Raw genomic sequence first — 115,343 nt, 5'->3', positions numbered from 1 at the left:
GGCTGAACTCGCCCAATGATGTGGTCGTGCGCTCGGACGGGACGGTCTGGTTTTCCGATCCGACTTACGGGATTCTGTCCGATCTCGAAGGGTACAGAGCCACCCCCGAGCAGGACGGCAGTTTCGTCTATCGCATCAACCCGCAAAGCCTTGAGATACAACCGGTCACGCGGGACTTTGTGCAACCGAACGGGCTGGCGTTTTCCGCAGATGAATCGCGGCTGATCGTGGCCGAATCCGGCAGCAGCCACGACCCCGCCGTCCCCTCGATTCTGCGGTGTTTCGACGTGGGACCGGACAGGGACCTGCACAACCCGCGAACTCTGGCCGAGATCGACACGGGCCTGCCGGACGGGTTGCGCGTGGATCAGCACGACAACATTTGGTGTTCCGCAGCCGACGGGGTGCATGTCTTTTCTCCAGCCGGAGACCTGCTGGGTAAAATCCGCGTCCCCGATACCGTTTCAAACCTGACTTTCGGAGGGGCGCGGCACAACATGCTATTTATTACAGCAACAGACCGGGTGTTCTCGACATATGTAAACGTCGCTGGTGCCTCAGTCTAAGCATACGACCCCGCGACGAAGAGACGACTCATGCCAAGCCGGCGTGATTTAAAAAAATGGGCTTACTTCTCGTCCACAATGGCGACGCCGCGCCACGCGCCTGATGGTGGGTTCGCGATCAGGTCCTCGGCCTTTGCCTTCATTGCTTTTGCCACGGGATCACCCCCACGCATCTGGTCTGCCTCTGCGAACGCAGCGACGGCCTCGGCAAACTGACCGGCCCGATAATGGGTCAGGCCAGTATCATAGGCCCCAATCCAGTCCGGTGTCGCACCGATGTCATCGGCCATGCCGATCAGCTCAAAAACAACCAGCTCTTCGGATCGCCCGGCGATGACCAGCGTATCCAGTTCTCGCGCAATGATCGCATCCCCCGCTTCGCGCCGCGTCTCGGGGCCGATCAGGATCGAGCTGCCATAGATCTTGTTGACCACTTCCAGCCGACTGGCGACATTCACCACATCCCCGATCGCGGTGTAATTGAGCCGCTGTTCGGACCCGATATTACCGACCAGAGCCTCACCGCTGTTCAATCCGATCCTGACATGCAGGGCGTCGTCGCTTTCATGCTGAAGGTCCGACGTTTCGACCACTTCGACCAGTTCAAGCGCCGCACGGCAGGCACTTTCTGCATGGTTGGGATTTTCGCGCGGTGCGCCCCAGAATGCCATCACCGCATCGCCGATGAACTTGTCGATTGTTCCGTCGTGACGTTCGATGGTCGAGGATGCCGCGCTGAAGAACGGCTCCATCAGTTCCACAATCCTTGGCCCGTGTTTCTCGGCCAGACCGGTAAAGCCCGACACATCGCAGAACAGCACCGAGATGGGTTTAATCTCCCCGCCGGGTTGGGTTTTGATCCCGGCGGCGACCAGCATCCGGACCAGATCTGTCGGCACGTATTTGCGAAACGCCGACAGGCCCGCTGCCATGTTTGCCGTTGCCGCGGACAAGTTGTTCAACTCTTTCAGACGCGAGGGGCGGCGGGACACCTGCTCGACGTCAAACCTCTGAATGCGGCTCAGGTCCTCGGCCACGCGAGACAGCGGGTTAGCAACGACCCGCCGCATCAGCCAGATTGCCAGCCCGGTTGCAGCAACCACAACACCCATCAGAATGTAGACCAGATTGACAAGGTTCTTGTCGATGCCCGACAGGAAGGCGGATTCAGGGATCACCGTGGCGACGCGCCAGCCATAAAACCCAAGTGGGGTCAGCGCCACTGCATAGGGCACGTCGTCAAACACCGCGCGGGTCGTCAACGTGCCGGGGACATTTCCGCCCGGATCGCCCAGCAACCGCTCACCCGAAATTTTGGCAACCTCGTACAATTCGCCCTCACCCATCCGTGCCGGAGTGACCTCATCCGCGTCCGGGTCCGGTACGGCAATCACCTTGCCATCCGCGTTCAGGATAAAGGCCGCGCCGAACTCTCCGGGGCGCAGTGACCCCAGAAAACGTGACAGCCGGTCGGTGTCGATTGCCACCGTCAGTACGCCCTGACGCTGACGCCGCACGTCTATGGGTCCGGCAAAGGCGTAAATGGTTTTGTCACTGGTCGGCAGATCATGCGCCTCGATCCAGTCGGGTGTGTTGCGGCCAATGAAGTTGCTGTACCAGGCGTGTTCGCGCGGATCGTATTCGGTGTCCGTAAACGAGCGTTCCTCAAACTGAATATCGCCGGGAATAAAGATATAACGGTCCCGACGCAGCATGCGGTTTCTGATTTCGTCGCTGATCTCGATCATCTCAAGGCCGCTGTCGCCCAGACGATGGGCCGCAAAGAAATCGCCGTTTGGCCAGCCGAAGGTGATCCACGAGATATTAGGCTGCGCCTGCAACTGGGACAGAAAGACAAATTCCCGCTTGTCGGCCTGCCGTGTCTGAATGACATCCTGAATAAAGATGGTTCGAACCGCCGCCCAGGCCGCCTCGGCAGAGCGAAGGGTCAGCCCGACCTCGATACGAACGGTATTGGCAATCTGGCTGTTGATCTCCGCCGCCAGCATACGGCTGTTTTCCCGCGCCGTCGTCCACCACAGGGAATGCACAAGGAATGTAGACACGCCAATCGACAGCGCGACAAGCATTGAGACTGCGATTCCAACACTGACCCGCATTCAGGCCTCTACAGATCGGAACACGCGCCATACCCGGTGCCGTGTCCCGTTCAAACAACGCGCAGTGCTGCGCCAGAGGATTTCGAAGTGTCTATGCAAGAATTTTGTGGTGCTCAAACCTGTGTACGAGCCCTCAACCTAGCAGATATCCACCTCAGGTCCTCTCACAAATCCGCGACACAGGCAACAGTGCTGACCCCTTACGTCTTTGGCACATATGTCCAGGTTGGCCCGGCGGTTTCCCCTGACCGGCCCGGCAAAGGAATACGCATCAGTTTTTGCGCCAGGGACTTGATGCTGTACATGGATGGAACCAAATCGCGCAACGCGCTCTTGTCCTTGGTGAACGCCACCTGCAATCCGTCCAGCAAACCGCTCCAGGCTTCATTGAACTCGGCCGAGATCGCGGCAATTTCGGGCGCGCGCTTGTAGTTGGCTTCGCAGGGGTCGTCCCGCATCGGGGACACCGCGCTCCAGTCGACGATCAGATCACCGCCCGAGGGCGGCTCATTCACCTTGTCGTCGGGGTGGTAATAGCGGCTGTGCAGGATTTCGTTGAACTTGAAGAAATGCGCGATGTCTTCGCGGCCTTCAGGTCCGGGGATGATATCATTGTCCCCTGCCCGGTGGCCCATTTCAGCGCCTTCGCCTTCCTCCATGATCTCTTTGATCGCAGTCAGGGCCGCCTTACGCCGCTGAGCTGGGGAACCCGTCACTTCGATCACCTCGCCCCCGGCCCCGAAATAGTCGTCGTTCGAGATCTGGCGCTTGGTATCGCCGATAAATATCGCCTCGTTTCCGAACTTGTCGCAGGCTTTCTCAAGCTCTTGCTTAAGGAAGGTATAGAACCCTCCGATCGTGTGGTAGTCGCCCTTTTTGGCCGGGCCAGTATCTTTTGGCGCGGTCTCGATCAGGCGAAAGCTTTTCACCTGCGCGGGGGTGAACCGGCGCAGACGCACTTCGGGCCCGCGCCCGCCCAGCAGCTTGGACGGATAGGTCGGCAGCTGTTTGGGGTCGTTCAGCCTTGGCGTGCCGCCGATGCTGTTGAGGACGTTCGCCACCAGCACCATGTGCAGCATCTCTTCGACCATGACCTGACGGATCACCTCAATCGGTTCAGCGTTCACGATGGTCGGCTCGGACCGGTCATATTGCCCCTGTTCCAAAATGGAATAACAGGCGGTTGCATAGGGTGGAATTGTGGACAGCTCTAACATCAGCGCCTGTTGCAGCAGGCCGCACAGCTTTTCGCGGGTTTTTTCCAGCGTGTCTTTCGAAGTCATTTCGCACCCCCTTTCCCAACGGCCTTCATGATCGCGCGGGACGCCCTGTAAGCCATGGCCGACAGCGTCAGCGTTGGGTTAGACGTGGCAATCGTCGGCATTGAGCCCGCACCGACCAGCCACAGGTTGTCATGATCCCAGGCCCGCATGTCTTTGTTCGTCACCGAATTGTGCCTGTTGGTGCCAATGCGGTGGGTGCCGACAAGATGGCCAGCCCCAAAGAATGTGTAGCCCCGGCCGTCATAGGTGAAATACCCAGCATCTGACGGTTTGTAGGAGGTATGGTTCCTGATCCCCAACCGCTGAAAGATTTGCGCGCAGGTGTCATAGGCCGCCGCCAGCCCGGCGCGCGAGTAATCGTCCAGATCATAGCTGATCACCGGGCGGTACTCGCCCATCGGAGTGCGATAGGCCGGGTCAATGGTGACCCGGTTGGTGGATTTTGGCAGCTGTTCCACAAGCGTGCCGACCCGAACCTGCCGCTGCACATCGTGATACAGCTTGTCGCGCAGCGCCGTGCCATAGAGGTTATCCTGCTCGACCAGCCGCGCCACATCCGAATTCGGCGCGCCGGCGGCAAAGTTCCAGCCCCAATTGCCGATCTCAAGCCGGAAGGCCGCCGTTTTGTCGCGGAAGGAACCGTCGCGGAAATTGGCGTAACTTGACGTCGACCCCGGCCCGCGAAACGGCCCGACGGGTTCGGGGGCCGCGCCCCAGGTCATCATGTAGGGATGATCCATAAGGTTGCGCCCCAGCTCATCACTGGTGCCGCAGATGCCCGAAGCCAACGCAAGCGTGACGTTTTCAACCGCCCCGCCGGCCAGCACATAATGCTTGCCCTTGGCCCGGCGCAGATCGTATTGCGGCACTCCGGGAAACGGATATTTCTTGTAAACTATGCCAGAGACGCGCCCGCTTTCGTGCAGTTCGACCTTTGAGGCGATGGCTTGGGTGATCGTCTCCATCAGGTCCTTGCCCGTGTGCCGGGCGTCCTCCAGCGTTTTCATCGCGTTATATTTCGCCTGAATCGGACAGATCGGAATACAGCTGGAGTTGCCCTCGCATCGCTGGCCCATATAGGCAAACGGCCCGGTTGAACCGCGCGGACGGAACGGATGCTTTTGCGGCTCACCGCCAACCACGATTTTCCTGCCGTTTTTGAACCGGCGCGGAGTCGAGTTGCGACCCTGCGGCGTGCGCGAGACTTTCAGTTCAACAGTGTCGCTGGCGTCCTCGCCAATCTCGATCGGCATGCCATCGGCGCGGGCAAAAAAGCCGTCCACATAAGAGGACGGGATCGAGTGCATCGGGTAATCATATCCCTTTGCAAAATACCCCTTGTTGTCATGCGGCCCCGAGGTCTTGATCCCCAGTGCCTTGGGGGTCTGTTCATCCGCATCGGCGGAGACTCCGATCTCCCACTCAGCGCGTTCATAATCGGCTTGCAGGTCTTCGTATTTAAAGGGCCAGTCGACCCCCAGACCAAACCGGCTCTGCATTTCGAAATCAGCGGGCATCATCCGCAGGCTGGTACCCAGCCAGTGCAACGATGTGCCGCCAAAGGCCATCAGGTAATTGCTACCAAAAGGCAGTGGGCCACGCTGTACAAAATAGCCGTTCGTGTCGGGCTGTGTGCCCCTAACCGCGGTAATATCCAGCACCGAAGGCGACGGCAGCGTTGGCAGGTTGGGATAGGGCGAGTTCGGCGTTTTTTCCAGAGACAGATAGTACAGGTCCAGATAGGACCGATAGGTCTCCCAAGTCTTGCCGTGATCTTGCCCGGCTTCGAGGATCAGAACGGAATAGCCTTTGGAAACAAGCTCTTTCGCAAGAATACCCCCGGCAAATCCGGCCCCTACGATCACAACATCATAGGTGCGGTCGTCATCGGTGATCGCGCTCATTTTCCTGCCCCCCGCTGTTTGGGGGGTTCGAGACCCCATGCCCCGAATCCTTGTTGCTTGGCCCCTTGCGGGTGCGCGCCAATGGCGTCCCAAACCAGCCCCTCTTTGTAGGACCGGGTCGAGATGATTTTGACCACGTCAAACCGCGAGGCCCCATAGCTTTCACGCCATTCCTGCGGCAGCGGCACCCACTGACCGATGTACCAAAGCTGGATCACCGAACGCGAAATCGGGCCAAGACATCGGTCCGACAGATACTCCTCCCGGATAATCCGGTCATCATCCTTCTTGCCCAGTTTTGGCGCATGAGACAGAAACGTCTTCAGGATATCTTTGGGCAAAACCTGCCGGACCTGATGCCAGTATTCCCCGGCACACCCGGTCCCCTGCAATTGGGCGCTGTCATATCCGGTCAGCGCGGCACTGACGGTTATAAAGGCCTGATACTCGGGGGTTTCATCATGCGTTGTCATGGCGGTCCCCATCAATTGCATCCACATAAAACCCGCGCGGCTCGAAACAGGCCGGCGGGCTTTCAAAGACCTGCACGGCCACAGGCGTCATGTCCGTGAACAGTGTGTGCATGTCCCGCGTCATCGGGAAATCATTGTTGCCCAGTTTCAAATGGAACTTTTTGGCAATAGGTTTCGTGTGTTTGGTGTCCAGCATCGCCGTCTGAAACAGCCCCGAGATCGTCCACCGGGTCCAGACGGTTCGGCCAAGGCCGGTGGCGAACTCGGGGATCGGGGTACAGTTCGTTTCAGTCCAGTGTTCACCCTTCAACTTGCCCAGATCAGCGGTCAGGTCATAGACAATGGTCTGCGGGTCATCCGGATTGACCAGCTGTATCCACCATTTCTTGGGTGAAATCGGCGGATGGCCTTTCATCTTCGCGTTCAGCGACGGCACCTTGTAGTTGAATTGACCCAGAAACTTGGGCTCACCAAAGGCCTGCCGTCCGGCCTTGACCGCCATTGCATTGTCAGCAGCGACATGGACGCGCAGATGGCCAATGGTCTTGGTCTGATCGCGCCCGTACAGGTACTCGGTCAGGATCATTTTCGGCACGCCCGGTACCCGGTTCTTAGGGTAGGCCAGGAGGTTGAATTCAACCTCGTTCACAAAGCCCAGCGAGTTGTCGTAATGCGCCGTGTAGCGTTGAAAGTTCAGCAGGATAACGGCCCTGTTCTTGCCATGCTCATCGGGAAACTCGGCCACACACAGACCGGTGCCTTTGACAAAAGCTTTCGCTACCTCGACCGAAGTGTACCAGTACATCCACTGGCATTGCAGCGAGGCGTAGTAGAAGGGGAAGGTATCAAACTGCTTTGGCAGTTTCGGCATGACACCGGTGACATCCGTCTGATGGCATCGGTCGCCTTTGGCTTTGTGCTTGGTCATAATCGCTGTGTCCTCCCCACTGGCTTTGACAATTTTATGTCTTCAATTCTTGTCCGATGATGCCTCCGGCATGGCTGTTGTGACTGTTTTCAAAATGGTATCCGCCGCCGCCAGCGCGTGCGCCTTGGACGCGCGTGTCGCCGTGCTCACGGCCCGGGCGACCTCGGTCAGATCATCCGTCAGGACCTCCTGCGCGGCGATTTCCCGAACCACGTGCAACAGCGGTCCGTAATGCCCAAGTTCAACCGCCAGCAGGGCAGCCTGTTTGAAATGTTCGAGCCCGGCGCGGTCGTCGCCATGTGCTTGCGCCAACCTACCCCGCAGACAGGTCAAGCCTACGATCCAGAAGTTTTCGCAACTGTCCTGCGCGAACTGCTCGGCCTCGGTCAGCAATTCTTCTGCCAGCTCCAGCCGCCCGTGCAAAATGGCCGCATCGGCGTAAAGGCACAGGAAAAAGCTCAGCCCCAGACGACAGCCGGTGTCGCGCCATTCCCGCAGACCCAGCTCGATATCCTCAAGCGACTTCTCACCGTCCGAATTTCGCCGCGCCCAGCCGTTCATCACCCGTGCCCAACCCCGCCAGAACTGGAACGAATACTCCTCGGACAGCGCAATCAAAGTGGCCGAGCTGTCCTGCACCGACCGCTCATCACCACGGAATTGCGAGATCCACCCCAGAAACGCGTGCGCAAAGGATTGGCTGAACGGGTGCGAGGTTTCTTCAGCATGAACCAGTGCGGCCTTGATCGCTTCAATCGCCGTGGCCTCGTCCCCCGACAGCCAAGCCGACAAGGCCCGATAGCCCTGAAGTGCAACCGCCAGATCGACCACGTCATAATCTAACCCAACGAAACGATGCTCGATCGACAGGTTCACGGCGATACCCGCGTCGAGATGCTTCAGCGCCTCAAGCGGATGACCCAGATAAGTATTCAGCGCCCCGTGCGAACGTTCGGCAGAGACCAGAACCAGCGGGCTGTCCAGATCTTCGCACAACGACACCAACCGGTCCGCATTCTGTTTCGAAATCTCATACTCACCACCCAGCATGGTCGAGCGGAACTGGCCATAGACGACTTTGAACAGACGTTCCGTTTCCCCGTATTCGCGACACAGGGCCTGCGCTCGCGAATAGGCCGACAGTACGGATTTGTGCGCATAACCCCGCACGAATGCCAGCGGCACGGCGATCATGATCTGCAAGTCGATCTCGCGCCGGTCCCTCTCTTGCGAGGGTGGCAATTCCTGCAAACATTCCAGCGCGTGTTTCAGATGAGTGATCGCCTCGACATTGGCGGAATGGTCCAGCGCCTGACGCGCCGCGGTCATCAGCTTACCCTCGGCGGCGTTGTAGTTTCCCGCTCGCCAATAATGATGGCCCAGGATCTCCGGCTCGCGCGCGACAGTTTCCTTGTATTTCGCCTCAGAGCCTGACCGAAAAGTAGTTGAAGGATATCATCGGGTTATGATTCTCTGAATTTTGCTGGCAAACGGAGGATCAGATGCCCTGGAATGATATCGCTCGCGCTCAACATACACGCAAAACGGACCGCTATCCAAGTGACATGTCAGACGATGAATGGTCGCTGGTCGAGCCAATGATTCCACCGGCACGGTCTGGCGGTCGTCCTCGAACGACGGATATGCGGGAAGTGATGAATGCGATTTTCTACATCGGATCGACAGGCTGCCAGTGGCGCGCTTTGCCGACAGACTTTCCTCCCATGACGACTGTACAGGGATATTTCTATAATTGGCGGAACGCGGGCTTGCTGGCGGCAATGAGTGATTTGCTGGTTGCTGCCGCTCGTGAATTGGAGGGCCGCGCTGCCGAGCCTACGGCGGGTGTGATTGATAGCCAAAGTGTGAAAACTACAGAAAGTGGAGGCATTTGCGGATATGACGCCGGCAAAAAGACCAAGGGGCGCAAGCGTCATATTGTGACGGACGTCCTTGGGCTTCTGCTGATTATCATCGTTCATGCCGCCAACATCCAGGACCGTGACGGCGCTCCCGATCTGCTCAAAGCGGTCGGCAAAAAATTCCCTTGTTTGCGCCATATTTTCGCCGATGGTGGGTATGCGGGGGATAAGCTCCGACAAGCCATGGGTGATGAGTGGACACTGGAAATAGTCAAGCGACCTAACAAGGCAAAAGGCTTCGTTCTTCTGCCCAAGCGATGGGTCGTTGAGCGCACTTTTGCATGGCTGGGAAGGTGTCGACGGTTGGCCAAAGACTGGGAACGCACAATCGAAAGCTCAACAGCCTGGGCGCTCGTTGCCAATATCCGCCTCCTGACACGCAGACTGGCAAGGCACTGCTATGCAACGTAAAACTTTAGATTCAGGCTCTCAAGCACGTCGGCGATTTGACCGTGCCACCGGGACGCGGTCGACCGCAACATGGATTGATAGGCCGCATCCTGAACCAACGCATGGCGGAACCGATAGGCATCCACTGTACCCGGCTGCCCTGCTGGGACGATCAGCTCGGTCTCAAGCAGTTGCTCTAACGCGTTTGAGATGTCGTCATCATCCCAATCCAACACTTCGGACAGCAGTTTGCGTTCAAAATTTCGGCCAATTGCTGCGGCAACCTGCACGATCTCACGGCTGGCGGACAGCCGGTCAAGGCGGGCCATCAGCGAGTCCTGTAGAGACTCGGGTATCGCCATGGAAAGTTCGGCCTGGCTCTGCCCGCGGCTGACCAGCAGACCGGATTCCATTGCCATCTTGGTCAGTTCCTCAACAAACAAAGGAACCCCGTCGGTTCGTTCCGCCAACTGGCTCAGCACCTCTTCGGAGGGGCGTACGCCAGAAATACTTTCCACCAGTTTGTAAATGTCACGCCGGACCAAACGGTTCAGCTCAAGACTGGTAACGTGGGATTGGTTGCGCCAGGGCGACTGAAATTCGGTCCGCGCGGTCATCAGGATCAGGCAGCGCCGGTTTGACAATTGTTCGACCCAGCCGTTGACGAATTCAAGTGTCGAGGCATCGAACCAATGCACATCATCCAACAACAAGAGCAGCGGATGGCTTTGCTCTAACCCCGCGCACAACTGAAGCAGTGCCTCGATCAGCGCGCCTTTTTCACGCTCGGGCGCCATCGGCTCAACCAGAGACGTGCTGTCCTCCAGCCCCATCAACCGCAGAATGGGCGCAGCACAGGTCTGGGCATCCAAGCCCAGTTCGGTCAGAAAATCGGTTATCTTCGCCCGGCTTTCCTCGGGCGCGGCATTGGGCGACATCCCGGTCAGCGTGGTCAGAGCGTTCTTAACCGGGAAAAAAGCACTGCTTTGATGCAAGGGCGAGCCGAACAAAACGAAATGGGTCGAGGCCTCATTGGCCAGCTCATCCCGAAGACCAAAGGCAATGCGGGACTTTCCAACCCCGGCATCTCCGGTCAGCAGCAGCACCTGCCCCTCCCCATCCAGCGCGCCTTCCCAGCGCGACCGGACCAGCGCAATTTCCGCCGTCCGGCCAATCGTCGGCGTAGTGTCGTGCGAAAAGTCCAGACGTGACGATTCAAAACCGGACACTTTGCGCCGCACCCGGAACAGCTGCATCGGTGTGCTAACCCCGGCCAAGGGCGGGCTGCCGATCGAGACAAAATCCAGACGCTCGCCAATCAGGCGGCGCGTCACCTCGGACACCACCACCTCACCCACATCAGCGGCGGACTGAATCCGTGCTGCTACGTTCGGCGTATCCCCAAACAGCCACACTTTTTCATCCATGGAGGAGCTGGTCGCCGTACCGACCACAACCGGCCCGGTGTGAATTCCGATGCGCACATTGGTCGAAACGGACTGGCGGGCAAAGCCGACCTCCATGTCCCGCGCCGTACTGGCCAAATCCAACGCGCAGAGGGCGGCCGAATAGTGGCTGAGTTCCTGCGCGGTCGGATAACCAAAAATGGCGACCACACCGTCGCCTGCATAGTTCGCCACTTCGCCGCCAAATTTTGCAACGGTCCGCCCGACCAGATCGCGATATCGGGTGATCAGCTCTCGATAGTCTTCGGGGTCGAGGCTTTCCGACAGAGCCGTGGACCCGACCAGATCGCAGAACATAACGGTCAACTGGCGGCGTTCCGCAACATTTTCAGCTGTTTGTTTAGGCTCCGACGGAGGCGGTTTGGCGGGTTTGTCCGGTTCTTTCACCGGACCGGACAATGCCGCACCGCAAGCCGTACAGAACCGCGCATTGGCGACTGCGACCGCGCCGCATTCGCCGCAGGCAAGAGTCAGTGCGGTTCCGCAGCTGTGGCAGAAATTTGATCCAGCCGGGCAGGCCGTTCCGCATTCCCTGCAATTGATTTCCCGACTTACCAAAATGGCCGCCTCTGAAGGTTAAAAATCCGCGACAAAAAGGAAACAAAATACATAAATTGGGACCTTTCGTATCACATTTTGGACAATTCGTCGCCCAGCAATTCCAAAACCGCAATTTAGAGCCTTCAACCCGTTGTTTCGGCTGGATTGTCCGGTGGACGGATTGCACAGGGCATCAGCCCGTTGCTTCTCCTGCCTGTTGCCGCAGGAACCCCTGAATACGGTCGACATTCTGAACCAGCACAAACGGGGCGTCCGAGCCCGGCGTTGGCTGAAACAGGTGCCCTTGCTCTTTCACAAAAGTCGAAAAGACTGGGCCGTTCAAATGATACAGAAACGCCTCTTTGTCCTTGTACATCTCCACGAACACTATGGTTCCGTCCGGCCAGGGCGGGGCCGAACCCGCAGCGCCGGAATGGATCAGATATCCCCAGGTGTCCGGTTCGTGTTCCTCGACATCTTTGGCCAGTTGCTTCAGCGCGGCGATACCTTCTGACTGAAGGTCCGGCTTCAGATACCAGATTGCGATCGTGCAATACATTCGACATCCCCCTTCGAAAGGCGCGCCGGAACGGATTTGGCGGGTCCGGCGCTTGCGCAGCGGCGCGCTCGGATGGTCGTTGGTCAGCGTCAATTTTTCCGAACGGCCATGCAGGGTTTCGCTGCAAACATCTTCGTCGACTGGGCGAACCCTACCAGTCCTGCGAGGCCGGGAAAATGAACCAGATCACATATAGCCCGATTAGCGCAGACATTTGCACCCGCACCATTTGACCCGCCCAGCCACAGGACGTCAAAAAAAACCGCCGGACGCCCTTTGGGTCCGACGGTAGATTGTTTGACGGTTGAACGGACGATGCCGTTCAGGCGGGATCAGGCAAAGGCTTGCAGGCCGGTCTGAGCGCGGCCCAGGATCAGGGCATGCACGTCATGGGTGCCTTCATATGTGTTGACGGTCTCAAGGTTCACCATGTGGCGGATCACGTGGAAATCCTGACTGATCCCGTTGCCACCATGCATGTCACGGGCGTGGCGCGCGATCTCAAGCGCCTTGCCGCAGTTGTTGCGCTTGATCAGGCTGACCATCTCGGGCGCGGCGCGGGCCTCGTCCATCAGGCGGCCAACCCGCAGCGCAGCTTGCAGGCCCAGCGTGATCTCGGTCTGCATATTCGCAAGCTTCAGCTGAAACAATTGGGTCTGCGCCAGCGGGCGGCCGAACTGTTTGCGATCCAGCCCGTATTGCCGCGCCGCGTGCCAGCACGCCTCGGCGGCCCCCATCGAGCCCCAGGCAATGCCGTAACGTGCCCGGTTCAGGCAGCCAAACGGACCTTTCAACCCCGCAACCCCGGGCAGCAGAGCATCGTCGCCTACCTCGACATTGTTCATCACGATCTCACCGGTGATCGAGGCGCGCAGGGACAGTTTGCCTTCGATCTTGGGGGCCGACAGACCCGGTGTCCCTTTGTCCAGCACAAAGCCTTTGATCTTGCCATCATGAGCTTCGGACTTGGCCCAGACCACAAATACATCGGCGATCGGCGAGTTCGAGATCCACATCTTGGACCCGTTCAGCACGTATCCCCCATCGGTCTTCTTTGCCACCGTCTTCATCCCGGCCGGGTCCGAGCCCGCGTCGGGTTCGGTCAGCCCGAAACAGCCGATGAATTCACCGCTGGCCAGTTTCGGCAGGTATTTCTGGCGCTGCTCTTCGGTGCCGTAGGCATAGATCGGATACATCACCAGGCTGGACTGCACCGACATCATCGAGCGATAGCCGCTGTCCACCCGCTCAACCTCGCGCGCGACCAGACCATAGGTCACATAGCTGGAGCCGATACCGCCATATTCCTCGGGGATGGTGGTGCCCAGCAGACCCATCTCACCCATCTCGCGGAAAATCTCGGGGTCGGTTTCCTCATTCGCAAACGCCGCGGTCACGCGCGACAACAACTTGTCCTGCGCATAGGCAAAGGCCGCATCGCGCACCATACGCTCGTCTTCGGCCAACTGATCTTCCAACAGAAACGGATCGTCCCACGTGAACGGACCAAGATGCGGGGCTGACTGAGGTGTCATGCAAGATTCCTTTCAAAAGCGGTTGTCTTTTGGGCGGCGCGGTGACGCATCACTTGCCCCTTTTCGAACCGTCTGCCCGCGTTTTTACTTGCATTGAGACTTGAGAGTAAGGTGGTAATACGTATCTTATCAGTGACTAGAAGTCATGAATCTAAATGCCTAAGTTCCGCTCACTTCCTTCACTTGCTCTGATGCGCAGTTTCGAGGCCGCCGCCCGGCATGAAAGCTATACCATGGCCGCCGAAGAGCTTGGCGTGACCCAAAGCGCGATCAGCCGTCAGGTGCGCGAACTAGAGTCCGTCCTTGGTGTCACTCTGTTCCGCAGGGTCGGGCGCGCGGTGCGCCTGTCCAAGGCCGGACACGCACTGCGCCATGAACTTGCGGGCGATCTCGAGCGGTTGAGCGGCACGATAAATCGGGCAGTCGCCGCGGGTAACGCGACCTCGTTGCTCAGCGTTGCGGTTCTGCCCACCTTTGCGACGCGATGGCTTGTGCCGCGACTGCCGGAATTCAAGGCGCAGCATCCGGGCATCGAACTGGACCTGCATTCCTACACCTCGCCGTTCAGCCTTGAACAAAGGCGCATAGATATGGCCATTCATATCGGACAAGAGGACTGGCCCGGCGCACAATTGCGCAAACTGTTCCCGGAACACCTTGTTGTCACCGCCGCCCCTGCGCTGCTGCAACGCTCGGACGTATCGGTCTTCGATATGCCCTTACTGCATCTGACGTCGCGGCCTGATCTGTGGTCGGACTATCACACGCAGCTGGGGTATGGGGCAAACGCCGCCTTTCCGGGAATGCGGTTTGACCAGTTTTCGATGCTGATCTCAGCCGCCGTGGCGGGTCTGGGCGCGGCAATCCTGCCCTCATACCTGATCGAAGAAGAACTGGCATTGGGGCAGTTGACGGAAATCGACCAGATCGAGGATGCCTCGGACAGCGCCTATTACATTGCAACCCCGACCGGTCAGAGAAACGAAGCGGTTCAGAAATTTGCTGATTGGATCAGCAGGCAAACGCGCCGGCGCCGGTAATCCGCCGCCTAGCCGCGGCCCCGATATGGCGGCACACCCTGATCGGGAATCCAGACGTTTTCGGGCATTGCGCCGGTCTGCCAGAACACGTCGATGGGGATGCCGCCGCGGATACCAATAACCACCGATGCGCAACCAGCGAGGTTCCAGAAACTCTTGCAAACGGCGAGCGATCGAGATGGTGCAATCTTCGTGGAACGCGCCGTGATTGCGGAATGACCCAAGGAACAGTTTCAACGATTTGCTTTCGACAAGCCACTCACCCGGCACATAGTCGATTACCAGATGGGCAAAGTCCGGCTGCCCCGTCATCGGGCAGAGCGAGGTGAACTCGGGCGCGGTGAACCGCACGTTGTAGTCCACATCGGCCTGCGGGTTCTGCACCCGTTCCAGAACGGCGTCTTCGGGATTGGTCGGCAGGACAGTGTCGCCGCCCAGTTGGGTAAGGTTGCTGTAGATATCGCTCATATCCGTCTCCAGTTCGTTTAAACGCCGCGTTTGTTGCCCCAGACCAACACGTGCAGCTGGGGCAGGATGCGCGGGGTAAACCATCCGATGCTAAGGGTTTTGTCGATCAGCCATTCCAGCCGTCCGGTGGCCTGTTCCAGATCGACCGGCAGGTCGGGGTTGGTTTCCAGGTTTCCGGGTTGCAGGTACAAAGGAAGATCCGGATAGCGCCCGGCCACATCCTTTGCCCAACGAAAATCCGCCTCATCAAAGATCACGATCTTCAACACCGTATTGGTGGGCCGAACGGCCAGACAGGCGTCGAAAGCGGTCCAGTTCATCTGCTCGCCGCTGCTGGGCGGTTTGGGGCTGAGAACCAACATGGCCAGATCGGCAAACCAAGGCTTTGCAACTGATCCCTGTGTTTCGCAGGCAAAGGAATACCCCGCGTCTAACCCGCGCCGGATCAACGGGCCAAAATCCTGAATCGCGGGATTACCACCCGACAGCGATACAGTCAGAGCCCGCCCGCCGGAGAGGTGCTGAACCTTGGCCCAGACATCATCAGTGCTCATCGCGGCCCAGTCGTGGCGAAAGGCGCTGTCCACCGCGTGCAGGCTGTCGCACCACGAACAGCGGAAATCACAACCGCCCGAGCGGACGAAAACGGTGGGCTGGCCAATCAACGCGCCCTCGCCCTGAACGGTTGGGCCAAAGATTTCGGCAATGCGCAGGGTCATGGCCGGTACTCGGCCCAGGTCTTGGGCGTCTCGGACACCTTCACCGCTGCCGTTTCCGGCCAGCGCGCCGCGCACCAGTCATAGAAATGACGCGCCATGTTCTCGGCAGTGGTCACGCAATTCAGCACGTCGTTCAGATGGCGATGATCGAACGTGTCGTCGATATAGGCCTTGAGCGGCTTCAGCTCGTGATAATCCCGCACGAACCCGTCGCAGTTGAGGTTGGCCGAGGCCAGCTCGACCACCACAACATAATTATGCCCGTGCATCCGCGCGCATTGGTGGTCGTCGGGCAGATGGGTCAGTTGATGCGAGGCCGAGAAGTGGAATTCCTTGGTGATCCGGTACATCAGGCGCGTTTCCTTTCCACCGCCTGCCGCCAGAAATCAGGGTCGGCATAGAGGGTTGGGTCGGAGACTCCGGCCAGATCAAATGCCTCGCGCCGTTCCACGCAGGTGCCGCAGCGCCCGCAATGCAGATCGCCGCCCTTGTAGCAGGACCACGTCTGATCAAACGGCGTGTTCACCCGTGCGCCCTCGGCCACGATATCGGCCTTGGAGCGGTGAACGAACGGTACATGCAGCGCGACATCAGCATATCCTTCTAACGCTGCGCGCTGCATCGTGTCGAACGCATCGGTGAAGCCCGGGCGACAGTCGGGATAGATGAAGTGATCACCGCCATGCACCGCAGTTGCCACCGTATCATCGCCCTGCGCCGCGGCGATGCCATAGGCGATGGTCAACATGATGGCATTTCGGTTGGGGACCACCGTGACCTTCATTGTCTCTTCTTCGTAATGCCCGTCCGGCACATCCAGATCGTCGGTCAGCGCCGATCCGGTCAGCGTCGCCCCAACCGAGCGCAGGTCGATCACGTGATGCGGCACGCCCAGCCGCACGGCGCAGGCGGCGGCAAAGTCCAGCTCTTTCGTATGGCGCTGGCCATAGTCGAAAGAGACCAGACGCGACAGCGCGCCCTGCTCTGCCAATACATGCGCCAGAGACACGGAATCCAGTCCGCCAGAGCAGACCAAAGTAGTTTTCATGATGTCAGTCCTTGTTTTGATAACCGGGTAGGCTGCGACCGGCGCGCGGACCCTTAGACGCGCCTATTCCAAGACGCAATGCACAAGTTCGTTTTTCACGAGAATTCCCGTTAGGACGGTAGACAGGCCCGTCGATGACAGCGGGTCAGGGCATTTCGGGCTGATCAGGCGAGGTGTTCACCGCATGACAAACGGATCGGGGATCGGATCGTCGCTGGTGCGAAGCCAAACCGACTTGACCCGTGTGTAATCCAGTGCCGCTTGCAACCCGCCCTCGCGCCCGTGGCCAGACAGGCCATGGCCGCCGAACGGGGCGATAGGGCTGACGGCGCGATAGGTATTTACCCAGACGATCCCGGCGCGGATGGCGCGGATCATGCGATGCGCCCGCGTCAGGTTCTGGGTGAACAGACCCGAGGCCAGACCGAACCGGGTGTTGTTGGCGATGGCGATGGCCTCGGCTTCGGTCTCGAACGACACGACAGACAGGACAGGGCCAAAAAATTCATGGGTCAGGCTGTCGGCATCCGGCGCGTCACTGCAATCCAGAATGGTAGGTGGAAAATAGAATCCGGCGCGGTCTATCGGATGGCCGCCCGTCACCACCCTTGCCCCCTGCTCGACCGACCGTCGGATCAGGTCCATTGCCGTGTCCCGCTGGCGCAGCGTACATAGCGGGCCAACCTCGGTCGCCATGTCATCCGGGGCGCCGATCACAACCGCCTCGGCTTTCTGCTTGAGACGCGCAAGGAATTCGTCCTTGATCGAGGCCTGAACAACAAGCCGCGAGCCGGCCACGCAGCTTTGCCCCGTGGCCGCAAAAATCCCCGACACCTGCGCGTTCACGGCGCTGTCGAGATCGGCATCTTCGAACACGATGAACGGAGATTTGCCGCCAAGTTCCAACGAGGTCGACGCCAGATTTTCCGCCGAGTTGCGCACGATATGACGCGCGGTCTCTGGTCCGCCGGTAAAGGCGACATGGGCCACTTTCGGATGGCTGGTCAGAACAGCCCCTGCCCCCGGCCCGCCGGTAATCACGTTCAGCACACCGGGCGGAAAGCCCGCCTGATCAAAGATACGGGCGAATTCCAGCATCGGAGCCGGACCTTCTTCCGAGGCTTTCAGCACGACGGTACAACCCGCCGCCAGTGCCGGGCCAATTTTAACGGCCGAGAGGAACAGCTGCGAGTTCCACGGCACTACGGCGGCCACAACACCGATCGGCTCGCGCCGCAGCCAGACCTCCATATCCGGTTTGTCGATGGGCAGATGTGCTCCCTCGATCTTGTCGGCCAGACCGGCATAGTAGCGATAGTAGTCGGCGACATAGGCAATCTGGGCCGAGGTTTCGCGAATAATCTTGCCCGTATCACGGGTCTCCAGCTCAGCCAGACGCGGGGCGTTTTCTGCAATCAGATCGGCCAGACGGGACAGCAGCTTGCCCCGCGCTGTGGCCGTCATCCCCGCCCAGTCCGGCGAGAAAAACGCGCGTTCTGCGCCCTCAACAGCCTGATTGACGTCGTCCTCGCTGGCCTCGGGCATCTTGGCCCAAACGGCGCCCGTGGCCGGGTCCAGACTGTCAAACTGTGCCGAGCCGTCCGAAAAAGCGCCACCAATATACTGTTGAAACTGCTGCATTTTATCTCAACCTTTTACTGAAACGCCGGCATGACGTCTTTGATAAACCGCTCAAGCGAGGCTTTCTTGCGTTCAAACGGCATGCTCGAGTCGATCCAGAACGAGTATTCATCATAGCCAAGCGCCGCATAACTGCGCAGGCGGTCGATTACGGTGTCTACGGTGCCGATCACCAGATCGCGTTCCATATTTTCGGGCGTATAGAACGGATGGGCGGCAATATCGTCATCACTCAGCGGATCAATCAAACCCTGCGAGATATCGCGCTTGTTCATGAACCAGGCACCGAAATAATTATAGAACCGGTTCAACTCGACCGCGGCCTGTTTCACATCTGCGTCGTCCGAGGCCACATAGGTGTGCATCAACAGCATGATCTTGGGCCGCGCTACGTCCGGGAATTTGGCGCAGGCGTCCTTGAACTTGGTCATCAGGCTGTGAACTTCGTCATCGCCATTCCACAGCGGTGTCACCTGAACGTTGCACCCGTTCGAGATCGCAAATTCATGGCTATTGGGATCGCGGGCCGCGACCCAGATGGGCGGTCCGTCTTTTTGCAGGGGCTGCGGGGCCGAGGTGGTTTTGGGAAAAGAGAAAAACTCACCCTCATGCGCATAGTCGCCCGCCCACAGCTTTTGCACGGCCGGGATCAGCTCTCTCATCCGCTGACCGGCCTCCCAGGCGTCCATGCCGGGCATCAGACGTTCGTATTCAAAGCTATATGCCCCCCGAGCGATGCCCAAATCCAGACGGCCGTCGGTGATCAGATCGGTCATCGCCGCCTCACCGGCCAAACGGATCGGATGCCAGAACGGGGCGACCACTGTGCCGGTACCCAGACGCACGTTCTTGGTGTGACGCGCCACGTCGATCAGGTTCAGAAACGGGTTCGGCGCGATGGTGAAATTCATCCCGTGATGTTCGCCGGTCCAGATCGCGTGCATCCCGCCCTCATCGGCGATTTTGCACAGCTGGATGAACTCATCATACAGTTGCTTCTGGTCCTGATCTGCCGAGATCCGTTCCATATGCGCAAAGAGTGAAAATTTCATATCCGCCTAACTCCCCACGATGAGCGGTTTGACATGGCCATGGACCTCATTGCCGTAATACACGCCGAAATTCCCCATCCGGCTTTCAGCCGCGAACCGTTCCAGCATCGTGCAAATGGCCGGGTCGGCGACATCCATCAGGGTCGACGGCGTGATCTGGGTGAACACCCCGTTCTCTGGCGTACCTTTGTCGGCCTGACACAGGAATGAGATGTGATGCTGCTTGCGTGCCTCGTCCTGAAACACGGAATAGATGAACCCCGGCTCGGCATTGACGCCACTGTCGCGGATCAACTGCTCTAGCGCGACATTCACACCTTTGGACAAGTTGTCGGTGTTCGGGATGGTCAGGTGACCGTGGCCGTCATCCTGCAACAGGATCGTGTCGTCCCGCGCGATCAGGGCCGAGACCACCGTATCCGACCGTTTGCTGAGCGCCTCGGCCTCGGCCGCTGGGGTGACATAGGCACCGCGCGCATAGCCCAATCCGGGCGCGATGTTCTGGTGGAAGGCCTTGACCTCACCGATCAGGATCAGATGGTCGCCCGCTTCGACGGTCTTATGCGTGGCGCAGTCGAACCATGCGGACACGCCCTCAAGAATGGGCGAGCCGTGCGGACCCGCCTGCCAGTCAACCGCAGCAAACCGATCCTCGACCGGGCGGGCAAAGGTATTTGAAACTTCGATCTGCGCTTCGGACAGGATGTTGACGGCAAATTTGGAGGTGTTCGCAAAGGTTTCAAAATTGCTCGACGTGTTGGCCAGGCAAACCAGAACCAAAGGCGGATCGAGCGAGACCGAGGTGAACGAATTCGCGGTAAAGCCCAGTGGTTCACCCGCCGCGTCATGGGCTGTCACAACCGTCACGCCGGTCATGAAGCTGCCAAAGGCGTTGCGCAGCGCGCGCGGATTGCTCAATCCGCTTGGGTCAAATTCAATCATATCCCCTCCCCCTGTTCACAAGGCCAGTTCAACCAGTCCACCAGCGCGGCATTGACTGCTTCGGGCGCAGTCAGGTTTACCATATGCCGGTGGTGTTCGATGATAATAGCGCGCCCATGCAGCGCCGCCTTTGCCATGGCCCACGACATCGCCGGGGTCGAGTTCGGGTCGTCCCCTCCGGTCAGCGCCAGCAGCGGGCATCTGATCTTGTCATAACTGTCGGAAAAAAGCGCGTCGCCATGAGCGAATGCGGTGTAAGCCGTGGCGTACCCTTCAACGTCTACTTCCGACAACCATCCGCCCACATCAGCGCGCGCGGCCCGGTCGCTTGGTGTATCTGAAAACCAGCGGCGCAGCGGCGTTTGCACGTCAAATGACCCGGTGCCAATCAGCGCGGCCCTTTCGATGACGGATTGTCTGGCCGCATCGTCGCGGCGAAACACTCCGTTCAACAAGGCAACCCGCGCGACACGGTCCGGGTGGCGGATGGCGAACCCTCCGGCAATCAATGCCCCCATCGAATGTCCGACCAGATTGGCCCGCCTGATCCCCAAGGCATCCAGAGCCGCCAAGAACCAGTCCAGAAACATCTCAAGGTCTGACCCCGAGGGCAGTTGGTCGCTGCCCCCATGCCCCGGCAAATCCAGTGCGATCACATGAAACGCGCGCGACAATGCATCAATCTGCGGTGCCCAGGCGGCGGATTGCATCCCGACACCGTGGAGCAGAACCACTGGCTCATCAGGTGCGCCCCGAGGCACCCCCGCGTCGCGAAACGCGACCTGACCGAATGGGTCAGACAGCTGCTGGATTGTCGAGGTCATGCCCCAGTTCCTTCAGGTCCTGATACCGGTCGCCAATACGATGATGCGGGCGGCCGCCGATGGATGCACCCAGCGCAATCATGATCTCATCCGGGGCGGGCGCATCGGCGACTTGCAACTGGATGGTCAGGTAGTGGCTGCGACGCCCACCGTCATTCTTGTCCATCAGCGGAATTTGCATCGCCGCGTTTGCCGGACCACGGGTGTTGGTGAAGGCCAGATAAGATTTAGCCCCCACCGCCTCACGATAGAAATTGCCGAAACGCAGCGTGTGGATCAATGCCGAGCCATGCTCAACCTCACCATTCACTCCGACGATCGCCGCTTTGCCATAGCCCTCAACCTTGTCGCCTCCGCCGGCGGCCTCGAGCACCATGTCGGTCAGCAGCTTGCCCAGACCCGGAGCGCACTCATGGATCTCGGGTTTCAGGTCTTCGACAAAGCCCTGCCCCGCCCACGGGTTTCGGATTACAGCGACAGCGGCAATCATCTTCAGTGGCGTCTCGGCGGGCTTGCCCCCTTCGATCAAAGTGTTTTCGACATGCAGCAACGTTTTGCGGATTTCGGCAGGCATGGCAGTTCCCTTGCGATTCTGTTGACAGGAATATGGTATACCATCGTACCATCCGTCAATCATACCTTGTCGTCCCCTGCCCTACTCGATACCTTGCCCCCCATGACAACACCGAAACTGACAAAGATAGATCACCCGCCGGCCACTCTGCGTGACATGGTCCAGGACCGCATGCGGGAAGCGATCATCGAAGGACTTTTTCAACCGGGCCAGCGGCTTGTGGAACGGCCACTCTGTGATCAACTGGGCGTCAGCCGAACCGTCATCCGCGAGACGATCCGGTATCTTGAGGCCGAAGGGCTTGTCGAAATCCTGCCCGGTCGCGGCCCGATCGTTGCAGTCATGAGCTGGGACGACGCACGCCAGATCTACGATATCCGCCGGATGCTGGAAACCGCAGCGGCAGAAAACTGCGCCCGAAACATCACTCCAGAACGGGCCCGCGATCTGCAAAAAGCGTTGGAAACCCTCAGGCGCGCGTTTTCCGACCAAACGCCGGGCGCGTTGTTTCGCGCAACATCGGATTTCTATTCCGAGATTTTTGATGGCGCGGGCCACTATATCGCCTGGGACGTGGTGCAGCGCCTCAACGGCCGGATCAGCCGGTTGCGGATGATGACCCTGTCATCGACCGACCGGGACCGACCCGGCCTAAGCTATATGGAAGATATATGCGAGGCGATCACATCCGGAGACCCTGCCGCCGCCCGCGCCGCCATCGACCGTCATCTCAGCGACACAACAGCCATTGCGCAACGTCTGTTCGCCTTGGAAAATACTTGATGTTGGCGTGCCCATCGTGACCCTCCTTTGGCTAGGCGCATAGCTCAGCGGCCAATGTTGACGCCTACCAAAATTACGTCCCCTGATGAAAAGCGCCGGATCGCGCTCTTCCCTGTGTCCGATTGCTGCAACAAAAGCTTTCGCAAATGAAGCTGAAGGGTTGTTTAGTGCGCTTTATTCAAACCTTTTGCGCACCACCTAAAACTCGGAGAATTCACAAGCTAGATCTAACTCAAGTGTTTCGCCAGCTGTTCAACAATCTCCTGAGCGTTCTGGGCCGAAAATTCCCTGCCTCGGATGCGAATGCGCAACTCTCCTGCAGCGACTTCAGCCAGTATGGACCCGCCACCAGCGGCGACAACCGGCTCCAGGCGCTGCACCTGTTGCGGGCGTCCTCCCTTTGCCTTGGTCGCGGCCGGTGCGTCTTTGAGGGTGTCTTCCAACAATGCCCATTCCGCCTTGGGATCCATCTCCCCTGCCCCGGCCAACGCCTCACGCAGTTTCTTCTGTGCTCCGTCCCGCACCGCAGAGGCCAGTTTAAGACCCGCCTTTTCCGACAGCGCAACCGGGTGCTGCAACAGATCCCCCAGCGCCTCGTGAACAACGGCAAAGCTGCGCACTTTGGACCGCTTGGCCTTGGACGCCGCCGCGAACAACACGTCGACGGCAGCCTCGGTCGAATTAAAGACCCCCTGCCCCGCAGCCAGAACCGCGATGCGCCCCCGCTCATACGGGGTGAGGTTGGCCCGAAGCTCGTTCTCTTCGACCATCGAGACATAGGCGTCCTGACCAGCCCCAGCCTGCCGGACAAAGGCCGGGATCTCGTTAAAGGACGGGTCGGTTTGCGCCAGTCGCCGGAAGGCGTCCAAACGCCGGAAACCCGAGATCAGGCCATATCCGTCACCATCGCGCGTCACCTCGATTGGGGTGCGCAAGCCGTGGACACGCAAAGACTCCAGCAACTCAGCCATCGCTTCTTCGTCTTCGACCATCCGGTCGCGCCGGATATAATCGGCATCAATCTGATCCAGCGGCAGCTTCTCTGCCACCAATCCGGCGTCCTGTGCATCGCGCCACCGCGCTGCATCCCCCTGATCCTGCGCCAAAGCCAGCCTGTCGGTCACGGCGGCCATCCCGTTCAGCGTTGCCGCTTCGGCCGCGACCTGCGCAATCGGAGGCGTCGCGGATTTGGTATCAAACGGATTGGCCGAGGGTTTCGCGGCGAAACCTGCCTCAAGTTGCTCCAGTTCCGACGTGTCCGGAGCGATCAGTCTTCTGCGTTTAGCCATCTGCTTCTCCTCCCATCTGAGCGTCGCGCCACCAGCAGCCAATGAGAACCTGTTTGAACTCGGCGTAAGTACGGTCGAATGTCTCCCGGCCTCGCACATAGGTGTCACGGTTGAAATCTCTGTAGTCGGCCTCATAAATGCCGTTGACCTGTTCACCTGCCTGCCCCACCAGCGCGGTATAATCCTGACGATAGGCATTCATGAAATCGCCGAAATATGCCTGAATCACATTCGCCATATCTGTCTGCTGACTTGCATCGAACCGGGTGATGATCGCCCGCACCACATCCCATTCGAACTTAAGCTCAGGCAACCCCGCCGCCCGTTGCGCGGCGTTTTCGCCATCTTCAATGCTGGCGAAGGTGGTGTACAGCATGTCGAAAAAGCGTCCGGTCGAATCAAACTCCAGAAATGATGCGCCCAGAGGGACCAACAAAATGTCCGCCGCCGCCAGAGCATTGATCGTTAGGTACCCAAGTGCAGGAGGCGTATCGAGGAAAACGATGTCATAATCGTTCAGCACGCCTTCGTCTTCGAGGAAGTTGGTCAAACCGTCCCACAACGGCCAGCTGCGCAGCCCCATGCGCCAGACCGGAATCTGAAATTCGGCCCAATAGAGGTTCAGTTGCGCGCCGATCAGGTCAATATTTGGCCAATGGGTTTTCTGAATCACATCGCGGGGCAGGGTGTTCAGAGCTTCTTGCAACGTTTCATCCAGGGGAATTTCGGGCTGCCCGGCAGCTGTCCGTATCCGGTTTTCTTCCTGTACCGCGCGCGCATAGTCCTTGGCGATCAACGGAAACACGGTCTGCCATTCGTCAGCAACATTGCCACCAAGGATCGAGGTCATCGACCCCTGGCTATCCAGATCAATGACCAGAACTTTATAGCCGTCCAAGGCCGCAGACATAGCCAAATGAGCGGCCGTTGAAGTTTTACCAACACCGCCTTTGAAATTCGCAACAGCTACCACCTTGGCAGGCAGACCTTCTGGCCGATAGGGCAGATATTCTTTTGTGCTGACTCCTTCGGCAGCAAAGTGCTGGCGCAGAGACAGAACTTCATCCAGGGTGAACCATTTCGATCCGGCTTCACCTTCGCCTTGCGGAAGATCAGGATTCGCTTTCAGAACGCGGCGCAAATGTGCCGGCGCGACGGGGATGAGGTATTTAGTGATTTCCCAGATAGAGAATCTTCTCAGACGTTTCTCCCCATCAGGGGCATAACCTCTGCGGGCAAGGTCCTCACGTCCTTTCGCACAGAACGCGGCAGCTTTTGCGAATCGAGAGGTTCCGATAGGGTCAGGCAACTTCTCGGCTGCTGCCTTAGGGTCCAGATTCAAATAGGGCGGCAAAGGAGGTTGGTTGGATTTGTTCACTGTCGATGCCTCAGATAATGTTCGCCTTATCAGCGTATATTGCCAAACATAGCGAACATTTCTTTCGCAGGCTATCCTGAGAATGAAAGTTTTCCACAAAAATGACAGTTGCTGCTGGGTTTCGCCACGAAACCGTTAAAAAGAAAGACACACTGGGCAACAAAGAGTTTATTTTATTTAGATAGTTTAGATTCTTTACGATATTAAAGTGTAATAAAATCAAATACTAAAGCTACCTTCGGCACCCAAGCTCGGGACCAAAGGTATCCATTTACGGTGTTAAAGGTACCTGTCTACGGGTTCATGTGGACCGGTTTCCGGGAGGAACAGGCCCGATTCGCAGGACGTTGAAAACAATGGGTGTTTAGACCCTAATTCTACCCCATATTGATACCCGAGTCGCATTTGATCGAGCGATACACGCCCCTATGGAGTCTACGTCTGGGGATAACTTCACGTGAGACCACTATAGGTACCTGTCTACGGGATTCCGGCCAACCTGTATTTGGGTACCCAAATTAAATTGATCCACAGGTACTTTTCATGCAACAAATATCAAAACGAGCAGCCAGGCAGAATCATGCCGGATACACAATTGGACATGGATCAACTTTCCGGTGCCCTGCGTCGGGAAACGGTCAAAAAAAACGTCGCCGCAATTCACATTAGCGGCAAGCTTACGTTGTTGCAGCGCAAGCTCTCGAATGTATTGCTGCTTAACGCGTACGACGCGCTAACCTCTGCGCCAACCCACACGATCGACGCTCGGACGCTTGCGATGATGGTCGGCTACAACTCCAACGATTTTGACACTTTGCGTGCCAGCTTGCGGGCTCTGGCCGAGACCGTGGCCGAATGGGACATGCTTGACGAGCAGGGGCGCCAGGAATGGGGCGTGTCTTCGTTGCTGAGTTTTGCCAAGCTAAAAAACGGAATTTGCGAATACGCGTATTCCCCGGCTTTGGCGCAGAAACTGTACGACCCTAAAATTTATGCGCTGATCAATGTGCAGATTCAAAGGAACTTCAGTTCTGGGCACGGACTGGCCTTGTACGAGAACTGCTATCGCTTTGTACGAACCGGATCCACCGGGTGGTGGGCTCTGGATGTGTTCCGTAAATTGATGGGCGTGGATGGCAGCGACTATTACGGCAGCTTCAAGCACCTCAATGCCAAGATTATCAAACCCGCGGTTGCGGAGGTTAACAAGAGCTCGGATATACTTATTGAGCCTGAGTTCCGGAAGAAAGGCAGATCAGTCACTGACATCCGCTTTTTGATCAAGGGCAACCCGCAAAAGGCGATGTTTGAAATTGATGACAGCGATGGCGTTCGAAACCTGCCGATCTATAAGACATTACGAAAGCAAGGCGTCTCCGACAGGCTAGCGCGTCAGTGGATTGCCGAACATGGCGAAGATTATGTGCAGCAGAAACTCGACTATGTGAGCGGGCAGGGGGATGTGAAATCTACCGTCGGCTATTTGTCTGCCGCTCTGCGCGATGACTATCAATTGGCCGAGAAAGAGGTCGTGCCGCCGAGCGCTGAGGCAGTAGAAGCTGCTCGGCTTCGACAGGCAGAAAGAGCGCAGGAAGATCAGGCTTACAACGCGCGCGCCGCTGAGCGGGCTGAGCGCTCGCGGAAGCTGTCCATTGTCGAGGAGCTGGTTTCGCGGCGAAACCCAACGCAGAGAGATGCGGACAAACGGTTGTTTCTGTCCGGGCTGGATAATGATCTGGACCGGGAACACTTCCGAGCGCATGGCTGGCGGTCAGGTTTGAATGCCAGTGCTATCTTTGACTTTTGGGAGGAACTGGAGCCAGACGCATTTGTATGACGCTCGGAAAAGGGCGGACGATGATTATGAAACAATGGGGGAGGGCTAAGTCACAGAAAACGGGTGGATTCGCAGCCTCTATGTGATGTGCAAAAAGCACAACTAATGCGCATTAGGCATCTCACTCGCGTGCAAATCAGAATTCAGTCAAAGAAGTAAATGGACGCGAGTGAACAACAGACCCAACCAAAAGGCGAAACGTGAAAAGTTGGGTTTCCGGCGCGCATAATTGCAGAAAGACATCAGGTGTTCAGACAGGATTGCCGGGCTTCATACATTTCTTCGTTTCGGGGAACGTATCTTCGATTGCAGGCGGCGGGGTTTCAGAAGTGAGGTTTGAACCTTGAAAGCGCTGACCAGATTGTCTGGACAGCGCCTACAGTGCTAGCGCTGCGCTTTTGCGGTTCTGAACAAAAGCAGGAAAACGAAAACCGACCCGATTGAGGTGGTCACGATCCCGACTGGTAACTCTTGTGGCGCCAGCAGCAATCGGCTGAGGATGTCAGACCCAGTCAGCAAAGCCGCGCCAACTATGGCGGCGACCGGTAAGAGCTGGCCGTGCAAAGGGCCGACAAGCCCGCGTGCGATATGTGGGACCATTAACCCAACGAAACCGATGACGCCCGCGACCGAGACAAAAACCGCTGTTGCCAGAGCGGCCACAAAAAACATGCTGAACCTCAGGCTTTGCACAGGAACACCAAGGGTTGAGGCCGTGAGGTCCCCGGTCAGCAGGGCATCGAGCCAGCGACTGCGATAGAGTGCATAGGATAGGATCAGCAACAGACCGGCGCAAACCAGTGGGAACGTCTCCCACCGGGCCAGACCCAGGCCGCCCAGCATCCAGAAGATGACCGAATGCGCGGCGCGACTGTCGCCTGCGAAAATCAGATAATTTGTGATGGCAGAAAACAGGAAAGAAACCGCTAGCCCGGCGAGGATCAGCTTTTCCGGCGCGCTGGTGCGCAGCCCGTGGACCAGCGCCAGCACGATGCCTGAGGCTACAAGGCCTCCGCAAAACGCGGCCAGCGGCAGGGTCCAGAAGCCGAGGATATCTCCGGTCACTGTGATGACGAATACGGCCCCGGCGGCTGCCCCGGAAGACAGGCCAAACAGGAACGGGTCAGCCAGATCGTTGCGCGTTGTGGTTTGCAGCACCACGCCGACAATGCCCAATCCGGCCCCGATCACAGCTGCGAATAAAGCGCGGGGCAGGCGCAGGTCGAATACGATGCGATGCAGCGGAGACATATCTCCGTCCGTCAGCCCTGTTCCGAGCAAAATCGCCTGAAATGCGTCGGACGCGGGGATCGAGGTGGTGCCGTAGATCGTGGAAATCAGCAAGAGGGCGGCCAGAACGACCGCCCCCAACAAAAGCAACAGGCCCAGTCGGCCCATATCAATTGATACCCGGATGCATCGCCTGCACCATTTTCGAGATTGCCTCGATGTTTGCCGGTCCGGGGGTCAGTTCTTCGTAGCGCAAACCGATCCAGCGTTCGTTCTTGACCGCATCGGTCTGAGACATCACCGGGTGCTCTTGCAGGAACTTGAAAGTATCGGCTGCTCCGTTCCCGGTTTGATAGTCCAGCAGAACAAGGAATTCGGGGTTTGAGGCTGCGACGGCCTCCCACGAGGTGCGACCCCAGCTGGTGTCCATGTCATGGGTGACGTTTTCACCACCAGCGGCGTTGATCATCGCGTCGGGGATGGCAAATTTGCCTGCGGTGAACGGCGCATCGGCCGGGCCGTCCAGAAGGAAGACACGGGGCTTGGGCAGATCAGCGGTCTGTGCCTCAATAGCGGCCAGTTCGTTTTTCCACCCGGAAACCAGTTCCCCGGCCTTGTCTTCGACATGCATGACCTTGCCCAGACGCAGGACGTCGTCGAACAGCAGATCCATCGACGCCTCGGGGCGTTCTTTGTCCAGATGCACGCAGCTCTCGGTCAGGATCATGGTCTTGATGCCGAATGGCTCAAGCGTATCCGGTGTTACGTCGCCGCCGGGCTTCATGCCATAGTACCAGCCTGCAAAGAACAGGTCGGGTTCGACGGCGACGAGGTTTTCAACCGTTGGGTATTTCGGCGCAAGCTCGGGGATATCGCCACGCAGAGTGTCGAATTCCGGGCTTGTCTTATACCAACCGGTGATGCCAGTCAGGCCGACGATCTTGTCCTGAAGGCCCAATGCAAAGGCCATGTCGGTCATGTTCATGTCGTGCACGACAAGACGTTCGGGTTGGGTTTCAAACACCAGCGGTTCGCCGCAATTGTCAACGGTGACTTCATGCGCGGACGCGCCGCCCGCCATGGCTGTGATCAAAGCCACGGACCAGATTTGTTTCATTAAAGGGTGCTCCTTGGTTTTATGTTGATACGGTTGTTTTTCGGATATCCAGCGCCGGGATCATGCGGCCTTCGTGGTGAAAGCTCAGGAAATCGACGCCAAAGGTGTCGCGGACCCGGTCTGCGGTCAGCACCTCGGCCACAGGGCCGAAATCGGTGAGACGTGTGGATTTCATCAGCGCCACATGGGTTGCGAATTCGGGGATCATGACCAGATCATGCACAATCATGACGACGGTGATGCCGAGTTCAGCCACAAGGGACAGCATCCGGCCTTTGGCGTCCGGGTCCAGATGGTTGGTCGGTTCGTCCAGAAACAGCAACGACGGATTCTGCGCTAAAGCCCGAGCGATATGAGCGCGCTGACGCTCGCCCCCGGATAGCTGAAACATCTTCTTGTTCGCCAATGCCTCAAGCCCGGTCAGGGACAGAATCCGGGTCAGCTCTTTGCTGTGGTTTTCGGCAGAGCGGTCATTGCGGATCGGGATTTGGCCGAGGGCCACATAGTCCCGCAGAACAAGCCGCCCGTCGGGCATTTCCTGCTGGCTGACAACGGCGATTTTGCGGGCGCGTTCGACGGCCGACATCTGTTTCAGGCTGCGTCCACCAACCAGGACATCCCCCAACACAAGCTCAGCCGCGCCGCAGAGCAGATTCAACAACGTTGTTTTACCAGCCCCGTTCGGCCCGGCAATCGCCAGAATGGCGCCCTCATCCAGCGAAAAAGAGGCGCTTTGCAGCAGGATATCGCCATTCAGCGCATAGTATTCGAGGTCGCGCGCGATCAGGAATTGAGGTCTGGTCATGATGCGTCCTCACCCCCTATGCGCGGCATACGTGACAGGGTTTTGGTGAATAATGCCACTGGCCGATCCGAAGCGCTGGTCCAACCATCGGTGCTGTTTGCATATTGGCGGGCAAAGTCGGCAAGGGCCTGCGTGTCCTGTGCGCTCTGAATATCGCCAAACAGATATTGCGCTTTGCCGCGCGCCTGAAACCCGACCGTGGTCGGCCTGTTGCAACCGGCCATACAGGCGATGGTCCGAATGGCGAAACCGTCGGGCAATTGGCCTGTTAACTCATCCCGAAGGGCGTCGGCGTTATCCTCGCCTTTGCAGGTCGAGCAAATCAGCAGGACGTGATCAGGTCGTTTCGGCATTGTCCGCTCCACTTGTTGCCAAGCGCGGACAGAAGGTGCCAGTCATGTAAACACGCGCTGAACGTGCCATCAAAGCCTCCTTCCAGGACGCCCCGCCCCGGGTTGGTTAAAATCTGATGGCAGGTCTCCTGACTTGCGGGTCAATGCTCGGCCATCCTTCCCGGCCCCAAGGGCCAGTGGGTGTTTGGCTTTGCTCACCGCTTACAGTTGCGGGGGCAGTCACGGACTTGGCGCCGATTGGCAATCCTCACCGTATTCCCTTTTCATCCCTTCGGCGTACCTAGGGGAACCATCTGGTGATTGAGTGCATCAGATCATGGGATGCGTCAATACGGAATCTAAGTCTCGTGCTATTACAGATCTTGGAGTTGGTATGTTATGACATAACATAACGCAAGTAGTCTTTTCATATTAAAGAATGTGGAATTTTCGAAGGATTCTGAACTCTCAGCCTTCGCGGCTGTAAGTGCGGTCTCGGAGCATAGCGTTTGAAACCGACAGAAGATGGGTCTCCATTATTTCGGCGGCGGCGTGGCTGTTGCGGGCCGAAATACTGCTGAACAGCTGTTCGTGCTGTTCACCCAGCCGGGTCAGGGTCGAGGCCGAATAGCGCGTCTCGCGCCGCTGCGTCCATTCGGCTTGACGCCGGACAGCGCGGATTGAATCGTAAACTGTCAGAAACAGCGGGTTATGTGCCAGTTCCGCGATTTTGTAGTGAAAGATGTCGTCCGCAACGCCATAGGCCTGCGTATCCGAGGCTTCAAGCGTGGCCTGCGTCAATTGTTCAAGCGTTTTCAGTTCCTTGCTCGTAGCCCGTTGGGCAGCCAGCGCGGCCAGCGCTGGTTCGATCTCTAACCGAACCTCCATAACGTCACGCGGCATGACCTTGGCTGCAACCGCGCGAAAGGGGCTGGCCCCGACAGCAGGCGGGGGCGAGACAAACGTCCCCTGACCATGGCGGCGAAACACCGTGCCGTCTTCTTCCAGCAGATCGAGAATGCGGCGCATGCGCGTCCGCGTGACCTCGAGAACCTCGGCCAGCGCCCGTTCTGGCAACAACTTGCCGTTCTTCAGGAAATCCCCTGTTTCGATCCCGCTTCTGAGGGCGGCCGTCAGTTCTGTATCCGAAGGGGCGTTTTCCAAAACTACCAGGCTCCGATCAAATCGTTAAACATGCGTATCGACGTAAGCATCAGGAAACCCCCAAAAGCAAGCCGCAATGCGCGTTGCGATATGGAATGGGCGATGCGCACGCCGACATGGGCAAAGCTGGTTGTCAGCGGAATGATCAACCCGGCGGCGACCAGATTGACATAGCCGACTGAGAAGGGCGGCAACCCGGTTTGCCCAAAGCCGGTCGCCATGTAGATCAGCGCGCCGGGCAGGCCGATGACGAACCCGATGGCCGCCGCGGTTCCCACCGCCTTGCGGATGTCATAGCCGAGGAAGTTCAGTACCGGCACGCAGACCGTGCCGCCTCCGATCCCCATCATGGCCGAGACCGCGCCCGCAAAAACGCCGGTCATCGCCCAAACTCGTTTTGAGAAACTGCGAACGACCGAGTCGCTGCCAGGTTTGCGGAAAATCATGTCCAGCGCCACCAGTCCTGCGACGGTGGCAAACACGGCGACAAGGATATAGCCACTGACGAGCCCACCCAGCAGCGCCCCGACGATCACCCCCACCAGAATGGCCGGAGCCCAGCGTTTCAACAGCGCCATATCCAGCGCGCCGCGTTTATAGTGACCCCAGCTGGAGGAGAGTGACGTAAACACAATGGTAGCCAGCGACGTCCCTACTGCGACCTGTATCGTCAGGGCCGGGTCGCTGCCGGTCAGAGACAGCGCAAAGTAAAGCGCCGGAACGATGACGATGCCGCCACCCACACCCAGCAATCCGGCAAGGATGCCACCGACGACGCCTGCTGCGCCCGCAATGGCAACCAGAGTCGCAAGGGTGGAGAAGTCGACCCCGCTCATTGGATCAGGCCGGATCGCTGGCGAAGGACCGGCTTTCGCGGCCCTCGGCTTGTCGTTGAGCTTCGGCTCGCGCGATGGCGGCCTCCAAAGCAGTACGGTCGGGATTGCCCGAGAAGTTCTGCTCGCTCGGCATGGCTTGCGCGAAATGCAAATACCGCTCGGACGCAACATCATAAAGCCGCCGCAGCTCGGCCAGCGGGTCGGCATGATCGTCGACACGCATGTCCAGCCAGGCGTGGGATTGGCCCTGATGGATGACGATACCGGCAGCCTGTTTGCCGCGCTTGTCGCCGCCTGCGCGCTCACCCGCCTCCATCGCCGCCATCAAACGTTCGGGGAAGGGCAGGGCGGTTTCGGCGTCGTAGGTCTCAAACGTGGCATCGACCACATCCGGCCCGGTCAGCATGTTGCCCGCGACCGAGTGCGACTGACCAATCCGATGCCCGGCCCAGTCAACGCAATCTGCACCAGTATAAGCGGCGAACCCGCCCGAGGCATCCATCAGATGCGCCTGACGCGCAGCGCGCCCCTCGTCGCGGCGCACAAGATCATCGAGAACATCCTGAGCAGATTCGCCCGCCTCAAGCCGTCGAAGCCCCTCGGTTCCCCAGACAGGGTTCGAAAACGCCTGCGAGGCAACGGCGCTGCGTGCGCCGACACAAGGTACCCGTGCGCCGCAGGCAAAGAACCGGCTGGCCACGATCAAGCCGATGGCTCCGGTCTCGGGGTCTTTTGCAATCAGAGAATAGGTCATGTTAACGCCCCACTGCATAGGCCTGCATCAGTCGCGGCGTTGCCGCCGCGCGCAGGGTTCCGTCTGTTTCGCGCAGCGCTGCGGTCAGACGTCCGACCGTCCATGGTTCGGCCACCGTGACTGTGTGACCGCGCGCGCGCAAATCTTCGATGACTGTTTCACCGAATGTGGCCTCGATCATCATTGCGCCGGGCTGCGCGGCGCGGGGATAGAACGAGCCTTGGAAATGCATCGAATGGAACAGCGGCGCGTCCATGCATTCCTGCAAACCCAGCCCGAAATGAACAAAGCGCAGGAACCAGATCAGCTGCCATTGGTCCTGCTGATCACCGCCCGGTGTGCCGAAGACAAGCTGCGTTCCATCTTTCTCGGCAAGGGTCGGCGTCAGCGTCGTACGCGGCCTGCGCCCCGGTGCCAGTGAGGTCGGCAGATCCGGCTCAAGCCAGAACATCTGCGCCCGGCTGTTGAGCGGAAACCCCAACCCCGGTATGACCGGAGAGCTTTGCAGCCAACCGCCCGACGGCGTTGCGGCCACCATGTTGCCCCAACGGTCGATCACGTCCAGATGCACGGTATCGCCGCGCTTTTCGGTCAGATGAGACATCGTGGGCTCACCGGCGCTGGCCCCGGTATTGGCCTGAAAGTCCCGCGCGGCACGGGCGATATAGGCGTCGGCCAGATGCTCATATCCCGGCACCCGGCCCGGGCGTTGGTCATGCGAGGCATCTTCGCCAATCAGCGCCCGGCGTTCTGCTGCGTATTCGTCGCTCAGCAGGTACTCCATCGGAATGTCTGAGTGGTCGGGATCGCCGTAGTAGGCCTCACGATCCGCATAGGCGAGCTTCATCGCCTCGATTACGGTGTGGACAAACTCGGCCCCGTTCGGGTCCATTGCGCCCAGATCAATGCCTTTGAGGATCGCCAGCGCCTGCAACAGAACTGGCCCCTGACTCCAGGCCTGCGTCTTGTGGACGGTCCAGCCGTGATAGTCGTAGCTGAGCGGTTCTTCGTACTGCGCCCGCCATTCCGCCATATCCTCGCGTGTCAGAACCGCCTTGTTGCGCAGGCCCGAGACGTCCATCACCACCGCACCGGCCAGATAGTTGAAAATGCGATCCGCGACGGAACCTTGCCGCCACGCATGGCGCGCGGCGTCGATCTGTTTGACGCGGTCGTCGTGGGCCTCTTCGGCGTCGGTGACCAGACGTTCATAAGTGGCCGCAAGGGCGGGGTTGGCGAAATTGGAATGCGGCTCAGGGGCTTTGCCATCGGGCATCCATGTCTCGGCGGAACTGGGCCATTCGTCCTCAAAGAACTCCGACAGCCCCGCAATGGTGTTCGCGACGCGCGGCAGCACCGGGTGTCCGTCCCGCGCATAGGCAATGGCGGGGGCCATCACGTCGCGCAAGGGCAGGGACCCGTGATCCCGCAGCATCAGCATCCAGCCGTCAAACGCGCCCGGTATGACTGTGGCCAGCAGGCCCGAGCCGGGGATCAGGTTCAGCCCCAGTCCGGTATAATGCTCAATCGTGGCCGCAGCGGGGGCTGGCCCCTGTGCGCACAGCACTTCGGTCTTGCCGGTTTTGGCCGAATGGAAAATTGCGGGCATGTCACCGGCGGGGCCGTTCAGATGCGGCTCGACCACTTGCAGGGTCATTGCCGTTGCAACCGCCGCGTCAAAGGCGTTGCCGCCTTTTTCCAGAATGCCGAACCCCACGGCCGAGGCAATCCAGTGGGTCGAGGTGACGACGCCAAAGGTGCCTCGTATCTCGGGTCGGGTGGTGAAGTCTGACATATGAGTCTCCGAAATTCAGTGTTCGCGCGGGTCCAGCGCATCGCGCAGCCCGTCGCCCAGAAGGTTGAACCCCAGCACCACCAGGAAGATCGCGATGCCCGGCCACATGGCCATCCACGGGGCTTGATTGAGGAAGTTCTTGGCGGTGTTCAGCATTGACCCCCAACTAGGCGCGGGCGGTTGCTGGCCGAGGCCAAGGAAGGACAGCGATGCCTCGGCGATGATGGCGGTGGCGATGGTCAGCGTCGCCTGCACCAGCACCGGCGGTAGCACGTTGGGAAAGATGTAACGGGTCAGGATTTTCGGCGTCGGCAACCCGATGGCGCGGGCCGAGGTCACATAATCCTCGGCTTTTACCGACAAGACTTGCCCACGGGTGAGGCGGATAAAGATCGGCGTGGCCGAGATGCCGATGGCGATCATTGCGTTTGTCAGCGACGGCCCAAGAAACGCCGCCAGAGCGATGGCGAGGATCAGGAACGGCGCGGCCAGCAGCGCCTCGGTACAGCGCGAGATCACCGCGTCGGTCCAGCCGCCGAAATACCCCGCGACGATGCCAAGCGGTACGCCCATAACCACGGCTATACCCACCGAGACTACCCCGGCCAGCAGCGACGCCTGCGCCCCCCAGATCATCCGCGACAGCACATCGCGGCCAATCTCATCAGTGCCAAACGGATGCGCCCCGGTCGGCGGTTTGCGCACCGCGCCCCAATCCGTCGCAGCAGGGTCCGGGATCGGCAGGATCGGGGCCAGCAAGGCGATCAGTACAAAGAAGGCCACCAGCACGCCCCCTAGCATGGCGCTTTTGTGGGTGCGGAACTTCTTCCAAACCCGGCTTTCCGGGCGGCGCGTCAAGATGGGGTCAGCGACAGTCATCTCAGGCAGTCCTCAGGCGCGGGTTGAGCAGCACATAGGCCACATCGGCCAGCAGGTTCATAACTATGAAGCCTACGGCGGTCACCAAAACGATGCCCTGCACCACGGCGTAATCACGGTTGAACACCGCATCGACCACCAGCTTGCCAAAGCCGGGGATGGTGAAGATTTGCTCGGTCAGTACAGCGCCTGCGATCAGTTCACCGAACAGCAGGGCCGTCAGGGTGACGATGGGTGTCAGTGCATTGCGGAAAGCGTGTTTCAGCACCACCCGCCGTTCATGAAGCCCTTTGGCCCGTGCGGTGCGCACATAGTCGGATTTCAGAACACCCAGCATTGCCGATCGCGTGTGCCGCATCAGTGTCGCGGCCAACGCGGTGCCCAGCACAAAGGCGGGCATTAACATTGTGGTGATGGATTTTACCGGGTCCTCGGACAGCGGAACATAGCCCGAGGCGGGCAATAGATCGAGCCGCACCGACACCAGCAGGATCAGCATGATCCCCAGCCAGAAGTTCGGGATCGACAGCCCCGACAGCGCCACGATGTTGGCGATGTAGTCGGTCACGGTGCCTTTTTTCACCGCAGACAGAATGCCCGCCGGAATGCCGATCACCAGCGCAAACAGAATGGCCATCACCGCCAATTGGATCGTCACCGGCAGCTTCTCGGCAATCAGTTCAGTCACCGGCTGATTGGTGCGCAGCGAGATCCCCAAATCACCCCTAAGCGCATTGCCAACCCATGTCACATACTGCACCGGGATCGGATCGTTCAGCCGGTATTTCTCGCGCAGATATTCCAGGACTTCCGGGTCGCGCTCCTCACCGGCCATGGCCAGCACCGGATCGCCGGGCAGCAGCTTTTGCAGGCTGAATACAAAGACCGAGATCAGCAGGATCGTCGGGATTGCAATCAGAATACGGCGCAGGATGAAGGACAACATGGGTTCAGGGCTTTCGGTCAAGGCAACCCGCCCGGCTGGAGGTCCGGGCGGGCCGTGAGTGGCTTATTTCTCCAGCGTCACACCTTCCAGACGGATCATCCCGTCCGGGTAAGGGGTGAAACCTTTGAGGCCATCATCCAGCGCCCAGATCCATGTCTGGTGATAGAGATATACGATGGGCATATCCTCGGTCAGAATGTCTCGCGCGGCGTCGTAGTCCGCCTTGCGCACATCGAAATCGGTCGAGGCGCGGGCGTTGTTCAGCATTTCATCTACTTTCGGGTCCGAGTAGTGGCTGTCATTGATGCCGCCGCCGGTGGTCATGAACTGGTGGATGTTGCCATCAGGATCGACCCGGCCCGACCAGCCGATCTGGCTGGCTTGATAGTCACCGGCGCTTTGATCGGCCAGCAGGGTGGCGAATTCCTTGGACGTGATCTCGATCTTGATCCCGGCCTCAGCCGCCATCGCCTGCACAACCTGCATCAGTTGCAGCGGGACGGTGGTGTTGGGCACCTGGACCTCAAGGTCGATCCCATCGGGAAAGCCCGCCTCGGCCAGCAGCGCCTTGGCCTTTTCTACGTCGCGTGCGGGCACCGGATGATCGGCATCATACCAGGGCGAGGTCGGCGGGAAGGGCTGGTTGCCGGGCGCAAAGGCGCCTTCGAACACCACCTGGTTGATCGCGTCGCGGTCCAGCGCATAGCTCAGCGCCTGACGCAGACGTTTGTCATTGCCCCAGGGGTTGTCGCCTTTTTCGCCATTGTTGACGTTGATTGTAATGCCTTGATAACCCAGCGAAACTGCGCTTTGGACATTGATGTCGCCGTCACTTTCGGCCTGCCCCAGATCGGTGGCAGCGAGGCGTTCCAGCATGTCGATATCGCCCGATTGCAGATTGGCCAGACGTACGGTGGTGTCCGGAATGGGCAGGAAGGTCACGCTGTCAAAATGGATCTCATCGGCGTTCCAGTAATCCGGAAACCGCTCAAGCGCGATCCGGTCCTGCGCCACGCGCTCTTTGAAACTGAACGGGCCGGAACAGACCGGATTCAGCCCGAAATCCGCACCTGCCGCCTTTGCCGCGGTGGGCGAGACCATCATTCCCGACCGATCCGCGAACTGCGCCAGCAGCGTCGCGTCCGGGGCGGCCATGTTAAAGCGCACGGTGTAGTCGTCGACCACATCAACGCCCGTGACTGATTTCAATTCCGATTTGCGGCGCGATTCCTCAAGGTTTTGCGAGCGGTCGATGTTGTCCGCTACGGCCTGCGCGTTGAACGGGGTGCCGTCATGGAACACCACGCCTTCGCGCAGGGTCATGGTCAGCGCTTTGCCGTCCTCACTCCATTCCCATCCGGTGGCCAACTGTGGGATCAGCTCCAGATCAGGCGTGATATCCACCAACTTGTCGCAGAGCGACGCATAGACGATGCGCCCTACGAAAGTACGCGACTGATCGGGGTCCAGAACATCGGCATCCGATTGTAGGGCGATGCGCAGGTCAGCTGCTTGTGCGGACAGGGCTGTTGCGCTCAGAAGTCCGGCAAGAAGGCCGGTTTTGAAGGCATTCATGATGTTTCCTCTCTGTGTGTGACAGAATTCGGGTCTGTTTGGACGGCGGCGCGATACAGCGCGAACCGCTCTTCTGCTCCGGCGCTGCGGCGTCGGGGCGGGGCCGGTTTTCCGGCCTCTGGTATGATGCTCCAATGGTGGCAGGCGACCTGATGGTCGGCGTCTGCGGTGTCCAGTGCGGGTGCGCTGGCCCTGCAATCCTGCTGCGCATAGGGGCAGCGGGTGTGAAAGCGGCAGCCGGCGGGCGGGGCCGAAGGGCTGGGCGTTTCGCCCGTCAGCGCCATCTGGTTGCGGTCTCTGCCCGGCTCCGGCTCTGGAATCGCCGACAGCAGCGCGTGGGTATAGGGATGTTTGGGTGCGTTGAAGACCTGCTCGGCCGGGCCGGTTTCGACTACTTGTCCCAGATACATCACCGCGACCCTGTCGCTCATATGACGGATCACGGCCAGATCATGGGCGATGATCACCAGCGTCAGGTCCAGATCCTGTTTCAGATCGTTCAGCAGATTGACCACCTGCGCCTGAACCGACACATCCAACGCCGAAACCGGTTCATCCCCAATCAGCAGGCGCGGCCCCGAGGCCAGCGCCCGGGCAATGCCGATCCGTTGCCGCTGCCCGCCCGAAAATTCATGCGGATAGCGGTTGGCGTGATCGGCCAGCAGTCCGACTTGCGCCAGCAGCTCGGCCACCCTGACGCGTCGGTCGTCGGCGTCCAGTTCTGGTGCGTGGACCTCAAGCGCTTCGCCGACTAGCTTGCCCACGGTCATGCGTGGGTTCAGCGACGAGAACGGATCCTGAAACACAAATTGCATGTCGCGCCGCAACGGCGCCATATCGCGGCGGGCAAGGTCCTGAACCTCTTGTCCATCGAACAGAACCTGACCCGAGGTCGGACGGTCCAGCCGCATCAGCAACCGTGCCAAAGTGGACTTGCCGCAGCCGGATTCTCCAACAATGGCAAAGGTTTCTCCGCGAAGGACTTGCAAGGATACACCGTCCACGGCGCGCACCTTGGTTTTGCGTTCGAACAACCCTCCGCCCAACGTGAAGTGGCGGGACAGGTTGCGGGCCTCAAGGATTACGTCGCGCATCTGACCCCCCTGACAGCCTCAAGAGGCGCATAGTGGCAGGCCACCGCATGACCGCCTGCGATGTCCGCCAGCGCCGGGCGCGTAGCGCAGTCGGCGGTGGCGAAAGGACAGCGGGTACGGAACCGGCAGCCTTCGGGCATGTCGGCAATTGACGGCACCGTCCCCGGCACCGTGATCAGGCGATCGCGCGCGCCTGACATACGCGGCACCGAGCTCATCAGCCCGATGGTGTAGGGATGCTGGGGGTCGTCGAACACTGCCTCGACCGGGCCGCTTTCCACGATCTGACCGCCATACATGACGGCCACATTGGTCGCGACTTCGGCGACCACGCCCAGATCATGGGTGATCAACAGCGTTCCCATCCCGGTTTCCGCCTGCAACTCGCGGATCAGGTCCAGAATCTGCGCCTGAATGGTGACATCCAGCGCCGTTGTCGGCTCATCCGCGATCAGCAGCGAGGGGTTGTTGATCAGCGCCATCGCGATCATCACCCGCTGCCGCATTCCGCCGGACAGCTGATGCGGATATTCGCGCAAGCGTTGCTCCGGCGCCGGAATCCCTACGCGGCGCAGCATCTGCAAGGCGCTGTCCGTCGCCTCGGCCCGCGTGCAGGTCTTATGGCGCAACAAGGCTTCGGCAATTTGATCGCCGATCCGGAAAGCGGGGTTGAGAGATGTCATCGGCTCTTGAAAGATCATTGCCATGCGGTTGCCGCGCGTCTCAGCATCCAGCGATTGGCTGCGCAGATCATAGCTGCGGCCTTCGAACTCCAGCGTGCCGTTGGGGATGGTGATAACGTCCCGTGGCAACAGCCCCATCAGCGCCATGGCCGTAACCGATTTTCCGCAACCGGATTCGCCGACGATACACAGCGTTTCGCCGGCCGCGACCTGAAGGCTCAGGTCCTCAACGGCACAGTTCGCATGACCCCGGAAGGACAAGCTGAAGGCGTCCAGTCTGAGGATCGGAGCGTTTTCTTTGGGGTCGGGGTGTCGCACGGTATGCAACCTTTAAAGCAACCAATATCAGAAAGGTTGCATGATTCACTTTTAGTTGTCAACGACGCAGGGTCCCGCTCACGCTGGCGTGATGCGCGATGTTTGTCGGCTGTCCGGTGAATTCGCTGGGTGGCGTATCGAAAGCGCTAGCCCAGATAGGCCCTTAATTGAGGCGGCGGGTTATCCAAAAGCTGCGCGGTCGGTGCAGGTGCGTGGGCCTGATTGTCGGCCACAAGCACAGTGTGGCTGGCAATGCGGCGTGCATCCTGTGGGTCATGGCTGACCATCAGCAATGTCGTCCCGGTTTCGGCCACCAGTTCGGCGACCAGATCCAGCATCTCGGCCTTCAGCGCAGGACCGAGGGCCGCAAAGGGTTCGTCCAGCAACAGCAGCTGACGACGCTGCACAAGAACTCGTGCCAAAGCCACGCGGCTTTGCTGTCCGCCCGACAGCTCAGCCGGTTTCCGGCCCCCTAAATCAGGCAGAGCGACACGGTCCAGAGCGGACTGGACTTGCGCGTGTTCGCTGGGCGAAAGCCGCCCGTTCGCCCTCAGCCCCAGCGCTACATTCTGTTCCGCCGTCAGATGCGGGAACAGGTTGCCGTCCTGAAACAGCATCGCAATCGGGCGTTTCCCGGGGTGCAGATCCGAGATGGTTTTTCCTTGCCAGAAAACCTGACCCCGATCGAGATCGCGGAACCCGGCGACCGCTTCCAGCAGTGTGGATTTACCCGCGCCGGACGGGCCGATAATGGCGGTCGAAGAACCAGCCGCGATACTGATATCGGCGCGCAGGTCGAAATTGCCGTTTCGTATGACGCAGCGATCAAGTTTCAGCATGCCAGCGGCCTCCTCGGTCCAATAGCCAGAACGCGCCCATCGACAAAATCAACAACAGCAGGGCGGCCCCGGCGGCGGCCTGCATCTGATAAGCGCCCATCAGGCGGTATATCTGCAAGGGTAGGGTTGCAATCTGCGGGTCGGCGAACAGGGCGATCACGCCGAGATCCCCCATCGACAAGGCGGCAGACAGCCCGGCGGCAAATCCGATCTGGGGCCGCAGGCGGGGCAGAAGAATGCGGGTGAAGAAAGTCGTCCTGCTCATGTTCAGGGACGCCGCAAGCCGCCCGTGCCGCGAGACTGTATCCCGCGCGGCAGGCACCAGAATGCGCAGCGCAAACGGCAGGGCCATAACGGCATTGACCAGCGCCGTAATCGGCAGAGCCAGCGTGGCCGGATTGGCCATCGGGCGGATCAGAATGAACAGGCCCGTGCCGATTACCAGCGGAGACGCCGCCAGACCCAGAATGCCGCTCAGCTCGACCAATCCAAATCGCCCGGCGGCAACCGCTGTCGCCATCGGCAGCGCAAGCATCAGCAGCAGGGCGGTACTGGCCGCGGCGACCAGTATGGATGTAACGGCGGCGCGATACACCTGTGCGGGCATATCCATGACCCCGGCGACGCCGGACAAAACCACCGACGCCAGTGGCAGCAGCAGAAAGGTTGCAGCGACCATGATCCAGAAGACATCGGTTACGGGCGCGCCACCATCCCAGCGGCGGATTGCCCGGTCCAGCCCGGTTCCGAACCCGTCCTTGCCCGAGAACTTGAGTGCCGCAAGCGCTGCCGCAGCCGTCAGCGCCAGTTGCAATGTGGACAGTAACGCAGCGCGACCGAGGTCAAAATCATAGGTGAAGGCCTGAAAGATCGCCAGTTCCAGAGTCGTGGCGCGCGGACCTCCGCCCAGGGTTAGGGCCACGGCGAAACTAGTGAGGCAGATGGCGAAGATCACGGCCAGAACACCGGGCAGGGTGCGTTTCAGCATGGGCCATTCGATGAGGCGGAACATGGCCCACCCATCACAACCCAGTTGCGCGGCCAGTCGAAACCGTTCGGCGGGGACTTCCTGCCAGGCTTGCAGGATCAGTCGCGTGGCCAGGGGCAGGTTAAAGAACACATGCGCCAGAACGACTCCGTGCAACCCGTAGATGCGCAAGGGCGGCAGGCCGACATAACCCAGAATATCGGAAATCCATCCGGCGCGTCCAAAGACCTGTATCAGGCCAAGGATGGCCACGATAACAGGCAGGATGAAGGGGGCGCCCAACAAGGCAATCAACGCGCTGCGCCCGGCAAAACGTCTGCGGGCCAGAGCGCGGGCAACCGGAACTGCCAAGGCAGCGCTAAACAGTGCAGACAGCACCGCCTGTGTCAGCGTGAACCGCAACGCAGCCCAGTCCGAAGGGCCAAGCCCAGAGCTCGTTTCCGCCCGCAGGCCAACGGCCGCCAGCGTACCCAGTATCAGCGCGGCAACCAGTGCCGCCGCGCCAATGCCTGCGATGGGGCTTACTGGCTGAGCGCGCCCAGCCATTCCGCCAATGCCTGATCCCGCACAGCGGCGGCTTCTTCGGCTCCGAAGAGCAGGGATTTTTCGGGAACCGTCAGCGTGTCAAACCCTTCGGGCAGGCCCGCGGCCGGAGTCACCGCCGGGTACATCCAGTTGGTGGTCGGAATGATCTGCTGGAATGCGTCCGAGACCATGAAGTTCAGGAACTGATCGGCCAATTCGGGCTGGTCGGTTCCGGCCAGTTTCGCTGCGACCTCGACCTGCATGTAATGGCCTTCATCAAAGGCGGCGGCGGCCTTGCTGGCATCTTCTTCGGCGATCAGATGATAGGCTGGCGATGTCGTATAGCTGAGAACCATGTCGGCCTCGCCATCCAGAAACAGACCATAGGCCTCGGACCAGCCTTTGGTCACGGTTACGATATTGTCGGACAGCCCAGCCCAAATCTCAGGCGCTTCATCGCCATAGGCGGCTTTGACCCACAGCAGCAACCCCAGACCCGGAGTCGACGAGCGCGGATCCTGAATGATGATCTTGGTCTCGCTGTCTGCCAGTTCACGGAAGTTACCCGGAGCGGAAGCGTTGGCATTGTGGACAAAGGCAAAGTAGCCCCAATCGTAAGGGGCGAAAACCTCATCGGTCCATTCGATTGGCAGGGTGTATTCGGCGCTGACCGAACTGGGCGCGAACAGGCCGGTTTCCTTGGCGGCGGTGATCAGGTTGGTATCCAGACCAAGCACCACATCGGCGTCAGAATTCTCACCCTCAAGCCGGATGCGCGACAGCAGGGCCGCGCCGTCCTCAACGCCGACAAGGTTCAATTCGCAGTCGCAGACGGCCTCAAACGCCTCTTTCACCTGCGGGCCGGGGCCCCAGTCCGAGACGAAGCTGTCATAGGTATAAACGGTCAGCTGAGGTTTGTCGGCAGCGATGGCCGAAGTTGCACTCAGAATTCCCGCAGCAATCAGTAGATGTTTCATGTCATCCTCCATTGCGGCGAGAGGGCAAGGGTGGATGGATCCGTTACCTTTCCCTCCGCCGGTTCTAGCCGGTTCAGGTTCAACGGGTTTGCCCATGGCATCTCAGCGCGGCAGGCCACGCACCCCGAGGTGAGGACGTGACTAGGGGGGAATGGATCAAAAGACAACCGGAATTGTCGTTCGGGGCTTACTGATCCGACAGCATCCTGCGCTTTTCGGCCATAGCCTCTCGGCGGCTGCGTTCGATCCCCAACCTGAAGGATTGTTCGACAAAGTCGATATGATCGGTCGCGGCCTGTGCCGCGCGCTCTTCATCGCCGTCGATCACCGATTGACCAAGTTCCAGATGCTGGGCCAGCAATTGCCTGCCGGTCCCGTCAATCGTTTTCAGGAAGTCGCGGTTGTAGAACACACCCCGACGGGTGAGTTCGTAGATTGAGGCCATAATATGGATTAGTGTGGCATTCTGACTGGCATCGACAATTGCAGAATGCAGCGCAAAATCGGCCTCTTGCGATGCTTTGGTGTCATTCTCACGCCAGGCGCGTTCGTTTTCGGCCAGTATCTCGGCGATCCGCTCTTTGTCTGCATTGGTGGCGCGCCGCGCGGCCAGACGGGCGGCAAAACTTTCCTGTTCGCGGCGATATTCCAGATAATCAAAAAAGGCGGGTTCGTGCCGTTCGTACAGGGCCAGAAGCGCGGGCATCATCGCCTGTCCGGTCAGGGCGGCAACAAATGTACCCTCGCCGTGCTGGGTCGTGACCAGACCGCGTTCTTCCAAAACCGCCAGCGCCTCGCGCAGTTTGGGGCGCGAAACGCGCAGCATTTCGGCCAGATCCCGCTCAGATGGCAGTTTGCGCCCCTGCTTTAATATCCCCGAGGCGATCAAATCCTCGATTTGCGCCACGACGGCCTCGGCCAGCGATTCGTGTCCGACCGGTTCAAAAATCGCTGTGGGGCTCATAGCACAATCCCTCTGTTTTGGGAGATGTCGGGGCGTAGTGGTAAATAAATATAACCATATTGCTGAAAATTTCAAGCGACACTCACTGCTGGGATGAGTTTGATTAAATATCTGTCAAAAAACAATAAAAGCCCAAAACGCGCTTATGCGCGGCATTTGTTCAGGTCCCAGAAACTGTTCCGGTTATCTGTGGTTAGGAATTTGAGCATTGAGCCAGTGGTAAACAAAGTTGTTGACTGGATTATACTGGTAAAGTTAGTTTACCACCGGAGGGGCGCTGGAAGAGCCTGCGCCGCTGATTGGGATACCCATCCCGAACGACCCTGGAGGAGATTTCATGAAAAAGACCCTGACGAGCCTCGCCGTGGCCGCCAGCCTGATGGCCGCACCTGCGGTTGCCGCTGACAAGCTGCTGTTGAAAACCCCTATTGCATTCTCGACTGAACTGCCGGGCCTTGGTTCGCCGATCCCGCGCGTTGCCGAGCAGCTGGACCTGATGTCGGGCGGCACGCTGAAGATGAAGGTGTATGAGCCGGGTAAACTGGTTCCGCCGTTCGAAATTCTGGACGCCGTATCCACCGGCAAGATCAACTCGGGCTACACCACTGCCGGGTATTGGGCAGGTAAAATCCCCGCCGCGCCGCTGTTCTCGGCTGTGCCGTTCGGTCCCGAGGCGGGCGAATATATGGCATGGCTGTACTACGGCAACGGCATGAGCCTGTATCAGGAGATGTATGATCAGGCGGGCTACAACGTCCACGTCATCCCCTGCGCGGTGATTGCCCCGGAAACCTCGGGCTGGTTCGCCACCGAGATCAATTCGCCCGAAGACCTGAACGGCCTGAAGATGCGCTTCTTCGGTCTGGGCGGCAAAGTCATGCAGAAGCTGGGCGTTGCCACGTCGCTGCTGCCGGGTGGTGAGATTTTCCCTGCGCTGGAAAAAGGTGCCATCGACGCGACCGAATTCTCTATGCCTGCCATCGACGCGCGTCTGGGCTTCCACAAACTGGTCAAGTTCAACTATTTCCCCGGCTGGCATCAGCAGGCGACCGTGTTCGAGCTGATGATCAATAAGGACGTCTGGAACGAAACCAACGATCAGCACAAGGCGATCATCGAAACCGCCTGTAAGGCCTCGATGGCGGACAGCTTTGCCGAAGGTGAAGCGATCCAGCACGCAGCGCTGATCGACAATGTCGAAAACAACGGTGTCACCATCAAGCAGTGGTCGCCCGAGATGCTGGATACCTTCCGCACGACCTGGGAAGAGGTTGCTGCTGAAGAAGCTGCAAACGACGCCTTCTTCGCCAAAGTTCTGGCCGACATGAACGAATTCCGTGACGGCTATGACCTCTGGAAGACCAACGCGTTCCTCCCGCGTCAGTAATCACTCTGACTGACGCGTCCGGGGCGGCGGCATCCGCCGCTCCGGGCCTTCTTTCCTGAATTTCGGACTTTCTAACCTTTCACTGCCCGTGCCTCGGGCTGCTGAGCGAGGAATGACCATGGCTACGCAAAAGAACCTCAACGATCCGGTCGAAGCCTATGAGGGCATCCTGGAACACCCCGAGACAGACCGCCAGAAAATCGCCGTTGCGATTGACACAAGCGTCAAAGCCGTCGGCCATGTGGTCATGTGGGCGAACGTCCTGCTGATGGCGGCGATCTTTTCTCAGGTCTCGCTGCGTTACCTGTTCAGCCAGAACTATCCCAAACTGGACGAAATCCAGTGGCATTTCTACGGCATCGTCACGATGATCGGTATTTCTTATGCTTTGATCACGGACAGCCACGTGCGTGTGGACGTGCTGCATATGCAGCTTTCCCGCCGCGCGCAGCGGATCATCGAGGTGATCGGCATCCTGACCCTGCTAACCCCATTCATCTATCTGATGGTCGATCAGGGGTATGACTATTTCTACGAAAGCTTCCGCGTGAATGAGCGCTCGGACAGCCCCACGGGCCTACCCGCACGCTGGGCCTTCAAGGCGGTCATTCCGATCAGCTTCATCCTTTTGGCGCTGGCCGCGCTTGCGCGGCTGATCCATGACGGACACGCTCTGTTGTACGGACCGGCCTCGGAGCGCGAAGGCGCACCGCTGCGCCGCATCCTGCTGGTGCTGGCCGTGTTCGCAGCCGTTTGCGTGGGCCTGACTTTCCTGGTCGAGACGACTGAGGAAAAACTGGTCATCGCGATGTTCCTGACCTTCATCGCGCTGCTGTTCACTGGCTATCCGGTGGCATGGGTGCTGGCCGGTGTTGGTGTTGCTTACTGCGGTCTGGCTTACCTGTTCGACAACGATCTGATGCTGTGGACAGGGCTTGAAAGCACCTTTACCGGGCTCGACTACCTGACCCTCGGGGCGGTGGTGAACCGGGTCTATGCGACCATGTCCAACGCGGTTCTGGTTGCCCTGCCGATGTTCATCTTCATGGGCCTGATGCTGGACGAATCCGGTGTGGCCGAGCGTCTGATGTCCTCGATGCAGCGCCTGTTCGGCACCGTGCGCGGAGGTCTGGCGATCACCGTGACCCTGATCGGGATCATCCTCGCGGCCTCGACGGGTATCATCGGTGCGTCTGTGGTTCTGCTGGGCGTTCTGTCGCTGCCGTCGATGATGCAGCAGAAATACCAACCGACGCTTGCGGCGGGTGTCGTCTCGGCCTCTGGTACTCTGGGTATTCTGATCCCGCCCTCAATCATGCTGGTGATCATGGCCGACCAAATGGCCCTGTCGGTTGGTGACCTGTTCATGGCCGCCGTCTTCCCCGGTGTCATCATCGGTGGCCTGTACCTGACCTACATCTTCATCCTTGCTTTGGTGAAACGCGATGCAGCCCCGGTGCCCGAAGGCGCAAAGGCCCCCGATTGGGCCGCTGTTAAAGACGTGCTGATCGCCGTGATCCCGACACTGATGCTGATCCTTGCCGTGCTGGGCTCGATCTTCGCGGGTCTGACCACGCCGACCGAAGCCTCGGGCATCGGCGCACTGGGTGCGACACTGCTGGCTTTGGGATACCGCAAACTGACCTTTGCCAAGCTGTGGAATGTGCTGGTTTCGACCTTCAACACCACCGCCTATATCTTCGCGATCTTCCTTGGTGCGACCGTGTTCTCGTATGTCCTGCGCGAACTGGGCGGAGACGAGCTGATCGAGCATGTGGTGCAGTCCACCGGCTTTGGCGCCAACGGCACGATACTGTTCATCCTGTTCATCGTCTTCCTGCTGGGCTTTGTGCTGGACTGGATCGAGATCACGCTGATCGTGCTGCCCCTGATGCGTCCCATCGTGAATGGCCTCGGCATCGACATCCCGGGCTTTGGCGTTCTGGATGAACCGGCGCTGGTGTGGTTCGTGATCCTGGTCGCGGTGACGCTGCAAACCAGCTTCCTGACCCCACCGGTCGGCTTCGCCCTGTTCTACCTGAAAGGCGTTTGCCCGCCCGAGATCAAGCTGACGCACATCTACAAAGGCATCATCCCCTTTGTGCTGCTGCAGCTGACCGGACTGGCGCTGGTCTTCCTGTGGCCGACCCTTGCGACTTGGCTGCCCTCGGTCGCCTACTAAGGAGCACATCCGATGCGTCTGAGCCAATGTCATAACTTCCACGATTTCCGGCGGCTGGCCAAACAGCGGCTGCCGGGGCCGATCTTCAACTACATCGACGGCGGCGCGGATGATGAGGTGACGTATCGGGAAAACACCAACGCGTTTGACCGCTGCGACCTGCTGCCCTCGGTCCTGCGTGGGGTGTCGGATGTGGACATGTCGGTCACCGTGATGGGGCAAAAGCTGGACATGCCGGTTTATTGCTCACCCACCGCCTTGCAGCGCTTGTTCCACCATCAGGGGGAACGCGCGGTTGCGGCGGCGGCCGAGAAATACGGGACGATGTTCGGGGTATCCTCGCTGGGGACCGTGTCGCTGGAAGAGCTGCGGCAAAAGCATCAAAACCCGCAGGTCTATCAGTTCTATTTTCATAAGGATCGCGGCTTGAATTCCGCCATGATGCAGCGCGCCAAAGAGGCGGGCGTCGGGGTCATGATGCTGACCGTCGACAGCATCACCGGCGGCAACCGGGAACGAGACCTGCGCACCGGCTTCTCGATCCCGTTTCGTTTGACCCTGGGCGGCATGATCCAGTTTGCGATCAAGCCGATGTGGGGGATCAACTACGTCACTCACGAGAAGTTCCGACTGCCACAACTGGAAGAACACGTGGATATGGGTGGGGGCGCCAGCTCGATCGGTGGCTATTTTACCGACATGCTCGACCCGTCGATGAACTGGGATGACGTGGCGCAAATGGTGCGGGACTGGGACGGTCAGTTTTGCCTGAAGGGCATCATGACCGTCGAAGATGCCAAACGCGCGGCTGAGATCGGCTGTACCGGCATCATCCTGTCGAACCACGGTGGCCGACAGTTGGACGGTTCGCGCACGCCTTTTGACCAACTGGCCGAGATCGTCGACGCCGTCGGCGACAAGCTCGACGTGATGATGGACAGCGGTATCCAGCGCGGCACGCATGTGCTCAAAGCGCTGTCGATTGGCGCCAAGGCGGTCGGCGTCGGTCGGCATTACCTGTACCCGCTGGCCGCAGCCGGGCAGGCGGGTGTGGAACGTGCCCTCGGCCTGATGCGGGCCGAGATCGAGCGCGACATGAAACTGATGGGCGTCACCAGCGTCGACCAACTGAGCCGCGAGAACATCCGTTTCCGCAACGCCTGAACCCGAAATGGGGACCAATATGACCAATGACGAGCTGATCACACATTTTCGTTCCATTGTCGGATCGCGTCACGTCCTGACCGGCGAGCGCGCGACAGAACGGTTCCGGCGCGGCTTCCGCTCGGGCGAGGGGCAGGCGTTGTGCGTCGTTCAGCCCGGCAGCCTTCTGGAGCAGTGGAAGGTGCTGCAAGCCTGTGTCGAAGCAGACAAAATCGTTATCATGCAGGCCTCAAACACGGGCCTGACCGAGGGGTCCACACCCAAGGGCGGCTATGACCGCGACGTCGTGCTGATCAATGTCAGCCGCATGAACGCTCTGCATCTTTTGCAGGACGGGCGGCAGGTGCTCAGCTTTCCGGGTGCGTCGCTGTTTGAACTTGAAAAGCAGCTGCGCCCCTTGGGGCGCACGCCCCATTCGGTGATCGGCTCCTCCAGCATCGGCGCGTCTATTCTTGGCGGGGTCTGCAACAATTCAGGCGGTTCGCTGTGCGAGCGCGGCCCAAGCTATACTGAATTGGCGCTGTTTGCTCAGATCAATGCGGATGGCGAGTTGAAACTGGTGAACCACCTGGGTCTTGATCTGGGCGAAACTCCGGAAGAGATCCTCACGCGGCTTGAAGCCGGAGATTTTGACAGAAACGCCACAACGCCCGAAGGCCGCAACGCCTCGGACCCGGATTACACAACGATCCTGCGCGATGTGGATGCGGATACGCCGTCGCGCTACAACAACGATGACCGGCTGCTGTACGAAGTTTCTGGCTGCGCAGGCAAGCTGGCGGTGTTTGCGGTGCGACTTGACACCTTTCCGACCTACGACCGCGAACAGGTCTTTTATATCGGGACAAATGACCCTGCTGATCTGACCGAGCTGCGGCGTCACATCCTGAAGGATTTCGAGACCCTGCCTGTCTCAGCCGAATACGTGCATCGCGAATGTTTCGACATCGCCGCGAAATACGGCAAGGACACGCTGGTGATGATCGACAAACTGGGGACAGACAGGCTGCCGATGTTCTTTGCTCTGAAAGGCGCGGTGGACTCACGCCTGAACAAGTTCTCTCTGACCCGGGGCTTTACCGACAAGTTCATGCAGGTCGTCTCAAAGCTCTGGCCCGAGCATTTGCCGAAGTTCCTCTATGACTTTCGCAACAAGTACGAACACCACCTGATCCTGAAGATGCATGACGGTGGCATCGAAGAGGCTGCGGCGTTCCTGCCCGAGTTCTTCGAAGGGCGCGGCGCGGAATTTGTCACATGCACACCGCGTGAAGCCAAGATTGCCGGGCTGCATCGGTTTGCGGCTGCCGGTGCCGCCGTGCGCTATGGCCACGTGCATGCGAATGACGTCGAAGAGATTTTGGCGCTGGATATCGCGCTGCGCCGCAATGACCGCGACTGGTTCGAAACTTTGCCTGCCGAAATCACCGATCAGCTGGTGGGTAAGGTCTACTACGGCCATCTGATGTGTCACGTGATGCATCAGGATTACATCGTGAAAAAGGGGTGTGATCCCAAGGCGATCAAAGAGGCAATGCTAAAGATTCTGGATGAGCGCGGCGCGGAGTACCCGGCCGAGCACAATGTCGGTCACCTATATCAGGCCAAGCCCGCTCTGGCGGCGCATTATATGTCCTGCGATCCGACCAACTCGTTCAATCCGGGAATCGGAAAAATGCCCAAGGCCAAGAATTACAGCGAAGACAGCGCTGCGTAAAAGTTCGTGTTTTAGCAGCGGCTGGTCAGCATCTCGAAGGCGGCGTCGAAGGTCTGGATACTTTCCGCGGCGCGGGCGGTGAGATGCGCCCCTTCCAACAGCGCGAGCGTCGCGCGGGCCTCGGCCGTTGGATTGGTGACACCCGCGATTGTCTTATCTTCCTGACCCAGGTCAAAAATCGCCTGTATCCGGCCAAGCATCATCGCATGGAACGCGTCGATCTTTTCGAGGACCGCATTGGACAGGCTCTCGCGGCTGCTGATCAGCGATACGCAAAGGCACAGGGTTTTGCCGTCATTCAGAGCTTCGCGGTAGAGCGATATCAGGGCCAGCAGACGTGCGGACCCGGTGTCGTATTCAGCTTCGATCTTTTCACATTCGGTCTCAAGCGTTGCGTGATAGCGATCCATCAGGGCCTCGGACAGCGCCGCCTTGGTGGGGAAGTGATAGTGGATCGAGGCTTTGCGAATACCGACCGCATCGGCCAGATCGGCATAGCTGAATCCGTCAAACCCGCGTGCTCGGGCGGCGTGTTCGGCGACATCCAAAAGGGCGGTTTTGGTCTCGGTGCTCATGCGCGGTTATACCTTTTCCTTTGCGATCCGGGGCAGGGCGGTCTCTGCCGCCTCCAGTGCGCCTTCGACGTAACCTCCGAACTCGCTGGCGACTTCGGTGCCGGCAAAGATCAGCTGGCCGTCCCAGATATGTGCCATCGAGTGCGGCAGGCCATAAGCCGGGTGCGAAAACAGCGGCTGCTGATCCGCCTCGGTTGAGGTGTACGGATCAAAGGCCCAGTCTTTGATGAACAGTGACTTCGGCTCAGCGGCCCGCGGTCCAAAGAGGCGGGTAAGCTGGTCCAGTACGGCCTGTCGCAAGAGCTGTTCGTCCTGCCGCGCCTGCGGCGGTACGCCGATAAAGCCGAACAGCGCATAAGGCCCGCCTTGTTGGGGTGACGCGTCGTGAATTTCCACCATTGGTCCGCGACGGCTCATCGCGTCGCCGGATAGTCCGGCGTCACGCCAGAATGGGGTGTCATAGGTGGCGATGGCCTTGGCGTGACCGGCCATCCATGTCGCGATCCCTGTCATTGCGTTGCGGGTTTCCTGCGGCAGGTCTGGGCTAAAGGCTATCCGACTGGCGACACGTGGGGGCAGGGCGAGCACGCTCTGTTTGGCGTGAAAGGTCTGTCCTGACCGGGTGCTCGCGATGATCCCGTCGGCGGTACGTTTCAAGGTTTCGATCGGGGTGCACAGGTACAAACGGCCCTTCGGCAGGCTTGCCGCCAACGCTTCCGTTAACGCACCCAAACCACCTTTCAATCGGTAAGAGCCCTGCATAGACGCGAATCCACGCCCGCGTTCGACGCGGCCCGTCTGATCTTCAAAACTCAGTGCGCCCTCCGAGTATTGCTCGAACCAATCCAATCCAAGTTGGTCGATCAATGCGGCGATGCGCGGTTGTCCCGGCCAGAACCAGGCCGGGCCGAGGTCGAAATACCCGTCGCCCTGTCGCTCCGTCAGAATGCGCCCGCCTGTACGGTCCCGAGCCTCGACCAGCAGGAAGTCGCGCCCCTGTGCGGCCAACTGCGTTGCCAGATAAAGCCCGGACAGGCCCGCGCCGATGATCAGGGTTTCGGTTCGCACCATGGAACCCGCTTAGACCTGAGGGGCCTGCGCAAAGGGCAGGTGTCCGGTCTTCATCCAGATTTTTGCCCCTTCGGAACCGGCGATAGCGGACAGGGGTTCCCCTTCGGGCATGCGCAACCAGCTGTTTTTGGTCAGCGTGTCCTCACCCGTTGTGACCGAGCCGTCGATGACCAGCAGTTCGATGCCGCCCGCGGCATCCGAGGTCAGGCTCGCCCCGGCGTCGAGGTGGCTGTAGGTCACAATTTCTCGGTCATCTTCATGCAGGGTGGCTGTGGCCACACCGCTAACTGGGGCAGCCAGTTCGTCGGCCATGGTTTTGCGGAACTGGGTGCGGTCCTGCATGTCGAACTGCCAGAGCTTCACAAAGATGGTGCAGCCGGGCTCGGAACCCGGAGTGTGCGCCGAGGTAGGAGGGTTGCGCACATAGGTTCCGGCGGGAAAATCGCCGTGTTCATCCTGAAAGACGCCGTCCAGCACGATGAACTCCTCTCCGCCCGTATGGGTATGGGCCGAGAAACTGCTGCCCGGCGCATAGCGCACGATCGTGGTGGCGCGCGCGACTTCTCCGCCGATCCGGTCCAACATCCGCCGGTCTACGCCTTTCATGGGCGAGGCCTGCCACTCAAGCTGATCAGCGTGGACAACGACGCGGGCGGAGAAATCCGAGTTGAGTTCCATGGGAAGAGGTCCTTTCGACGAGGGTCAGGCAAGTGTAATGGAATTTACCTACTAATAGGTAGGCAAGATTTCAACATGCGAAGCCACAAAGATTTCCGCTCTCACCGTGTTGTGAGCATTTGTCGTTTCAACTGCCGCGCAATTGGGTGGCCAAATGGTCGATCAATGCTCGTATCCGCGCGGTCAGATGGCGGTTTTGAGGATAAGCCGCGTAGAGGCCCAGCGAAACCGCCTCCTGCGCCTCAAACAATAGGCGCAGCTGGCCGGTCTCTAGAAATGGCCGGGCGGTATAAAGCGGAATGCGTCCGATCCCCAGACCGTCAGCCGCCATATGGGCCACGGCGCGGGGTGAGTTGGCCCGAAAGTTTCCAGAGACAGCGACCGTGTGAACACCATTCGGTCCATTGAAGGCCCAGTGATCAATGTTGCTGCCCGTCGTTTGCAAAAGACAATTATGGTTCGACAAATCAGCCGGATCTTTTGGAGTCCCGAACTCTGCCAGATACGCGTCCGAGACACAGCATATGATCCGCATATCCGTCAGTTTCCGCGCCACGAGGTTCGAGTCCTTTAGCGCCCCAAATCGAATGGCCAGATCATAACCTTCCTCGACCATCGAGACGTGATGGTCCGAGAGGTGCAGTTCAATTGAGACCTTGGGGTGTTCGGCTTGAAACGGCTTCAGCAGGTGGATCAGCTCGGCAGACCCATAACCGGTCGGCGCGGTGATCCGGATGCGCCCGGCCAGTTCGGATTGGCGTTGTTGTACCAGCCCTTCCAGCTCATCGAACTGTTCCAGCAGCGGCAGGCAACGTTCGTAGTAGGACCGACCAGTATCCGTCAGCGTGACGCTGCGGGTGGTGCGGTTGAACAGCTGGGCGTTCAGGCGGTCCTCAAGCTGGCCGACATATTTGCTGGCCAATTTGGTGCTGATGCCGATCTGCCGTGCCCCTTCGGTGAACGACGAATGCGTTGCCACCGCCACAAAAGCCCGCATGCCCTGAATGGTGTCCATTATCTATGCCATGTTCATAGTAATTCAACAAATGGATATATTATCGCCAATAGCAAATCAATCTAAGTCTGGTGCGCAGAAGATGAACTCCCCTAATCAAAGAGAGGCACCAGATGTCAAATTCCGTTCGCATTCACAGTTTTCCCCTGTCGGGTCACGCCCACCGCGCTGTCCTGTTCGCCAGCCTTGCGGGTATCGAGCATGAGGTGATCGACGTTGATCTTGCAGGCGGCGCGCACAAGTCCGAAGCGTTTCTGGCAATGAACCCCTTTGGTCAGGTTCCGGTGATTGAGGATGGAGACGTGGTCGTCAGCGATAGCAACGCCATTCTGGTCTATCTGGCCCGCAAATTCGCGCCGTCCTACCTGCCCTCCGATCCGGTTCGTGAGGCCGAGGTGCAGAAATTTCTGACCCTCGCCGCCGGAGAGATCGCCTTTGGTCCGGCAGCCGCCCGATTGATCACCGTGTTCAACGCACCGTTCGAAACCGAGTTTACCCACCGGATCGCAGGCGTCGTTCTGGGGAAACTCGACGCGCATTTGGAAGGGCGTGAGTGGCTGGTGGGCGACGCGCCGACCATCGCGGATGTTGCCATCTATAGCTATACCGCTCATGCGCCCGAAGGCGGCGTCTCGCTTGAGCCTTATGCAAACGTGCGCCGTCTGTTGTCTAATATCGAAGGTCTGGACGGTTTCGTCCCGATGCCTCGCACAGAGGCGGGTCTTTACGCCGCCTGATCGACCTTACAACAGGGCCAGCCGCAGCATCGTGGCTGGCCGTTATTTTCCCTGTGGTGTGCCATGAACCGTCCAGTCAAAACCGAGATGTCGCCCTTTCACGCTGGTGAACGCGATATGCAGTCGCGCGCGGGGAAAAGGGAAGAGATTGAGAAAATCGGGCGCGCTTATATCCGGTCTTTTATGCCCGATCAGCATCGTGAGTTTTTCGGTAAGCTGCCCTTTCTCGTTCTAGGCAGCGTTGGACCCGATGGATGGCCCTGGGCGTCGATGATATCGGGTCAGCCTGGGTTTCTGAGCACGCCACACAATACGCGGCTGGATGTTCGTGCGCGTTTGCAGGCGGATGATCCGCTGGGCGCAGCGCTGAAAGTTGGGGCGCCGATTGGTGTTGTTGGGGTCGAGCTGCCAACCCGTCGCCGCAACCGCATGAATGCAATGATTGGAAGCGTTGAGGATGGTGGGTTTTCACTGGATGTTGTGCAGTCTTTCGGAAATTGCCCGCAATATATTCAGACCCATGATGTCCATTTCATCCGCGACCCCGAGACCGCCGTCGAACGCCCGCGCTCTGACCGGTTCTCTGATCTGGATCCGCAGGCGCAAGAAGTAATCGCCAAGGCGCATTCGTTCTTTGTTGCCAGCCACGCCAATTCCGCCGAGCAAAACAGTGTCGATGTTTCGCATCGCGGAGGGCGCGCGGGGTTTGTCCGGGTCGAAGGCAACAGTCTGTTGATCCCCGATTTCGCGGGCAATAACTTTTTCAATACGCTGGGCAATTTCCTTGTGAACCCGCGCGCAGGGTTGCTGTTCCCCGACTACCAGACGGGCGATGTTCTGATGCTGACCGGCTCGGTCGAGGTTCTGGACGAAGCTCCGCCCGAAATCACAGGCTTTCACGGTGCCCTGCGTGCGTGGCGATTCCGGCTGCATCGGGGTCTTCGCATCTACGACGCTTTGCCCTTCCGCGCAGAGTTTCAGGAATACTCGCCCAACAGTCTGGCAACCGATGATTGGCCATCTGTTCAGGCGCGTCAGCAGGCTGAGGCTGCGCGCAATCAATGGCGTTACATGCGCGTCGGCGCGGTGCAGGATGAAAGCGAGACCATTCGGTCCTTTACCTTTCAGCCAGTCGAAGACGCACCGCTGCCGTCATTCGAGGCGGGTCAATTCCTGACACTTCGGGTGCGGCCCGAAGATGATCAACCGCTGACCCGGACCTATACTGTCTCATCCGCGCCCAACGAAGCCGGATACCGGATTTCGGTCAAGCGCGAGGCCGCTGGCGCGGTATCAACCCATCTGCACGACAGGCTTTCGGTCGGTGATCTGGTCGAGGTCAAACCGCCAAAGGGGCAGTTCTTTCTGGACCCGACCCAGACTCGTCCAGCCGTTCTGTTTGCCGGTGGGGTCGGGATCACGCCAATGATCTCGATGGTGCGTCATGTGCTGAGTGAGCAGGGGCGCAGCGGATACACGCGCCCTTTGACTGTGTTCCATGCTGCCCAAACAGTGGGCCAGCGGGCTTTCCATGATGACTTGCGGCAGGCAGAGCATGTGACCGATGGCGCTGTTCAATATGTCTCGGTGATCAGCCAGCCCGAGGAAAATTTGCGCGCCGGACAGGATTATGACGCGGGCGGGCATATTACGGTCGATCTGATCCGCAAGGTTCTGCCACTGGACGACTATGATTTCTACCTCTGTGGCCCGCCACCCTTTATGCAGGCAGTTTATGACATGCTGGGTGAACTCGGCGTGCAGGACAGCCGGATCTTTGCCGAGAGCTTTGGGCCTGCCGCGTTACGTCGGCGTGCCGAGGGTGGCAGCACAAAGGCGCAACCAGAGGCCGAGGCGGCGACGGTCAGTTTCGGGCGCGGCGGCAAACAGGTCGAGTGGTTCAAGGGCGGCCCAACACTGTTGGAAGCTGCCGAGGCGCAGGGCCTGAGCCCGCCTTTCTCGTGCCGGTCCGGGTCGTGCGGCAGTTGCCGGACGCGCAAGATTGCGGGCCAGATCACCTATCGCACCCCACCCGGCGCGGAGCATTCCGAGGATGAGGTTCTGATCTGTTGCGCTGTTCCGGCTGAGGGGTCCGATAAAGTGGTGCTGGACCTCTGATCCTTTGACCTTGCCCGGTGACACCCTTCGCGGCAATGATACCAGCATGCCGCATAAAATGGCGCTTCAGAGAGGGGACGCGGGATGCGAAGGGTTCGATGGGTTCGGTCGGGCGTGATCGCCTTGGCAATAGCACTGATCAGCGCCCAGCCTTTTGCCGCCCGGGCGCAAAACACAGTTACATCCGCCGAGGAAAGCGCCGGGGAATGGCGCGATGTGAAATCCATTCTGGATCGTCGCTGCGTCGTCTGCCACAGCTGCTATGACGCGCCGTGCCAGTTGAAACTGACCTCGCCCGCCGGGGTGCTGCGGGGCGGTAGCAAAGAGGCCGTCTACCACACCGAACGACTGCACGATGCGCCACCCACACGGCTGGGTATCGACGCGCAAACGGTGCCGCAATGGCGTGCGCTGGGGTTTCATTCGGTTCTGGGGGGTCCGGATCGTCCGGCCGACAATACGGACCTGATGCAGCGATATCTGGAACTGGGTCGCCGCCACCCGCTGCCAGACAGCGGACCTGCTCCCGCGACATTGGGTTTGGCGATTGACCGCCCCCTGGTTTGCCCGACACCGGATGAGTTCGATGGGTTCAGCCGCGATCACCCGCTTGCCGGGATGCCCTATGCCGCTGCGCCGCTGGCCGAAGGAGACTACCAGACCCTGATGGCATGGCTGCGCGATGGCGCGCCGCTGCCTGATGCGCAGGCGGACATCCCGGCTGACATTCAGCGCCGGATCGCCGAATGGGAAGGGTTCCTGAACAGTGCCGATCTGCGCAGCCAGTTAATGAGCCGCTACCTGTACGAGCATCTGTTTCTGGCCCGCCTGCACCTAGAGGGCGACACGCCGCGCCGTTTTTTTCAGCTCGTGCGCTCGGCCACACCGCCCGGCGAGGCGATAGACATCATTGCGACCCGCCGTTCTTTTGACGATCCGGGGGCCGCGCCGTTCTATTACCGTTTGCAGCCCATAGAGAAAACGATCGTTCACAAAGAACATCTGGTTTACGGGCTGAGTGCAGACAGGATGGTGCGGTATCAGAACCTGTTTCTAGATACAGACTGGACCCTGTCCGAGTTGCCGCCCTATGGCGACGCTGAGGGTGGTAATCCATTCAGCACTTATATGAATATCCCGGCGCGCAGTCGCTATCAGTTTCTGCTCGATGACGCGCTGTTCTTTGTCCGCAGTTTCATCCGTGGCCCCGTCTGTCACGGCGAGACCGCCGTTGACGTGATCGAGGATCGTTTCTGGGTCAGCTTCCTTGACCCGGACGCGGATCTGTCAGTGACGGACCCAAGCTATCTGCGGGATGGGGCGACATTTCTGGAATTGCCGGTGTCACAGGTCGATACCGGAGTTTTAGGTGACCTGCATGGGTTTTCGCACGAAAATCAGGCCAGATACCTGACGTTTCGCGATGCCCGCTATCGCGACAGCGCGCTTTATGAGACAGGCTTTGACTATGACGCGATCTGGGACGGGGACGGCACCAATCCCAACGCGCTGATCACTGTCTTTCGCCATTTCGACAATGCCTCGGCCATGACCGGCTTTCACGGAGGTATCCCGGAAACCGCCTGGGTCATCGACTTTCCGATCTTTGAGCGCATCTACTATGACCTCGTGGCCGGTTACGACGTGTTCGGTCGGGTCGAGCATCAGCTGGCCACGCGGCTCTATATGGACGAACTGAGAATGGAGAGTGAGGATACATTTCTCGCCTTCATGCCGACGGATGTCCGCAAACCCATGCACGCCTCATGGTATCAGGGAACTTTGGCCGAGGTTCACACTTATTGGCACCGGCGCCGTGTCGATGACAGCTTTCCCACGGGTATCGAATTCGACACCGACACGCCCAAGCAGGAGTTCCTGCTGGCATTGCTGGATCGGGGCGAGGGGCTGTGGCCTACCAAAGACCCAATCAACAGATGCGCCGAAGGCACATGTGCCTCGGACCCGGCAGGAGCCGCCCTGCGTGATCTGGCGAACCAGCGCGGGGACTGGGTGAAGTATATGCCCGACCTGTCCGTTCTGACCGTCGAGGGCGAAAGCGGCAATGTCGAGCTGTTCACGCTTGTCCATGACAAGGCGCATTACAATGTCGCCTTCCTGTTCCGGGAGGAGGCGCGGCGGGATCTAGCGGCCGACACTCTGACCATCATACCGGGGCTGATCGGCAGCTATCCGAATTTCTTCTTCAGCATCCGCGACGCGCAACTGAACAGCTTTGTCGCCGCGATGAAGGACGTGCGCTCACAGCAGGAGTTTCTGGAGGTGGTGTCACAATTCGGTATTCGCCGCACCAGCCCCCGGTTCTGGACCCTGAGCGACCGTATCAACCAGATATTCCTACAGCAGGACCCTGTGCAGGCGGGCCTGTTCGATCTGAACCGATACAAAGACCCAAAACCAGAGGACGATCCGACCTGAGCGTGCCGTTGCACAGGGCTGTGATCCCCTGAGTAACCACGCTGGCTTGCCCGGGTGGGACTTGGCACCTAAGTTCTTAGATATGCGGTCATTTGCCGATATCCGTCCGGCTTACAGCCGGGCCGAGCGTATCAGTGACGGGGTTGTGCATGTCGTGGGCGTGTCCTCTGCCCTGATTGCAGTGCCGGTTCTGATTACTGCGGCTATTCTGTACCAGTCTGAACCTGTTGCAGTTCTGGGGGCGTCGATATATGGCGTCACGCTGATCCTGATGCTGACCTTCTCGGCGCTTTACAACATGATCGACAGCGCGGAATGGTCCGACCTGCTGCGCCGCCTCGATCACTCGGGCATATACGTCAAAATCGCCGGAACCTATACGCCGTTCCTGTTGTTGTCCGGGATGCAGGGGCCGGGGTTGCTGATCGGGTTATGGTCCTCTGCCACGCTTGGCTCTGTGCTCAAGATGATTGACCCGGCGCGCTTCCGTTGGTTCGGCCTTGGGCTTTATCTGATGATGGGCTGGGCCATTGTCTGGGCCGGCCAGCCCTTGCTGGCCGAGCTGCCCCGGATCGTGGTGATATTCATGATCGCGGGCGGGCTGGTCTATACGGCTGGCGTGGTCTTCTACCTGCTGGAGTGGCTACCCTTTCACAACACCATCTGGCACATCTTTGTTCTTGCCGGAAGCGTGCTGTTCTTCATCGCGGTGGCCATCCAGATTTTTCCGGCATTGCACGCTGACCTCTGACATTGGGCAAATCATGTGGCAAAGGCGCGCTATATTGCGCTGCCGGATGACTCTGAGGTTGTAATTTCGTCATTTATCGATACTGGTGAGGCTAGGCATGGAGTTATGGGTAAATTATCGATAAAATGGAAAACACCTCTTCCACATGGACCCGCGAGGCGGCGCAGGCCGTATATGATCTTCCTCTGATGGACCTGCTGTTTCGCGCGCAGACCGTACATCGCGAGAATTTCGACCCCAACAAAATCCAGACATCAAGGCTGCTGTCGATCAAGACCGGCGGCTGCGCCGAGGATTGTTCCTATTGCTCGCAATCGGCGCGCAACGGCTCAAAGCTTTCGGCATCGAAATTGATCGAAGTACAGCGTGTGCTGAACGAAGCCCAAAAGGCCAAGGACGGTGGTGCAACCCGGTTCTGCATGGGGGCCGCGTGGCGTGAACCCAAGGACCGGGACATGGATGCGCTGGTGGCTATGGTCGAAGGTGTCCGCGAAATGGGTATGGAGACCTGCATGACCCTGGGCATGCTGGACGACAATCAGGTCATCCGCCTGCGCGACGCCGGCTTGGACTACTACAACCACAACATCGACACCTCGGAACGGTATTACCCCGAGGTGATCACCACCCGCACCTTTGCCGACCGGATCGACACGATGAACCGGGTACAGGATGCAGGGATCAAGGTGTGTTCGGGCGGTATTCTGGGCATGGGCGAAGAGATCGGCGACCGCGTCGATATGCTGGTGACGCTGTCCAATATGGGGCCGGCGCCGGAATCGGTACCGATCAATATGCTGATGCCACAGGAAGACACGCCGCTGGCCGACGCCAAGCCGATCGACCCGATCGAGTTTGTGCGCGTGATCGCCACCGCTCGTATCATGATGCCGCAATCCTATGTCCGCCTGTCGGCTGGTCGCAGCGACATGACCGAAGAAATGCAGGCTATGTGTTTCTTTGCTGGTGCAAACTCGATCTTTGTAGGGGAGACGCTGCTGACGGCAGAGAACCCCGAGGAAGACACCGACATGGTGCTGTTCGCCAAGCTGGGGCTGGAGGCGGAGACCGTGGCCGGGCAAAGCTGTGCGGAAGCGGCTGAATGAAAGCACTGGATCGCCTGAACGCGATGCTTGAAACCTTGGGCGCCCGGCATCGCCGCCGGGTGCTTGCCCCAAGACGTGGGCTGGACTTTGCCTCGAACGACTATCTGGGTCTGGCCGAGTCTGCAGTGCTGCGCAAGGCCGCGCAGCAAGCGCTGGACCGTGGCGTGCCGCTGGGGTCCGGCGGATCGCGTCTGTTGCGGGGCAATCACCCGGAGCACGAAGCTCTGGAGGCTGAAGCCGCCGCGTTCTTCGGGTCCGAAGCTGCGCTGTTCATGGGCGGAGGGTTTCAGGCCAATCAGGCGATTTTTTCTACACTCCCCGCGGCGGGTGATCTGATCCTGTATGACGATCTGGTTCATGCCAGCGCGCATGAGGGGATGCGGACAAGCCGCGCTGATACGCGTTCATTTGCTCACAACGATGTGGCCGACGCGCGGCGCGCTCTCGCCGACTGGCAGGCCGCTGGCGGTGCGGGGCAGGTCTGGATCGCGGTGGAAAGCGTCTATTCCATGGAGGGCGATATTGCACCCCTGACGGCGCTTTCCGATCTGGCGGTTAAATATGACGCTGTGCTGGTCGTGGACGAAGCTCATGCCACCGGCGTTTTTGGCTCGAATGGCAAAGGTCTGGCCCACGGGCTGAAGGCCGAGGTTCTCACGCTGCACACCTGCGGCAAAGGTCTGGGCGTTTCGGGCGGGCTGATCTGTGGCGCGCAGGTGATGATCGACGCCCTGATCAACCGCGCGCGCCCGTTTATCTTTGCGACCGCACCGTCGCCGTTTAACGCAGCCCTTGTGCGCGCCGTGATTGAACATCTTAACACAGACACGAGCCGGATCGAGGCCGCTGCTGCGCGCATCGCCCATGCACATAATGTCGCGCGACAGGCCGGAGTGCCGGAGGACCTGCTCAACAGCCAGATCATTCCGGTCATTCTGGGGGATGAGGCCCGCACGATGCAGATGGCGGCAACCCTACAAGCGCAGGGCTTTGACATTCGCGGCATTCGCCCGCCCACCGTACCGCGCGGCACATCGCGGCTGCGGGTTTCGATAACGGGCAATGTTTCCGACGCCGATATCTCGGCCCTGTTCGACGCGGTGTCACAGCACCAAAGTGAGGCCGCATGAGCACTGTTATTGTTACCGGAACCGACACCGGGATCGGTAAAACCATCTTTGCCGCAGGTTTAACCGCCGCCCTTGGCGCGCGCTATTGGAAGCCCGTGCAATCCGGTCTGGAAGAGGCGACCGACTCGGAAACCGTGGCCGCGCTGACTGGTGCCGAGATACTGCCTGAGGCGTACCGCCTGAATATGCCCGCCTCACCGCATCTGTCGGCCGAGGATATGGGGGTCGAGATTGACCCGGCCCGATTGGCCCTACCACAGGTGTCCGGCCCGCTGGTCGTCGAAGGGGCAGGTGGGCTGATGGTGCCGCTGAACCGTCAGGTGTTTTTCCTCGATGTGATTGCACAGTGGCAAGCCCCTGTTGTGCTGGTGGCGCGGACTGCACTTGGAACGATCAACCACACGACCTTGTCCCTGATGGCGCTGCGCAAAGCAGGGTGCAATGTAGTCGGAGTGGCTTTTGTCGGTGACGCCCAGCCGGATGTCGAAGAAACCATCGCTCAGATGGGTGACATCCGCCATCTGGGGCGGTTGCCCTTCATCGAAACTCTGTCACGCGAGACGTTGACAGACGCCTTCACTGCAATTGACGTCGATGCCATCCGGGGTGCCCTATGACCCCGCTTGAGTTTGACGCCCGTCACCTGTGGCATCCCTATACCAACGTGCTGCAACCCGGACCGATGCACCTGATCACCGGGGCCGAGGGCGTCTGGCTGACTTCCGAGGACGGGACGCGGATGATCGACGCGATGTCGTCCTGGTGGTGCGCTGCGCATGGGCATCGACATCCGGCCATCGTCGCAGCAATGCAGGCGCAGCTGGATCAGATGCCGCATGTGATGTTCGGTGGTCTGACTCATTCGCCCGCCATTGAGCTCGGCCGAAAACTGATCGACCTTCTGCCCGACGGGCTGGACCGCATTTTCTACAGCGACAGCGGCTCGGTCGCGATCGAGGTCGCGCTGAAAATGGCGGTGCAGTACCAGATGGCGCAGGGCCGAAAGGGACGCACAGAATTCGCCACCATTCGCGGCGGCTATCACGGCGACACCTGGAAAGCGATGAGTGTTTGCGACCCGGTCACCGGGATGCACGGGCTGTTCGCAGGTGCCTTGTCGGTTCAGCATTTTCTGCCACGCCCGCAGATCGCTTTTGGTCAGGAATGGTCCGAGGATGGCGACCTGAACGGGTTGAACGCGCTGAAAGAGCTGCTGGAAACCAAGGCCGACCAGATCGCGGGGCTGGTCCTTGAGCCCGTCGTGCAGGGCGCAGGGGGGATGTATTTCTACCACCCCAAGTGGCTGCAACGGGCCTATGACCTGTGCAAGGCGCACGACGTTCTGGTCATCTTCGACGAAATCGCTACCGGCTTTGGCCGCACCGGAGAGCTGTTTGCCTTGCATCATGCCGGTGTCGTGCCGGACATCCTGTGTCTGGGCAAAGGTCTGACCGGCGGGCATATCACGCTGGCCGCCACCATCACGACCGAGACCGTCGCGCGGCGGATCGGCGAGAGCGAAGCCGGTGTGATGATGCACGGCCCGACCTATATGGCCAACCCGCTGGCCTGCGCTGCTGCCTGCGCCAGTCTGGAGCAACTGTCGGTCCGCGATTGGCGCGCTGAAGTGTCCGGCATTGCCTTGCAGATGGAGCAGGAGCTTGCTCCGGCGCGCGGGTTGCCTGGTGTTGCCGACGTGCGCGTCCTGGGGGCCATTGGCGTGATCGAAATGGACGATTGGGTCGACCCGTCCGTGGCGCATGGTTTGGCGTTGGAAACCGGCGTCTGGTTGCGGCCCTTCGCGCGCAACATCTATTGCATGCCGCCTTACATCATCACCCCTGATGAGCTGAGCCAAGTAACCTCGGCCATGGTCTCTCTGGTCAGGGGGAAGTCATGAAACAGCGCTGGCTGTCGCGCTCGGGCACGGATGAGGTGCTCTTGGTTTTCGGCGGCTGGGCGCTTGGCTCTGCTCCGTTCGAGGGGCTGTCAGGCAACGCGGATGTCCTGTTCGTTGAGGACTACACCCTGTTGGATGACCCGCTGAGCGCGCTTGCTGATTACGACGGAGTCACGCTGATTGCGTTTTCCTTCGGCGTGGCCTCGGCAGCGCATTGGCTGGCGCAGGAGGGGGTACAGCCGGATCGCCTGATTGCCGTCAGCGGTACGCTGTCTCCGGCGGATGCTGAATACGGCATTGCTCCGAATATGATCCGCGCCACGGCAGATCAGTTGACCACCGCTAGTTTCGCCAAATTCTGCCGGCGTGCGGGATTGGGCGGTGCCGCGCCTGAGATCAACATTGACGCCGCAAGGGCCGAACTGCACGCCGTTATTGAACGTGGTCCTGCGCCAGCTCATCCTTTCGACCGGGTTTGGATCCCGCAGCGTGACCGGGTTATTCCCACGCACGCGCAAGAGGCCGCTTGGGGCGCGCAGGCGAATGTGGTCCGCGCCGTTCCGGGCGCGCATGTCCCCTTTGCCGCCGGGCAAAGCTGGCAGGAGTGGATCGCATGAACGCCCCACTGACCAGCCGTGTTCAACGCAGTTTCAGCCGCAGTTTTCGGTCCTACCACGATTCAGCCGGCCAACAGGCGCAAATCGCCGAGCGACTGGCGTGTGACCTGCACAAGACCGGAGCGCCAGACCATTTCCGCTCAGCGCTTGAGTTCGGCTGCGGCACTGGCCACCTGACGCAGCAGCTATGTGCGCGGTTCGCGTTCGATGCACTGACTATCAACGATCTCTCACCCGAAGCCGGTGAGACGGCGGTCGCGTTCGGTGCAGATTTTCTGTGCGGTGACGCCGAGACGGTTCCGTGGCCCGCGCAGCCCAACCTGATCGCGTCGGCGTCGATGATCCAATGGCTGCCCGACCCGGCTGCGTTCTTACGCCGGTCCGCCCATGCGCTGGCGCCCGGCGGTTGGCTGGCGGTTTCGGGATTTGGACCCCGACAGTATCACGAACTGGTGCAGGTCGGATCAGCCGCGGCGGCGCCGGGCTTGTGCGGGCCCGACGCTATGGCGGCGGCGGTGTCGGATGTTCTGGATGTCGTGTCGGTTGGCGAGACCGAACAGCAGATGCACTTTCCCAGCCCCAGACAGGTGCTGGAACACCTGCGCAGAACCGGCGTGAATGGTAGGGCGCAGAGGACTTGGACGAAATCCACCCTGAGCACGTTTACGCGTGAGTACGTCCGGCAGTTCGGCAGCGACGCGGGGGTTTCGCTGACCTATCACCCGACATGGATCATCGCCCGCAAACCGGGCTGACGCCGGTCAGGGCAAGCGGGTCAGGTGGCGCTGCATCACCGAATGGGCCTTGGCCGCGTCGCGATCCTTGATGGCGGCCAGAATCGCCGCGTGATCCGGATCAGCGCGCCGTCGCCATTTTGAAGTGTGCAGATTGTTGAAATGCCAAGTGTAGAGCAGTTGCAAGTTCCGGATCTCGGCAATCATCCGAGGCATGTTGCAGGCGGCAATAACGGCCATGTGAAACCGTTGGTTTGCATCCTCCCAATCCTCGGCGGTATCGGCCCCGTCGCATTCGGCGTGAACCCGTTCGATCTCGGCAATCTGACCAGCGCTGAGGTTCGGCACGGAATGCAAAAGCGCCACCGGTTCTAACGCGCGGCGCATAACGCGCAGTTCCTGGATGGCGTTGTGATCCATCGGAGCCACGCACATTCCGCGGCGGGGCAGGCCGATCACCAGCCCCTGCGAGGCGAGATGCAGCAGTGCCTCGCGCACAGTCACCTGACTGACCCCGAAATCGCGCGCGATCAGATCCTGCCGCAGCTTCTCACCCGGTTTGAACGCGCCCCGGACAATCTGCGCCGACAATCTGTGCGCAATGTCTTCCGACTTTTTGATTTGCTTTTGGGGCACCGGTCCTCCGTCGATCAGGCGCGTGACCTGACGCTTATCGCCAAGCCAAGGCAAGAGCAACAGAGGCGTGTCCACGGGCCGCCTGTGGATGCCGAAAAACCGGCGGCTAAGCTTCATGTAGAAAAATTTGTTGACAGAAAATGCACACGTGTTCAATCTTATTGCCACGAAGGGAGGACGGCCGTTTGATGGTCAACTGCGTGTGGATCGCGCGATTCACGCTTAAAAGCTTCTGGCTGAAAAAAAGTTGGCGCAAATCGGCTTTTGTCACACTGGTTACATGAATCGAGGATAACAGGCGTATTGCACACGTGTTCAAATACACATGCCGATTAGAAGGGGATCATCCATGACCACATCACTGCTGAAACGCACCACAGCCGCGCTGCTTTTGGGCGCGATGGCGGCTCCGGCTTTGGCCGAAGACGTCACCATCACCGTTTGGGCCGGTGGCTCGAACGACGCGGATGCGTACCGAATCCACGCCATCGAAATCGCCGCCGACATGCTGGAGCGTGAAGCCGAGATCGAAGGCCGCGAGCTGAACATCACCGTCGAAGGCAAGCGCGATTTCGGCGGCTGGGAAGAGTTCAAGCAAGGCGTGACTCTGGCCGCCGAAGCGGGCACCGCGCCGAATATCGTCGTCACCAGCCATCTGGACATCGCGCCCTGGAGCCAGGCGGGTTACATCGTTCCGGCCGAGGACTATCTGGATTTCGACGCTTGGCCGCTGAACGACCTGTATCCGAACCTGCTGGAAATCGCCGCCTATAACGACATTCAATGGGGCCTGCCGCAGGACGCGGAAAGCCGTCCGTTCTTCTTCTGGAAGGATACGATGCGCGGCATCGGGTATTCGGATGATGATATCGCCGCACTGCCCGACAAGGTCGCCTCGGGCGAATACACCCTGCAAAACGTGCTGGAGGACGCCAAAAAAGCGGTGGACGCAGGTCTGGTGGAAGAAGGCTATGGCTTCTATCCCCGCCCGTCGAACGGCCCGGACTGGGGTCAGTTCTATCAGTCTTTCGGTGGCGTATTGCAGGATCCGGATACCGGCAAACTGCTGCTGGACAAGGCCGCGATGGAAGGGTTCTACCAGTTCTTCGCTGACGCGGTTGATGCAGGCATCACTCGCAAGAACCACCTCGGCACCGATTGGGGCCAGTGGTACACAGAAGTTGCCAACGGCAAGGCCGCAACATGGCATGGCGGCACCTGGCACTATGCGCGTTACACCGGCAAGGAAGGCAACGAAGATTTCTTCGGCACCATCGAATTCTCTTTGATCCCTGCCGGGGATGAGGGTGGCCGCCCGAACACCATCACCCATCCGCTGGTTTACCTGATCACCGATCAGGAAAATGACGATCACGAGGAAATCGCAGCACAGCTGGTCAAGATCGCCTCGGAACCGCGCCTGAACTCACTGCACGCGATCAAGTCGGCGCATCTGGGTATCGGCAAGCAGCAGTCGAACATCGAACTCTATGCCAATGACCGCTGGGCCACCGAAGCAACCGAGCGTCTGCTGATCAGTGCCAATGCCCAGCCCAACAATCTGGACTATGGGGCGTACTCTGAGGCGATGTTCAAAGGGCTCGAAGCGGCGTGGACCGGTGTGAAAACCCCGGCTGAGGCTGTGGCTGAACTTGAGGCTGAACTGCGCGCCAAACTGGGCGACAACCTGATCGTTCAGTAACTTTTCCTCCCGGCTGGGGCAATCAAGTCTGCCCCGGCCACCTTTCCTCGGAGACAACCATGCCCCGCTTCAACGCGCTCGGGTTCGGATTTCTTGCGCCTGCGATGATCGTGGTGACGCTGTTCTTTCTGGCCCCCGTCATCCTGACGGTGTTCTTCGCCTTCACCAACATGTCCACATCCACGGGCATCACGGGGGGCGAGTACCTGTTGACCAAATCCGACCTGCGGGATGTGCAGGCCAGCGGTGTTTCGGATGAGACCTTCGACAAACTTGAGAACGCTGGTTACGTGGTGGATGAGGCCGGTCTGGCCCGTCTGGCCGAGGCGCGCGATCAGGCAACGGCGGATGAGTTGGCCGAACTGCACGCCGGGGCATCGTTTTCATCGCGTCGCGATATGGAGCGGGCGCTGAAGGACCTGCGCGACAATCGCATCCGGTCGACGCGCGACCGGAAGACCTTGGCCGAGCTTTTCACCTCCAGCGTCATGGATGAACGGTTCCAGACCGAGGATGAATTCCGAGCTGCTTTGACAGCAGCGGGTATCCCCAAAGCGGATCAGGCCAAGCTGGTCAAGGTCGCCTATACCGGCTGGGTCTGGACGACCGAGAACATGAAGCTGCTGTTCTCGCTGGACAGTTCCTGGCGCTATGCGATGAACACGCTGTTCTATGTGGTGTTTACTTTGACCTTCAACGTCGGTTTCGGCCTGTTTCTGGCGATCTCGACTTTTTACCTGCCCTCAGGCATTGCCAACACCTTCCGCACCATCTGGTTCCTGCCACGCATTCTGCCGCCGGTTCTCTATGTGCTGATGTGGTACTGGCTGACCTGGGATACGGGGATCATTTCCTCGTTCATGGGCTGGTTCGGCGTTGCCCCGCGTAACTGGATGCTGGATACGGCAACAAACGCCTGGATCGTGGTCATCCTGATAAACGGATTTGTCGGCGCGTCGCTGGGGATGATCTTGTTCTCCTCGGCGATCCGCACCATCCCGGCTTCGATGCTTTACGCATCCGAAGTGGACGGCGCGAACCGCTGGCAGCAAATCCGTTATATCATCCTGCCGCAACTGCGCTGGCCGATCCTTTTTACGTCGTCCTACCAGACGCTCTCGCTGCTGACCTCGTTTGAATACATCTTACTGGCCACCGATGGTGGGCCGGGTGGCGCGACCGAGGTCTGGGCTTTGGCCGCCTATCACACCGCGCTGAACAACTATGGTGGCAACCTGCAATACGGTCTGGGCGCGGCTTATGCACTGGTGTTGGTGGTGATCGGCATTGTGACCAGCGCGCTGTATCTGCGGTTCTTCAACTTCAAAGACCTCGTGGCGAAACCACGGATCGAGCAATAGGGGCCCCACGATGACATCGAATTTCCGCGCCCTTCCGATCATTGCGCTGCTGACGATCCTGTCGCTGCCGCTGGTGATCATGTACGCCTTCACCATCGTGGACTCGGTAACCGATGCCGAACCGGGTAGCCTGATCCCGTCTGAATTCACGCTGCATCACTGGCGTTTCCTGTGGGATGACACCACCGGACGCGGCTCGGTCTGGGTGGCGACGATCAATACGTTCATCTTTGCCGGATCGACGGCGGCGATTGTCTGCGCCACATCGCTGACCTCGGCTTATGCTCTGTCGCGGCTGAACTTCCCGGCGCGGCGGTTCTTTCTGGCGGGCGTCATCATCCTGCATGCTTTTCCGACCATCACGCTAATCATCGCGATCTTCCTGATCCTGCAATTCCTCGGCCTGTTCGACACGCTGATCGGCGTCATCATGGTCAAGGCCGCGCTGGAACTGCCCTTTGGCATCTGGGTCATGAAGGGCTTTTACGACACAGTGCCATGGGAGATTGAGATGGCCGGTGTTCAAGATGGGGCCAGCCGCTTCATGGTCTGGCGCAAGCTGGTGTTGCCGCAGGTGCAGCCGGGCCTCTCGGCGCTGCTGATCTTTTCCTTCCTGTCGGGGTGGAGTGAATTCATCCTGCCGCTGGTGCTGGCCCCGGGCAGTGATGCGCAGGTTCTGTCGACCTATCTGGCCTATTTCCTGCTGGATGACAGCCTCGAGGTCGACTTCAACCTCTTCAAATCGGTGGGCCTGTTCTATGCGCTGCCGGTGATCCTGATCTATTTGATCTTCCAGAAGAAACTCATGAATATCTATGGCGGGGGCTCGAAAGGCTGATGCAACTTAGGCTCACTAACTTCACCAAAACCTTCGACGGCCTGACTGTCATAGACAAGCTGAACCTAACGGTCGAAAGCGGTGAGATGATGGCGCTGCTTGGTCCGTCAGGCTGCGGCAAGTCGACCACGCTGTTCACCATCTGCGGCATTCACCGGATGAACGGCGGGACGCTGCATTTTGGGGACCGGGATGTGTCCGATCTGCCGTCGCAAAAGCGCAATGTAGGCGTGGTGTTCCAGAACTATGCGCTTTATCCGCACATGAGCATCCGCGAGAACATCGCCTTCCCGCTGCGAGTTCAGAAGCTCGACAACGCGACCATCACCCGTAAGGTCGGCGAGATCGCGGAACTGGTCCACATCCCCGAACTGCTCGACCGCCGCCCGGCGCAACTTTCAGGTGGTCAGCAACAACGTGTGGCACTGGCCCGCGCGCTGGTGCGGCAGCCGGATGTGCTGTTGCTGGACGAACCGCTGGCGAACCTTGATGCAAAACTGCGGCTTGAGATGCGCTCGGAGATCCGCCGCATCCAGCTGGAAACCGGCATCACTGCCATCCTCGTGACCCATGATCAGGTCGAGGCGATGTCGATGTGCGATCGCATTGCATTGATGAAGGATGGCAAGATCGTTCAGCTCAGCGAACCGGACCAAATGTATAACGATCCCGTGGATACATTTGTGGCCGGGTTCCTCGGCAACCCGCCGATCTCGTTCCTTGATGCAACCGTTGCGGATGGTCAGTTCCGTGTTGGTGACAGCGGAATTGCGATTTCGGAAGACTTGCGTCCCAAGGTCAACGGGCAGGTGAAACTGGGCATCCGTCCCGAGTACTTCGGGCCGCAATTCGGCTCTGGACTGCAAGGCAAGATCAGCTTTGTCGAAACGCAGGGGCGCGAGGACTTGTATAACGTGACCCTGCCCAACGGGGCCGTCTTGCGCTCGATCCAGCCCGCAGGCCGACGCCTGAAACTGGGTGAGAGCGTGAACTGGGGCATTGCATCCGATCATGCGCTTGCCTTCACACCAGAAGGCGCGCGCATCTGATGTTGGACTGGCTGATCCCCTCGCGGCCCCTGTCGATTGCCCATCGCGGGGCCAGCGCCTATGCGCCCGAGAATACTCTGGCCGCTTTCGCGCTGGCCGCCGATCTTGGCGCTGATATGTGGGAGGTCGACCTGCACCAGACCGCCGACAATCAGATCATCGCGTTCCACGATTTTACGGTGGCCGATGGGCGGGCAGTCAGCACGCTGAGCTATTCCGAACTCCGGTTGGTGGTGGCTGACGATGAAGCGCCGCTGCTGTCCGAGATCATTGCCTTGGCGCAGGCGCGCGATTGCGGGATCTACGCGGATATCAAGGCCCCCGACGCCTCGGTTACCGTATCGCGAATGCTGCAAATGGCGGGGGTCGAGCGTGCCATTCTGGGAGCCTTTGACCCCGTTGCGGTTCGGGCCTTGCGGGATGTCAACAGCCCCTATCCGCTGGCGGCTCTGATCCCGGTCGGGGTTGACCCGTTCGCCGCCTCCGAAGGGGCGGATATCATCCACTTGTGTTGGGAAAATCTGGACCGCCCGCAAGACCTGCTGGATGAGATGTTCTTTGCCCGTTGCACCGAAACCGGCCAGCACGTCGTCCTGTGGCACGAAGAAGACCCGGCCCGCATGGCCGAATTGCGGGACAAACCGGTGCTGGGCATTTGTTCGGACCGGCCGGAATTGGTGAACCCGGTGCGGTTCCTGGGTGACTTGCAGGTGGTATGTCATCGCGGGGCCAACAAGATTGCGCCGGAAAACACCTTGTCCGCCGCCCATGCGTGCTTTGCGGCCGGGTTCAGCCATGTCGAGATTGACGTGCATGTCACCGCCGACGATCAGCTGGTCGTGCTGCATGACCCGACGCTGGATCGTACAACCAATGGCACGGGGCCGGTCTGCGATCATACGTTTGCCCAGGTGCAGGCGCTGAACGCGGGTCAATGGTTCGCGCCGTTTTATACAAATGAACCGATCCCGACTCTGGATGAGATGCTGGAACTGGCCAAAAGCTACAGGGGTCGTCTGTATATCGAGTTGAAATCGGCCCCCGCCAATCTGGTCTGGGACCGGGTGGTGGCGCATCGCATGCAGGACCGGGTGTTCTTCTGGTCCTTTGTGACCCAATCGCTGCACGACATGCGGGCCATCTCGGACAAGGCGCATCTGATGATGCGTCGTCAGGATTTCGACACGCTGGAAGAGGTGCTTGCAAGCCTCAGCCCGTCGCTTGTTGAATATACCGTCAGTGATGACTGGTCGGATTTCCCGGAACTGCGCCGCCGCGGTATCCCGGCAATGATCGCCTATAACGGCGATGATCGAGAGGTTCTGTCGCGGATCATCGGGGCCGGTGCCGATATGGTCAATCTGGACCAGCCGTTCCTGTTTGCGGAACTCTGTCGCGAGAAAGGAGTGGCCGAATGAGCGAAGACTCCAGAAAACCCGTCACGTCCTTTGATGTGGCGCGCCGCGCCGGGGTGTCACGGTCGATGGTGTCCCGGGCTTTTACCGAAGGCGGCAATATCTCGGCCAAATCGCGGGAAAAGGTGCTGAAGGCGGCTGAAGAGCTGGGCTATCGCGTCAATTTCCTGGCGCGCGGCTTGCAGACCCGTCAATCCAATCTGGTGGGAATCGTCGCCTCATCTCTGGACACACCGTTCCGTTCGAAACAGGTTCGGATCGCCGCGCAGGAAATCATCAGCCACGGGTATCGGCCTATTCTTCTGACAGTCGAACCGGATGACGATATCGAGCAATGGCTGTCGGTTATGCTGAACTACAACGTGGCCGGAGTGATCGTCACATCGGCCACGCCGTCACCCAAGATCATTCAGGAATGTCATCGCCTGCATATGCCGCTGGTGCTGATCAACCGCGGTCAGAACCAGGACATCGCTGACACGGTTCAGATCGACGTCCAGCAGGCGGGCGAATTGGCCTTCACCATGCTCACCCGCGCACCGGTTAAGCGGTTGGCCGTGGTGCATCCGCGGACGCCTTCGTATTCCGTGACCGGGCGCGCGCAGGCCTTCGTCGAAAAGTGTCAGGCCGAAGGAGTGGAGATCGAAGAATTTCTCTCAGCCAGCCAAAGCTACGCCGCAGGGTATGACATCGCGGGCAGCGTCGGTCTGGGATTGGACCGTTTCGACGGAGTGTTCTGTTCAACCGATCTTTTGGCGCTTGGCGTGATGGACCGTTTGCGCGCCGACTGGAACGCGCGGTTCCCAGAGGACGTCCAGATTGTCGGCTGTGACGATATCGAACAGGCCAGTTGGGGTTCCTATCAGCTAACGACCATGCGTCAGGATGCAGAACAGCAAGTCATGGCCGCTGTCCGGCAGATGCTGGAGCGTATCGAAAACCCCGAGATGGACATTCAGCATTTCAATCAGATCCTGACGCCGATTTTCAGAAAAACAACTCAGAGCAGCTATGACCAAAGCATTTGAAACCAAACTGGATTTCGCAAAATACCTGACCGCTGAGGCCGGTAAACTGGCGCAAAGCCTATATCAGGACAGGGATCATGAGTTTGTTTCGGTCAAGGGTTTGCAGGATTTCGTCACGCTTGCGGACCGGCAGGTGGAAAAGGCGATCCGCACGCTGATCTCAAGGCACTATCCCGGTGACGCTGTTCTGGGTGAGGAAGAAGGCCGGACCGGCAACAGCGACGCAGTATGGGTGATTGATCCCATCGACGGCACCGCGAATTACATGCGCGGTTTGCCTGATTGGGCAGTCTCGGTCGGTTATTGCGAAAATGATGAAATTGAGCTGGGCGTAATCTATGCGCCTGACCGGGATGAGCTGTGCTGGGCCAGCAGGGGTCAGGGCGCGTTCTGTAATGACCAGCCGCTGCACGTTTCAGAATGCAGCCGTCCCGATCAGGCGTTGATTTTGCTGGGCCGCTCATCGCGAAATCCGTTGGCGGATTATCTGACGGTCATCGAACGCACCATTGGCGCGCAGATGGAGTACCGTCGCAACGGCTCGGCCGCGGTCAGCCTGATGACCGTCGCGCAGGGCCGGGCCGAGGGGTATTATGAGGCGCATCTCAACTCGTGGGATGCGATCGCCGGAGTTCTGATCATTCAAGAGGCCGGGGGGCAGGTGCAGACCAGTTCCATTTCAGAAATGCTGGAACACGGCAGCCGTGTACTTGCGATCACGCCCGCGCTTGAGGCGACGATCACCGCACAGGTCTTTTCCGCAGCCTAGGGCGCGCTGACCACCTATTTACCTTTCCAGACCGGATCGCGTTTCTCGGCAAAGGCGCGCGCACCTTCCAACTGATCTTCGCTGGAATAAAGAACATCCACGCTGCGTAGCTGCCGTTTTGTTATGCGATTCATGGTGTCCTGAAACTTGGCATCCTCGGCCTCGCGAACGATTTCCTTGATGGCGGCGTAAACCAGCGGCGGGCCAGAGGCCAGCAGTCGAGCCAGTTCCCAGGCGCGGTCCATCAGCTGATCGGGCGGGGTGATCTCGTTCACCAGCCCCCACCCTTTTGCCTCTTCGGCGTCGAACCAGCGGCCCGTCAGCAGCAACTCCATCGCGATATGATATGGGATGCGCTTGGGCAGCTTGACGCTTGCGGCATCCGCAACAGTGCCTGATCGGATTTCGGGCAGGGCGAAGGTGGCGTGTTCCGCGGCAAGGATCATGTCTGCCGACAGCGCCAGTTCCAATCCACCGCCGCAGGCGATGCCGTTCACGGCGGCGATGACCGGCTTGTTCAGATCGCGCAGCTCTTGCAGGCCGCCGAACCCGCCGACGCCGTAATCGCCGTCAACTGCGTCGCCGTCTGCGGCGGCTTTCAGGTCCCAGCCGGGGCAGAAGAATTTTTCGCCCGCGCCGGTCAGGATTGCCACGCGCAGGTCCGGGTCATCACGGAATTCGGCAAAAACATTGCCCATGACTCGGCTGGTGGCCAGATCAATTGCATTAGCCTTGGGTCGGTCCAGCGTCACCTCAAGGATCGCGCCGTCGCGTCTGGTTTTGATCGGGTCCATATCTCAGGCCTTTCTTATCAATGCGTCTACTGCAACCGCCGTGTCGGGAGTGCAGAGAAGCGGGTTAATCTCGACCTCGCCCAGCGTGTCGGCATGTTGCATGACGTAGGCCTGAACGGCCTGAACCGCCGCGACAATCGCATCCATATCAGCCGCGGGCTGACCGCGATAGCCAGTCAGCAGGGGCGCGATCTTCAATGCGCCAAGGGCCATGCGTATATCGTCGGGGGAGCTGGGTATCAGCAGCGATACCGTATCGCGCAGTACCTCTGTCAACACACCCCCTGCACCGAGGGTCAGGACAAAGCCATGCGCCAGGTCGCGGATGACGCCGACCAGTACCTCGGCCACCGCGCCAGAGACCATCTCTTCGATCAGAACCTGTTCGGTGCCAATCTCCGCGGCCGCTGTGGCCAAATCCTCGGCCCGAACGTTCAGGCGAACCGCGCCGTGTTCGGATTTATGCGCCAACCCAACGCCCTTGACGGCGAACGGAGCGGTCATGTCTTGCGCGGCCAGAGCCGCATCTGTCCCGTGAACTGTCCGGCTTTGCGGCACGCGCAGGCCAAAGGCAGCCAGGGCCTGTTTCGCTTCGCCCTCGGTCAGAGTGTGTGTCATGTCCGCGCTGCCGGGTAGGCACACTGGATCACTGGCCGGAGGCGCAACGTCCGCCGCTGCGCGGATCGCAGACAGGGCCTCTCTGAGCCCCATCAGAGGCACAACGCCGCCCGCCATCAATTCCTGCGCGGTGTCTTCGGGTAGCAGCTCGGGCAGGGTCGCGGCAACGGCAAATCGCGCGCCGGTCTCGTCGCGTACTTTCAGTGCCGCGCGGGTGGCGCAGGTCCAGTCGGTTGGGTCTGTGGTGGGGTAGTCGACGATGGACAGGGTCAGGTCGCTGTCACCGCCGGTCATCCCGGACCAAGCCTGCGCCATCGCGTCTTCGTCGCGCCAGATATAAGTGTGGTAGTCCAATGGGTTATTCAATGCCACCATCGAACCCAATGCATCCCGAAGCCTGGTTTTCTGGTCATCGATCAAAGGCGGAAAGGTCAAACCGGTCCCGATGGCCATATCGGCGATCAAACTGGCCTCGCCCCCGGAACAACTGATTGAGGACACGCGTCCGCCCGGCAGCGGGCCGTAGCAATGAAGTAGTTTTAGCGTTTCCAGAAAGTCGGGCAGGGCGGACAGGCGCGGGATGCCCAGTCTGTCCAGCAGCGCCTGCGCCCCGGCGTCGCTGCCCGCCAAAGACGCGGTATGAGAGACAGTCGCCGCCTGCGCCTGTTCGGACGCGCCAACTTTGAGGGCGACAAGCGGCACGCCCTTGCCGTATGCCTTGGCAGCCAGTGCTTCCCACTGCCGGATATCCTTGAAACCTTCGATATGCAGACCCACCGCCGTAACACGCGGATCGTCGATCAGGGCGGATGCTATCTCGGCCTGACTGGTCTGTGCCATGTTCCCGCACGCGACCATATATGCAATCGGCAGGGCGCGTTTCTGCATGGTCAGGTTGATCGAAATGTTCGAACTTTGCGTGAGGATCGCCACGCCCTTGTCGACAGGGGTCGCGCCGTGTTGATCCGGCCACAACAGCGCGCCGTCCAGCGCATTGATAAAGCCATAGCAGTTGGGTCCCAGAATGGGCATCTCGCCTGCGGCGGTTATCAGTTGGCCTTGCAAGCCGCTGCCGCTGCCATCCTCGGCAACAGCTTCGGAGAAGCCCGAGGCGAAACACACCGCACCTCCGGCCCCATTGGCTGCGAGCGTCCGGACCGCCTCAATCGTGGCGTGGCGGTTGATACCGATGAACACGGCATCTGGTGCCTCGGGCAGGTCTTCGAGGTGTGGAAACGCCGCGTATCCTGCGATGTTGGTTGCTTTGGGATGGACCGGCCAGATGTGGCCTGCATATCCCATGCGCTTTGATTGCAGGATGACTTGCTGACACCATGCCCCGCCGCCAATCACGGCAACGGATTTCGGGCGCAGCAGGCGGGTGAGGTCTTTGCCCATTGTCACGCGCCCAACGGACGCAGCAAGTCGCGGCTGATGATGTGACGCTGAATTTCGCTGGTGCCGTCCCAGATGCGCTCGACCCGTGCATCGCGCCAGAAACGTTCGATCGGGAAATCATCCATCAACCCCATGCCGCCGAATATCTGTAGCGTGGTATCGGTGACGCGCGCCAACATCTCGGACGCATAAAGCTTGGCCGACGCAATCTCACGGTTCGACGGCAGGCTCTGATCCAGGCGCCATGCGGCGGACAGGGTCAGCCAGTCGGCGGCGTCGATCTCGGTGATCATGTCGGCGATCTGAAAGCCGACGCCCTGAAACTTGCCAATGGGCTGGCCGAACTGTTTGCGCTCGGCCGCATAATTCAGCGCATAGTCAAAGCAGCGCCGCGCCCGCCCGACCGAGAAGGCGGCAACCGTCAGGCGCGTGGCGTAAAGCCATTCGTTCATCACAGCAAAGCCGCCGTCGACCTCGCCCAGAACCTGTGCGTCGGGCAGGCGGCAATTGTCGAAATAGAGGATGTAGTTCTTGTAGCCCTTGTGGCTGACCGAATTGTACCCTTCGCGTACCTCAAAACCCGGCGTGCCTCGGTCCACGAGGAAAGTGGTGATCCGCTTTTTCGGCCCTTTCGGGGTTTCATCCACGCCGGTCGCGATAAAGACGATGAAGAAATCCGCGTGCTCTGCGCCCGAGATGAAGTGTTTTGAGCCGTTCACGACCCAGTCGCCGCCATCCCGCACAGCCTGACATTTCATGCCGCGCACATCCGATCCGGCATCAGGCTCGGTCATCGCCAGCGCATCCATCTTTTCACCGCGCACTGCGGGCAGCAGATAACGTTCGCGCTGCTCATCATTACAGGCCATCAGGATATTCTGAGGGCGGCCAAAGAAATGTGTCAGGGCCATGGATCCGCGACCCAGCTCGCGCTCGACCAGAGTGAAATCGAGATGGGACAGCCCTGCGCCGCCGACCTCTTCGGGGAAGTTGCAGGCATAAAAGCCAAGGTCGATGCATTTCTGTTTGATCTCTTCGCCAAGCTCGACCGGCACAGTACCGCTGCGTTCAACTTCAGCTTCGTGCGGGTAGATTTCGTTCTCCACAAAGCTGCGGACGGTCGAGACGATCATTTCCTGTTCTTCGGACAGACCAAATTGCATGGCTTGCATTCCCTGAATGGTGGTTGACGCATGAAACGCCATTGGTCAGGCTCAAGTCATGCGAAGTTAGTCAGAAATCATGCAGTGCTGGAATAATTTTGCCGCGCCGATATAACATCCTTCTGTTTGACGGGTTCTCAAACCACTGCTTGGCCAACATGGTCGAGCCTTTGCGCGCGGCCAATACACTGGCGCGACAAACCTTGTATGAGTGGCGCTTCAGTTCTTTGGACGGAAACCCGGTGCAAAGCTCCAGCGGTCTTGTAGTCACGCCGGATGACGCGACGCAGGCACTGCACGGTGATGTCTTGGTGGTCATGCCGTCATACGGATATCTGGAATTGGATACGAGGGTGACCATTCGAACCCTGTTGGCGGCAGCGCAGAGGCATTCGCAACTTGCCGGATTGGACACCGGCAGTTGGCTTTTGGCACGGGCCGGGTTGCTGGACGATCACCGCGCGACGATCCACTGGGATGAACTGTCACGGTTTGAGGAAGCCTTTCCCAATGTCGACGCGGTGCAGGAACGCTTTGTCATCGACCGCAACCGACTGACCTGTTCGGGTGCAATGGCGGCTTTCGATCTGGCCTCGGCCCTTATTCGTCGGGACCACGGTCCGCTTCTGTCGATGGAAGTCGCTCATCTGCTGATGAGCCGGGGCGCGGCGGATCAGTATGCTTTGCCGTTGAAGTCCGAGGACACATTGGTCAATCGCGCGTTGGCCGTCATGCAAAGCAATCTTGAGACCCCGCTGCCGATCAAAGAGGTTGCGCGCAAGATTGGGTGTTCGCAAAAACGGCTGGAGATGCGGGTGCAGGCCGAGCTGCGTACGACGCCGCAAGCCCTGTATCGCCGCCTGCGCCTGAACTTGGCACGGCGGTTGGCGGAAGAGACCGAACAATCCATCGCGGAAATTGCCAGCCGATGCGGATATGAAAACGCCAGCGCGATGACGCGGGCGTTCAAGGCGGAATTCGGGCAATCTCCATCGGCGTTTCGAAAGGCGCAATGACCTGCGCGCTTGTCTGAAACTCAGAAAAGCGATTGAGCTTGCGGACGTTTGATCCTCACAGAGTTACTAACGAGGACTTGTTTCGCCTTTCCGTTCAGTATCGACCATGATGATCTGGACAAGCGTGCTTTGCGGCTTTTAATCTGCGCCGAACGATGGTGATCACGTGACGAACAAACTTGTTTCCGCTGTACGGTTTGGGATGGCCGCAGCACTTTTGGGGATATCCGCGCCCGCCTTTTCACAGCCGGATATTCTGATCTTGGGCGACAGTCAGATTTCCTTTGGGGCCGGCAAGGAATACATGAAGTTCTTCGCCGATTTGCCCGAGAAATGCGAGATCACCCCGCAGCGGCAAAAGGCGTTGGACAAGCTCGGCCAACGCGACACGGCGGCGATTGGTGTGCGGTCGACCTCGTTGCAATCCTGGACGGTTAAGAAGGGCGCGGCCAAGGGTGCGATTTGTGATGTGGACAAGAAGTATGGCGTCAACGCCGGGGCTTATGGGATAGAAGGCAACCCCGACCGGGTCTTTGTTCAGATCGGTAAGGGGCCAGCTTATCAGTTTTGCAAACCCAAGCAGACTGCGTTCGAGGCGATGTTTGAAGATGACTATTACAAGCCGGAATTGCTGGTTCTGACCTTTTTGGGCAACTCGGCGGACCGCTGGGCCGGGTCAACCGATGCGGCGGATCAGGACGCGCAGCGTACCGTAGCGCAATTGCCAAAGGGTATGCCTTGCGTGTTCATCTCAAGCGCTCCGGTCTATCTGGAAAAAACCAATGATCTGCGCATGACCGCCCAGACCGAAATCGCCCGCGCCTTTGAAAGGGCCGGGACGCAATGTCAGGTGGTCGAGGGGTTCAACACCAAAACCCGCGCGGCGATCGAAGGTAAGCCGAAATACTTCCGCCGTAACGACGCGGGCCAGGTCAAGGACCCGCACCACCCAAGCCCGGCCGCGATCCGGCAGTTTCTGGAAATCAATACCGCCGCGTTGTGCGATGCGGTGTTTTCCGCCCTGAAATAGAAAACCGCATGAGGGGATGATGCAGGTTTTGAAAAACACGTTACGTGCGCTGTGCGCGATTATGCTGACCGGGCTATCGGTCAGCGCCGAAGAATTCGACTCGCCCGAGATTCTGATCATCGGTGACAGCCAGATTTCGTTTGGATCCGGCCCGGCCTTTCTTGAGTTCTTCAGCGACATCAAAAGTCACTGCAAGCCCAACGCAAAACAGAAGAAAGACCTAAAACGATTGGGCGAAATGCGGGTTGGCGTGATCGGCGTGCGATCCAGCTCCATCGACTCGTGGACGGCACGCTCGGGTCACGCCAAGGATACGATCTGCGAGGTTGACCCCAAATGGAAGGTAAACGCCGGAACCTATGGGTTCGTCAACAAAACCGGCAACAAATACGTTCAGATCGGCCAAGGGCCTGAATACCAATTCTGCGCGCCGCAGAAATCCCCGTTAGAAGAGATGCTGCGCGAGGGGTACTATGATCCCAAGCTGATCCTGATGTCTTTCCTGGGCAATTCCGCCAAACGCTGGGCGAACGACCCGACTGCGGCGGTACGGGATGTGGAACGTCTGATGACTCAGCTGCCGCCTGATATGCCCTGCATCTTCATGACCACGGCCCCAGCATACAAAAAGAAGATCGTGGACCTGCGTTTGCGCGCGCAAGAGAACCTGATGAATGCGTTCAAAACGACCGGTTTGCGCTGTTCCTTTGTGCCGGGTGCGACCCCGGAAACCGTGGCGGCCAATCAAGGGAACAAAGCCTATTTCCGGCTGAACAAGGATGGCATGGTCAAAGACCCCTACCATCCCAATCAGAAAGCCGCGCGGAATTTCTTTGCCCTTGAGATGAAGCAAATCTGCACGGCCATATTCGACCAGATTGCGCCGACAAAAGAACAAAGCTGAGCTTACGCCGTGACGGTTAGACTGTGGCTCCTTTGATGCGGATTAACGAACCGAGGGTACCCGCGCAAACCCCGATGATCACGGCGATCAGCAGTTCAATCGTGTGAACATTGGCAAAGTTCCAATGGGCGAAGATCACTGTTTCCAGCACTCCGACCACGCCGCCCATTGCCGCGCCCAGCCAGATGCGACGCGTCATCATTCCCAGCGCAAGGCCCAGAATACCTGGTAGGCTGATGATGTTGGCTCCGATTGTCCCCAGAAGTTCCAGCATAGCCTCAGCCCCTTTTATTCTGCGCTTTTGGTCAGGAATGACCGGATTTCGTCGCTGCCATCTGCCACCTGCTGATGCAGTGTCCCCGAAGGCTCACCAGCCAGTTCATCGGTGATCTTCTGATAGGTCTCAAGGTAATCCGGTGGCAGGCTGTGCGCGATGCCCTGATGGCAGTCGATGCAGGTCATGCCTTCGTCAATCGCGCGCTGGTGTTCAGACGCGGCGCGGTTTTCCTGAAGGGTAAAGTCCATATAGTCAAAGTTGTGACAGTTGCGGCATTCGCGGCTGTCCGAGGCCTTCATCTTTTTCCAGACGGCCGAGGCCATGCTCAGACGATGCGCCTCGTATTTCTCAGGGGTGCTGATGGTGCCGGCCAGCTCGTGATAGACGTCCTTCACCGCCATGATCTTGGCCTTGATCTTGTGGTTCCATTCATGCGGCACGTGACAGTCGGAACAGATAGCACGCACGCCGGAATGGTTGTTGTAGTGGATGGTCTCGCGATACTCGCCCAGATTGACCTCCATCGTGTGGCACGAGGTACAGAATTCCTCGGTATTGGTCAGCTCCAGCGTCCAGTGGAACCCGCCCCAGAACAGAATACCGGTCAGAAACCCGGCCAGAACCAGAAAGCCAGAGCTGAACAGGACCGTCGGGGTCCAGATCGCGTTCCAGATGCGGCCAATCCAACCGCGTTTTTCGGGGGAGTCTGCCATCTCGGTGCTCCTTTTCAGACAAGCGTTGGATTAGTTGCTGTGCGAGGGTTCAAACACGTTGTCGACCAACGCCGGAACATCTGCCTGAGGCACGTGACACTGGTTGCAGAAATACCGAGTGCCTGCGATGTGATCCAGCTCGCGGCCTTCGCGGTCCAGATAATGAGTCATCGACAGCGTCGGTGCATTGCGATCACCAGCCTTGGTCCAGTCGTGGCAGGACAGACACTGATTGGTCCGTGTGTCGATCTGGTACTGCTCGATCGAATGGGGGATCAGCGGCGGTTGCTGGCGATAGTTGCGGACGATCCGGCCCTCTACATTCTTGTGGACCTCATGCAGGGGAATGGCTTCATCCACATCGGCCCCGCGCAGGGTGTCCACCTGTGCGGACTGGGCAAGGGCAAAGCCGCTAAGGAGCAAAACGGGGATCAGCGCAACTCCGCCTGTCACGATTGAGTTTTTCATCTTGGCACTCCCTTAAATGGGTCTGGCTACGTGCGCCGTTTCCAGTGGAAAACGCCGCCGTGGAAATAGGAGGGAACCGGTCATGGGCATGAGAATTACCTCTACGCTTCGGTTCCGTTACGCGCGCTCGACCTTGCAGGCGCACTTCTTGTAGTCGGTCTCTTTCGACAGCGGGCAGGTTGCGTCCAGCGTCAGCTTGTTAGTCAGCTGGTGCTCGTCAAACCACGGCATGAAAACCAGGCCGCGCGGAACCTTGTTGCGACCGCGGGTCTCAACCCGGCTGGTGACTTCGCCACGACGGGTGGACAGAACGATCTCTTGCCCGCGGCGCAGACCGCGATCCTCGGCGTCCTGCGGGTGCATGTAGACCACGGCGTGCGGGAAGGAGCGGTGCAATTCCGGCACGCGGCGGGTCATCGAGCCCGAGTGCCAGTGTTCCAGCACACGGCCAGTGGACAGCCACAGATCGTATTCTTCATCCGGTTCCTCAGCGGCAGGTTCATAGGGCGCGAAGATGATCTTGGCCTTGCCATCCTTGTGGCCATAGAACTCGACGCCCGCCCCTTCGGAGACGTAAGGATCATAGCCTTCGCGGAAGCGATAGAGCGTTTCCTTGCCGTCTACGACCGGCCAGCGCATGCCGCGCGCCTCGTGATACATTTCGAACGGGGCAAGGTCGTGGGCGTGGCCGCGTCCAAAGTCGGCATATTCCTCGAACAGACCTTTCTGGACGTAGAAGCCAAAATGTTCGGCATCGTCATTGTCGAACCCTTCGGCGGTCTCGGACAGCGGGAATTTGTCGACCTGACCGTTTGCATAAAGCACGTCGAACATGGTCTTGCCGCGATGTTCCGGCATTTTCTCAAGCAATTCTTCGCCCCAGACCTCTCCGACAGTGAAGCGTTTCGAGAATTCCATCAGCTGCCACAGGTCCGACTTCGCCTCGCCCGGTGCCTTCACCTGTTGCCGCCAGAATTGGGTGCGGCGTTCGGCGTTGCCATAAGCGCCTTCTTTCTCGACCCACATCGCGGTGGGTAGGATCAGGTCGGCGGACACGGCGGTGACTGTGGGATAGGGGTCCGACACGGTGATAAAGTTTTCCGGGTTGCGATAACCGGGATAGCCTTCCTCGTTGATATTTGGCGCGGCCTGCATGTTGTTGTTGCATTGCACCCAATAGGCATTCAGTTCACCGTCCTTAAGCTTACGGTGTTGCAGAACGGCATGGAAACCGGGCTTGGGCGGAATGGTGCCCGGCGGGATTTTCCAGGCGGTTTCACAGATTTCGCGATGCTCGTCGTTGGCCACTACCATGTCGGCAGGCAGACGGTGGGCAAAGGTCCCGACCTCGCGCGCCGTGCCACAGGCCGACGGCTGACCGGTCAGCGAAAACGGAGAGTTGCCCGGTTCGGAAATCTTACCGACCAGCAGGTGCACGTTGTACATCAGCGAGTTCACCCAGGACCCACGGGTGTGCTGGTTGAAGCCCATTGTCCAAAGGCTCATCACCTTGCGGTTCGGGTCGGCGTATTGCTGGGCGAGCTTCTCAAGTTTCTCAGCAGGAACACCTGAGAGTTCAGCTGTGTATTCCAACGTGTAGGGTGTGACCGCTTCGGCGTACTCTTCAAAGCTGATCGGCTCCAACTTGCCCGAATTCGGGTTCGCAGCCTCTTGCTGCAACGCGTTGTTGTCGCGCAGGCCATAACCGATATCGGTTGCGGTTTTGGTGATGTTGACATGGTTCTTGACGAACTCTTCGTTTACCGCGCCGTTCTGGATGATGTAGTTGGCGATGTAATTCAGGATCGCCAGATCGGTTTGCGGCGCGAACACGATGTCATTGTCGGCCAGCTCGAATGAGCGGTGTTCGAAAGTCGACAACACATGCACCTCGCATCCCGGCTTGGTCAGGCGGGTGTCGGTCAGGCGCGACCAAAGGATCGGGTGCATCTCGGCCATGTTCGAGCCCCAGAGGACGAAGGTGTCCGCCGCCTCGAGGTCGTCATAGCAACCCATCGGCTCATCAATGCCAAAGGTACGCATAAAGCCCACAACGGCCGAGGCCATGCAATGCCGCGCGTTAGGGTCGATGTTGTTCGACCGGAATCCGGCCTTCATCAACTTGGATGCAGCATAGCCTTCCCAAACCGTCCACTGACCCGAGCCGAACATGCCGACGCTGGTCGGGCCTTTCTTGGCCAGAGCCTCTTTCCACTTCTCTGCCATGACGTCGAAGGCTTCGTCCCAGCTGACCGGCTCGAACTCACCATTTTTGTCATAGACGCCATCGGTCTTGCGCAACAGCGGGGTTGTCAGTCGATCCTTGCCGTACATGATCTTGGACAGGAAATAGCCCTTGATGCAGTTCAGGCCGCGGTTCACTGGCGCGTCCGGGTCACCCTGTGTGGCGACGACGCGACCGTTCTTGGTACCGACCAGCACTGAACAGCCGGTCCCGCAGAACCGGCACGCGGCCTTATCCCAGCGGATATTAGGGATACCGATCTGAGCATTTGCCTGACCGGTGGCCAGCGGAATACCTGCGGCGGACGCTGTGGCAGCGGCCGCTGAGGCCTTGAGGAAAGTCCGGCGAGATTCTGAAGTCGTCATAGCGTGAGCCTCCGGCTGGTGGTTTGGCTTTGGGCATCGGGATGCGGAGTATCCTCCGCAGGATCCTCGAAATGGTGATAAGTCAGCGTCAGCGAGATCACTCCGGGGATCTGGTGCAGGTCCATGATGATCTCGGACGCAAGGCGGGATTGGGTGTCTTCGACAACAATGACAAAGCGGCCATCTTCGGCCTGCGCGTGAATTTCGACGCCGGGTGTATTGCGCATCGTCCGCGCCGCGGCCTCGGCCTGATCCGGGGCAATATGAACAAGGCAACCGCAGATATTCATTGTCTCGCTTCCGTATGAGATGTGGACTGACGATCAAGCGCGATCGCATCGACCGGGCAGGGAGCGACGCAGGCACCACACCCGTTGCAGGCGTTGGCATCCAATAAAGGCTCGGCCCGGCCGCCCAGTTGCAACCTGAAGCGGATGGCGCCTTGTTCGCAATTGTCCTGACAGACCCGGCAGCTAACGCCATTCATTGACAGGCATGAGGCGCTTTTGATCGCCGCGCGCCATGGCCAATCCGTCAGGCGTTCGATTTGCAGGGCATCTGTCGGGCAGGCCGCGGCACAATCGCCGCAAAATGAGCAGGGGTTTTCGCTGGGCTGAAACACCGGGAAACCGTCGTGACCGGTGACAATCACCGTTTCCTGGCAAGCGTCTATGCAGTCGCCACATTTGGTACAGTGTTCCAGAAAATCCGACGCACTCGACCCCGGAGGGCGGACAATGCTTCTGTCCTCCCGAAATGCTTTGGCGCTTAGAAACGCCCGTCGGCTTGTCATCTGGCTCATATGGCTGGACTGTGCGCGCTTGATTCCCTTACTAGGTTATCCCAATAGCAATTTTGAATGTGATGAATTTTGATTTAGATCATTATTTGAGCACTTTGTTTGCTTTTTTGGCAATTCGCCCGGCAGTTGAAGCCGCCGCAGGCCTTGCCCGCGCCGAACGATTGATGTTGTAACCATCGCAAGCGGAAAAAGGGAAAAGTCATGGCCGACCATGTTCTGGCGCTGAATGCCGGATCGTCTTCGTTGAAATTCGGGCTGTATGAGCTGGTCGAAAACAACCGTCCCAGCATGCGCTGGCATGGCCAGATCGAACGCTTGGGGGATGCACCACGCCTTGTTGCGGAATCTGCCGGGGGTCGGGCGATCAACCAGCCGCTGACTGATACACGTAGTCATGACGAGGCGATTCAAGCCTTTCTGGATATGGCCCGCAAAAACTTGCCGGATATTCGCATCCGAGCCATCGGCCACCGGGTCGTTCATGGGGGCACCGTCTATTCGGAACCCGTGCAGATCGACGATAAGGTTGTGGATACTCTGACCGGGTTCATTCCTTTTGCTCCGCTGCATCAACCGTTCAGCCTTGCCGGAATTCGCGCCGCCAGCGCGGCTTTTCCAGACACTGTACAGGTGGCCTGTTTCGATACCGCATTCCACCGTGCCCATCCGTGGGTCAACGATACTTTCGCGCTGCCGCAGAGCTACTACGACAAGGGCGTGCGCCGGTATGGCTTTCATGGCCTCAGCTACGACTACATCACGCAAAAGCTGAAAGAGATCGCGCCAAGCCTTTATGACGGCCGCGTGGTCATCGCGCATCTCGGAAATGGCGCGTCTATGTGTGCCGTTTCAGGCGGGCGGGCCGTGGCCTCGACCATGGGGTTTTCCGCGCTGGACGGCCTGCCAATGGGCACCCGCAGCGGCCAACTGGATCCGGGTGTCGTGCTGTACATGATGCAGCAGGAAGGGATGAGCGCGGAAGAAATTGCCGACATGCTTTATTGCAAATCCGGCCTGCTTGGACTGTCAGGGATCTCGTCGGATATGCGTACCCTGTTGGCCGCCGAAACGCCCGAAGCCCGCAGGGCGATTGACTATTATGTGTTCCGCATTCGGCGTGAGCTCGGAGCGCTCTCGGCCTCGCTGGAAGGGTTGGATGCCGTGGTCTTTACCGGCGGGATCGGTGAGAACGCGGCGCTGATCCGTCAACGGGTTTGCGAAGGGATGCGCTGGATCGGGATTGAGATGGACCCAAACAGAAACGCGGATAATGGCACGGTTCTGTCGACTGATTTTAGCCGCGTCCGTATTCTGGCAATCCCCACACACGAAGAGATGGTGATCGCTCGCGCGGCGGCGAGATTGGTGCAATAGCCGTTATTCTTCGGGCTTAACTTTGCGTCGTTTGGCGTATTTCAGCACCAATCCCAGAATGGCGCTGATGATGTCCGGGCTCAGCGCGGCCAGTGGGTCGCGCCGAATGCCGGTTACGGTGTTACGCGCGTCGGATAGGGTATCTTTGATCTCGGTTTCAATATCCTGAAGCGCCATATCCCGCAGCTCGACCGCTGCCGTCGTGTCGGCCTGCGCGTTCTGGGTATTGGCCAGCAGAGCCAGTATCACCGCCAGCAACAGGTTGGCCCCGGCCATGATCAGCGCCGCCAGCGGTTTGGACAAGGACGCAGACAGCCAGAAAAACCCGGCCACGTTCAGCATGATAACTGCCAGCCCGACGGCCAAGCCCGCTGCGGCGTAAAAGCCTGTGCGCCGCGCGGCAACGGCGACATGGCGTTGTGCAATCAGTCGCTCGGCGCGCAGAATGATCGAGATATTGCGGGAAATGCGGCTCATCGTCAGGCTCCTACCGCGACCGGCCCAGCAGATAGCCAAGCGTGAAAATGCCAAGCGCAAACAGGATTGGCCGTTTATGGGGAAGGTCCTCCAGCTCGGTCAGTGCTTCGTCTATCTGACCGGACCACGCGTCGAAATTCTCGGCGATCCTGTCGGCAACTGTGTCGTGGGGCTCTGAGCTTTGCGGTTGTTCACTGGCCGCGGATTGCTCGGCCAGTTGGCGGCGCAGATGGGCGACCTGTGCTTCAAGCTCGGCTTTCGTGACCATGGGGCCGGTCCTCTTACAAGTGGCGAATTGGGGTTGAGACATTTCTCTCAACCCCGGCTTCGAGGACCATGTTAATGCGCTTTTCCGGTTTTGGAAAAGGAACTTATCGCGTCAGGCGTAGTAATCCGCAACCAGAAGGAAGTCAGGCGCTGCATCTTCCTCGATCGTGGCGAAACGCGGGATCGGGTCTTCGAACACGTTGTCGGTGCGGTCGTCATTCACCGTTGAAACTTCGCCGATCAGGCAATCGCCCTTTTCCGCCCAGAATGCGTGCCAGATGCCGGGCATCAGGGTGACGCTTTCCCCCGGCTTCAGGCGCAGCAGTTCACCGGGCGTGATCGTGACAGGGCAGCCGTCGCTTGGCACGACAACAGGGGTATCGCGGTCGATGCCGCCTTCGGTGTCCGAGGCGAAAATCTCCATCACCAAATCACCGCCGCCGCGGTTGATGATATCCTCGGCCTTGACGATATGGCGGTGCATTGGAGACAGCTGTTTTTCGCGCGAGACCAGCAGCTTTTCGGCATAAAGCATCCCGCGACCATTGTTTAGATCACGTACATCACCGTTGCGCAGAGTGAACAGGAACAAACCCAGTTCGTCGAACCGCCCCTGCCCATAGTCGGTGATATCCCAACCCAACCCGCGTTCGCGAATACCGGCGGCCTGCTCGCTGCGCATCTGGTCCGGGGTCCAGTTGGCAAAGGGCGGCAGGACGGCACCGAAGGATCGGATAAAGGCCTCGGCCTCGGTTTTGATTGCGTTGATGTCGGAACGTTTCATGGTTTTCTCTATGGGTCAAAGCTCGTGCGCCCAGGGCGGGTTGGCCCCGGCACGTGATACGGTGATGGCGGCAACTTCGGCCCCTTTGGCAAGGGCTGCATGCAGGGCGCTGGCGCTTAGGGTGCGCAAGGCGGGTTTGGTCAGATGGCCGCTGCGATCCAGCTCTGCCAGCACTCCGGCGTTGAACGTGTCGCCCGCGCCAACGGTGTCGACCACCTCGACCCTTTGAACCGGGACCGAGACTTCTGACCCGTCCGCCAGATAGCCCGAGGCCCCATCACCACCTCTGGTTACGATGACCACGGCTGGTCCGGCTTGCAGTAGCAGGGGAACTTTGTCAGCGATGGGTTCCGGTCCGGGGATGATCCAGTCCAGATCCTCGTCCGAGACCTTGACGATATCGGCCTGTGCGATCATCCGGTTCAGGCGGGTGCGATAGCGGGCTTGGTCCTTGATGAAATCCGGGCGGATGTTCGGGTCGATCATCACGGCACGCTCTGCCCCATGTGCGTCCAACAGCGCGGCATAGGCATCGGCGCAGGGTTCGCAGGCCAGGCTGATGCCGCCAAAATACAGCGCCGACACCGCGAGCAGTTGCCCCGGCATATCCTCGGGCGTCAGCATCCGACCGGCTGAGTTTTCGTCCATGAAACTGTAGGTGGCGTGCCCGTCTGTAAGCTGCACGAAGGCCAGCGTTGTGGGGCGGTCTGAATGGATTACGTGGCTGGCATCCACGTGGCTGGCCTGCAACGCGTCGGACAATTGTTGGCCGAACATGTCCGAGGATAGACCCGTCAGCAGCCCGACCGGAGTCCCGAGCCGCCCGAGCGCAATCGCGGTGTTAAAGATGGCCCCGCCGGAATGCGGGACAAAGCCGTCGCCCCCTGAAACGGTCGGGGTGGCGATCATGTCGATCAGGGCTTCACCGCAGCACAGGATCATGCCGGGGTCCTTTCTGTAGCAAGGGATCAGGCGGCCAGTTTACCGCGCGAGCGCACTTTTACAGAAATTGTTAGCGCCAACAATGCCAAATTCATCCTGTTCGGACACATACAGGTTCATAGACCGCCGCAATTCGCTGAATCGCCCGCCCGCGTTAAACGCATCGCGGAAGGCATCCTTGAACAGCCAGCGGTTCTTCTCGGCCACGCCGCCCACAAGGAACACGCCGCCCATAGGCATGAGGACAACGGCCAGATCGCCCATCACCGCACCCAGATGAGTGGTGAACATATGCGCAGCCTTTTCGGCGATTGGATCGGACTGCGCGCGGGCGTCTTCTAGGATATCCTTTGCGCTGCGTACGGGCGTGTCTGCTTGACCCGCAGCCAATCCGGCGGCGCGGTAAAGGATCGGAAGGCCGGTGCCGCTGAGGAACATCTCGGCCTCAAGCACCAGCGTGTCGTCAAAGAAGCAATCCGGGGCCACATGGCGCGCGGCGCGGAAAATTTCAACTTCGTCCACATGGCGCGGAGACAGACCGATATGGCCACCTTCGCCGGATGCTGTGTGATAGCGGCCTTCCGAATAGAGCAGAGAACCGACGCCAAGACCCGTCCCCGGGCCAACCACAAGCCGCGTGCCAGTGGGCGGGGTGGCGGCACCTTGCAGGACCTCTACGTCATCTCCTGTGATCTCAGCCACCGACCACGCGGCGGCGGTGAAGTCATTGATCACAAAGGTGTGCTGCGCACCTGTGGCTTTGCCGATATCAGCCTCGGACAGATCAAGCTGCGCGTTTGTCAGCCGGATCGTCCCGTCCTTAACCGGCCCGGCTCCGGCGGCCACCACGGCGCGTGGGTCGGTGCCGATCTCATCGCGCAGGGTGTGAAAGGCATCCAGCAATTCGGGCAGTGAACCGGTGGGATATTTGCGCAGATCGGTCAGCTTTCCGTCCGAGATCACGCCCAGTCTTGTATTGGTCCCGCCGATATCGGCCACCAGATTCCAGTGTTCGTGCATCGCGCCAGCGGGTTGCGCCAGTGGTAGCGAGACCTGACCATCCGACAGAGCGGATTTTACCGCCTGGAACGACGCTTTAGGGGTGCGCTCCAGCGTGTCGAAATCCACATCGACCAGTCCAAAGCGTTTCTCATACCCAAACGCCCATTCGTAATTGTCCAGCAGCGACCAGATGAAATAGCCGCTGACCGGAACGCCCCGTTCCATCGCATCCTGTACCGCCGCCAAGTGCTGGTTGAGATAGTCGATCCGGTCCCCATCCTGCTGCCGTTCCGCGCTGGCCATACCGTTTTCGGTGACGAAAATCGGCAGGTCGCCGGTGTAGTCTTGCTGCGTGCGGGTCAGGAAGCGGGTCAGGGCGGCGGGTTCGATCTCCCACCCCATCTGAGTCTTTGGCAGCGGGCCGGGAACCTCTCGCAAGCTGGGCCAAGCGGTATCCGCGGGCGCGATCAGTTTGCGGGTGTAGTAGTTCAGGCCGCACCAGTCGACCGGTGCCCCAATCGTGTTGAAATCGTCCTGCCAGCCGGTGGGCAGGTGAGGCTCCAGCCCCTCCAGCACGTTCTCGGGATAGGCTTTGTTGAACACGCCACCAAGGAAGAACCGATTGTAGATACCATCATAGAGGTCAGCCGCTTGGCGCGCTTCGGGGGTGTCGTCCGCAGGCTCGGCCCATTCCAGATTGAACACCGCGCCCAGATTGGACATGCCCAGACCGCGCATCGCCTCAATCGCGCGACCGTGGGCCAGCAGAACATGGTGCATAGCGCGCGCCGCCGCGCGGATGTCGCGCAGGCCGGGGGCGTGGTGGCCTTCAAAATGACTCAGCCAACTGACGCACCACGGTTCGTTGATCGGCGCGACCGAGTACATCCGGTCGCCGATCCGGCCCATGATGACCTCAGAAAAATCGGCGAACCAGCCAGCGATGTCCCGGTTACGCCAGCCGCCCAGATCAGCCAGCGCCGAGGGCAATTCCCAGTGATACAGCGTCGCGCAGGGGCGGATGCCGCGTTCCAAAAGCGCATCGGCCAGACGGTCGTAATAGTCCAGCCCGGCCTGATTCACCGCACCGCGGCCTTCGGGCAGAACCCGCGCCCAGCTGGTCGAAAACCGATAGCAATCGAACCCGGCCTCGCGCACCAGATCGAAGTCCTGTTCGAACCGGTTCAGGTGATCACAGGCCAGATCGCCATTCTCATTTCTGACCACGTTTCCGGGGGTTTGGGCGAATGTATCCCAATGCGTCTGACCCGCGCCGCCCTGTGCATGTCCTTCGATCTGATAGGCAGAGGTTGCAACACCAAAGAGGAAATCTTTGGGAAAATCAGAGCGCGTATATTTCATAGTCAGAACCTGTTGGGGCCGGGGCCGGTTGAGCCGCCAACTACCAGTTCGGCCTCCAGCAATCTAGTTTTTACCGGGTCTTCCGGCGATTTGATGCGCTCGATCAGCATTTCCGCGGCCAATTCTCCCGCCTGACGGACTGAGGACCGGGTGGCGGTGAAGATCGGCACATCTTGTCCGTTTTTCAGGTAAGACAGGTCGTCATCATGGGCGATAACGGACACGTCCTTGCCCATCTTCAAACCCGCCTCATTCAAAGCCCGACGGACACCGATGGCTGAGATCATCGACGAGACCAAAATGGCCGTCGGCGGATCGTCCAGCTGCAACATGTCGCGCGCTTCATGATGGCCATAGACCTCGGTCATCTCGGCGCTGCGCATCAGATTGGGGTCTGGGGTCAGGCCGGCCTCGTGCAATGCCTCAAGATACCCGGCGCGCCGTCGCTGGGCAAAGTCCATATCCTCTAGCCCGTTGATCAGCGCGATACGCCTATGTCCCAAGTCGAGCAAAAACCGCGTGGCGCGCAGGAACGAGCTTTTGTTGTTCACGTCGATCCAGTCATAAGGCCCCTCGGCCCCGGTCGAACGGCCATGAACGATGAATGGCACATCCATTCGGGTCAGCACTTCGATCCGGGGTTCGTTGACCTTTGGGCCCTGCAAGACCACACCGTCTACCGCGCCGCGTTGAAACAGGCTGCGATAGGCCTTTTCGATCGAGATGTCCTCGGCGTTGGTGAACATCATGTCGTACCCATGCGCGCCATATGTCCGCGCAGCACCGGCGACAAAATCGCCAAAGATCGGGTTTACCATCTCATGCTGTGACGAGCTGGGAATGACATGCCCGATGACCATCGAGCGCCCTGTCGCCAGCCCCTTGGCGCGACTGTTCGGGCGATACCCGTGCTTGGCGGCGGCGGCCTGAACCCGGGTGCGCGTATCCTCGTTCACCTCGGGATACCCGTTCAGCGCACGGCTGACCGTCGTCTGCGAAAGCCCGAGGATTTCTGAGAGTTGCTTCAGGTTCATATGTATTCAAAGCGCCTTCAAAGATTTTGACATGTTCTGTTTTGTGAAGATTTTTCCCGTGCGTCAACAGAATTTCCCAAACTTGCAGGGAATATTAATAATGTGGGCATCTGTAATCCAATTCTTGACAGAATCTAAATGTTGACGGATAAAACCATCCATCCAAAGCGCTTTGAAAATTGAACTTCAAAGTCGCAAGATACTGTTGGGAGGATTATTCATGAAACACTCGCTATATGCAGGTGCGGCTGCGTTCGCTCTGCTGGCCGGGTCGGTTCAGGCCGAGGGCGATCTGCTGCATTCCGTTGGTGAGGGCAGCTTTGACTGGGACGGGTTTCAGGCGTTCTCGGAAGCGCATGACCTGAGCGGTGAAAGCCTGACCATTTTCGGACCGTGGCTGGCGGGTGAGGGTAAATCCTTTGAAAATCTGGTGGCCTATTTTGACGAGGCCACCGGCGCGAATTCCAGCTATGTCGGATCGGATTCACTGGAACAGCAAATCCTGATCGACGCCGCAGCCGGGTCGGCCCCGAACCTGACTGTGTTCCCGCAGCCGGGCCTGGCCGCGAATATGGCGAAGAACGGGTATCTGACGCCTTTGGCCGATGGGTCGGCGGACTGGATCAAGGACAATTTCGCCGCCGGTCAGTCCTGGGTTGATCTGGGGACGTTTGAAAATGCCGAAGGGGCCAAGGAGTTCTACGGCTTCTTCTTCAATGTGAACGTCAAGTCTCTGGTCTGGTACATCCCCGAGAATTTCGAGGATTTCGGCTATGAAGTCCCGACCACCATGGAAGATTTCAAGGCGCTGATGGACCAGATGGTCGAGGACGGCGAAACGCCTCTGTGCGTGGGTCTGGCATCCGGTGGGGCCACCGGCTGGCCAGCGACCGACTGGGTCGAAGACCTGATGCTGCGCACACAGCCGCCAGAGGTCTACGACCAGTGGGTATCGAACGAGATGAAGTTCGATGATCCGCGTGTCATCGCTGCGATCGAGGAATATGGCAGCTTTACCCGCAATGATGATTACGTCGTTGGCGACGCGGATGACACCGCCGCGATTGACTTCCGCGACAGCCCAAAGGGTCTGTTCGACAGCCCGCCGGCCTGCATGATGCACCGTCAGGCCTCGTTCATCCCGGCCTATTTCCCTGAAGGGACCGAGCTGGGTGTGGATGCCGATTTCTTCTACTTCCCGGCTTACTCCGAGAAGGATCTGGGAACCCCGGTTTTGGGTGCAGGCACTTTGTTCACCGTCACCAATCCCAACCCGGCGGCTGAGGCATTCATGGAGTTCCTGAAAACCCCATTCGCGCATGAGATCATGATGTCGCAGGACGGCTTTCTGACCCCGCATCTGGGGGCCAATGCCGAGAACTACGCCAATGACACGCAGCGCGGTCAGGGCGAGATTCTGACCAACGCCACCACCTTCCGCTTTGACGGGTCCGACCTGATGCCGGGCGCGGTGGGCGCAGGCACCTTCTGGACCGGCATGGTCGACTATTCGTCGGGTGCCAAAGATGCCGCGACCGTGGCTGGTGAGATCCAGTCCTCGTGGGATGCTGCGAAGTAACTAAGGCACGGGGCGGCCACTGCGCCGCCCCTGTTGCTCAGCGAAAGAGGGCGTCATGACACCGGCACTTCAGGGCCTGCTGACCATCGTCATCGGTGTGTCGGGTTGTGTGGGCTACTTCTACCTTTCCAACCAGTTTCTGGACAAAGTCCTGTTCCCGCCGCGTGGGCCGAACGCAGGGCGCAATATCAATCGGGCGAATATCATCCGCCCTTGGCTGTTCCTGTTCCCCGCGCTGGCTGCGTTGGGGCTGTACCTGGCCTATCCGGTTATTGAGACCTTGCGCCTGTCACTCACGGAGCGCATGCCCGGCGGCGGGTATAAATGGGTTGGGCTGGACAATTACACTCAAATGGCGGCCGAGCCGAAATTCTGGGAAGCCATGCGCAACAACATGTTCTGGCTGATCGTGGTGCCCGCGATGTCCACCGGGTTCGGCCTGCTCGTGGCGCAGCTGACTGACCGCATCCGCTGGGGCAATTTCGCCAAATCGCTGATCTTTATGCCGATGGCGATCTCCTTCGTCGGCGCCTCGGTGATCTGGAAGCTGGTCTATGATGCGCGCCCGGCGGAACAGGATCAGATCGGCATTCTGAACGCGCTCTATATCTTTTTCGGCGGGGCCGAGCCGCAGACTTGGCTGACCGTGCCGTTCTGGAATTCGTTCTTTCTGATGATCGTGCTGGTCTGGATTCAAACCGGCTTTGCCATGGTGATCCTGTCCGCAGCCCTGCGCGGCATCCCCGAGGAAACCATCGAGGCCGCCATTCTGGACGGCGCAAATCCGTTCCAGATTTTCTTTAAGATCAAGGTCCCGCAGATCAAGACGACCATTCTGGTGGTCTGGACCACGATCACCATCACCGTGCTCAAGGTGTTCGACATCGTCTTTGCCATGACCAATGGCCAGTGGGAGACGCAGGTTCTGGCCAACTACATGTACGACAAACTGTTCCGCGCCAATGACTGGGGGGTGGGGTCGGCCTCGGCCATGGTGATCATGCTGCTGGTGACGCCGATCCTGATCTGGAACGTGCGCAATGCGCGCAAGGAAATGGAGTAGGCCATGAGCGATATTGCAGGAACCAAACCGGCGCTCAGATGGGTTGTGCACCTGTCGGTCATCTTCCTTGTAGCGCTTTGGGTGATCCCGACGCTGGGCTTGCTGATTTCATCCTTCCGCACGGCGGATCAGATCTCATCCAGCGGGTGGTGGCGGTCGATATTCCCTTCGGAACAGACCCTGACCCTGCGTGCCGCCGCGCCGGACACGCAGGTGCTTGAGAACGGGGTTTACGTGATCGAAGGACAGCTTTTTGGCGCAGACGAACAGGCGAAGATTTCGAGCTGGGGTATTAGCGCACGTGATGTGGACGCCTTTACCCCCGGTGATACGGCTGAGCTGCGACGGGGCGGCACGGTCACCGTGGACGCGGACGGCAATTACCGGATGGAGAATTCGGAGGAATTCACCGGCAATCGCGGTCCGCGCATCTTTGTCACCGCCGAATTGCCACCCGAATTCACGTTTGAGAACTACCAGAAAGTGCTGCTGGACCAAAGCAGTACGGACAGCATGGCTAAGGCGTTTTTTAACACGCTGACGGTGACGATCCCGGCGACGATCATTCCGATCCTCGTTGCGGCCTTCGCGGCCTATGCGCTGGCTTGGATGGAGTTTCCGGGCCGCGCCTTACTAATCGCCGCGGTGGTGGGCCTGCTGGTTGTGCCGCTGCAACTGGCGCTGATCCCGTTGCTGAAGTTTCACCTGAATATTGGCATTGGCAAAGGCTATCTAGGGGTCTGGCTGGCCCATACCGGGTTCGGGATGCCTCTGGCGATCTATCTGCTGCGCAATTACATGGCCGGGCTGCCGCGTGACCTGATCGAGAACGCCCGAGTCGACGGCGCGACCGAGTTCCAGATTTTCACCAAGCTGATCCTGCCGCTCAGCTTTCCAGCACTAGCGTCCTTTGCGATCTTCCAGTTCCTGTGGACATGGAACGATCTGCTCGTGGCCAAGGTGTTCCTGATCGACGCCACCGGCCAGACCACCGTGATGACCAACCGCATCGTCGAGTTGTTGGGGACACGCGGTGGCAACTGGGAAATTCTCGCCACTGCGGCCTTTGTGTCGATCTTCGTGCCGCTCGTGGTTTTCTTCGCAATGCAAAAATACCTGGTCCGGGGCCTGTTGGCCGGATCTGTCAAATAGAGGCGTTTGATGAACGTGCAGAACACCGTAGAACTTACAAAAGCAACCAAAGCAGCCGCCGACTGGTGGCGGGGCGGGGTGATCTATCAGATCTATCCGCGCAGCTTTCAGGACAGCAATGGCGACGGGATCGGAGATCTGAAGGGCATCACGCAACGGCTAGGCTATATCGCCTCGCTGGGGGTGGATGCGATCTGGATTTCGCCGTTCTTCAAGTCTCCGATGAAGGATTTCGGCTATGACGTCAGCGATTATTGCGATGTCGATCCGATGTTCGGCACGATGGAGGATTTCAAGGCGATGCTGGATCAGGCCCATGCGCTGGGTCTGAGGGTTATGATCGACCTCGTTCTGTCGCATACCTCGGATCAGCATCCGTGGTTCAGCGAAAGCCGTGCAAGCCGGGAAAATGCGAAATCCGACTGGTATGTTTGGTCCGATGCCAAGCCGGACGGTACGCCGCCGAATAACTGGCTGTCGATCTTTGGTGGCTCGGCCTGGCAATGGGATTCGCGGCGCCAGCAATATTACCTGCACAACTTCCTGACGTCTCAGCCAGACCTGAACTTCCATTGCCCAGACGTGCAGGACGCGCTGCTGGATGTGGCGCGGTTCTGGCTGGATTTGGGGGTCGATGGGTTCCGTCTGGACACGATCAACTTCTATTTTCACGACAAGCAGCTGCGCGACAACCCGGCGCTGCCGCTGGATCAGCGCAATGCCTCCATCGCGCCCCAGGTGAACCCGTATAACCATCAGGATCACCTGTTCTCGAAAAGCCAGCCCGAGAATATCGCCTTCCTCGAACGGCTGCGCGCCCTGACCGACGAATACGAAGGCCGCGCCTGTCTGGGCGAGGTCGGCGATGCGCAGCGTGGACTTGAAATCATGGGCGAATACACCACCGGTGATAAGCGCATGCACATGTGTTATGCGTTCGAGTTCCTCGAAAAGCGGGCGCTGACGGCATCTTACACCAAGCACGTCTTCGACCAACTTGAGGCCAAGGCGGGCGATGCGTGGCCGTGCTGGGCGTTTTCCAACCATGACGTCCCACGCCACGCGTCGCGCTGGGGTCTGAGCGATGCGGCCACCCGTCAGCACGCGGTGCTGATGATGTGCCTGCGCGGCTCGGCCTGCCTGTATCAGGGCGAGGAATTGGGCCTGCCCGAAGCAGACGTGGCCTATGAGGACTTGCAGGACCCTTACGGCATCGAATTCTGGCCCGAGTTCAAAGGCCGCGATGGTTGCCGCACGCCGATGGTCTGGGCGGCGCAGGATGAGCAATCGGGCTTTAGCACCGGACGTCCGTGGTTGCCGGTCAGCGCCGCACAATCCGAACGTGCTGTGGATCGGTTGGAGCAGGACGAAGCCTCGATGCTGCATCACTATCGCCGCGCTATCGCCTTGCGCCGCGCACATCCTGCTCTGATGTCTGGGGCGCAAACGGATATGGCGCAATCGGGGCCGATCCTGTCCTTCCTGCGCGAAGACGCGGCTGAACAAGTGTTCTGCGCCTTCAATCTTGGGTCAGAGGCGGCCGAAATCACCATTCCGGACGGTAACTGGCAGGTTATCGGGGAGGAGTTGGGCAGCGTCGACGGGGCGGGGAAAATGACCCTCGGCGCTGCTCAATTCTGTTTGTTGGCGCAGGACAAGGGGTAGGTCATGTCGGAACTCAACCTCACTGACGTAGCCAAAACCTATGGCAACGTAGATGTTCTCAAGAACATCAATTTGGACATTGAACGAGGCGAGCTGATCGTCTTTGTCGGGCCGTCGGGCTGCGGTAAGTCCACCTTGCTGCGCATGATTGCGGGGCTTGAGAAAATCTCGGGCGGTACGCTTGAGATCGAAGGGCAGGTCATGAATGACGTGCCACCGGCGCAGCGGGGGATCGCAATGGTGTTTCAGAGCTATGCGCTCTATCCCCATATGACCGTGCGTGAGAACATGGCCTTTGCGCTGAAGATCGCCAAACTGCCTGCTGCCGAGGTTGATGCTGCGGTCGATCGCGCCGCCAAAATTCTGCAATTGGAACCGTATCTGGACCGTTTGCCCAAGGCCCTGTCTGGTGGGCAACGTCAGCGGGTTGCCATTGGCCGCGCCATCGTGCGCGACCCAAAGGTTTATCTGTTTGACGAGCCGCTCTCAAACCTCGACGCGGCGTTGCGCGTAGCCACACGGATCGAGATTGCGCGCCTGAAAGAGGCGATGCCCGACAGCACGATGATCTACGTCACCCATGATCAGGTCGAGGCAATGACGCTGGCCAGCCGGATCGTGGTTCTGGCCAACAAGGGCATCGCGCAAGTCGGTACGCCGCTTGAGCTGTACGAGACACCTGACAACGAGTTTGTCGCGCAGTTCATCGGCTCGCCCGCGATGAACCTGTTGCCCGGGATCATCACGCAAACCGGCGCGCAGACGGTGGTAAAGCTGGATGGCGGCGGCACAGCCGTGTCCGGCATTGCAACAGATGCGGCGGATGAGGGCAAACAAGTGAATATTGGCGTTCGTCCCGAGGATTTCCAACCCGCCGACAGCGACCCGATTCTGGAAGGGGTTGTGGATTTCACCGAAGCCTTGGGTGAGGTCACATTGCTTTACTTCGCGGCGGCGCAGGGTGCCGACTCCGTTGTTGCCAAACTGCCTGGCGTACACCGAAATATGCGCGGACAGACGGTTGCTGTGACGGCCGACCCCGCCAAGGTACACCTGTTTCACCAAGGGATTTCTATGCGAAAATAGCCCGTCCGGGACGGGCGCTTGACAAGTCGGGGGCCACTGTTTCACCATATTGAAACGTTTCAATAGGTGACGGCGCCCGGAAATGAGGATATCGGCACAGCTATATACCGTGCGGCAGGTGGGAGATTTGACAGCCCAGCTTGATCTGGCTCGAGCCTGCGGCTTCAGCGATATTGAGACGATTGGATTCCATGATCTGCCCCCGCAGGAAATGGCGCGGCAGATCGCGGACTCTGGCCTGACAGTGCGGTCTGCGCATTTCGACTGGGAAGAGTTTGAGGCCCGGTTCGATGAAATCCCGCGCCTGTTGCGTCGGCTCAGCTGCGAAGTCACCGTGATGCCGTGGCTATCCCCTGATAAGCGCCCCGATACGATCAATGGATGGCGCGCGATTGCGGAACAGTTGGCCGAATGGGCCGATCAACTGGCGGCGCAGGGCATCCGACTGGCCTTCCACAACCACGATTTTGATCTGGTGGATCTGGGTAGAATGACCGCGCTGGACGTTATCCTGTCGCACCAAGATTTGCACTGGCAGCCGGATATCGGCTGGCTGGCGGTTTCCGTGCCGGACCCGGCGGCGTTGCTGCGGCGCTATGCGGATCGGATCGTCTCGGTCCATGCCAAGGACGCGGACCCAAGCCAACAGGGCGACGCGCGCTGGCGCAATCTGGGCCAGGGTGTGGTGGACTGGCCCAGCGTGTTGGGGGTTCTGAGCGAAAGCCCTTGTTCGGACCTGTTCGTGGAGCATGACGAAACGTTTGACCATGCCGAAACCCTACGGGTTGGACGGGCGTTCCTGACGCAACACCTGTCGGTCGAGGTCCCATGATGGCGCGCGCAACGATCAAATCGGTTGCCCGCGAAACCGGCTATTCGGTCGGCACCGTCTCAAACGCGCTGCGCGGGGCCGCATCCGTGCGGGAAGAAACCCGGCAAGAGATTCAGGCCGCCGCAGCCAGACTTGGTTATCGCGTCAACATGGACGGGCTGAAGCTGCGCACTAACAAATCTTATCGCATTGCTGTTTTGGTCAGCGTCTCGACCGAGGCGTCTGAGGAATGGGAGGGGGTAGAATTCACCCGCATTCTGGCCGGGATATCCGCCGCCCTGCATGACTCGCGCTATGAGATGAGCGTGTTCAACGTGGCTGATCTGTCCGATGCTATGACGACACTGGCCCGGATCGTACAAGACGGGTTGGCCGACGGAGCGATCTTTTCTGGCACGTTGCACGATGACCCGCGCATCGCGTTCTTACAGCAACATGGGTTTCCATTTGTGACCATGGGGATGAGCAACAGCAAAACGCCCCATGCTTACGTAGATATCGACAGTCAGGCGGCGGCTTTCGACGCGACAGCGCGGCTGGTGCAGTTGGGGCATCGGCGCATCGCGCTCGTGAACCCTCCGGCCCAGTTGATTTACGCAACTCAGCGTGAACAGGGGTATACGCAGGCGTTGACCGAGGCTGGGCTGAAGCCAGACCCGGCTTTGATCTTCAATGGCCCCACCACTGCGCGCACCGGTCAGAATTGCCTGGAGGCGCTGATGAAATTGCGCGGTCGCCCCACAGCCGTCATCTGCGCAAACGAGGCGATGACGCTGGGTGTTCTGTCTGCCGCCCACAAATCGGGTGTTCAGATCGGCAGGGAATTGGTGGTGATCTCGACCGACGATCTGCAACTCAGCCGCTATTTCGTGCCGCCGCCCAGCACCTATTACGTGCCGATTGAGGACACCAGCCGTCTGCTGGGCGAATACATGTTGAAAGCTTTGGACGGGGCCGACCCGTCCGAGACCCAGAAAAAGATCAGGGCCACACTTATCGAGCGGCAACCTGACACCCCTGCGCCGCAAACGGCGCCCACAACCTGAACCAACAGAGGAGTAACCGGAGATGTTCAAGAACTTATTTGCCGCAGCGGCCCTTGCCGCATTGGCCGCGCCGGCCGCGTTTGCTGCCGATCTGGACGGGCGCGTTCTGAAAATCGGAACTGACGCCACGTATCCGCCGATGGAAACCGTCGATGAGGCCACGGGTGAGATCGTGGGCTTCGACGTGGACGTGATGAATGCGATCTGCGATCAGGTCAATTGCGTCCCGAATTTCGTCAACACCGCATGGGATGGTATCTTTGCCGCGCTTCAGCAGGGTGAGTTCGATCTGGTGATTTCGGGCGTTTCCATCACGCCGGAACGGGAAGAAACGATGGATTTTTCGGAACCCTACATCGTGGTCAGTCAGGCCATCCTGTTGCAGGTCGACAATGCCAGCATGACGCTGGAAGATTTCAAGGCAGGCGGTCAGAAACTGGCGGCGCAGACCGGCACCACCAATGCACAACTGGCCGAAGAACTGGTCGGGCGCGAGAATGTCAGCCTGTATGATAATTTCTCGGCCGCCATTCTGGCGCTTCAGAACGCAGATGTGCAGGGCGTTATTATCGACGGCACCTCGGCTGCTGCTTACGAACAGGAATTTGCCGGAGAGCTGACGGTTGGCATCACCGGCCTGCAATCCGACCCGCTGGGCATCGTGTTTCAGGAAGGCGACGCCACGGTTGACGCAATCAACGAAGGGCTGGCGGCGATCAAGGCCGACGGCACGTTGGACAAGCTTGTCGCCAAATATTGGGGCACTGAATAACCCAGTCCGGTCCGGTGCCTGACGGTGCCGGGCCATCCGAACGTTGTGAGGTCCCATGACGCGTCTCAGCTCGATCCGCCCGAGCAATCTTGTTTTGCTCGCTGCGGCCCCATTCATCATCTACCTGTTTGCGACATCTTCGAAATACCTGCGCTCGCTGATTGCGATTTTGGGGATCGGGAATAATGCAGGTCCGATATTTGTCGGATTTCTGCTGGTTCTGGTGGCGGCCATTCTGGGCTATCTCTGCGCCCGCAACGCGCGGTTTCCGACAGCGCCCGCGTGGGTGCGTCTCTCGGCGCTGGCCGCGTTGCCGGCGGCTTTGGGGCTGGCGGTTCTGGGTTTTGTTGCACCTCAGGTGCTTATGCCCTTCGCCGAGTCGGTCTTCTTTCACGCGCTCAGCGAGAACACCTCAACCCTGATCGACCGGTCTTCGCAAACATGGGTGCTGTTCCCGGAGGTGGTCGGGCAGGTGCAAACCGGCCTTCAGGTGCTGCTGCTTGTCTATGCGCTGGTCATTGCGGGCATCCTGCTGTCAGCGCGGCTGCCGATCCGGGCGCGCGGATATGCCCAACTTGGGTTCGAGATCCTGACCGGAGCAGCCCTGTTCTATCTTATGTTCATGGCGCATTGGCAGTTCGCCACCGGTGTGGCAATCACCTTCCGCGCGGCGATCTTCGCCTATATCTTCGCCGCTATTCTGGGTCTGATCTGGGTCGGGCTGCAATCGTTTAAACCCAAAGCGCGGACGACGGTTGTTTACGGCTGTATCAGCCTTGCTTTGCTGGCTGTATCAGCATTCTTTTTCATGCAGCCGCAGGTAAAATATGAGCTCATCGGAACGCTAGACGCGCGCATCGCCATTGTGCGCGGGACGCCGCAGGCACAGGCGGATGTGATCCGGTTTGGCGAGTTCCAAGACGGGGAAGACCAGCAATACCGCATCCGCAGCGCCCCCGACGCAGCCAGCGCAGTTGAGCAGATTGAAACGGTGGATAGCGTGTCGGGTGCATTTGTTCCGGTTGGCACCAATACCAAGGGCTATCCGGTGATCTGGCAGACGCAGTTTCTGCCCGACAAATATCGCAACCCGGCTTTGGCCTTTGCCGTGTTCGGCTTTTTGCTGTTGACCCTCACAGTGGGCGGCGCGCAACACAAACTGCACCCGCTGGCTGTAGGGGCAGAGTTCTTTGTGGATACGATCCGCGGCATTCCGATGCTGGTGATCATCCTCTATATCGGCCTTCCTTTGGCGGGTGCGGTAAAGGATGCCACCGGCGGCGGCATCGACATGACCAATATGACGCGCGGGATCATTGCTATTTCCGTCGGATACTCTGCCTATATGGCCGAAATTTTCCGGTCCGGGATCGAAGCCATTCCGAGGGGCCAGATTGAGGCCGGAGGCTCACTGGGTCTGTCGCGTTGGCAAACTGCCCGGCTGATCATCCTTCCGCAGGCACTGCGGATCGTGACGCCGCCCTTGGGCAACGAGTTCATCGCAATGATCAAGGACACCTCACTGCTGTCGATCCTGTCGGTTCGCGACATGACCCAGCGGATGCGCGAATTTCAGGCGGCCAGCTTCCTGCCTTTCGCGCCATTCAACACGGCTGCGATCCTTTATGTCGTGATCACGCTGGGCTGCGCCAGCTTCCTGAAATGGATCGAACGCCGCACGGCACGGGAAGACCGATGAGCAAACTGGAGCTGGGGGTCTGCTACTACCCCGAACAATGGGACCGGTCGCTCTGGCGTGAAGACGCGCGGCGCATGGTTGAGATGGGGCTGGATTGGGTGCGCATCGCCGAATTCACCTGGGGGCTGATTGAGCCGGAGCGCGGGGTTTTTCACTGGGACTGGCTGGATGAAATAATCGACATTTTGGGCGAGGCCGGTTTGCGGGTGATGATGTCCACACCCTCGGCCGCGCCGCCGAAATGGTTGATTGATGAACACCCCGAGATCCTGCCGGTCGGCCCGGACGGTCGCGTGCGGGGCTTTGGGTCCCGCAGACACTACTGTTTTTCCAGTGAGATCTATCTGGCCGAGGCCCATCGGATCGCCACCGAATATGCGCGCCGATACGGCCAGAACCCATATGTTCACGCCTGGCAGATCGACAATGAATATAACGACCACGATACTGTGCTCAGCTATTCTGACGCCGCACGGGACGGGTTCCGGCGCTGGCTGGCGGAACGGTATGAGTCGATTGAAACCCTGAACAAAACCTGGGGTGCGGTGTTCTGGGGCTCGCTCTATTCCAGCTTTGACCAGATCGAATTGCCCAACGGTCTGGTGGCAAGCCCGAACCCGACCCATGCGCTGGATTTTGCGCGCTATTCCTCGGATCGGGTGCGTCTGTTCAACCGCGCGCAGGTGGATGTGCTGCGTGAATTCTCGCCGGGTCGGGACATCACCCACAACTTCATGGCGGGGAGTTTCGAGTTCGATCACCACGCCGTGGCCGCCGATCTGGATATTGTCGGGTTCGACAGTTACCCGCTGGGCAACCTGTTGGGCTCGACCCTGTCTGAGCCGGAAAAGCACCGCTACCTGCGGACCGGCGCGCCGGACTATCAGGGCTTTCACTGTGATCTCTACCGATCTCAGGGCCGTGGCCGCATGTGGGTGCTGGAACAGCAACCGGGTCCTGTGGACTGGGCCGAGAAAAACCCCTCACCGGCGGACGGGATGGTGCGTCTTTGGACCTGGGCTGCCTATGCCCACGGCGCTCAGGCGGTGATGTTCTTCCGCTGGCGGCAAGCCAAATTCGCGCAAGAGCAGTACCACACAGCGTTGCTGCGGTCAGACGGAAGCGTAGATCAGGCCGGGCTCGAGCTGGCGCAGGTCGCATCCGAACGCGCGGCTCTGCCTCAGGCGACGCGGACGCGGGCGAAAGTGGCCATGTTGTTGGACTACGAATCCCTCTGGGCCGCGGATATCCTGCCGCATGACGACGCGTTTCCAAACGCGCAGATCGTCCGCGAATGGTATGCCGGGCTGCGTGCGCTGGGTGTCGATCTGGATTTCGTCGGGCCGGAAGATGATCTGGACGGTTACGTTTTGATCGCTCTGCCGCAAAGCATGATCGTCTCGCCCGAATTGGCCGCGCGACTGAGGGACAGTCCGGCCAAATTGCTGATCGGCGCGCGCGCGGGCAGTAAGACCAGCGACCTGCACACTCCGCCAAACCTGGCACCCGGAGAGCTGGCGGATCTTGCAGGTGTCAAAGTTCTGCGGGTCGAATCCCTGCCCGAACTGGCGCAGGAAACGGTGCGGATGCCGGACGGGTCCGAGTATGGTTTCACCGGATGGCGCGAGGTTATCGAGACCACTGGCGACATAATCGGCCGCTTTTCCAGCATGTATCGGGATGCCAGCCCCGCAATCGCCAGAACCGACAAAGCGACATATCTTGCAATGCTGCCACGTGCGGGTTTGTTACACGCCGTTCTGGTTGAAACGCTATCATGGGCGGGGCTGCCGACCGTTGAAAGTGATGCCGATTTGCGGGTTACACGTCGCGGGGATTTGGCGTTTGCGTTCAACTTTGGAGCGGCCGAAAAACCTCTGCCAACCGATAAGCCATTGAAGTATCTTATTGGTGGGCCGATTGTGCCGCCCTATGGTGTGTGTGTCTGGTTTGATTCGTAACGTGCGTGGCACCAAAATCTGCGCCGATTCAAACTGGACCTATGAAAACTGAAAACTGTCACTTTTGGGCTAGTCGTCGGAACGCAAAAGTCTGGCGTCAAAAAACAAAAAAAACGAGCACAGTTCAACAACGGGAGAAAAGAACATGGCTGAACGGAAAAACCTGTCCAGGCGCACGGTGCTGAAAGGCGCGGGGGCGGCTGCACTGGCCGCGCCGCTTTATAGTAAAAGCGCGCTGGCATCCTCGGGTGAGATCAACATTCTGATGTGGTCGGACTATCTGCCGCCTGCATTCCTGCAAGAGTTCGAGACCCTGACCGGAATCAAAGTGAACTATACCGGCATCGGTTCGAACGAAGAAATCATCAACAAGATGAAGGCGACCAAAGGTCAGGGCTTTGACATCGTCTCGCCCACCAACAACCGCTCGCTTCAGTGGGAGCCGCTGGAACTGCTGCAACCGTTCGACATGAACAAGGTTCCGATCGATCTGGTGAACCCGGCGATGGCAGCGATTGGCACTGATGCGTGGAACTTTGGCGACAGCGGCGTGCATTGGCTGCCGCATATCTGGGGTACCGAAGGTATCGCTTATCGCACCGACCTGTGGCTGCCCGAGGGCGACGCACCGTCTTACGGCGATGTCTGGTCCGAGGAAAACGCAGGCAAGACTATGGGCCGCGCGCATTCGATGATGCTGGGTGCCGGTCTGTACATGGAACGTGCCGGTGAGATGGAGCCGGGCTCGGTCTGGGCCGCATATGGCGATGAAGAGACCATGCGTAAGGTCTGGGGTCAGATCACCGATTGGTGCATCGAGCGTAAGAACCGGATCAAGCTGATCTGGAACGATGCGGATACTCAGAAAAACGGCCTGCTGAACGAAGGTGTGGTCGTTGGCCAGACATGGGACGGCCCGCCGCTGGCCCTGAAATCGGCGGGTGAGCCGGTGCACTATCAGGCCCCGGTCGAAGGTGCGATGGCATGGGTTGACGGTATGGCAATGCCCACGGGTGCGGCTAATACCGAACAGGTCTACGCCTTCATCGACTTTGCCTATCAGGCCAAACCAGCCGGCGTTGCGATTGACAGCCACGGCTACAACTCGCCTGTTCTGGGTGCCGACCAGTATTCCGGCGACACCTACAAAAAGAACTTTGCCGAGGCCTATCCGGGCGACTCGCTGGCCAACCTCAACCCGTGGCCTGCCGAAGCACCGTGGTATGCGGAAACCCGGACCGAGTTCGTCAACAAATTCAAAAGCGCCTGATCGCTTTGAAGCACAGCCCTCCGCCTATGCGCGGGGGGCCATCCACCCGTACGCCGTCTTGGCGTGACGGTCCCTATTATGGTGCGGGCAACATCCGCACCTGTCGGAGATACCTAAAATGAGTGCAGGGGTCGGTGTAGATCTTGAGAACCTGTGGATCCGTTTCGGCGACTTTGTCGCCGTGCGGGACGCGAATGTGAACATCAACGGGGGCGATTTCTTTTCGTTCCTGGGCCCCTCGGGCTGTGGCAAGACGACGATCCTGCGGGCAGTGTCCGGGTTTCTGGACCCAAGCGAGGGCCGGGTTCTGATCGGCGGCAACGATATGCGCGGGATCGGGCCGAACAAACGCCCCACGGCGCTGATCTTTCAGAACCTCGCGCTGTTTCCGTTGATGAAGGTGTGGGAGAACATCACCTTCTCGATGGAAATCAAAGGCGCCAGCGCCGCCGAACGCCGCAAACGCGCGGATGAGCTGCTGGACATGATCGCGCTGCCGGGACAGGGCGACAAGTTGCCCAGCGAACTTTCGGGCGGTCAGCGTCAGCGGGTCGCCATTGCGCGTGCGCTGTGTGCCGAGCCGGATGTGTTGTTGCTGGACGAGCCTCTGTCGGCGCTGGACCTGAAATTGCGCCAGCACATGCGGACCGAATTGCGTGAAATTCAACAGCGCGTTGGCATTACCTTTATCTACATCACCCACGATCAGGGTGAGGCGCTGACCATGTCGGACAACATCGCCGTCATGCGCGCCGGGGTGATTGACCAAATCGCCGATGGCAAGACCATTTACAACGATCCGAACACGGCCTTTGCGGCGTCATTCGTGGGTGAAAACAACGTGTTCCGTGGCAAGATCAAGCAGGTCATGGGCAACGAGGCTTTGATCGCGACCAATCGCTCGGGCGATCTTGTGGCGCGGATATCGACGGCCAATCAGGGCAAGATGAAAGAGGGCGACGACGCCATGATGTTCGTCCGCCCCGAAGCTTTTGCCATCGCCGCGGACGGCGCGACCGGCGATCATTTTGTCACCGCCCGCGTGAACCACGAAGAGTTCGAGGGCAATGTCTTCAACATCTTCACCGAAGGTGACGGCGGGAAAGAGATCAAGGTTTCCTTGCCGAACCTGGGCCAATCCTTCGAAGACCACACCGGCCAGACCATCACGCTGGAATACGAGACCCGCAACGCGGTTCTGGTTCCTGCGGGTGAGTTGGCGGCAGAGTAAGGGGTTAAGCAGATGCCCCAATTTCTGAAGGACTTCTTCAACCGCAACGGCACCGGAATGGGGCTGGCGATCCTGGGTCTGGTCCTGTTCTGGACCATCGGCCTGATCATCCTGCCCCAGCTGTCGATGCTGGACTTCTCATTCCGTCCGAACCTGCCGCCGCCTGAGATCGGCGGACCTAAGGACGTCTACACGCTGGAGAACTACAAATACCTGATCTACGGCCCCGAGGGCGGCAGTCAGGCGTATAACGCGGTCGATCTGCGCGTCTTTTTCCGGACGTTGCTGGCAGCGGTCTGCGTGACGATCTTCAACCTGATCCTGTGCTATCCGATTGCCTATTATCTGGGTCAGTCCAAGGGCAATCACATCCGCATTTTCGCGATCATGCTGATCATCCCCTACTGGATCAACGAGATCCTGCGCGCTTTTGCCCTGCGGATTATCTTTGGCGAGACCGGCGTTCTGAACACTCTGTTCGTGGGTCTGGGCATCTGGGACACGCCGTTCGATTTCATCCGCAATGACATCGCGCTCTATGCCGGTCTGGGCTATGCCTACATCCTGCTGATGATCTTCCCGATGTATAACGTGATCGAAAGTCTGGACAAAAACCAGATCGAGGCCGCGCGGGATCTGGGTGCGCCGTGGTGGCGGATTCACTGGCGGGTGGTTATTCCCTATGCCAAGCCGGGCATCAGCTCGGGCTGTACGATGGTGTTCATGCTAAGTGCCGGAGCGCTGGCTGCCCCGCAAATTCTGGGCGGACCTTCGTCGCTATGGTTTACGCAGCTGATCTATCAGCAGTTCAACGACAACAATGACTGGCCGCAGGGGGCCGCCTACGCCATCGTGCTGCTGGTGACCTGTATCCTGTTCGTGCTGGCCATGATGCGCCTGTTCAAAGTGAACATGGGGGATATCGGGAAATGAATAATTCCTTCCTCCGCATAAGCATCTGGGTCTATCTGGTCATCTTCTTCCTGTACCTGCTGGGTCCACTGGTGATCATGTCGGTGACCGCCTTCAACTCTTCGGCCTTCCCCAGGATGACCCCGTGGGAATGCCTGACCTTCCAGTGGTTCGGAGAGTTGTTTCAGGATCAGCGCATTCTGAACGGCATCAAGAATTCGCTGATCATCGGGGCCGGGACGGTTGTTCTGTCGGTGGCGATGGGTCTGGCGGGCGCGTTGATGCTGACGCAGATCTGGCCCAAGCTGCGCGCGACTTACTACACGATCATCATCGCGCCGATCCTGATCCCGGGCGTGGTTCTGGGTATCTCGACGCTGGTGTTCTGGGACCGGATCAACCGGATGCTGGGGCTGGGTGCCGACAGCTTCCTGTCGAACGGGATTTTCCTGACGGTGATCGGCCAGTCGACCTTTATCGCCAGCTACTGCATGCTGGTTCTGGTCGCGCGGCTTCAGCGCTACGACGTGGCGCTGACCGAGGCGGCGTTGGACCTTGGTGCAACCCATGCACAGGCGTTCCGCAAAATCCTGCTGCCTTTCATGCGCCCGGCGATTGCGTCGGCGGCGGTGCTGGCGTTCCTCGCCTCGTTCGAGAACTACAACACCACCACCTTTACTTTCGGCGAGTACCCGACGCTGACAATCGAGCTGGCCCAAAAGGTCCGTTATGGCATCACGCCTTCGATTTCGGCTTTGGCCTTCATCATTGTGGCGCTGACCGTGTTTTTCGCCCTGCTGAACGAAGCCAAGCTGAAGCGGCAGGAGCTGGTCGCAGCGGCACGTAAGAAGGCGACGGTCGAAGAACTGGCAGGCAAGATCAAACTGCCCAGCTTCTTTGCGGGCAACATGGCAGCGGTTTTGCTGGTTGTCTTTGCCGTGGCCACGATCACCGTGGTCGGCACTGCAACTGCCTACAACCCGGCGCAATGTATCGCTGACGTGCGCGAGCAAAAGCAACTGGAGGCCGAACAGCGCATTCAGGAGCTGCGCAAGCAGCGCGAGGAACGCCGCAAGCAACGCGAAGCCGAAGAGGCCGAGCAAGGCGACGCGCAATCCGCGCCGAAACCGTCAAACAACAGCGGCTTTGGCAACGTCTTCGCGCCGAACACGCTGGGTGGTGACGGGGAAGAGGAAAGCTCGGACACCGAAACACCACCGGCCAGCAACGGTGGGTTCGGAGGGGCCTTCGATCCCAACAGCCTGCAAAACGATCAATAAGGCAAACTTAGGCGCGCCCAGAGAGGTTACCCCTCTTCGGGCGCGTTTCTATCCAGAATGGCGACGTCGCATGCGCCGATCTCGTGTCCGTTCCAAACAATCGGCTTGGCGTTGTAGTTGATTAGAAACACGTGCTGATCTGTTTCTCGCCGGCGCAGCCCGGCTGGCATCGGATGCACGTTCAGATCGACCCGCTGTGCGGCCATGGCGACAACGCGATCCCAGAGAGCGTCATCCGGGAAACCCGACAGATACCACAGACGATCCTGCCCCTTCAGCGCGGCCGTTCCGTCTGCGTAGGTCAGCAGGTCCGAAGCCGTGCCGGAGAGCCGGTCAATCCAGTGCAGCGCCGCTCCGCCTCCGACCACGTCACGTTGGACGTTCGGAGGAAGGGTTTCGACCAGATCGACCTCGCAGTCCAACCCGGACAGACCCGGACGTCCCGTTTCGGGAATCTGGAAGTCATGCGTAATCGCGCCACTGCGGGGGCCGAGTATGGCCAACTCGCTGCCCTCGGTCAGGCGTTGTTCCATCCCGTTATCCAGCGTCGAAAGTCCCGGAGCGAGGATCAGCTGATAGCCAGCCTCCGCCGCATCGGTTGGTGAAATGAAATCCACCGACAAGCCGGCCCGCCGCAACGCGCGATAGGCCGAGAAAACCAGCCGGAAGTAGTCGAATCCTGCGCCTTGCGGCTGTGTTGCCCAGGCCCAGTCCGAGGCATAGTCGAACAGAATGGCGACATCAGCCTGTGTCTGCGTGACGGTGCCCAAACTGGCCAGTTCATCCGCGGTCTGCCGCGCCTCGGCCAGCGCAGGGGCTGGCCGGTCATTAGGTGTCAGTAACCCGGCGTGCATCTGTTCCTGCGCAAACGGAGCTTGCCGCCAGCGGAAATAGCTGACCACTTCGGCCCCATGTGCCACCGCCTCAAGCGACCACAGACGCACCATTCCGGGCAGGGGGGCCGGGTTGTAGGGCGCCCAGTTCACCGGGCCGGGCTGTTGTTCCATCACCCACCAACGACCCCGGCCCACGGCGCGGTAAAGATCGTGGTGAAAGGCCTGCATGTCCGGGTCGCCCTGTTGCAGAAACGCGGATTTGTGAGCCTCATCAGCTTCAAGCCGGTCAGACAAGAATCCGATCGGATAGCTGTCCCATGTGGCGATATCCAAATCCTCTCCGACCTTGAAATGGTCGAAATCCAGAACGCGGCCCATGTAATTGTGCAGCAACGGCGCATCGGTCAGGGGCCGTAGCGCATCGACCTGTGCCGTGTTGAAGGCCACCACCTGATCCGAGCTGAACCGGCGAAATGCCAGAACATGCGCGGGGTTCGGCTCGGTTACGGTCAGGTTGGGCAGGTCGATCTGATCAAAGCTATCGTACTCCATCGACCAGAACACATTGCCCCACGCAGCGTTCAGCGCGTCGACCGTACCGTACTGATCGGCCAGCCAGTGCCGGAAAGCCTCCAACGCCGGTTGGCTGTAGCTGACCGTGGTATCGTGACATCCGTATTCATTGTCGATCTGCCACGCCGCTACATGCGGATTGCGGCCGTAGCGTTCGCCCATGATCCGGGCGATGCGAACGCATTCCTCGATATACCCCTGATGACTAAAGCAATAATGCCTGCGCGAACCAAACTTTCGCGGCTGCCCCTGCATGTCCACGGCCAACATATCCGGGTGCTTCTCAAGCATCCAACGCGGCGGCGTCGCTGTGGGCGTGCCAAGCACGACCTTCAACCCCGCAGCCCCCAGTACCTCAATCGCGCGATCCAACCAATCAAAGCGCAGATCGCCGGGGGCGGGCTCCATCCGGCTCCAGGCAAATTCTCCGATCCGCACCCATGTCAGACCGGTTTCCGCCATGCGGGCGGCGTCTTTGGCCCACATCTCTTCGGGCCAGTGTTCTGGGTAGTAGCAAACGCCAAGTTCGGGGGTCATAGATGGACTCTGTGTTCGGCCTGCCCCTTGCCTGCCGCGGGCGCGGCGAAGGTCATGCCATTGCTAGGCTGTGCGGACAGTGTTTCCGCGCTCAGCCCTTGGCGGGCCGAGGTGCAGAAAAGTGTGGTCAGATCATCGCCACCGAATGCAGGGCAGGACGTATGTGCGGCTGCAAACGGTATCGCCGTCAGGAATTCTCCTGCCGGGGAATAAGTCGCCACACGGTTTGCGCCCCATTGCGCAATCCAGACGTTGCCTTCGGCATCGACCACGGCGCCATCGGGGTTCAGATCATCTGCGCGCAGGTCCAGAAACACCGCGCTTGGCCCTTCGGGCCATCCTGTTTCGGGATCCAACGGCCAGCGCATAACTTGACCCGAATTCCGGATAAGGTCATGTCACGTTGGGAATGCTTCGAATGACGTCTGGGACGACAACTTTCCCCATTTTGACCTTCGGCTGCGCCAGAACGTAGGCCACAACGCAGGAGAGCACGTGAACGAAGGCATTGGTTGGTGATCGGTGCCGCGTGTGTTCCAATCCCATGCCAGACTTGAGCTTGTCGAACAGGGTTTCGATGATGAACCTTTTGCGCAGCAGGATCTTGTCCAAGAGCGGCAGCAGGTAGTTTTTCATGTTGCGGCGAATGCCGGTGATCAGATGCAGGCCGCGCTGCCACAAACGCCGAAAAAGCGCTTTTGATATGTAGCCTTTGTCGGCGAACATCTTGCCGTCCAGTTCGGCAACCATAGCCTCAAACGGCTTGCGATCATCGGTGTTTCCGGCTGTGATCTTCACAGCCATAACTTGGCCCTTGCTATTGATGACCATGTGCAGCTTGAAGCCGAAGAACCAGCCCATGGTGCTACGCCCGCGTTTGGCCAGTCCTTTGAACACCTTGTTGCGGCTGATCCGGGCGTTATGGCAAACCGCCAGCTTGGTGCTGTCGGCAAAATAGAGTCCGGTCTCTTCTCCACGGAAACAATGCAGCAGCACGCAAAATGGCACGAGCAGGCGTGGCATCAGTGTGACGAACCGGCCATAGCTTGGCAAATCGCCAAAGCAGTCCCGGTATTCGATCTCCACCCCATAAAGCCAGAAATGCTTGAAATCCTTGTAAGCTGAGCCGTGAAACAGAACCATGATGAACAACATCTCGCTGAGCGAGAGTTTCCCGGACCGCAGCCGCTGGCGGCCTGTGTCGATCAGGCGATGCTTTTCCCAATCTTCGAAGGTTTTTGCAAAATCATCGATACAGCAAAACAAAGCAGTGATAGAGGTGTTCACGAGGGGCATTCCTATCCGTTGGTTTCGGTTACGGATAATGAATCAGGCCACGCCAGATTTGGGAATCCCCTCACCCTCGCTTAAGCAGAATCGGGGTTGACTGTATAAGACGTGACAGGCCTGGCCCGGAGGACAAATGGCATCTGGATGAGGTCGTAATTCCAATCAATGGCCAGAAATATTGGCTGTGGCGCGCGGTCGATGCAAACGGGGATACGCTGGACATTCTGGTCCAGAAACACCGCAATGCGAAGGCAGCGCGGCGGTTTCTGCAACGTTTGATTGAGGTGTTTGGTGATCCCCGTG

Annotated in this window: 103 protein-coding genes, 4 pseudogenes and 2 riboswitches (1 of these 109 running past the window's edge); of the genes and pseudogenes, 45 read left to right on the top strand and 62 right to left on the bottom strand. The window is 59.4% G+C overall.

Features of this window, described 5'->3' with window-relative positions:
* A protein-coding gene (locus tag ACOQOY_RS01005; protein WP_420583626.1) for an SMP-30/gluconolactonase/LRE family protein crosses the window boundary here: on the top strand, window positions 1-566 show its 3' portion. 337 nt of this gene lie to the left of the window's left edge; only the last 566 of its 903 coding nucleotides appear in the window; its start codon lies off the left edge, out of view; its stop codon occupies window positions 564-566.
* 62 nt (window positions 567-628) lie between these two features.
* On the opposite strand, the gene ACOQOY_RS01000 is transcribed toward ACOQOY_RS01005, so the two are convergent.
* The 6 genes from ACOQOY_RS01000 to ACOQOY_RS00975 form a co-directional block, all read right to left on the bottom strand.
* On the bottom strand, window positions 629-2,686 hold the full coding sequence (locus ACOQOY_RS01000) for an adenylate/guanylate cyclase domain-containing protein (RefSeq protein ID WP_420583625.1): 2,058 nt from the start codon (window positions 2,684-2,686) through the stop codon (window positions 629-631).
* A 200-nt stretch (window positions 2,687-2,886) separates the two neighbouring features.
* Entirely contained in the window at window positions 2,887-3,969 is a 1,083-nt protein-coding gene (locus ACOQOY_RS00995; protein ID WP_420583624.1) for a ferritin-like domain-containing protein, read from the bottom strand.
* A complete protein-coding gene (locus ACOQOY_RS00990) occupies window positions 3,966-5,873 on the bottom strand; it encodes a GMC family oxidoreductase (protein ID WP_420583623.1) in 1,908 nt (635 codons plus the stop codon). Before ACOQOY_RS00990 ends, ACOQOY_RS00995 begins: the two co-directional genes overlap by 4 nt.
* Window positions 5,870-6,346, bottom strand: coding sequence for a hypothetical protein (locus ACOQOY_RS00985; RefSeq protein WP_420583622.1), 477 nt, complete (start codon window positions 6,344-6,346; stop codon window positions 5,870-5,872). Before ACOQOY_RS00985 ends, ACOQOY_RS00990 begins: the two co-directional genes overlap by 4 nt.
* Entirely contained in the window at window positions 6,333-7,274 is a 942-nt protein-coding gene (locus ACOQOY_RS00980; RefSeq protein WP_420583621.1) for a hypothetical protein, read from the bottom strand. Before ACOQOY_RS00980 ends, ACOQOY_RS00985 begins: the two co-directional genes overlap by 14 nt.
* Before the next feature lie 42 nt (window positions 7,275-7,316).
* Window positions 7,317-8,603: a hypothetical protein gene (locus ACOQOY_RS00975; RefSeq protein ID WP_420583620.1), complete on the bottom strand. Its 1,287-nt coding sequence runs from the start codon at window positions 8,601-8,603 to the stop codon at window positions 7,317-7,319.
* Window positions 8,604-8,776: 173 nt separating this feature from the next.
* Between ACOQOY_RS00975 and ACOQOY_RS00970 the strand changes: the two genes are divergently transcribed.
* Entirely contained in the window at window positions 8,777-9,607 is an 831-nt protein-coding gene (locus tag ACOQOY_RS00970; RefSeq protein WP_420583494.1) for an IS5 family transposase, read from the top strand.
* Here the strand turns inward: ACOQOY_RS00970 and ACOQOY_RS00965 are convergent.
* From ACOQOY_RS00965 to ACOQOY_RS00950, 4 genes and pseudogenes are all read right to left on the bottom strand, one after another.
* Window positions 9,595-11,358 carry an adenylate/guanylate cyclase domain-containing protein gene (locus ACOQOY_RS00965; protein WP_420584018.1) on the bottom strand — a complete coding sequence of 588 codons (1,764 nt, stop codon included), beginning with the start codon at window positions 11,356-11,358 and terminating at the stop codon, window positions 9,595-9,597. The two genes, ACOQOY_RS00970 and ACOQOY_RS00965, sit on opposite strands and share 13 nt — an antisense overlap.
* A gap of 111 nt (window positions 11,359-11,469) precedes the next feature.
* Window positions 11,470-11,610 (bottom strand): annotated as a pseudogene (locus ACOQOY_RS00960) (double zinc ribbon domain-containing protein); the annotation flags it as partial.
* A gap of 175 nt (window positions 11,611-11,785) precedes the next feature.
* On the bottom strand, window positions 11,786-12,151 hold the full coding sequence (locus tag ACOQOY_RS00955; RefSeq protein WP_420583619.1) for a putative quinol monooxygenase: 366 nt from the start codon (window positions 12,149-12,151) through the stop codon (window positions 11,786-11,788).
* Window positions 12,152-12,483: 332 nt separating this feature from the next.
* Window positions 12,484-13,686 carry an acyl-CoA dehydrogenase gene (locus tag ACOQOY_RS00950; protein ID WP_420583618.1) on the bottom strand — a complete coding sequence of 401 codons (1,203 nt, stop codon included), beginning with the start codon at window positions 13,684-13,686 and terminating at the stop codon, window positions 12,484-12,486.
* A gap of 155 nt (window positions 13,687-13,841) precedes the next feature.
* On the opposite strand from ACOQOY_RS00950, the gene ACOQOY_RS00945 reads away from it, so the two are divergent.
* Entirely contained in the window at window positions 13,842-14,726 is an 885-nt protein-coding gene (locus tag ACOQOY_RS00945; protein ID WP_420583617.1) for a LysR family transcriptional regulator, read from the top strand.
* Between the two features lie 8 nt (window positions 14,727-14,734).
* On the opposite strand, the pseudogene queF reads toward ACOQOY_RS00945, so the two are convergent.
* From queF to ACOQOY_RS00900, 9 genes and pseudogenes are all read right to left on the bottom strand, one after another.
* Window positions 14,735-15,194 (bottom strand): annotated as a pseudogene (gene queF, locus ACOQOY_RS00940) (preQ(1) synthase).
* Window positions 15,195-15,211: 17 nt separating this feature from the next.
* Window positions 15,212-15,913 (bottom strand): 7-carboxy-7-deazaguanine synthase QueE, encoded by a 702-nt coding sequence (gene queE, locus ACOQOY_RS00935; RefSeq protein WP_420583616.1) that lies wholly within the window; start codon window positions 15,911-15,913, stop codon window positions 15,212-15,214.
* Window positions 15,910-16,263, bottom strand: a complete 354-nt coding sequence (gene queD, locus ACOQOY_RS00930; RefSeq protein ID WP_420583615.1) for a 6-carboxytetrahydropterin synthase QueD — start codon at window positions 16,261-16,263, stop codon at window positions 15,910-15,912. The genes queE and queD overlap by 4 nt, the downstream gene beginning before the upstream one ends.
* A complete protein-coding gene (gene queC / locus ACOQOY_RS00925) occupies window positions 16,263-16,961 on the bottom strand; it encodes a 7-cyano-7-deazaguanine synthase QueC (protein ID WP_420583614.1) in 699 nt (232 codons plus the stop codon). The genes queD and queC overlap by 1 nt, the downstream gene beginning before the upstream one ends.
* Window positions 16,962-17,138: 177 nt before the next feature.
* Window positions 17,139-18,602, bottom strand: a complete 1,464-nt coding sequence (locus tag ACOQOY_RS00920) for an aldehyde dehydrogenase (RefSeq protein WP_420583613.1) — start codon at window positions 18,600-18,602, stop codon at window positions 17,139-17,141.
* A gap of 14 nt (window positions 18,603-18,616) precedes the next feature.
* Entirely contained in the window at window positions 18,617-19,654 is a 1,038-nt protein-coding gene (locus tag ACOQOY_RS00915) for an LLM class flavin-dependent oxidoreductase (protein WP_420583612.1), read from the bottom strand.
* A gap of 6 nt (window positions 19,655-19,660) precedes the next feature.
* Window positions 19,661-20,596, bottom strand: a complete 936-nt coding sequence (locus ACOQOY_RS00910) for a flavin reductase family protein (RefSeq protein ID WP_420583611.1) — start codon at window positions 20,594-20,596, stop codon at window positions 19,661-19,663.
* Window positions 20,593-21,420 (bottom strand): alpha/beta fold hydrolase, encoded by an 828-nt coding sequence (locus ACOQOY_RS00905; protein WP_420583610.1) that lies wholly within the window; start codon window positions 21,418-21,420, stop codon window positions 20,593-20,595. Before ACOQOY_RS00905 ends, ACOQOY_RS00910 begins: the two co-directional genes overlap by 4 nt.
* Window positions 21,392-21,994: an amino acid synthesis family protein gene (locus tag ACOQOY_RS00900; RefSeq protein ID WP_420583609.1), complete on the bottom strand. Its 603-nt coding sequence runs from the start codon at window positions 21,992-21,994 to the stop codon at window positions 21,392-21,394. Before ACOQOY_RS00900 ends, ACOQOY_RS00905 begins: the two co-directional genes overlap by 29 nt.
* Window positions 21,995-22,096: 102 nt before the next feature.
* Between ACOQOY_RS00900 and ACOQOY_RS00895 the strand changes: the two genes are divergently transcribed.
* On the top strand, window positions 22,097-22,777 hold the full coding sequence (locus tag ACOQOY_RS00895) for a GntR family transcriptional regulator (protein ID WP_420583608.1): 681 nt from the start codon (window positions 22,097-22,099) through the stop codon (window positions 22,775-22,777).
* Window positions 22,778-23,004: 227 nt separating this feature from the next.
* Here ACOQOY_RS00895 and ACOQOY_RS00890 read toward each other — a convergent pair whose 3' ends face one another.
* Window positions 23,005-24,066, bottom strand: a complete 1,062-nt coding sequence (locus tag ACOQOY_RS00890) for a ParB/RepB/Spo0J family partition protein (protein ID WP_420583607.1) — start codon at window positions 24,064-24,066, stop codon at window positions 23,005-23,007.
* Window positions 24,059-25,444 (bottom strand): AAA family ATPase, encoded by a 1,386-nt coding sequence (locus tag ACOQOY_RS00885; RefSeq protein ID WP_420583606.1) that lies wholly within the window; start codon window positions 25,442-25,444, stop codon window positions 24,059-24,061. Before ACOQOY_RS00885 ends, ACOQOY_RS00890 begins: the two co-directional genes overlap by 8 nt.
* Before the next feature lie 580 nt (window positions 25,445-26,024).
* Between ACOQOY_RS00885 and ACOQOY_RS00880 the strand changes: the two genes are divergently transcribed.
* Window positions 26,025-27,281, top strand: coding sequence for a replication initiation protein (locus ACOQOY_RS00880; protein ID WP_420584017.1), 1,257 nt, complete (start codon window positions 26,025-26,027; stop codon window positions 27,279-27,281).
* 384 nt (window positions 27,282-27,665) lie between these two features.
* On the opposite strand, the gene ACOQOY_RS00875 is transcribed toward ACOQOY_RS00880, so the two are convergent.
* The 17 genes from ACOQOY_RS00875 to ACOQOY_RS00795 all read right to left on the bottom strand — a co-directional run bounded on the left by ACOQOY_RS00875 (window position 27,666) and on the right by ACOQOY_RS00795 (window position 45,102).
* Window positions 27,666-28,679, bottom strand: coding sequence for a FecCD family ABC transporter permease (locus tag ACOQOY_RS00875; RefSeq protein ID WP_420583605.1), 1,014 nt, complete (start codon window positions 28,677-28,679; stop codon window positions 27,666-27,668).
* 1 nt (window position 28,680) lies between these two features.
* Window positions 28,681-29,628 (bottom strand): ABC transporter substrate-binding protein, encoded by a 948-nt coding sequence (locus ACOQOY_RS00870; RefSeq protein ID WP_420583604.1) that lies wholly within the window; start codon window positions 29,626-29,628, stop codon window positions 28,681-28,683.
* A 19-nt stretch (window positions 29,629-29,647) separates the two neighbouring features.
* The gene (locus ACOQOY_RS00865; protein ID WP_420583603.1) at window positions 29,648-30,433 is read right to left on the bottom strand and encodes an ABC transporter ATP-binding protein; all 786 of its coding nucleotides are present in this window, start codon (window positions 30,431-30,433) and stop codon (window positions 29,648-29,650) included.
* Window positions 30,430-30,786 (bottom strand): DUF1636 family protein, encoded by a 357-nt coding sequence (locus ACOQOY_RS00860; RefSeq protein ID WP_420583602.1) that lies wholly within the window; start codon window positions 30,784-30,786, stop codon window positions 30,430-30,432. Before ACOQOY_RS00860 ends, ACOQOY_RS00865 begins: the two co-directional genes overlap by 4 nt.
* Before the next feature lie 100 nt (window positions 30,787-30,886).
* Window positions 30,887-31,095: riboswitch (cobalamin riboswitch) on the bottom strand.
* A gap of 138 nt (window positions 31,096-31,233) precedes the next feature.
* Window positions 31,234-31,929 (bottom strand): FadR/GntR family transcriptional regulator, encoded by a 696-nt coding sequence (locus tag ACOQOY_RS00855; protein ID WP_420583601.1) that lies wholly within the window; start codon window positions 31,927-31,929, stop codon window positions 31,234-31,236.
* A gap of 2 nt (window positions 31,930-31,931) precedes the next feature.
* Window positions 31,932-32,765, bottom strand: coding sequence for a sulfite exporter TauE/SafE family protein (locus ACOQOY_RS00850; protein ID WP_420583600.1), 834 nt, complete (start codon window positions 32,763-32,765; stop codon window positions 31,932-31,934).
* A gap of 4 nt (window positions 32,766-32,769) precedes the next feature.
* The gene (locus tag ACOQOY_RS00845; protein WP_420583599.1) at window positions 32,770-33,519 is read right to left on the bottom strand and encodes a DUF1028 domain-containing protein; all 750 of its coding nucleotides are present in this window, start codon (window positions 33,517-33,519) and stop codon (window positions 32,770-32,772) included.
* A 1-nt stretch (window position 33,520) separates the two neighbouring features.
* A complete protein-coding gene (locus ACOQOY_RS00840) occupies window positions 33,521-35,314 on the bottom strand; it encodes a gamma-glutamyltransferase family protein (protein WP_420583598.1) in 1,794 nt (597 codons plus the stop codon).
* Window positions 35,315-35,329: 15 nt separating this feature from the next.
* On the bottom strand, window positions 35,330-36,193 hold the full coding sequence (locus ACOQOY_RS00835) for an ABC transporter permease (RefSeq protein ID WP_420583597.1): 864 nt from the start codon (window positions 36,191-36,193) through the stop codon (window positions 35,330-35,332).
* Window position 36,194: 1 nt separating this feature from the next.
* Window positions 36,195-37,160 (bottom strand): ABC transporter permease, encoded by a 966-nt coding sequence (locus ACOQOY_RS00830; RefSeq protein WP_420583596.1) that lies wholly within the window; start codon window positions 37,158-37,160, stop codon window positions 36,195-36,197.
* Between the two features lie 42 nt (window positions 37,161-37,202).
* Window positions 37,203-38,714: an ABC transporter substrate-binding protein gene (locus ACOQOY_RS00825; protein WP_420583595.1), complete on the bottom strand. Its 1,512-nt coding sequence runs from the start codon at window positions 38,712-38,714 to the stop codon at window positions 37,203-37,205.
* Complete coding sequence (locus ACOQOY_RS00820; RefSeq protein WP_420583594.1) at window positions 38,711-39,808, bottom strand: ABC transporter ATP-binding protein; 1,098 nt, start codon at window positions 39,806-39,808, stop codon at window positions 38,711-38,713. The genes ACOQOY_RS00825 and ACOQOY_RS00820 overlap by 4 nt, the downstream gene beginning before the upstream one ends.
* Window positions 39,796-40,809, bottom strand: a complete 1,014-nt coding sequence (locus ACOQOY_RS00815) for an ABC transporter ATP-binding protein (protein ID WP_420583593.1) — start codon at window positions 40,807-40,809, stop codon at window positions 39,796-39,798. Before ACOQOY_RS00815 ends, ACOQOY_RS00820 begins: the two co-directional genes overlap by 13 nt.
* Before the next feature lie 146 nt (window positions 40,810-40,955).
* Window positions 40,956-41,648 carry an ATP-binding cassette domain-containing protein gene (locus tag ACOQOY_RS00810; protein WP_420583592.1) on the bottom strand — a complete coding sequence of 231 codons (693 nt, stop codon included), beginning with the start codon at window positions 41,646-41,648 and terminating at the stop codon, window positions 40,956-40,958.
* Window positions 41,635-43,182, bottom strand: a complete 1,548-nt coding sequence (locus ACOQOY_RS00805) for a thiamine/thiamine pyrophosphate ABC transporter permease ThiP (RefSeq protein ID WP_420583591.1) — start codon at window positions 43,180-43,182, stop codon at window positions 41,635-41,637. Before ACOQOY_RS00805 ends, ACOQOY_RS00810 begins: the two co-directional genes overlap by 14 nt.
* Window positions 43,158-44,138 (bottom strand): thiamine ABC transporter substrate binding subunit, encoded by a 981-nt coding sequence (gene thiB, locus ACOQOY_RS00800; RefSeq protein ID WP_420583590.1) that lies wholly within the window; start codon window positions 44,136-44,138, stop codon window positions 43,158-43,160. The genes ACOQOY_RS00805 and thiB overlap by 25 nt, the downstream gene beginning before the upstream one ends.
* A gap of 32 nt (window positions 44,139-44,170) precedes the next feature.
* A riboswitch (TPP riboswitch) is annotated at window positions 44,171-44,275 on the bottom strand.
* A 50-nt stretch (window positions 44,276-44,325) separates the two neighbouring features.
* Window positions 44,326-45,102, bottom strand: coding sequence for a FadR/GntR family transcriptional regulator (locus tag ACOQOY_RS00795; RefSeq protein ID WP_420583589.1), 777 nt, complete (start codon window positions 45,100-45,102; stop codon window positions 44,326-44,328).
* 337 nt (window positions 45,103-45,439) lie between these two features.
* On the opposite strand from ACOQOY_RS00795, the gene ACOQOY_RS00790 reads away from it, so the two are divergent.
* From ACOQOY_RS00790 to dld, 4 genes are all read left to right on the top strand, one after another.
* A complete protein-coding gene (locus ACOQOY_RS00790; RefSeq protein WP_420583588.1) occupies window positions 45,440-46,489 on the top strand; it encodes a TRAP transporter substrate-binding protein in 1,050 nt (349 codons plus the stop codon).
* A gap of 118 nt (window positions 46,490-46,607) precedes the next feature.
* Window positions 46,608-48,671 carry a TRAP transporter large permease subunit gene (locus ACOQOY_RS00785; protein ID WP_420583587.1) on the top strand — a complete coding sequence of 688 codons (2,064 nt, stop codon included), beginning with the start codon at window positions 46,608-46,610 and terminating at the stop codon, window positions 48,669-48,671.
* A gap of 12 nt (window positions 48,672-48,683) precedes the next feature.
* Window positions 48,684-49,835, top strand: coding sequence for an alpha-hydroxy acid oxidase (locus tag ACOQOY_RS00780; protein WP_420583586.1), 1,152 nt, complete (start codon window positions 48,684-48,686; stop codon window positions 49,833-49,835).
* A 19-nt stretch (window positions 49,836-49,854) separates the two neighbouring features.
* Entirely contained in the window at window positions 49,855-51,552 is a 1,698-nt protein-coding gene (gene dld, locus ACOQOY_RS00775; RefSeq protein WP_420583585.1) for a D-lactate dehydrogenase, read from the top strand.
* A gap of 11 nt (window positions 51,553-51,563) precedes the next feature.
* Here dld and ACOQOY_RS00770 read toward each other — a convergent pair whose 3' ends face one another.
* The 4 genes from ACOQOY_RS00770 to ACOQOY_RS00755 form a co-directional block, all read right to left on the bottom strand.
* Window positions 51,564-52,127 carry a TetR/AcrR family transcriptional regulator gene (locus ACOQOY_RS00770; RefSeq protein WP_420583584.1) on the bottom strand — a complete coding sequence of 188 codons (564 nt, stop codon included), beginning with the start codon at window positions 52,125-52,127 and terminating at the stop codon, window positions 51,564-51,566.
* 6 nt (window positions 52,128-52,133) lie between these two features.
* A complete protein-coding gene (locus ACOQOY_RS00765) occupies window positions 52,134-53,195 on the bottom strand; it encodes a flavin monoamine oxidase family protein (RefSeq protein ID WP_420584016.1) in 1,062 nt (353 codons plus the stop codon).
* Between the two features lie 12 nt (window positions 53,196-53,207).
* Window positions 53,208-53,876 carry a cupin domain-containing protein gene (locus ACOQOY_RS00760; protein ID WP_420583583.1) on the bottom strand — a complete coding sequence of 223 codons (669 nt, stop codon included), beginning with the start codon at window positions 53,874-53,876 and terminating at the stop codon, window positions 53,208-53,210.
* Between the two features lie 127 nt (window positions 53,877-54,003).
* Window positions 54,004-54,891, bottom strand: a complete 888-nt coding sequence (locus ACOQOY_RS00755) for a LysR substrate-binding domain-containing protein (protein ID WP_420583582.1) — start codon at window positions 54,889-54,891, stop codon at window positions 54,004-54,006.
* A gap of 113 nt (window positions 54,892-55,004) precedes the next feature.
* Here ACOQOY_RS00755 and ACOQOY_RS00750 point away from each other — a divergent pair, with 113 nt between their 5' ends.
* The 10 genes from ACOQOY_RS00750 (at window position 55,005) to ACOQOY_RS00705 (ending at window position 66,444) form a co-directional block, all read left to right on the top strand.
* Window positions 55,005-55,628, top strand: a complete 624-nt coding sequence (locus tag ACOQOY_RS00750) for a glutathione S-transferase family protein (protein WP_420583581.1) — start codon at window positions 55,005-55,007, stop codon at window positions 55,626-55,628.
* Window positions 55,629-55,691: 63 nt separating this feature from the next.
* Window positions 55,692-57,746, top strand: a complete 2,055-nt coding sequence (locus ACOQOY_RS00745) for a pyridoxamine 5'-phosphate oxidase family protein (protein ID WP_420583580.1) — start codon at window positions 55,692-55,694, stop codon at window positions 57,744-57,746.
* An 84-nt stretch (window positions 57,747-57,830) separates the two neighbouring features.
* Complete coding sequence (locus tag ACOQOY_RS00740; protein ID WP_420583579.1) at window positions 57,831-60,185, top strand: fatty acid cis/trans isomerase; 2,355 nt, start codon at window positions 57,831-57,833, stop codon at window positions 60,183-60,185.
* Window positions 60,186-60,267: 82 nt separating this feature from the next.
* Window positions 60,268-60,936 (top strand): PAQR family membrane homeostasis protein TrhA, encoded by a 669-nt coding sequence (gene trhA, locus ACOQOY_RS00735; protein WP_420583578.1) that lies wholly within the window; start codon window positions 60,268-60,270, stop codon window positions 60,934-60,936.
* Window positions 60,937-61,061: 125 nt separating this feature from the next.
* Window positions 61,062-62,042: a biotin synthase BioB gene (gene bioB, locus ACOQOY_RS00730; protein ID WP_420583577.1), complete on the top strand. Its 981-nt coding sequence runs from the start codon at window positions 61,062-61,064 to the stop codon at window positions 62,040-62,042.
* A complete protein-coding gene (locus ACOQOY_RS00725; protein WP_420583576.1) occupies window positions 62,039-63,172 on the top strand; it encodes an 8-amino-7-oxononanoate synthase in 1,134 nt (377 codons plus the stop codon). The genes bioB and ACOQOY_RS00725 overlap by 4 nt, the downstream gene beginning before the upstream one ends.
* Window positions 63,169-63,789: a dethiobiotin synthase gene (bioD, locus tag ACOQOY_RS00720; RefSeq protein WP_420583575.1), complete on the top strand. Its 621-nt coding sequence runs from the start codon at window positions 63,169-63,171 to the stop codon at window positions 63,787-63,789. The genes ACOQOY_RS00725 and bioD overlap by 4 nt, the downstream gene beginning before the upstream one ends.
* The gene (gene bioA / locus ACOQOY_RS00715; RefSeq protein ID WP_420583574.1) at window positions 63,786-65,072 is read left to right on the top strand and encodes an adenosylmethionine--8-amino-7-oxononanoate transaminase; all 1,287 of its coding nucleotides are present in this window, start codon (window positions 63,786-63,788) and stop codon (window positions 65,070-65,072) included. Before bioD ends, bioA begins: the two co-directional genes overlap by 4 nt.
* Complete coding sequence (locus ACOQOY_RS00710) at window positions 65,069-65,689, top strand: pimeloyl-ACP methyl esterase BioG family protein (RefSeq protein ID WP_420583573.1); 621 nt, start codon at window positions 65,069-65,071, stop codon at window positions 65,687-65,689. Before bioA ends, ACOQOY_RS00710 begins: the two co-directional genes overlap by 4 nt.
* Window positions 65,686-66,444, top strand: coding sequence for a methyltransferase domain-containing protein (locus tag ACOQOY_RS00705; protein WP_420583572.1), 759 nt, complete (start codon window positions 65,686-65,688; stop codon window positions 66,442-66,444). Before ACOQOY_RS00710 ends, ACOQOY_RS00705 begins: the two co-directional genes overlap by 4 nt.
* Window positions 66,445-66,450: 6 nt before the next feature.
* Here the strand turns inward: ACOQOY_RS00705 and ACOQOY_RS00700 are convergent, their stop codons facing one another.
* A complete protein-coding gene (locus ACOQOY_RS00700) occupies window positions 66,451-67,134 on the bottom strand; it encodes a GntR family transcriptional regulator (protein ID WP_420583571.1) in 684 nt (227 codons plus the stop codon).
* 274 nt (window positions 67,135-67,408) lie between these two features.
* Between ACOQOY_RS00700 and ACOQOY_RS00695 the strand changes: the two genes are divergently transcribed.
* Genes ACOQOY_RS00695 through ACOQOY_RS00665 form a run of 7 tightly spaced genes read left to right on the top strand, consistent with a single transcriptional unit; the run spans window position 67,409 to window position 75,221 of the window.
* Entirely contained in the window at window positions 67,409-68,761 is a 1,353-nt protein-coding gene (locus ACOQOY_RS00695) for an ABC transporter substrate-binding protein (protein ID WP_420583570.1), read from the top strand.
* Between the two features lie 59 nt (window positions 68,762-68,820).
* Entirely contained in the window at window positions 68,821-70,122 is a 1,302-nt protein-coding gene (locus ACOQOY_RS00690; protein ID WP_420583569.1) for a carbohydrate ABC transporter permease, read from the top strand.
* A 10-nt stretch (window positions 70,123-70,132) separates the two neighbouring features.
* Window positions 70,133-70,960: a carbohydrate ABC transporter permease gene (locus ACOQOY_RS00685; protein WP_420583568.1), complete on the top strand. Its 828-nt coding sequence runs from the start codon at window positions 70,133-70,135 to the stop codon at window positions 70,958-70,960.
* Window positions 70,960-72,009 (top strand): ABC transporter ATP-binding protein, encoded by a 1,050-nt coding sequence (locus tag ACOQOY_RS00680; protein WP_420583567.1) that lies wholly within the window; start codon window positions 70,960-70,962, stop codon window positions 72,007-72,009. Before ACOQOY_RS00685 ends, ACOQOY_RS00680 begins: the two co-directional genes overlap by 1 nt.
* Window positions 72,009-73,427: a glycerophosphodiester phosphodiesterase family protein gene (locus tag ACOQOY_RS00675; RefSeq protein WP_420583566.1), complete on the top strand. Its 1,419-nt coding sequence runs from the start codon at window positions 72,009-72,011 to the stop codon at window positions 73,425-73,427. Before ACOQOY_RS00680 ends, ACOQOY_RS00675 begins: the two co-directional genes overlap by 1 nt.
* Window positions 73,424-74,452 carry a LacI family DNA-binding transcriptional regulator gene (locus ACOQOY_RS00670; RefSeq protein WP_420583565.1) on the top strand — a complete coding sequence of 343 codons (1,029 nt, stop codon included), beginning with the start codon at window positions 73,424-73,426 and terminating at the stop codon, window positions 74,450-74,452. The genes ACOQOY_RS00675 and ACOQOY_RS00670 overlap by 4 nt, the downstream gene beginning before the upstream one ends.
* Window positions 74,436-75,221 carry an inositol monophosphatase family protein gene (locus ACOQOY_RS00665; protein WP_420583564.1) on the top strand — a complete coding sequence of 262 codons (786 nt, stop codon included), beginning with the start codon at window positions 74,436-74,438 and terminating at the stop codon, window positions 75,219-75,221. Before ACOQOY_RS00670 ends, ACOQOY_RS00665 begins: the two co-directional genes overlap by 17 nt.
* A 14-nt stretch (window positions 75,222-75,235) precedes the next feature.
* On the opposite strand, the gene ACOQOY_RS00660 is transcribed toward ACOQOY_RS00665, so the two are convergent.
* From ACOQOY_RS00660 to ACOQOY_RS00650, 3 genes are read right to left on the bottom strand one after another with little or no spacing between them, the layout of a single operon-like run.
* Window positions 75,236-76,015: a carnitinyl-CoA dehydratase gene (locus ACOQOY_RS00660; RefSeq protein ID WP_420583563.1), complete on the bottom strand. Its 780-nt coding sequence runs from the start codon at window positions 76,013-76,015 to the stop codon at window positions 75,236-75,238.
* A 3-nt stretch (window positions 76,016-76,018) separates the two neighbouring features.
* Window positions 76,019-78,031, bottom strand: a complete 2,013-nt coding sequence (locus ACOQOY_RS00655; RefSeq protein WP_420583562.1) for an acetate--CoA ligase family protein — start codon at window positions 78,029-78,031, stop codon at window positions 76,019-76,021.
* 2 nt (window positions 78,032-78,033) lie between these two features.
* On the bottom strand, window positions 78,034-79,194 hold the full coding sequence (locus ACOQOY_RS00650; RefSeq protein ID WP_420584015.1) for an acyl-CoA dehydrogenase family protein: 1,161 nt from the start codon (window positions 79,192-79,194) through the stop codon (window positions 78,034-78,036).
* Window positions 79,195-79,292: 98 nt separating this feature from the next.
* Between ACOQOY_RS00650 and ACOQOY_RS00645 the strand changes: the two genes are divergently transcribed.
* The 3 genes from ACOQOY_RS00645 (at window position 79,293) to ACOQOY_RS00635 (ending at window position 82,144) form a co-directional block, all read left to right on the top strand.
* A complete protein-coding gene (locus ACOQOY_RS00645) occupies window positions 79,293-80,210 on the top strand; it encodes a GlxA family transcriptional regulator (protein WP_420583561.1) in 918 nt (305 codons plus the stop codon).
* 166 nt (window positions 80,211-80,376) lie between these two features.
* A complete protein-coding gene (locus ACOQOY_RS00640) occupies window positions 80,377-81,240 on the top strand; it encodes an SGNH/GDSL hydrolase family protein (RefSeq protein ID WP_420583560.1) in 864 nt (287 codons plus the stop codon).
* 19 nt (window positions 81,241-81,259) lie between these two features.
* On the top strand, window positions 81,260-82,144 hold the full coding sequence (locus ACOQOY_RS00635; RefSeq protein WP_420583559.1) for an SGNH/GDSL hydrolase family protein: 885 nt from the start codon (window positions 81,260-81,262) through the stop codon (window positions 82,142-82,144).
* 16 nt (window positions 82,145-82,160) lie between these two features.
* Here the strand turns inward: ACOQOY_RS00635 and ACOQOY_RS00630 are convergent, their stop codons facing one another.
* From ACOQOY_RS00630 to napF, 6 genes are all read right to left on the bottom strand, one after another.
* Window positions 82,161-82,418, bottom strand: coding sequence for a hypothetical protein (locus ACOQOY_RS00630; protein ID WP_420583558.1), 258 nt, complete (start codon window positions 82,416-82,418; stop codon window positions 82,161-82,163).
* A gap of 14 nt (window positions 82,419-82,432) precedes the next feature.
* Window positions 82,433-83,134: a NapC/NirT family cytochrome c gene (locus ACOQOY_RS00625; protein WP_420583557.1), complete on the bottom strand. Its 702-nt coding sequence runs from the start codon at window positions 83,132-83,134 to the stop codon at window positions 82,433-82,435.
* A 30-nt stretch (window positions 83,135-83,164) separates the two neighbouring features.
* Complete coding sequence (locus ACOQOY_RS00620) at window positions 83,165-83,602, bottom strand: nitrate reductase cytochrome c-type subunit (RefSeq protein ID WP_420583556.1); 438 nt, start codon at window positions 83,600-83,602, stop codon at window positions 83,165-83,167.
* Window positions 83,603-83,719: 117 nt separating this feature from the next.
* Window positions 83,720-86,212: a nitrate reductase catalytic subunit NapA gene (gene napA, locus ACOQOY_RS00615; RefSeq protein WP_420583555.1), complete on the bottom strand. Its 2,493-nt coding sequence runs from the start codon at window positions 86,210-86,212 to the stop codon at window positions 83,720-83,722.
* On the bottom strand, window positions 86,209-86,502 hold the full coding sequence (locus tag ACOQOY_RS00610) for a chaperone NapD (protein WP_420583554.1): 294 nt from the start codon (window positions 86,500-86,502) through the stop codon (window positions 86,209-86,211). The genes napA and ACOQOY_RS00610 overlap by 4 nt, the downstream gene beginning before the upstream one ends.
* Window positions 86,499-87,014 (bottom strand): ferredoxin-type protein NapF, encoded by a 516-nt coding sequence (gene napF / locus ACOQOY_RS00605; protein WP_420583553.1) that lies wholly within the window; start codon window positions 87,012-87,014, stop codon window positions 86,499-86,501. The genes ACOQOY_RS00610 and napF overlap by 4 nt, the downstream gene beginning before the upstream one ends.
* Window positions 87,015-87,215: 201 nt before the next feature.
* Here napF and ACOQOY_RS00600 point away from each other — a divergent pair, with 201 nt between their 5' ends.
* Window positions 87,216-88,388, top strand: a complete 1,173-nt coding sequence (locus tag ACOQOY_RS00600; protein WP_420583552.1) for an acetate/propionate family kinase — start codon at window positions 87,216-87,218, stop codon at window positions 88,386-88,388.
* Window positions 88,389-88,391: 3 nt separating this feature from the next.
* On the opposite strand, the gene ACOQOY_RS00595 is transcribed toward ACOQOY_RS00600, so the two are convergent.
* The 7 genes and pseudogenes from ACOQOY_RS00595 to ACOQOY_RS00565 all read right to left on the bottom strand — a co-directional run bounded on the left by ACOQOY_RS00595 (window position 88,392) and on the right by ACOQOY_RS00565 (window position 94,256).
* A complete protein-coding gene (locus ACOQOY_RS00595) occupies window positions 88,392-88,865 on the bottom strand; it encodes a hypothetical protein (protein ID WP_420583551.1) in 474 nt (157 codons plus the stop codon).
* Between the two features lie 10 nt (window positions 88,866-88,875).
* A complete protein-coding gene (locus tag ACOQOY_RS00590; protein ID WP_420583550.1) occupies window positions 88,876-89,133 on the bottom strand; it encodes a hypothetical protein in 258 nt (85 codons plus the stop codon).
* A 111-nt stretch (window positions 89,134-89,244) separates the two neighbouring features.
* Complete coding sequence (locus tag ACOQOY_RS00585) at window positions 89,245-89,916, bottom strand: D-lyxose/D-mannose family sugar isomerase (protein WP_420583549.1); 672 nt, start codon at window positions 89,914-89,916, stop codon at window positions 89,245-89,247.
* Between the two features lie 15 nt (window positions 89,917-89,931).
* A complete protein-coding gene (locus tag ACOQOY_RS00580; RefSeq protein WP_420583548.1) occupies window positions 89,932-90,858 on the bottom strand; it encodes a carbohydrate kinase family protein in 927 nt (308 codons plus the stop codon).
* A 39-nt stretch (window positions 90,859-90,897) separates the two neighbouring features.
* Window positions 90,898-91,878, bottom strand: coding sequence for an ROK family protein (locus tag ACOQOY_RS00575; protein WP_420584014.1), 981 nt, complete (start codon window positions 91,876-91,878; stop codon window positions 90,898-90,900).
* A 42-nt stretch (window positions 91,879-91,920) separates the two neighbouring features.
* Window positions 91,921-93,222: pseudogene (locus ACOQOY_RS00570) on the bottom strand (GH1 family beta-glucosidase); the annotation flags it as partial.
* Between the two features lie 2 nt (window positions 93,223-93,224).
* Window positions 93,225-94,256: a LacI family DNA-binding transcriptional regulator gene (locus tag ACOQOY_RS00565; RefSeq protein WP_420583547.1), complete on the bottom strand. Its 1,032-nt coding sequence runs from the start codon at window positions 94,254-94,256 to the stop codon at window positions 93,225-93,227.
* A 220-nt stretch (window positions 94,257-94,476) separates the two neighbouring features.
* On the opposite strand from ACOQOY_RS00565, the gene ACOQOY_RS00560 reads away from it, so the two are divergent.
* From ACOQOY_RS00560 to ACOQOY_RS00495, 14 genes are all read left to right on the top strand, one after another.
* Complete coding sequence (locus ACOQOY_RS00560; RefSeq protein ID WP_420583546.1) at window positions 94,477-95,835, top strand: ABC transporter substrate-binding protein; 1,359 nt, start codon at window positions 94,477-94,479, stop codon at window positions 95,833-95,835.
* 55 nt (window positions 95,836-95,890) lie between these two features.
* Window positions 95,891-96,898, top strand: a complete 1,008-nt coding sequence (locus tag ACOQOY_RS00555; RefSeq protein ID WP_420583545.1) for a carbohydrate ABC transporter permease — start codon at window positions 95,891-95,893, stop codon at window positions 96,896-96,898.
* 3 nt (window positions 96,899-96,901) lie between these two features.
* Window positions 96,902-98,050 carry a carbohydrate ABC transporter permease gene (locus ACOQOY_RS00550; RefSeq protein ID WP_420583544.1) on the top strand — a complete coding sequence of 383 codons (1,149 nt, stop codon included), beginning with the start codon at window positions 96,902-96,904 and terminating at the stop codon, window positions 98,048-98,050.
* Window positions 98,051-98,059: 9 nt separating this feature from the next.
* A complete protein-coding gene (locus ACOQOY_RS00545; protein WP_420583543.1) occupies window positions 98,060-99,715 on the top strand; it encodes an alpha-glucosidase in 1,656 nt (551 codons plus the stop codon).
* 3 nt (window positions 99,716-99,718) lie between these two features.
* A complete protein-coding gene (locus ACOQOY_RS00540) occupies window positions 99,719-100,801 on the top strand; it encodes an ABC transporter ATP-binding protein (protein WP_420583542.1) in 1,083 nt (360 codons plus the stop codon).
* A 127-nt stretch (window positions 100,802-100,928) separates the two neighbouring features.
* Window positions 100,929-101,633: a sugar phosphate isomerase/epimerase family protein gene (locus ACOQOY_RS00535; RefSeq protein ID WP_420583541.1), complete on the top strand. Its 705-nt coding sequence runs from the start codon at window positions 100,929-100,931 to the stop codon at window positions 101,631-101,633.
* Entirely contained in the window at window positions 101,630-102,679 is a 1,050-nt protein-coding gene (locus ACOQOY_RS00530) for a LacI family DNA-binding transcriptional regulator (protein ID WP_420583540.1), read from the top strand. Before ACOQOY_RS00535 ends, ACOQOY_RS00530 begins: the two co-directional genes overlap by 4 nt.
* A 22-nt stretch (window positions 102,680-102,701) precedes the next feature.
* Complete coding sequence (locus ACOQOY_RS00525) at window positions 102,702-103,451, top strand: basic amino acid ABC transporter substrate-binding protein (RefSeq protein WP_420583539.1); 750 nt, start codon at window positions 102,702-102,704, stop codon at window positions 103,449-103,451.
* Between the two features lie 55 nt (window positions 103,452-103,506).
* The gene (locus ACOQOY_RS00520) at window positions 103,507-105,150 is read left to right on the top strand and encodes an amino acid ABC transporter permease (protein WP_420583538.1); all 1,644 of its coding nucleotides are present in this window, start codon (window positions 103,507-103,509) and stop codon (window positions 105,148-105,150) included.
* Window positions 105,147-107,111, top strand: coding sequence for a beta-galactosidase (locus ACOQOY_RS00515; protein WP_420583537.1), 1,965 nt, complete (start codon window positions 105,147-105,149; stop codon window positions 107,109-107,111). The genes ACOQOY_RS00520 and ACOQOY_RS00515 overlap by 4 nt, the downstream gene beginning before the upstream one ends.
* A 145-nt stretch (window positions 107,112-107,256) precedes the next feature.
* Window positions 107,257-108,381: an extracellular solute-binding protein gene (locus tag ACOQOY_RS00510; protein ID WP_420583536.1), complete on the top strand. Its 1,125-nt coding sequence runs from the start codon at window positions 107,257-107,259 to the stop codon at window positions 108,379-108,381.
* Between the two features lie 118 nt (window positions 108,382-108,499).
* The gene (locus tag ACOQOY_RS00505) at window positions 108,500-109,612 is read left to right on the top strand and encodes an ABC transporter ATP-binding protein (protein WP_420583535.1); all 1,113 of its coding nucleotides are present in this window, start codon (window positions 108,500-108,502) and stop codon (window positions 109,610-109,612) included.
* 12 nt (window positions 109,613-109,624) lie between these two features.
* On the top strand, window positions 109,625-110,545 hold the full coding sequence (locus tag ACOQOY_RS00500; RefSeq protein WP_420583534.1) for an ABC transporter permease: 921 nt from the start codon (window positions 109,625-109,627) through the stop codon (window positions 110,543-110,545).
* Window positions 110,542-111,804, top strand: coding sequence for an ABC transporter permease subunit (locus ACOQOY_RS00495; RefSeq protein ID WP_420583533.1), 1,263 nt, complete (start codon window positions 110,542-110,544; stop codon window positions 111,802-111,804). Before ACOQOY_RS00500 ends, ACOQOY_RS00495 begins: the two co-directional genes overlap by 4 nt.
* A 26-nt stretch (window positions 111,805-111,830) precedes the next feature.
* Here the strand turns inward: ACOQOY_RS00495 and ACOQOY_RS00490 are convergent, their stop codons facing one another.
* From ACOQOY_RS00490 to ACOQOY_RS00480, 3 genes are read right to left on the bottom strand one after another with little or no spacing between them, the layout of a single operon-like run.
* Window positions 111,831-113,750: a beta-galactosidase gene (locus ACOQOY_RS00490; protein WP_420583532.1), complete on the bottom strand. Its 1,920-nt coding sequence runs from the start codon at window positions 113,748-113,750 to the stop codon at window positions 111,831-111,833.
* A complete protein-coding gene (locus ACOQOY_RS00485) occupies window positions 113,747-114,118 on the bottom strand; it encodes an SMP-30/gluconolactonase/LRE family protein (RefSeq protein WP_420583531.1) in 372 nt (123 codons plus the stop codon). The genes ACOQOY_RS00490 and ACOQOY_RS00485 overlap by 4 nt, the downstream gene beginning before the upstream one ends.
* A gap of 25 nt (window positions 114,119-114,143) precedes the next feature.
* Entirely contained in the window at window positions 114,144-115,025 is an 882-nt protein-coding gene (locus ACOQOY_RS00480; protein ID WP_420583515.1) for an IS982 family transposase, read from the bottom strand.
* A gap of 113 nt (window positions 115,026-115,138) precedes the next feature.
* Between ACOQOY_RS00480 and ACOQOY_RS00475 the strand changes: the two are divergent.
* Window positions 115,139-115,343: pseudogene (locus ACOQOY_RS00475) on the top strand (DDE-type integrase/transposase/recombinase); the annotation flags it as partial.

It is taken from the genome of Ruegeria sp., from assembly GCF_965221235.1.
In the GTDB taxonomy this organism is placed as follows: Bacteria; Pseudomonadota; Alphaproteobacteria; order Rhodobacterales; family Rhodobacteraceae; genus Ruegeria.
Note: the sequence above shows the minus strand (reverse complement) of the source record. Positions and strands in the feature narration are given on the sequence as shown.

Bases quoted from the DNA above. Each gene is read 5' to 3' on its own strand.
- ACOQOY_RS01000 (WP_420583625.1), bottom strand. From the start codon at position 2,686: ATGCGGGTCAGTGTTGGAATCGCAGTCTCAATGCTTGTCGCGCTGTCG.
- ACOQOY_RS00995 (WP_420583624.1), bottom strand. From the start codon at position 3,969: ATGACTTCGAAAGACACGCTGGAAAAAACCCGCGAAAAGCTGTGCGGC.
- ACOQOY_RS00990 (WP_420583623.1), bottom strand. From the start codon at position 5,873: ATGAGCGCGATCACCGATGACGACCGCACCTATGATGTTGTGATCGTA.
- ACOQOY_RS00985 (WP_420583622.1), bottom strand. From the start codon at position 6,346: ATGACAACGCATGATGAAACCCCCGAGTATCAGGCCTTTATAACCGTC.
- ACOQOY_RS00980 (WP_420583621.1), bottom strand. From the start codon at position 7,274: ATGACCAAGCACAAAGCCAAAGGCGACCGATGCCATCAGACGGATGTC.
- ACOQOY_RS00975 (WP_420583620.1), bottom strand. From the start codon at position 8,603: ATGACCGCGGCGCGTCAGGCGCTGGACCATTCCGCCAATGTCGAGGCG.
- ACOQOY_RS00970 (WP_420583494.1), top strand. From the start codon at position 8,777: ATGCCCTGGAATGATATCGCTCGCGCTCAACATACACGCAAAACGGAC.
- ACOQOY_RS00955 (WP_420583619.1), bottom strand. From the start codon at position 12,151: ATGTATTGCACGATCGCAATCTGGTATCTGAAGCCGGACCTTCAGTCA.
- ACOQOY_RS00950 (WP_420583618.1), bottom strand. From the start codon at position 13,686: ATGACACCTCAGTCAGCCCCGCATCTTGGTCCGTTCACGTGGGACGAT.
- ACOQOY_RS00945 (WP_420583617.1), top strand. From the start codon at position 13,842: ATGCCTAAGTTCCGCTCACTTCCTTCACTTGCTCTGATGCGCAGTTTC.
- queE (WP_420583616.1), bottom strand. From the start codon at position 15,913: ATGACCCTGCGCATTGCCGAAATCTTTGGCCCAACCGTTCAGGGCGAG.
- queD (WP_420583615.1), bottom strand. From the start codon at position 16,263: ATGTACCGGATCACCAAGGAATTCCACTTCTCGGCCTCGCATCAACTG.
- queC (WP_420583614.1), bottom strand. From the start codon at position 16,961: ATGAAAACTACTTTGGTCTGCTCTGGCGGACTGGATTCCGTGTCTCTG.
- ACOQOY_RS00920 (WP_420583613.1), bottom strand. From the start codon at position 18,602: ATGCAGCAGTTTCAACAGTATATTGGTGGCGCTTTTTCGGACGGCTCG.
- ACOQOY_RS00915 (WP_420583612.1), bottom strand. From the start codon at position 19,654: ATGAAATTTTCACTCTTTGCGCATATGGAACGGATCTCGGCAGATCAG.
- ACOQOY_RS00910 (WP_420583611.1), bottom strand. From the start codon at position 20,596: ATGATTGAATTTGACCCAAGCGGATTGAGCAATCCGCGCGCGCTGCGC.
- ACOQOY_RS00905 (WP_420583610.1), bottom strand. From the start codon at position 21,420: ATGACCTCGACAATCCAGCAGCTGTCTGACCCATTCGGTCAGGTCGCG.
- ACOQOY_RS00900 (WP_420583609.1), bottom strand. From the start codon at position 21,994: ATGCCTGCCGAAATCCGCAAAACGTTGCTGCATGTCGAAAACACTTTG.
- ACOQOY_RS00895 (WP_420583608.1), top strand. From the start codon at position 22,097: ATGACAACACCGAAACTGACAAAGATAGATCACCCGCCGGCCACTCTG.
- ACOQOY_RS00890 (WP_420583607.1), bottom strand. From the start codon at position 24,066: ATGGCTAAACGCAGAAGACTGATCGCTCCGGACACGTCGGAACTGGAG.
- ACOQOY_RS00880 (WP_420584017.1), top strand. From the start codon at position 26,025: ATGCCGGATACACAATTGGACATGGATCAACTTTCCGGTGCCCTGCGT.
- ACOQOY_RS00875 (WP_420583605.1), bottom strand. From the start codon at position 28,679: ATGGGCCGACTGGGCCTGTTGCTTTTGTTGGGGGCGGTCGTTCTGGCC.
- ACOQOY_RS00870 (WP_420583604.1), bottom strand. From the start codon at position 29,628: ATGAAACAAATCTGGTCCGTGGCTTTGATCACAGCCATGGCGGGCGGC.
- ACOQOY_RS00865 (WP_420583603.1), bottom strand. From the start codon at position 30,433: ATGACCAGACCTCAATTCCTGATCGCGCGCGACCTCGAATACTATGCG.
- ACOQOY_RS00860 (WP_420583602.1), bottom strand. From the start codon at position 30,786: ATGCCGAAACGACCTGATCACGTCCTGCTGATTTGCTCGACCTGCAAA.
- ACOQOY_RS00850 (WP_420583600.1), bottom strand. From the start codon at position 32,765: ATGAGCGGGGTCGACTTCTCCACCCTTGCGACTCTGGTTGCCATTGCG.
- ACOQOY_RS00845 (WP_420583599.1), bottom strand. From the start codon at position 33,519: ATGACCTATTCTCTGATTGCAAAAGACCCCGAGACCGGAGCCATCGGC.
- ACOQOY_RS00840 (WP_420583598.1), bottom strand. From the start codon at position 35,314: ATGTCAGACTTCACCACCCGACCCGAGATACGAGGCACCTTTGGCGTC.
- ACOQOY_RS00835 (WP_420583597.1), bottom strand. From the start codon at position 36,193: ATGACTGTCGCTGACCCCATCTTGACGCGCCGCCCGGAAAGCCGGGTT.
- ACOQOY_RS00825 (WP_420583595.1), bottom strand. From the start codon at position 38,714: ATGAATGCCTTCAAAACCGGCCTTCTTGCCGGACTTCTGAGCGCAACA.
- ACOQOY_RS00820 (WP_420583594.1), bottom strand. From the start codon at position 39,808: ATGCGCGACGTAATCCTTGAGGCCCGCAACCTGTCCCGCCACTTCACG.
- ACOQOY_RS00810 (WP_420583592.1), bottom strand. From the start codon at position 41,648: ATGCTGAAACTTGATCGCTGCGTCATACGAAACGGCAATTTCGACCTG.
- ACOQOY_RS00805 (WP_420583591.1), bottom strand. From the start codon at position 43,182: ATGGCTGGGCGCGCTCAGCCAGTAAGCCCCATCGCAGGCATTGGCGCG.
- thiB (WP_420583590.1), bottom strand. From the start codon at position 44,138: ATGAAACATCTACTGATTGCTGCGGGAATTCTGAGTGCAACTTCGGCC.
- ACOQOY_RS00795 (WP_420583589.1), bottom strand. From the start codon at position 45,102: ATGAGCCCCACAGCGATTTTTGAACCGGTCGGACACGAATCGCTGGCC.
- ACOQOY_RS00790 (WP_420583588.1), top strand. From the start codon at position 45,440: ATGAAAAAGACCCTGACGAGCCTCGCCGTGGCCGCCAGCCTGATGGCC.
- ACOQOY_RS00785 (WP_420583587.1), top strand. From the start codon at position 46,608: ATGGCTACGCAAAAGAACCTCAACGATCCGGTCGAAGCCTATGAGGGC.
- ACOQOY_RS00780 (WP_420583586.1), top strand. From the start codon at position 48,684: ATGCGTCTGAGCCAATGTCATAACTTCCACGATTTCCGGCGGCTGGCC.
- dld (WP_420583585.1), top strand. From the start codon at position 49,855: ATGACCAATGACGAGCTGATCACACATTTTCGTTCCATTGTCGGATCG.
- ACOQOY_RS00770 (WP_420583584.1), bottom strand. From the start codon at position 52,127: ATGAGCACCGAGACCAAAACCGCCCTTTTGGATGTCGCCGAACACGCC.
- ACOQOY_RS00760 (WP_420583583.1), bottom strand. From the start codon at position 53,876: ATGGAACTCAACTCGGATTTCTCCGCCCGCGTCGTTGTCCACGCTGAT.
- ACOQOY_RS00755 (WP_420583582.1), bottom strand. From the start codon at position 54,891: ATGGACACCATTCAGGGCATGCGGGCTTTTGTGGCGGTGGCAACGCAT.
- ACOQOY_RS00750 (WP_420583581.1), top strand. From the start codon at position 55,005: ATGTCAAATTCCGTTCGCATTCACAGTTTTCCCCTGTCGGGTCACGCC.
- ACOQOY_RS00745 (WP_420583580.1), top strand. From the start codon at position 55,692: ATGAACCGTCCAGTCAAAACCGAGATGTCGCCCTTTCACGCTGGTGAA.
- ACOQOY_RS00740 (WP_420583579.1), top strand. From the start codon at position 57,831: ATGCGAAGGGTTCGATGGGTTCGGTCGGGCGTGATCGCCTTGGCAATA.
- trhA (WP_420583578.1), top strand. From the start codon at position 60,268: ATGCGGTCATTTGCCGATATCCGTCCGGCTTACAGCCGGGCCGAGCGT.
- bioB (WP_420583577.1), top strand. From the start codon at position 61,062: ATGGAAAACACCTCTTCCACATGGACCCGCGAGGCGGCGCAGGCCGTA.
- ACOQOY_RS00725 (WP_420583576.1), top strand. From the start codon at position 62,039: ATGAAAGCACTGGATCGCCTGAACGCGATGCTTGAAACCTTGGGCGCC.
- bioD (WP_420583575.1), top strand. From the start codon at position 63,169: ATGAGCACTGTTATTGTTACCGGAACCGACACCGGGATCGGTAAAACC.
- bioA (WP_420583574.1), top strand. From the start codon at position 63,786: ATGACCCCGCTTGAGTTTGACGCCCGTCACCTGTGGCATCCCTATACC.
- ACOQOY_RS00710 (WP_420583573.1), top strand. From the start codon at position 65,069: ATGAAACAGCGCTGGCTGTCGCGCTCGGGCACGGATGAGGTGCTCTTG.
- ACOQOY_RS00705 (WP_420583572.1), top strand. From the start codon at position 65,686: ATGAACGCCCCACTGACCAGCCGTGTTCAACGCAGTTTCAGCCGCAGT.
- ACOQOY_RS00695 (WP_420583570.1), top strand. From the start codon at position 67,409: ATGACCACATCACTGCTGAAACGCACCACAGCCGCGCTGCTTTTGGGC.
- ACOQOY_RS00690 (WP_420583569.1), top strand. From the start codon at position 68,821: ATGCCCCGCTTCAACGCGCTCGGGTTCGGATTTCTTGCGCCTGCGATG.
- ACOQOY_RS00685 (WP_420583568.1), top strand. From the start codon at position 70,133: ATGACATCGAATTTCCGCGCCCTTCCGATCATTGCGCTGCTGACGATC.
- ACOQOY_RS00680 (WP_420583567.1), top strand. From the start codon at position 70,960: ATGCAACTTAGGCTCACTAACTTCACCAAAACCTTCGACGGCCTGACT.
- ACOQOY_RS00675 (WP_420583566.1), top strand. From the start codon at position 72,009: ATGTTGGACTGGCTGATCCCCTCGCGGCCCCTGTCGATTGCCCATCGC.
- ACOQOY_RS00670 (WP_420583565.1), top strand. From the start codon at position 73,424: ATGAGCGAAGACTCCAGAAAACCCGTCACGTCCTTTGATGTGGCGCGC.
- ACOQOY_RS00665 (WP_420583564.1), top strand. From the start codon at position 74,436: ATGACCAAAGCATTTGAAACCAAACTGGATTTCGCAAAATACCTGACC.
- ACOQOY_RS00660 (WP_420583563.1), bottom strand. From the start codon at position 76,015: ATGGACCCGATCAAAACCAGACGCGACGGCGCGATCCTTGAGGTGACG.
- ACOQOY_RS00655 (WP_420583562.1), bottom strand. From the start codon at position 78,031: ATGGGCAAAGACCTCACCCGCCTGCTGCGCCCGAAATCCGTTGCCGTG.
- ACOQOY_RS00650 (WP_420584015.1), bottom strand. From the start codon at position 79,194: ATGCAATTTGGTCTGTCCGAAGAACAGGAAATGATCGTCTCGACCGTC.
- ACOQOY_RS00635 (WP_420583559.1), top strand. From the start codon at position 81,260: ATGCAGGTTTTGAAAAACACGTTACGTGCGCTGTGCGCGATTATGCTG.
- ACOQOY_RS00630 (WP_420583558.1), bottom strand. From the start codon at position 82,418: ATGCTGGAACTTCTGGGGACAATCGGAGCCAACATCATCAGCCTACCA.
- ACOQOY_RS00625 (WP_420583557.1), bottom strand. From the start codon at position 83,134: ATGGCAGACTCCCCCGAAAAACGCGGTTGGATTGGCCGCATCTGGAAC.
- ACOQOY_RS00620 (WP_420583556.1), bottom strand. From the start codon at position 83,602: ATGAAAAACTCAATCGTGACAGGCGGAGTTGCGCTGATCCCCGTTTTG.
- napA (WP_420583555.1), bottom strand. From the start codon at position 86,212: ATGACGACTTCAGAATCTCGCCGGACTTTCCTCAAGGCCTCAGCGGCC.
- ACOQOY_RS00610 (WP_420583554.1), bottom strand. From the start codon at position 86,502: ATGAATATCTGCGGTTGCCTTGTTCATATTGCCCCGGATCAGGCCGAG.
- napF (WP_420583553.1), bottom strand. From the start codon at position 87,014: ATGAGCCAGATGACAAGCCGACGGGCGTTTCTAAGCGCCAAAGCATTT.
- ACOQOY_RS00600 (WP_420583552.1), top strand. From the start codon at position 87,216: ATGGCCGACCATGTTCTGGCGCTGAATGCCGGATCGTCTTCGTTGAAA.
- ACOQOY_RS00595 (WP_420583551.1), bottom strand. From the start codon at position 88,865: ATGAGCCGCATTTCCCGCAATATCTCGATCATTCTGCGCGCCGAGCGA.
- ACOQOY_RS00590 (WP_420583550.1), bottom strand. From the start codon at position 89,133: ATGGTCACGAAAGCCGAGCTTGAAGCACAGGTCGCCCATCTGCGCCGC.
- ACOQOY_RS00585 (WP_420583549.1), bottom strand. From the start codon at position 89,916: ATGAAACGTTCCGACATCAACGCAATCAAAACCGAGGCCGAGGCCTTT.
- ACOQOY_RS00580 (WP_420583548.1), bottom strand. From the start codon at position 90,858: ATGATCCTGTGCTGCGGTGAAGCCCTGATCGACATGATCGCCACCCCG.
- ACOQOY_RS00575 (WP_420584014.1), bottom strand. From the start codon at position 91,878: ATGCACGAACACTGGAATCTGGTGGCCGATATCGGCGGGACCAATACA.
- ACOQOY_RS00565 (WP_420583547.1), bottom strand. From the start codon at position 94,256: ATGAACCTGAAGCAACTCTCAGAAATCCTCGGGCTTTCGCAGACGACG.
- ACOQOY_RS00560 (WP_420583546.1), top strand. From the start codon at position 94,477: ATGAAACACTCGCTATATGCAGGTGCGGCTGCGTTCGCTCTGCTGGCC.
- ACOQOY_RS00555 (WP_420583545.1), top strand. From the start codon at position 95,891: ATGACACCGGCACTTCAGGGCCTGCTGACCATCGTCATCGGTGTGTCG.
- ACOQOY_RS00550 (WP_420583544.1), top strand. From the start codon at position 96,902: ATGAGCGATATTGCAGGAACCAAACCGGCGCTCAGATGGGTTGTGCAC.
- ACOQOY_RS00545 (WP_420583543.1), top strand. From the start codon at position 98,060: ATGAACGTGCAGAACACCGTAGAACTTACAAAAGCAACCAAAGCAGCC.
- ACOQOY_RS00540 (WP_420583542.1), top strand. From the start codon at position 99,719: ATGTCGGAACTCAACCTCACTGACGTAGCCAAAACCTATGGCAACGTA.
- ACOQOY_RS00530 (WP_420583540.1), top strand. From the start codon at position 101,630: ATGATGGCGCGCGCAACGATCAAATCGGTTGCCCGCGAAACCGGCTAT.
- ACOQOY_RS00525 (WP_420583539.1), top strand. From the start codon at position 102,702: ATGTTCAAGAACTTATTTGCCGCAGCGGCCCTTGCCGCATTGGCCGCG.
- ACOQOY_RS00520 (WP_420583538.1), top strand. From the start codon at position 103,507: ATGACGCGTCTCAGCTCGATCCGCCCGAGCAATCTTGTTTTGCTCGCT.
- ACOQOY_RS00515 (WP_420583537.1), top strand. From the start codon at position 105,147: ATGAGCAAACTGGAGCTGGGGGTCTGCTACTACCCCGAACAATGGGAC.
- ACOQOY_RS00510 (WP_420583536.1), top strand. From the start codon at position 107,257: ATGGCTGAACGGAAAAACCTGTCCAGGCGCACGGTGCTGAAAGGCGCG.
- ACOQOY_RS00505 (WP_420583535.1), top strand. From the start codon at position 108,500: ATGAGTGCAGGGGTCGGTGTAGATCTTGAGAACCTGTGGATCCGTTTC.
- ACOQOY_RS00500 (WP_420583534.1), top strand. From the start codon at position 109,625: ATGCCCCAATTTCTGAAGGACTTCTTCAACCGCAACGGCACCGGAATG.
- ACOQOY_RS00495 (WP_420583533.1), top strand. From the start codon at position 110,542: ATGAATAATTCCTTCCTCCGCATAAGCATCTGGGTCTATCTGGTCATC.
- ACOQOY_RS00490 (WP_420583532.1), bottom strand. From the start codon at position 113,750: ATGACCCCCGAACTTGGCGTTTGCTACTACCCAGAACACTGGCCCGAA.
- ACOQOY_RS00485 (WP_420583531.1), bottom strand. From the start codon at position 114,118: ATGCGCTGGCCGTTGGATCCCGAAACAGGATGGCCCGAAGGGCCAAGC.